The 115,343-nt window shown below is 37.5% G+C and carries 99 protein-coding genes, 7 pseudogenes and 4 riboswitches (2 of these 110 cut by a window edge); of the genes and pseudogenes, 18 read left to right on the forward strand and 88 right to left on the reverse strand.

Annotated features, from left to right (window positions below; genetic code table 11):
• The 3 genes from QUF94_RS13910 to QUF94_RS13920 form a co-directional block, all read right to left on the reverse strand.
• A protein-coding gene (locus QUF94_RS13910) for an ATP-binding protein (RefSeq protein ID WP_483313654.1) crosses the window boundary here: on the reverse strand, nt 1-1,036 show its 5' portion. The gene continues 26 nt to the left of window position 1, outside the view; the window shows 1,036 of its 1,062 coding nt (coding positions 1-1,036); its start codon is at nt 1,034-1,036; its stop codon lies beyond the left edge, outside the window.
• 455 nt (nt 1,037-1,491) lie between these two features.
• A complete protein-coding gene (locus tag QUF94_RS13915) occupies nt 1,492-1,863 on the reverse strand; it encodes a cyclic-phosphate processing receiver domain-containing protein (RefSeq protein ID WP_289316382.1) in 372 nt (123 codons plus the stop codon).
• A 517-nt stretch (nt 1,864-2,380) separates the two neighbouring features.
• A complete protein-coding gene (locus tag QUF94_RS13920; RefSeq protein WP_289316383.1) occupies nt 2,381-3,238 on the reverse strand; it encodes a LysR family transcriptional regulator in 858 nt (285 codons plus the stop codon).
• A 163-nt stretch (nt 3,239-3,401) separates the two neighbouring features.
• On the opposite strand from QUF94_RS13920, the gene QUF94_RS13925 reads away from it, so the two are divergent.
• The gene (locus QUF94_RS13925; protein ID WP_289316384.1) at nt 3,402-4,496 is read left to right on the forward strand and encodes an NADH:flavin oxidoreductase; all 1,095 of its coding nucleotides are present in this window, start codon (nt 3,402-3,404) and stop codon (nt 4,494-4,496) included.
• Between the two features lie 372 nt (nt 4,497-4,868).
• Here QUF94_RS13925 and QUF94_RS13930 read toward each other — a convergent pair whose 3' ends face one another.
• On the reverse strand, nt 4,869-5,900 hold the full coding sequence (locus QUF94_RS13930) for an acyltransferase family protein (protein ID WP_289316385.1): 1,032 nt from the start codon (nt 5,898-5,900) through the stop codon (nt 4,869-4,871).
• A gap of 548 nt (nt 5,901-6,448) precedes the next feature.
• Here QUF94_RS13930 and QUF94_RS13935 point away from each other — a divergent pair.
• Entirely contained in the window at nt 6,449-6,961 is a 513-nt protein-coding gene (locus QUF94_RS13935) for a hypothetical protein (protein ID WP_289316386.1), read from the forward strand.
• Between the two features lie 2,417 nt (nt 6,962-9,378).
• Here QUF94_RS13935 and QUF94_RS13940 read toward each other — a convergent pair.
• The 7 genes from QUF94_RS13940 to QUF94_RS13970 form a co-directional block, all read right to left on the reverse strand.
• Nucleotides 9,379-10,356, reverse strand: a complete 978-nt coding sequence (locus QUF94_RS13940) for an NAD(P)H-dependent flavin oxidoreductase (RefSeq protein ID WP_289316387.1) — start codon at nt 10,354-10,356, stop codon at nt 9,379-9,381.
• A 71-nt stretch (nt 10,357-10,427) separates the two neighbouring features.
• Nucleotides 10,428-12,308 (reverse strand): sigma-54-dependent Fis family transcriptional regulator, encoded by a 1,881-nt coding sequence (locus tag QUF94_RS13945; protein WP_289316388.1) that lies wholly within the window; start codon nt 12,306-12,308, stop codon nt 10,428-10,430.
• 220 nt (nt 12,309-12,528) lie between these two features.
• The gene (locus tag QUF94_RS13950; RefSeq protein WP_289316389.1) at nt 12,529-13,305 is read right to left on the reverse strand and encodes an acetoin reductase; all 777 of its coding nucleotides are present in this window, start codon (nt 13,303-13,305) and stop codon (nt 12,529-12,531) included.
• Between the two features lie 44 nt (nt 13,306-13,349).
• Complete coding sequence (gene lpdA / locus QUF94_RS13955; RefSeq protein ID WP_289316390.1) at nt 13,350-14,732, reverse strand: dihydrolipoyl dehydrogenase; 1,383 nt, start codon at nt 14,730-14,732, stop codon at nt 13,350-13,352.
• Between the two features lie 16 nt (nt 14,733-14,748).
• Nucleotides 14,749-15,969 (reverse strand): dihydrolipoamide acetyltransferase family protein, encoded by a 1,221-nt coding sequence (locus QUF94_RS13960; RefSeq protein WP_289316391.1) that lies wholly within the window; start codon nt 15,967-15,969, stop codon nt 14,749-14,751.
• A 110-nt stretch (nt 15,970-16,079) separates the two neighbouring features.
• Entirely contained in the window at nt 16,080-17,114 is a 1,035-nt protein-coding gene (locus tag QUF94_RS13965) for an alpha-ketoacid dehydrogenase subunit beta (protein WP_289316392.1), read from the reverse strand.
• A 21-nt stretch (nt 17,115-17,135) separates the two neighbouring features.
• A complete protein-coding gene (locus QUF94_RS13970) occupies nt 17,136-18,128 on the reverse strand; it encodes a thiamine pyrophosphate-dependent dehydrogenase E1 component subunit alpha (protein WP_289316393.1) in 993 nt (330 codons plus the stop codon).
• A gap of 215 nt (nt 18,129-18,343) precedes the next feature.
• Here QUF94_RS13970 and QUF94_RS29070 point away from each other — a divergent pair.
• Nucleotides 18,344-18,565, forward strand: a pseudogene (locus QUF94_RS29070) (IS6 family transposase); the annotation flags it as partial.
• A gap of 179 nt (nt 18,566-18,744) precedes the next feature.
• On the opposite strand, the gene QUF94_RS13975 reads toward QUF94_RS29070, so the two are convergent.
• The 25 genes and pseudogenes from QUF94_RS13975 to cdaS form a co-directional block, all read right to left on the reverse strand.
• A complete protein-coding gene (locus QUF94_RS13975; protein ID WP_289316394.1) occupies nt 18,745-19,176 on the reverse strand; it encodes an MFS transporter in 432 nt (143 codons plus the stop codon).
• Nucleotides 19,177-19,913: 737 nt separating this feature from the next.
• Nucleotides 19,914-20,108: pseudogene (locus tag QUF94_RS13980) on the reverse strand (IS1595 family transposase); the annotation flags it as partial.
• Between the two features lie 764 nt (nt 20,109-20,872).
• Nucleotides 20,873-21,748, reverse strand: coding sequence for an L-serine ammonia-lyase, iron-sulfur-dependent, subunit alpha (gene sdaAA / locus QUF94_RS13985; RefSeq protein WP_289316395.1), 876 nt, complete (start codon nt 21,746-21,748; stop codon nt 20,873-20,875).
• 40 nt (nt 21,749-21,788) lie between these two features.
• Complete coding sequence (gene sdaAB / locus QUF94_RS13990) at nt 21,789-22,451, reverse strand: L-serine ammonia-lyase, iron-sulfur-dependent subunit beta (protein WP_289316396.1); 663 nt, start codon at nt 22,449-22,451, stop codon at nt 21,789-21,791.
• A gap of 693 nt (nt 22,452-23,144) precedes the next feature.
• Nucleotides 23,145-24,014 carry a formyltetrahydrofolate deformylase gene (gene purU, locus QUF94_RS13995; RefSeq protein ID WP_289316397.1) on the reverse strand — a complete coding sequence of 290 codons (870 nt, stop codon included), beginning with the start codon at nt 24,012-24,014 and terminating at the stop codon, nt 23,145-23,147.
• A 312-nt stretch (nt 24,015-24,326) separates the two neighbouring features.
• The gene (gene lpdA / locus QUF94_RS14000) at nt 24,327-25,724 is read right to left on the reverse strand and encodes a dihydrolipoyl dehydrogenase (protein WP_289316398.1); all 1,398 of its coding nucleotides are present in this window, start codon (nt 25,722-25,724) and stop codon (nt 24,327-24,329) included.
• Nucleotides 25,725-25,838: 114 nt separating this feature from the next.
• Nucleotides 25,839-26,150: an iron-sulfur cluster biosynthesis family protein gene (locus tag QUF94_RS14005; protein ID WP_289316399.1), complete on the reverse strand. Its 312-nt coding sequence runs from the start codon at nt 26,148-26,150 to the stop codon at nt 25,839-25,841.
• A gap of 38 nt (nt 26,151-26,188) precedes the next feature.
• Nucleotides 26,189-27,067 carry a lipoyl synthase gene (gene lipA / locus QUF94_RS14010; RefSeq protein WP_289318375.1) on the reverse strand — a complete coding sequence of 293 codons (879 nt, stop codon included), beginning with the start codon at nt 27,065-27,067 and terminating at the stop codon, nt 26,189-26,191.
• A gap of 243 nt (nt 27,068-27,310) precedes the next feature.
• Entirely contained in the window at nt 27,311-28,792 is a 1,482-nt protein-coding gene (gcvPB, locus tag QUF94_RS14015) for an aminomethyl-transferring glycine dehydrogenase subunit GcvPB (RefSeq protein ID WP_289316400.1), read from the reverse strand.
• The gene (gene gcvPA, locus QUF94_RS14020) at nt 28,785-30,137 is read right to left on the reverse strand and encodes an aminomethyl-transferring glycine dehydrogenase subunit GcvPA (protein WP_289316401.1); all 1,353 of its coding nucleotides are present in this window, start codon (nt 30,135-30,137) and stop codon (nt 28,785-28,787) included. The genes gcvPB and gcvPA overlap by 8 nt, the downstream gene beginning before the upstream one ends.
• A 1-nt stretch (nt 30,138) precedes the next feature.
• Nucleotides 30,139-30,534: a glycine cleavage system protein GcvH gene (gcvH, locus tag QUF94_RS14025; RefSeq protein ID WP_289316402.1), complete on the reverse strand. Its 396-nt coding sequence runs from the start codon at nt 30,532-30,534 to the stop codon at nt 30,139-30,141.
• Between the two features lie 153 nt (nt 30,535-30,687).
• Nucleotides 30,688-31,797 (reverse strand): glycine cleavage system aminomethyltransferase GcvT, encoded by a 1,110-nt coding sequence (gene gcvT, locus QUF94_RS14030; RefSeq protein ID WP_289316403.1) that lies wholly within the window; start codon nt 31,795-31,797, stop codon nt 30,688-30,690.
• Between the two features lie 138 nt (nt 31,798-31,935).
• Nucleotides 31,936-33,186 carry a serine hydroxymethyltransferase gene (gene glyA, locus QUF94_RS14035; RefSeq protein ID WP_289316404.1) on the reverse strand — a complete coding sequence of 417 codons (1,251 nt, stop codon included), beginning with the start codon at nt 33,184-33,186 and terminating at the stop codon, nt 31,936-31,938.
• A gap of 185 nt (nt 33,187-33,371) precedes the next feature.
• A riboswitch (glycine riboswitch) is annotated at nt 33,372-33,476 on the reverse strand.
• 331 nt (nt 33,477-33,807) lie between these two features.
• Nucleotides 33,808-35,187: an amino acid permease gene (locus QUF94_RS14040; RefSeq protein ID WP_289316405.1), complete on the reverse strand. Its 1,380-nt coding sequence runs from the start codon at nt 35,185-35,187 to the stop codon at nt 33,808-33,810.
• A gap of 304 nt (nt 35,188-35,491) precedes the next feature.
• Nucleotides 35,492-35,548, reverse strand: a riboswitch (glycine riboswitch).
• A gap of 3 nt (nt 35,549-35,551) precedes the next feature.
• A riboswitch (glycine riboswitch) is annotated at nt 35,552-35,649 on the reverse strand.
• A gap of 269 nt (nt 35,650-35,918) precedes the next feature.
• Nucleotides 35,919-36,164 carry a hypothetical protein gene (locus tag QUF94_RS14045; RefSeq protein WP_289316406.1) on the reverse strand — a complete coding sequence of 82 codons (246 nt, stop codon included), beginning with the start codon at nt 36,162-36,164 and terminating at the stop codon, nt 35,919-35,921.
• 1,307 nt (nt 36,165-37,471) lie between these two features.
• On the reverse strand, nt 37,472-38,014 hold the full coding sequence (locus QUF94_RS14050) for an NADPH-dependent FMN reductase (protein WP_289316407.1): 543 nt from the start codon (nt 38,012-38,014) through the stop codon (nt 37,472-37,474).
• A gap of 58 nt (nt 38,015-38,072) precedes the next feature.
• Nucleotides 38,073-38,396: a putative quinol monooxygenase gene (locus tag QUF94_RS14055; RefSeq protein ID WP_289316408.1), complete on the reverse strand. Its 324-nt coding sequence runs from the start codon at nt 38,394-38,396 to the stop codon at nt 38,073-38,075.
• Nucleotides 38,397-38,506: 110 nt separating this feature from the next.
• On the reverse strand, nt 38,507-39,100 hold the full coding sequence (locus QUF94_RS14060; RefSeq protein WP_289316409.1) for a TetR/AcrR family transcriptional regulator: 594 nt from the start codon (nt 39,098-39,100) through the stop codon (nt 38,507-38,509).
• Nucleotides 39,101-39,440: 340 nt separating this feature from the next.
• A complete protein-coding gene (locus QUF94_RS14065) occupies nt 39,441-41,429 on the reverse strand; it encodes an acetoacetate--CoA ligase (RefSeq protein WP_289316410.1) in 1,989 nt (662 codons plus the stop codon).
• 108 nt (nt 41,430-41,537) lie between these two features.
• A complete protein-coding gene (locus tag QUF94_RS14070) occupies nt 41,538-42,740 on the reverse strand; it encodes a sensor histidine kinase (protein WP_289316411.1) in 1,203 nt (400 codons plus the stop codon).
• Between the two features lie 297 nt (nt 42,741-43,037).
• Complete coding sequence (locus tag QUF94_RS14075) at nt 43,038-44,180, reverse strand: acyl-CoA dehydrogenase family protein (RefSeq protein ID WP_289316412.1); 1,143 nt, start codon at nt 44,178-44,180, stop codon at nt 43,038-43,040.
• A gap of 116 nt (nt 44,181-44,296) precedes the next feature.
• The gene (locus tag QUF94_RS14080) at nt 44,297-45,544 is read right to left on the reverse strand and encodes a GTPase (RefSeq protein ID WP_289316413.1); all 1,248 of its coding nucleotides are present in this window, start codon (nt 45,542-45,544) and stop codon (nt 44,297-44,299) included.
• A 118-nt stretch (nt 45,545-45,662) separates the two neighbouring features.
• On the reverse strand, nt 45,663-46,415 hold the full coding sequence (locus QUF94_RS14085; RefSeq protein ID WP_289316414.1) for a PadR family transcriptional regulator: 753 nt from the start codon (nt 46,413-46,415) through the stop codon (nt 45,663-45,665).
• Nucleotides 46,416-46,660: 245 nt separating this feature from the next.
• Nucleotides 46,661-47,407 (reverse strand): type I methionyl aminopeptidase, encoded by a 747-nt coding sequence (gene map, locus QUF94_RS14090; protein ID WP_289316415.1) that lies wholly within the window; start codon nt 47,405-47,407, stop codon nt 46,661-46,663.
• A 254-nt stretch (nt 47,408-47,661) separates the two neighbouring features.
• Nucleotides 47,662-48,288, reverse strand: a complete 627-nt coding sequence (cdaS, locus tag QUF94_RS14095; protein WP_483313655.1) for a sporulation-specific diadenylate cyclase CdaS — start codon at nt 48,286-48,288, stop codon at nt 47,662-47,664.
• Nucleotides 48,289-48,549: 261 nt separating this feature from the next.
• On the opposite strand from cdaS, the gene QUF94_RS14100 reads away from it, so the two are divergent.
• Entirely contained in the window at nt 48,550-48,870 is a 321-nt protein-coding gene (locus QUF94_RS14100) for a 2Fe-2S iron-sulfur cluster-binding protein (protein ID WP_289316416.1), read from the forward strand.
• A 100-nt stretch (nt 48,871-48,970) separates the two neighbouring features.
• On the opposite strand, the gene QUF94_RS14105 is transcribed toward QUF94_RS14100, so the two are convergent.
• Both QUF94_RS14105 and QUF94_RS14110 read right to left on the reverse strand, forming a co-directional pair.
• Nucleotides 48,971-49,351: a VOC family protein gene (locus QUF94_RS14105; RefSeq protein WP_063233829.1), complete on the reverse strand. Its 381-nt coding sequence runs from the start codon at nt 49,349-49,351 to the stop codon at nt 48,971-48,973.
• Nucleotides 49,352-49,560: 209 nt separating this feature from the next.
• Nucleotides 49,561-50,052: a hypothetical protein gene (locus QUF94_RS14110; protein ID WP_289316417.1), complete on the reverse strand. Its 492-nt coding sequence runs from the start codon at nt 50,050-50,052 to the stop codon at nt 49,561-49,563.
• A 152-nt stretch (nt 50,053-50,204) separates the two neighbouring features.
• Here QUF94_RS14110 and QUF94_RS14115 point away from each other — a divergent pair, with 152 nt between their 5' ends.
• From QUF94_RS14115 to QUF94_RS14125, 3 genes are all read left to right on the forward strand, one after another.
• Nucleotides 50,205-50,672 (forward strand): DinB family protein, encoded by a 468-nt coding sequence (locus QUF94_RS14115; protein ID WP_289316418.1) that lies wholly within the window; start codon nt 50,205-50,207, stop codon nt 50,670-50,672.
• A 66-nt stretch (nt 50,673-50,738) separates the two neighbouring features.
• Nucleotides 50,739-51,152 carry a VOC family protein gene (locus tag QUF94_RS14120; protein ID WP_289316419.1) on the forward strand — a complete coding sequence of 138 codons (414 nt, stop codon included), beginning with the start codon at nt 50,739-50,741 and terminating at the stop codon, nt 51,150-51,152.
• A 366-nt stretch (nt 51,153-51,518) separates the two neighbouring features.
• A complete protein-coding gene (locus tag QUF94_RS14125) occupies nt 51,519-52,019 on the forward strand; it encodes a VOC family protein (RefSeq protein WP_289316420.1) in 501 nt (166 codons plus the stop codon).
• Between the two features lie 547 nt (nt 52,020-52,566).
• Here the strand turns inward: QUF94_RS14125 and QUF94_RS14130 are convergent.
• From QUF94_RS14130 to QUF94_RS14140, 3 genes are all read right to left on the reverse strand, one after another.
• A complete protein-coding gene (locus tag QUF94_RS14130; protein ID WP_289316421.1) occupies nt 52,567-52,899 on the reverse strand; it encodes a YolC/YozM family protein in 333 nt (110 codons plus the stop codon).
• Between the two features lie 291 nt (nt 52,900-53,190).
• Nucleotides 53,191-53,622: an N-acetyltransferase gene (locus tag QUF94_RS14135; protein WP_230162716.1), complete on the reverse strand. Its 432-nt coding sequence runs from the start codon at nt 53,620-53,622 to the stop codon at nt 53,191-53,193.
• Between the two features lie 315 nt (nt 53,623-53,937).
• The gene (locus tag QUF94_RS14140; protein WP_289316422.1) at nt 53,938-54,381 is read right to left on the reverse strand and encodes a carboxymuconolactone decarboxylase family protein; all 444 of its coding nucleotides are present in this window, start codon (nt 54,379-54,381) and stop codon (nt 53,938-53,940) included.
• Nucleotides 54,382-54,954: 573 nt separating this feature from the next.
• Between QUF94_RS14140 and QUF94_RS14145 the strand changes: the two genes are divergently transcribed.
• Complete coding sequence (locus QUF94_RS14145; RefSeq protein ID WP_289316423.1) at nt 54,955-55,725, forward strand: sporulation protein; 771 nt, start codon at nt 54,955-54,957, stop codon at nt 55,723-55,725.
• Between the two features lie 226 nt (nt 55,726-55,951).
• On the opposite strand, the gene QUF94_RS14150 is transcribed toward QUF94_RS14145, so the two are convergent.
• The 16 genes and pseudogenes from QUF94_RS14150 to QUF94_RS14220 form a co-directional block, all read right to left on the reverse strand.
• Entirely contained in the window at nt 55,952-56,509 is a 558-nt protein-coding gene (locus QUF94_RS14150) for an isochorismatase family protein (protein ID WP_289316424.1), read from the reverse strand.
• Nucleotides 56,510-56,727: 218 nt separating this feature from the next.
• Nucleotides 56,728-57,084 (reverse strand): hypothetical protein, encoded by a 357-nt coding sequence (locus QUF94_RS14155; protein WP_289316425.1) that lies wholly within the window; start codon nt 57,082-57,084, stop codon nt 56,728-56,730.
• Between the two features lie 278 nt (nt 57,085-57,362).
• Entirely contained in the window at nt 57,363-57,848 is a 486-nt protein-coding gene (locus QUF94_RS14160) for an HIT family protein (RefSeq protein WP_134783723.1), read from the reverse strand.
• Nucleotides 57,849-57,942: 94 nt separating this feature from the next.
• Nucleotides 57,943-58,512 (reverse strand): nucleotidyltransferase domain-containing protein, encoded by a 570-nt coding sequence (locus QUF94_RS14165; protein WP_289316426.1) that lies wholly within the window; start codon nt 58,510-58,512, stop codon nt 57,943-57,945.
• Nucleotides 58,513-59,114: 602 nt separating this feature from the next.
• A complete protein-coding gene (locus QUF94_RS14170) occupies nt 59,115-59,684 on the reverse strand; it encodes a hypothetical protein (protein WP_289316427.1) in 570 nt (189 codons plus the stop codon).
• Nucleotides 59,685-59,929: 245 nt separating this feature from the next.
• The gene (locus QUF94_RS14175) at nt 59,930-61,132 is read right to left on the reverse strand and encodes an IS110 family RNA-guided transposase (RefSeq protein ID WP_289314851.1); all 1,203 of its coding nucleotides are present in this window, start codon (nt 61,130-61,132) and stop codon (nt 59,930-59,932) included.
• 391 nt (nt 61,133-61,523) lie between these two features.
• Complete coding sequence (locus QUF94_RS14180) at nt 61,524-61,976, reverse strand: YfiT family bacillithiol transferase (RefSeq protein ID WP_230163424.1); 453 nt, start codon at nt 61,974-61,976, stop codon at nt 61,524-61,526.
• Complete coding sequence (locus tag QUF94_RS14185; RefSeq protein ID WP_230163423.1) at nt 61,936-62,616, reverse strand: DNA alkylation repair protein; 681 nt, start codon at nt 62,614-62,616, stop codon at nt 61,936-61,938. Before QUF94_RS14185 ends, QUF94_RS14180 begins: the two co-directional genes overlap by 41 nt.
• 362 nt (nt 62,617-62,978) lie before the next feature.
• Nucleotides 62,979-63,398, reverse strand: a complete 420-nt coding sequence (locus tag QUF94_RS14190) for a VOC family protein (protein ID WP_144554048.1) — start codon at nt 63,396-63,398, stop codon at nt 62,979-62,981.
• A 128-nt stretch (nt 63,399-63,526) separates the two neighbouring features.
• The gene (locus QUF94_RS14195) at nt 63,527-63,973 is read right to left on the reverse strand and encodes a GyrI-like domain-containing protein (RefSeq protein ID WP_283901944.1); all 447 of its coding nucleotides are present in this window, start codon (nt 63,971-63,973) and stop codon (nt 63,527-63,529) included.
• Nucleotides 63,974-64,478: 505 nt separating this feature from the next.
• Nucleotides 64,479-64,580 (reverse strand): LPXTG cell wall anchor domain-containing protein, encoded by a 102-nt coding sequence (locus QUF94_RS28800; RefSeq protein WP_142398510.1) that lies wholly within the window; start codon nt 64,578-64,580, stop codon nt 64,479-64,481.
• Between the two features lie 511 nt (nt 64,581-65,091).
• A complete protein-coding gene (locus QUF94_RS14200; RefSeq protein WP_289316429.1) occupies nt 65,092-66,387 on the reverse strand; it encodes an IS110 family RNA-guided transposase in 1,296 nt (431 codons plus the stop codon).
• Nucleotides 66,388-66,672: 285 nt separating this feature from the next.
• Nucleotides 66,673-67,095 (reverse strand): annotated as a pseudogene (locus tag QUF94_RS14205) (hypothetical protein); the annotation flags it as partial.
• 396 nt (nt 67,096-67,491) lie between these two features.
• On the reverse strand, nt 67,492-68,400 hold the full coding sequence (locus QUF94_RS14210) for a macrolide 2'-phosphotransferase (protein WP_289316430.1): 909 nt from the start codon (nt 68,398-68,400) through the stop codon (nt 67,492-67,494).
• A 455-nt stretch (nt 68,401-68,855) separates the two neighbouring features.
• On the reverse strand, nt 68,856-69,350 hold the full coding sequence (locus QUF94_RS14215; protein ID WP_289316431.1) for a GNAT family N-acetyltransferase: 495 nt from the start codon (nt 69,348-69,350) through the stop codon (nt 68,856-68,858).
• A 189-nt stretch (nt 69,351-69,539) separates the two neighbouring features.
• Nucleotides 69,540-70,895, reverse strand: coding sequence for a M1 family metallopeptidase (locus QUF94_RS14220; protein WP_289316432.1), 1,356 nt, complete (start codon nt 70,893-70,895; stop codon nt 69,540-69,542).
• A gap of 401 nt (nt 70,896-71,296) precedes the next feature.
• Here QUF94_RS14220 and QUF94_RS14225 point away from each other — a divergent pair.
• Both QUF94_RS14225 and QUF94_RS14230 read left to right on the forward strand, forming a co-directional pair.
• Nucleotides 71,297-72,532, forward strand: a pseudogene (locus QUF94_RS14225) (IS110 family RNA-guided transposase).
• 352 nt (nt 72,533-72,884) lie between these two features.
• Nucleotides 72,885-73,061 (forward strand): annotated as a pseudogene (locus QUF94_RS14230) (NAD(P)H-dependent oxidoreductase); the annotation flags it as partial.
• 266 nt (nt 73,062-73,327) lie between these two features.
• Here the strand turns inward: QUF94_RS14230 and QUF94_RS14235 are convergent.
• The 5 genes from QUF94_RS14235 to QUF94_RS14260 form a co-directional block, all read right to left on the reverse strand.
• A complete protein-coding gene (locus QUF94_RS14235) occupies nt 73,328-74,164 on the reverse strand; it encodes an alpha/beta fold hydrolase (RefSeq protein WP_168242889.1) in 837 nt (278 codons plus the stop codon).
• Nucleotides 74,165-74,548: 384 nt separating this feature from the next.
• On the reverse strand, nt 74,549-75,178 hold the full coding sequence (locus QUF94_RS14240) for an alpha/beta hydrolase (RefSeq protein ID WP_289318377.1): 630 nt from the start codon (nt 75,176-75,178) through the stop codon (nt 74,549-74,551).
• Nucleotides 75,172-76,119 carry a ring-cleaving dioxygenase gene (locus tag QUF94_RS14245; protein WP_289318378.1) on the reverse strand — a complete coding sequence of 316 codons (948 nt, stop codon included), beginning with the start codon at nt 76,117-76,119 and terminating at the stop codon, nt 75,172-75,174. Before QUF94_RS14245 ends, QUF94_RS14240 begins: the two co-directional genes overlap by 7 nt.
• Before the next feature lie 104 nt (nt 76,120-76,223).
• Nucleotides 76,224-77,165, reverse strand: coding sequence for a ring-cleaving dioxygenase (locus QUF94_RS14250; protein ID WP_289316433.1), 942 nt, complete (start codon nt 77,163-77,165; stop codon nt 76,224-76,226).
• Nucleotides 77,166-78,077: 912 nt separating this feature from the next.
• Entirely contained in the window at nt 78,078-79,364 is a 1,287-nt protein-coding gene (locus tag QUF94_RS14260) for a histidine--tRNA ligase (protein ID WP_289316434.1), read from the reverse strand.
• Between the two features lie 484 nt (nt 79,365-79,848).
• Here QUF94_RS14260 and QUF94_RS14265 point away from each other — a divergent pair, with 484 nt between their 5' ends.
• Complete coding sequence (locus QUF94_RS14265; protein ID WP_289316435.1) at nt 79,849-80,229, forward strand: hypothetical protein; 381 nt, start codon at nt 79,849-79,851, stop codon at nt 80,227-80,229.
• 229 nt (nt 80,230-80,458) lie between these two features.
• Here the strand turns inward: QUF94_RS14265 and QUF94_RS14270 are convergent, their stop codons facing one another.
• The 5 genes from QUF94_RS14270 to QUF94_RS14290 all read right to left on the reverse strand — a co-directional run bounded on the left by QUF94_RS14270 (nt 80,459) and on the right by QUF94_RS14290 (nt 84,853).
• The gene (locus QUF94_RS14270; protein WP_289316436.1) at nt 80,459-80,929 is read right to left on the reverse strand and encodes a GNAT family N-acetyltransferase; all 471 of its coding nucleotides are present in this window, start codon (nt 80,927-80,929) and stop codon (nt 80,459-80,461) included.
• Nucleotides 80,930-81,223: 294 nt separating this feature from the next.
• A complete protein-coding gene (locus QUF94_RS14275; RefSeq protein ID WP_289316437.1) occupies nt 81,224-81,880 on the reverse strand; it encodes a CatB-related O-acetyltransferase in 657 nt (218 codons plus the stop codon).
• Nucleotides 81,881-82,125: 245 nt separating this feature from the next.
• The gene (locus QUF94_RS14280; protein ID WP_289316438.1) at nt 82,126-82,326 is read right to left on the reverse strand and encodes an alpha/beta-type small acid-soluble spore protein; all 201 of its coding nucleotides are present in this window, start codon (nt 82,324-82,326) and stop codon (nt 82,126-82,128) included.
• A 501-nt stretch (nt 82,327-82,827) separates the two neighbouring features.
• The gene (locus QUF94_RS14285) at nt 82,828-83,337 is read right to left on the reverse strand and encodes a DoxX family protein (protein ID WP_289316439.1); all 510 of its coding nucleotides are present in this window, start codon (nt 83,335-83,337) and stop codon (nt 82,828-82,830) included.
• 349 nt (nt 83,338-83,686) lie between these two features.
• Nucleotides 83,687-84,853, reverse strand: a complete 1,167-nt coding sequence (locus QUF94_RS14290) for an MFS transporter (protein ID WP_289316440.1) — start codon at nt 84,851-84,853, stop codon at nt 83,687-83,689.
• Between the two features lie 135 nt (nt 84,854-84,988).
• On the opposite strand from QUF94_RS14290, the gene QUF94_RS14295 reads away from it, so the two are divergent.
• Entirely contained in the window at nt 84,989-85,537 is a 549-nt protein-coding gene (locus tag QUF94_RS14295; protein WP_289316441.1) for a Chromate resistance protein ChrB, read from the forward strand.
• 337 nt (nt 85,538-85,874) lie between these two features.
• Nucleotides 85,875-86,183 (forward strand): aminotransferase class III-fold pyridoxal phosphate-dependent enzyme, encoded by a 309-nt coding sequence (locus QUF94_RS14300; protein ID WP_483313656.1) that lies wholly within the window; start codon nt 85,875-85,877, stop codon nt 86,181-86,183.
• A 548-nt stretch (nt 86,184-86,731) separates the two neighbouring features.
• Here QUF94_RS14300 and QUF94_RS14305 read toward each other — a convergent pair.
• From QUF94_RS14305 to QUF94_RS14315, 3 genes are all read right to left on the reverse strand, one after another.
• Nucleotides 86,732-87,067: an insulinase family protein gene (locus tag QUF94_RS14305; RefSeq protein WP_353957783.1), complete on the reverse strand. Its 336-nt coding sequence runs from the start codon at nt 87,065-87,067 to the stop codon at nt 86,732-86,734.
• A 612-nt stretch (nt 87,068-87,679) separates the two neighbouring features.
• On the reverse strand, nt 87,680-88,300 hold the full coding sequence (locus tag QUF94_RS14310) for a class I SAM-dependent methyltransferase (RefSeq protein WP_353957810.1): 621 nt from the start codon (nt 88,298-88,300) through the stop codon (nt 87,680-87,682).
• Nucleotides 88,301-88,724: 424 nt separating this feature from the next.
• Nucleotides 88,725-89,585, reverse strand: coding sequence for a metallophosphoesterase (locus QUF94_RS14315; protein ID WP_483313657.1), 861 nt, complete (start codon nt 89,583-89,585; stop codon nt 88,725-88,727).
• Between the two features lie 445 nt (nt 89,586-90,030).
• On the opposite strand from QUF94_RS14315, the gene QUF94_RS14320 reads away from it, so the two are divergent.
• Complete coding sequence (locus QUF94_RS14320; protein WP_289316443.1) at nt 90,031-90,582, forward strand: ribonuclease FAU-1 family protein; 552 nt, start codon at nt 90,031-90,033, stop codon at nt 90,580-90,582.
• 89 nt (nt 90,583-90,671) lie between these two features.
• On the opposite strand, the gene QUF94_RS14325 is transcribed toward QUF94_RS14320, so the two are convergent.
• A complete protein-coding gene (locus QUF94_RS14325; RefSeq protein ID WP_289316444.1) occupies nt 90,672-91,319 on the reverse strand; it encodes a lysozyme family protein in 648 nt (215 codons plus the stop codon).
• Between the two features lie 219 nt (nt 91,320-91,538).
• On the opposite strand from QUF94_RS14325, the gene QUF94_RS14330 reads away from it, so the two are divergent.
• Nucleotides 91,539-91,694: a DUF4021 domain-containing protein gene (locus QUF94_RS14330; RefSeq protein WP_289316445.1), complete on the forward strand. Its 156-nt coding sequence runs from the start codon at nt 91,539-91,541 to the stop codon at nt 91,692-91,694.
• Nucleotides 91,695-91,941: 247 nt separating this feature from the next.
• On the opposite strand, the gene QUF94_RS14335 is transcribed toward QUF94_RS14330, so the two are convergent.
• The 5 genes and pseudogenes from QUF94_RS14335 to QUF94_RS14355 form a co-directional block, all read right to left on the reverse strand.
• Nucleotides 91,942-92,727, reverse strand: coding sequence for a glucose 1-dehydrogenase (locus QUF94_RS14335; RefSeq protein ID WP_289316446.1), 786 nt, complete (start codon nt 92,725-92,727; stop codon nt 91,942-91,944).
• Nucleotides 92,728-92,775: 48 nt separating this feature from the next.
• Nucleotides 92,776-93,528 (reverse strand): SDR family NAD(P)-dependent oxidoreductase, encoded by a 753-nt coding sequence (locus tag QUF94_RS14340; protein WP_289316447.1) that lies wholly within the window; start codon nt 93,526-93,528, stop codon nt 92,776-92,778.
• 33 nt (nt 93,529-93,561) lie between these two features.
• The gene (locus QUF94_RS14345) at nt 93,562-94,350 is read right to left on the reverse strand and encodes an SDR family NAD(P)-dependent oxidoreductase (protein WP_289316448.1); all 789 of its coding nucleotides are present in this window, start codon (nt 94,348-94,350) and stop codon (nt 93,562-93,564) included.
• Nucleotides 94,351-94,463: 113 nt separating this feature from the next.
• Nucleotides 94,464-95,114 carry a GntR family transcriptional regulator gene (locus QUF94_RS14350; RefSeq protein WP_289316449.1) on the reverse strand — a complete coding sequence of 217 codons (651 nt, stop codon included), beginning with the start codon at nt 95,112-95,114 and terminating at the stop codon, nt 94,464-94,466.
• A gap of 232 nt (nt 95,115-95,346) precedes the next feature.
• Nucleotides 95,347-96,146 (reverse strand): annotated as a pseudogene (locus QUF94_RS14355) (DUF2935 domain-containing protein).
• Nucleotides 96,147-96,519: 373 nt separating this feature from the next.
• Between QUF94_RS14355 and QUF94_RS14360 the strand changes: the two are divergent.
• Nucleotides 96,520-97,158, forward strand: coding sequence for a formylglycine-generating enzyme family protein (locus QUF94_RS14360; RefSeq protein WP_289318381.1), 639 nt, complete (start codon nt 96,520-96,522; stop codon nt 97,156-97,158).
• Between the two features lie 283 nt (nt 97,159-97,441).
• On the opposite strand, the gene QUF94_RS14365 is transcribed toward QUF94_RS14360, so the two are convergent.
• The gene (locus tag QUF94_RS14365) at nt 97,442-97,702 is read right to left on the reverse strand and encodes a hypothetical protein (protein WP_289316450.1); all 261 of its coding nucleotides are present in this window, start codon (nt 97,700-97,702) and stop codon (nt 97,442-97,444) included.
• A 175-nt stretch (nt 97,703-97,877) separates the two neighbouring features.
• Here QUF94_RS14365 and QUF94_RS14370 point away from each other — a divergent pair, with 175 nt between their 5' ends.
• Nucleotides 97,878-98,642: a class I SAM-dependent methyltransferase gene (locus QUF94_RS14370; protein WP_289316451.1), complete on the forward strand. Its 765-nt coding sequence runs from the start codon at nt 97,878-97,880 to the stop codon at nt 98,640-98,642.
• A gap of 57 nt (nt 98,643-98,699) precedes the next feature.
• On the opposite strand, the gene QUF94_RS14375 is transcribed toward QUF94_RS14370, so the two are convergent.
• From QUF94_RS14375 to kdpA, 5 genes are all read right to left on the reverse strand, one after another.
• Nucleotides 98,700-100,499 (reverse strand): S9 family peptidase, encoded by a 1,800-nt coding sequence (locus QUF94_RS14375; protein ID WP_289316452.1) that lies wholly within the window; start codon nt 100,497-100,499, stop codon nt 98,700-98,702.
• A 139-nt stretch (nt 100,500-100,638) separates the two neighbouring features.
• Nucleotides 100,639-102,972, reverse strand: a complete 2,334-nt coding sequence (locus tag QUF94_RS14380; RefSeq protein ID WP_289316453.1) for a histidine kinase — start codon at nt 102,970-102,972, stop codon at nt 100,639-100,641.
• Between the two features lie 48 nt (nt 102,973-103,020).
• Nucleotides 103,021-103,578 (reverse strand): potassium-transporting ATPase subunit KdpC, encoded by a 558-nt coding sequence (kdpC, locus tag QUF94_RS14385; protein ID WP_289316454.1) that lies wholly within the window; start codon nt 103,576-103,578, stop codon nt 103,021-103,023.
• Between the two features lie 25 nt (nt 103,579-103,603).
• Entirely contained in the window at nt 103,604-105,643 is a 2,040-nt protein-coding gene (gene kdpB, locus QUF94_RS14390) for a potassium-transporting ATPase subunit KdpB (RefSeq protein WP_289316455.1), read from the reverse strand.
• Nucleotides 105,644-105,665: 22 nt separating this feature from the next.
• A complete protein-coding gene (gene kdpA / locus QUF94_RS14395; RefSeq protein WP_289316456.1) occupies nt 105,666-107,339 on the reverse strand; it encodes a potassium-transporting ATPase subunit KdpA in 1,674 nt (557 codons plus the stop codon).
• 611 nt (nt 107,340-107,950) lie between these two features.
• A riboswitch (cyclic di-AMP (ydaO/yuaA leader) is annotated at nt 107,951-108,092 on the reverse strand.
• Between the two features lie 244 nt (nt 108,093-108,336).
• Here kdpA and QUF94_RS14400 point away from each other — a divergent pair.
• Nucleotides 108,337-108,711, forward strand: a complete 375-nt coding sequence (locus QUF94_RS14400; protein WP_289316457.1) for a Na-translocating system protein MpsC family protein — start codon at nt 108,337-108,339, stop codon at nt 108,709-108,711.
• A 771-nt stretch (nt 108,712-109,482) separates the two neighbouring features.
• Here QUF94_RS14400 and QUF94_RS14405 read toward each other — a convergent pair.
• From QUF94_RS14405 to QUF94_RS14430, 6 genes and pseudogenes are all read right to left on the reverse strand, one after another.
• A complete protein-coding gene (locus tag QUF94_RS14405; protein ID WP_483313658.1) occupies nt 109,483-110,493 on the reverse strand; it encodes a C40 family peptidase in 1,011 nt (336 codons plus the stop codon).
• A 24-nt stretch (nt 110,494-110,517) separates the two neighbouring features.
• Nucleotides 110,518-111,600: a dipeptide epimerase gene (locus QUF94_RS14410; protein WP_289316458.1), complete on the reverse strand. Its 1,083-nt coding sequence runs from the start codon at nt 111,598-111,600 to the stop codon at nt 110,518-110,520.
• 15 nt (nt 111,601-111,615) lie between these two features.
• Nucleotides 111,616-112,775, reverse strand: a pseudogene (locus tag QUF94_RS14415) (DUF819 family protein).
• A gap of 192 nt (nt 112,776-112,967) precedes the next feature.
• Complete coding sequence (locus QUF94_RS14420; protein ID WP_289316459.1) at nt 112,968-113,285, reverse strand: DUF3870 domain-containing protein; 318 nt, start codon at nt 113,283-113,285, stop codon at nt 112,968-112,970.
• A 723-nt stretch (nt 113,286-114,008) separates the two neighbouring features.
• Complete coding sequence (locus QUF94_RS14425) at nt 114,009-114,167, reverse strand: hypothetical protein (protein ID WP_289316460.1); 159 nt, start codon at nt 114,165-114,167, stop codon at nt 114,009-114,011.
• Between the two features lie 137 nt (nt 114,168-114,304).
• Nucleotides 114,305-115,343, reverse strand: partial view of a Zn-dependent hydrolase gene (locus QUF94_RS14430; RefSeq protein WP_289316461.1) — the 3' portion only. 194 nt of this gene lie beyond the right edge of the window; the window shows 1,039 of its 1,233 coding nt (coding positions 195-1,233); its start codon lies beyond the right edge, outside the window; its stop codon occupies nt 114,305-114,307.

A 115,343-nucleotide genomic window follows, 5' to 3' on the forward strand; every position in this document is an offset into this window, starting at 1 on the left:
AGGTAGTTCCTTTTCCAACAACACTTTGAACTGAGATATTTCCTCCATGTTTGTGTATCGTTGTAAATACTTGAGTTAGACCTAAACCTGTTCCTTCGCTTTTGGTGGAAAAGAAAGGTGTTCCTAGCATCTTTAATTTATCTTCAGATATCCCTACTCCTGTATCACTCACTTTTATATGAATTTGTCCATTTTTATAATAATGTTCAATTCTTATTTTCCGCTTGCCTTGAATCTCATCCATTGCCTCAATTGCATTCTTCAACAGGTTAAAAAAGGCTTTTAGAAATAAATTTCTCTTTCCAACAACTTTTCTCTCTGTATCCCTTAACGCCCATTCTATTTCCACCTTATAAAGTTGTTCTTGGAATAAAAACAAAATAGAAGCTAACTCCTTACATAAATCAATGGGAACAATAGGTTCCTCATGTAAATCTGGTTTAGAAACTTGTAATAGATTTTGCAGAGTTTCTAACGCTTTTTCTAATTCAGTTTCAATCGTATCAAAATAAGGATGAGGCTGGGATTCTTTTAATAGCTGTAAAAATCCCTTTACTGTTGTAAGAGGGTTTTTAACTTCATGAACAATCCCGGCAGCTATTTGACCGATTGATGCTAATTTCACTCTTTCTTTCAAAAGAATCTCTGCTCTTTCTGCTCTTTTACGATCTGTAATGTTTCGAATAATGACTTGAGCCAAGGGTATGTCTTTTAAATAAAAAGGGACAGCTGTAACTTCAATATTGATGATCTCTCCATCACCACAAATCATTTTTTGTTCTGCCAGTTCAACTATTTCTTGATTTTCGAGAACCCTATTTAATCGTTCTTTACAACCAGCATGGATTTCTGGTGGAAGAAAAGCGTACAAGTCTTTATATAAAATGTCCTCAGGAGAATCTAACTTTAGCAATTCCAAACAAGCTCTATTACAGTATAGGATTTTCCCTTCTTCTCCAACAATCCAAATTGAATTTAGGGAGTATTCTATCAATTGGTGGAAGTCTAGTTCATGTGATCCAATTTTCAATTCCAAGTAAATCACTCCGTTTTCTTATTCCCAATAGTATATCAGGAAACATCCCTAACTGAAATACAAATTTTTTGAGTTATTTTTTAATTATTTTGTTACATTTATTCAAGAATGTAAATCATTCCTCAATGTTGAAGAAGCCAAGAATTTATTAAAAGCACAAGTTGTTAGAAATGTCATAAGAAATCACAGGGAATTATGACATAAGGAAGAACTTTAAAAATTATTTAAAACACAAAAAGTCGAGACCTCAATATAATGAAGTCTCGACTTTTTGTGTGCCAGGCATGAACATTTGCTTGGTGATAAAATGCTATAGAGATGGGATGAGGAACCATTAGTCAAAGATTAGGGGGGGACGCGGTGATACGGAATCTGAAGGAAGCCTTAGATCAATGGTCATTAATCCTGGATATATCGAGAAAGTGATGAATTGATGAAAAGTAATTGAGAAGAGTTTACCGTATTTCTATATAATGCTGCAGAACCCTTGGAGGGAAGAATTTGAGGGGCAGTGGTCTTAAGGATACAATAATGGCAGGGGGCATTGTAAAATCTCGTTGGGCTTGTTTTAAACAGTTGTACATAGCTTTACCGCCAACTGAATTGGCAGAGTGAATGGTAATGCGATTAGCAAATATTTTTTCTTTAACCATCTTTTGAACAAGCATAAAACCATTCCTAGTTTTATTTAATAAATCATGGTCCAAAGAGAGATGTTCAATATCAAAGTTATGCAATAGCTCTATACATTCATCAATAGTCTCGACTAACACATAGCCATCGGGTGCTTTCCGATAGTCATCCAGAAAAACGCTAATTTTCTCCATTTCTTATACACTCCTTCCCTTATACAAGGGGGACAATAAAAAGTCAAATAACCCCAATATAAATATGGTTTTATATATCAAGTCTAACACAACAATGTAAGAAGGTGGCATATTCGACGTTAAAGGATAATATATGACAACATTTCGTAATGAATATTCTTTTTCAACTATCGGGTGCTTACTTCAAAAAGAATGTTGCTGAGAAAATCAGTGAGCAGGTTGACCAGTCGTTCAAAAATCACCTTAAATAAAAAGAGTTTCTTTATAGTTTGAAATAACGGTAAGACAATGTGATGAAGGGGGGAGGAGCTGTTCTTTTTTCCCTTTTCTCGAACTAAAACCATTTGATTTTATACATTTTTACTTACTCCCGTATTAACTCACTTTTCTCAACTTCTGAATTAAGTGGTCAATCTCCATTAAATGTCAGTTGTTTCATACTTCCTTTCCTATAGGCAGGTTAGTTAAAGAAAAATTAAAGAATCGCTTATTAAAGCCAAAACATCTCATTTTAAATTTAAAAGTACCATGTTTTAGCGTGGTTCTGTATGAGTTGAATCATGCTGATTATCGAAGGAGAAAGCCATTTATCCTTATGATAAGTCAAGTATGTTGCTATAGATGAATGTTGTTGTGGAACAAATTCTCCTTTTAGTTTATTGCTTTCTAATTCTTCTTTAACTGAAAAGTAAGGAACTAGTGATACACCTAAACCACTTTTAACGCATTGTTTTATCGCTTCTATACTTTGGAATTCTACACTTTCTTTTATATCTAAATTCTGATGGCCAATATATTCATCAAAAACTGATTTATAACTACATTTTAATTCGGAGTACAGTGCTGTATGAGATAGATCTTTTACATGTAGAGGGCTAATTAAAACCATTCTTTCTCTTATGAGTTTTTCAGAGTAAAGTTCTTCTTGTCTCCAATCATCTTTTTCTAATAATAGGGCCATGTCAATTTCCCCATTTTGTAGACTTTTTGTAACATTATAATTTTCAAGTGATTTCAATGATAGCTTTACTTTAGGATATTTCGTTTTATATTCGAGAAGAATATTCGGGATTCGGCAAATTGTTAAAGATTCCGAAATCCCTAAAGTTAACTCTCCTTGTGGTTCTTTGTCTATATTTAAAGACTGATTATATAGTTCAATGATTTTGATGGCATAAGACAAAAATTCATTTCCGTAGTGAGTTAACACAACTTTCTTTCCTAAGCGATCAAATAAGGGTCTACCTAATTCTTTCTCTAGTTCTTTGATGTGCGTAGTAATGGAGGATTGAGCATAACCAAGATGTTCTGCCGTCTTATTAAACCCACCTTTTTCCACTATCGTTTTAAAAGTAATTAGTTGACGAAGTTCCATATATAAATAAATCTCCTTAAGTTCAATTTTTTCGAACTAAATTATCGAATGTATCTATTTTACTAAATTGAATAGAGGATTTAAACTAATATCAAGCAGTTGTTAATTCAAATACTAATCAGGATTTTATTTTTATTTCTATAAAAAACAGGAGGTTAATATCTTGTCAGATACAAATTCATTATTTGAACCATTCAATATAGGAACAATTACTTTGAAGAACCGAGTAGGCGTAGCACCAATGACGCGTATTACTGCTACTGAAAATGGTTTTGTAACAGAGAAAATGCTTAATTATTATAGATCCTTTGCTGAAGGTGGGTTTGGGCTAATTATTACTGAAGGTACTTATATTGATGATAAGTATAGTCAAACGTACGATTATCAACCAGGTATTGCTTTTGATGAGCAAGCACAAGAGTGGAAAAAAATTGTTGATGCTGTTCATTCAGCAGGATCAACAATCTTTATGCAGTTACAACATTCTGGACCATTATCACAAGGAAATCGTTTCACTGATGGAACAGTTGCTCCTTCAGCTGTTCAACCAAAAGGAGAACAGTTAAAATTTTATTTAGGTGAAGGTCCATTTAGGTTACCTAGAGAAATAACAAAAGAAGAAATAGCGGATGTTAAAAATAGCTTCGTTGAAGCTGCAAAACGAGCTAAATCTATTGGTTTTGATGGAATAGAACTACATGGAGCAAATGGCTATTTATTAGATGCTTTCTTAACGGAATATACTAACCATCGTAAAGATGAATATGGTGGCACTCCTGAGAATAGAGTTAGGTTATTAATAGAAACAATTCAGGAAGTTAGAAAAGCGGTAGGAGAAAACTTTACTATTGGTATTAGAATTTCACAATCAAAAGTGGTCGATTACACTTATAAGTGGTCAGGAAAAGAGCAAGACGCCCAGATTATCTTTGGAACATTAGGAAATACAGGTCTTGATTATATTCATATAACAGAATTTGAAGCGTGGAAACCAGCATTTGAAACAGGAAAAGATTCACTTGTAGCACTTGCTAAAGAGTATAGTCAATTATCTATTATCGCAAACGGACACTTAGAGAAGCCAGAAAGAGCTTCTGAACTTATTAATAATGGTCATGCTGATATTGTAACTTTAGGTAAAGGAGCATTGGCTAATCACGACTGGGTAAAGAGAGTTCAAAAAGAGGAACCTTTAGAAGAGTTCGATCCGGAAAAAGTATTACGGCCAACTGCTGTTATTAAAAATTTTGAATTATAGGATAAAAAAATAAACAAGCTAATTCATTTTATGGAATTAGCTTGTTTATAAATAAATTTTTATTGAACAAACGGGAGCTTTAGTGCAATAAGCTATAATGTATGATGTAATTATTATAGGGTTCAGGTCCAACAGGAATGACGGCTGCTGTATATTCATCTAGTGCTTGCATAAGTAAACCTTGGTGGACAAATGGTTAATACCGAAGTAGTAGAGAACTATTCAGGTTTTGAAATCATTAAGTCCAAACCTTAACCTTAATAATAAAATGTTCAACTTAAGAAAGCTTGGACTATGGTTTTTCAAGCGTAAATATTAAGAAGAAGCATGGGGACTTCAGGTCTCATGCTCTTTTATCGTTGTAACTTTCCACTAACTGGTTTTTATCAGTCCGCTTAAACGCCTTTTAAAATATTGAAGTAGGTCATAAGATATGTACGACATAGAAATTATAAGGAGTGTCTCAAATAGTTTTAAGAATAAATTGTCAGATATATGCTCCATTTTCACTCCCGATAAAATCAAATCAAAAATATTGATGAAGACAACATGAACAATGTATATACCTAAGGCTCTTCCTCCTACTTTAGTAATGAACAAATCCTTCCCCAATGTAGTATTATTTATTGCAAATAAAAAAAGAAATGTAGTTAAAAAAATAGTAGATATAAAATATTCTCCGTGACTTGCAGATAATACCTTTTCCAATAAGTATCCTTCTAACACTTGGACAGTAAAGAAGATAAAAATTAATAATAGGTAGGTTTTGGCTGTTATTGATTTTGACTTTTCAAAGAATTTATCATTCGCAAAGAAGAATCCCAAAGTTGTATAAAAAAGACCAATGAATAAAGCATCCCGTGTACTTAGAGGAAAATCGTAGAACACCGAATACGATTGTCCGAAAAGACCTAATAAGTTTAATATTAAGCTGATGATTAAAAGAAGCTTCACTTTTTTTAACTTTAAAAAAACGAATAGAATGATAACACTCCAAATTAATGCGGTTAAAAACCACAACTGGTATCCGCTAGTCCCAGTTCCATAATATATAAGGTCAAGAAATGAAAATTGATTAATGTATTGCTCAAATTCCTTTGGTGCATCTGTAGCAACTTTATAAAGAATAAGAACATCATACATCATATAAAAGAAGAGCCAGCATACATACAGTTTTAAGATTTTTATAATATACCTTTTAAAATAATCTATGGAATCCCTTGTATGCATGATCTTTTTACCGAACAAATAACCAGATGCAGTAAAGAAGAATGGCACCGCAAACCTTGAGAAGTTGTCGAGAATAAATAGACCAATCTGGTTATCCCTTGGGAATACATGAATGACTACAACGGAAAATATTGCAAAAAATTTAATAAAGTCAATCGCGTTATTTCTTTCCATTTGTTCACCCTTTCATAACACTTTTACTATCATTGGTTATCCCCTATATTATGTACACCCAAGAGATTTTTATTTTTCTCTTTCTGAATTCAATTACGAGATCCTGTAAGTGACTTAAAGGAGGGTGGTCTGTTACTCAAGTAGTAGTGCATCACCTTGCGGATAGTCATATGTATGCCAAATAGGCAGTCAACTTCTTGTTCGAAGTAATAGTTACCAGGCGTATCTTAACAACTTAGGATATTGAACGTGAAGCTTTAACCATTCAGTAGAAAAGGGGGATGCTCTAACTAAGAATAATAAGTGGGAAAAGGGATGCCTAATAGGTTATTAACTACTAATGATTTCTTACAGCAAGGATGACTGAATAAAAATTCTTCAAGAGAAACTGGGGGAATAAAACAATGGAAAATGTAGTAAATAGGATAAATCATTAGATAAGTTTTATACCTGTTCAATCAGATTTTAGATTTCATCGTCAACATGTAAACGTCCAATGGGCGTTTTTTTATATTTTCATTTTTTCTTTTCATTAGACAAGGCAGGGAATGAATAAAAATGATGGAGGGGTGTTGTTGATGAAAAGGCTGTTTATAGGAAGCTTGTTAATTCTTCTCTTGGTGGGATGCGGGAACCCGATGCAGGAGGAATTGTTGAGTTATATAAACGAGGATTTGCCACCGCTTGCAGAAAAAGAAAGCGAAGTGATTGCACGGTATGAAAGTGTGACGGGCGATAATTATACGAACGATGAAGTAATGTATGCCGCACTCGTCGATGAAGTCCAGCCGAAATACCAATCTTTCATCACTGATTTAGAAGCGGTCGAAATTGAAGAAAAAGAAATAAAAACGGTTCATGAAGATTTTATAGAAGCGGCGAACCTTCAGCACAGTGCATTCCTGACGGTCATTTCTGCAATCGAAGAACAAGATCGTGAAAAGATAGACGAAGCGAATCAAAAATTATCAAAAGCGCGTAAAATGATGAGGCAGTATCAAGTGGATCTCAAAACCTTGGCGGAAGATAACGAAATCGAATGGGAAAAGGAAAATAAATAGAAACAGTTTAATTCTATTCTAGATGAACAAAAATCGTATATAATCGCAAGAAATGTATGGAGGTTGTTAGTGAATCGGATGCTTAGTGCTATGGAATCGGATTTTTCAATGGTAGTAACGAATTAAGTAGCCAAACGAAAACGAGTAAAATGAGCTGGCTAGGGAAACTTATCCATTTTGTGCTTTACTTAAATAAGGGAGGTTGCTGAGGCAACCTTTTTCTTAAAAGGTTCATAGGATTGGATTAAAGTAATCAACTATAAGTACACTGATGTATTTATTACTGGATTCAGGAAAGATGAATTTGGATTACTTCTAGGGATTGAGAAAGACAACACCAATAGTCCCGCTGGTGTGATGTTGTTCATGAACACAGCTGTAAAAAAACAATTTTACAATCTGCACTCACACTTAATCATAGATGAGAATAGAGAGTTATCTGAAGCGGCAATGAATATTATAGTCAACTCGAACCAAGTTTAGGGGACAATAATGAATCTTATGGGAACTTGAAGCTGTGACCATTTGGTACTATTATATTTTATTCTAGTTTACATAATATATATTATAGGAAGTAATAATTTTCATGTTAATTTTGTCTCATATCTTAAGAATACTTAACTTAGTGAGACGGAATGCGAATTTTCAAATGAAACCATTACTAATATTTATTTATAACCTTTTTATCTAATTGAAGTTAACTGTATTAATACTTTTAAAACTTTTAGTAAGTATCAATACAGTTTAGTGAAAAAATGATTGATCTTCATATTTTATAGTAAAGATAAACATTGGCATACAGATTTCTTGGATATAAGTTAATTACAATTAGTTATGTCTAATGTCATTTAATTCCCTGTTTTATATGAACCTTAATTTCTCTGTTAATTGCTAACATATTCTGTTTTACGCCATTTTTAGTTATGTGTGCCCATTATTTAATTAATACACTTTAGTTCATTTATTATTTACCATACTTAGTCATTTTACTCTCAGGATCTCTAATTGACTTGTTGTAGTAATTAAATCTATTGTATTATTACCCTTCTTGTAAAAAATCGAAGCTCCTTCACTTTCCCCCTTTTTCCATCCATCCGCTTTACCGTTTTCTTCTGATGCTCTTGACCAATTATACCTTTTCCCTCGTTCATTTATATGACCCATTCAGCATTTCTAGGTATAGGAAATCCGTATAAAGCTTCAGTATTATTGTATTGTGACATAGTTATGAATTAATAAATGATTCCCCCACCTATCAATAACACTGCTATGGCGAGTGCCCAATTAATCTTTTTCTTCATTTTGCAGATTCCTTTCCTTAAGACATATTTTTAGACGAAACTATTAGAATCGTTATCTACATATTCTATATGGATCTTAATTAACCTCCCCATCAGACCTAATCCGCCTATTTTATTATTCTGATATATAAATTAAATGGTAAAATGAGAAATATCACGGGTTAACACTTATAAAAAGTTATATTAATATAGTTCATCCTAATGACGACTCAATAGCTTTTTTACTTTAAATTCCGCTTTATTACTGAAAGTGATGATGGGATCCGCTATTTAGCCACAATATCTCCTAAAAGACTTCTTAATTTAACTTATAGCTATAGCACGAATTAATACCATTTATAAATGATTAAAAACCTTAATTCAATGATGATCAATCTGCTCTGTTGTGTAATCTATTTTTTAAATGGAAAGTATTGCGATATTAAGGACAAAAACAAGTTTTGACAGCTTTCATAAGTCCAACATGCAATGAATCAATATGAAACTGCCATGTGTTATAATGTAAACCTTCAAATCGTTGTTTTGAAAAACTATCCACTTTTAGCAAATGAGTTTTCTGGTATCTTGAGTAGAATTCATTTATATATAAATCGTAAAGATTAACTTCGCTTTTTACATTTTATAAAAAATGATTCAAAGTGAAGCAAAGTTCAGGAATCAAAGCAGCTTATAGGCACATGCCAGATGTCATAAGAATTGTATAAAGCACTAAGGTATAGTCAGATTAAAGGGAGTAATATAGTAAACTCTATTCGCGCAACTTTCACAGCCTATTTATTTGGTTCATTTACATCAGATTACTTCATAAATAATAATTGCCAATAAAAATAATCGGTCAATCTTTTTTAAGAAATTCCTGAAAGTTGGTTAGCAAGTATGATAAATGTTGATTTAAGTACCCGACCTTCTTCTGGTATTAGCTTTTTGCCTTAGTGTGGTGAATAAACCAGACGGTTCTTCCACTTTCTGTATTAAACAATGATTTTGCTCCCTTTAGTACGTACCCTTAATTTTGAATAAGCCTATGACTTGACACATTTGAAACCATATATCCCGAGATAAAAATAAAACATGAGATCCTTTTGATCTCATGTTTCATTTTGAAAGATAGTTTTTTCATGTTCGAATGGATTCGACTCGGTTTTGGATGAATTCGAACGAGATTTTTGCTTCCTGGACGATTTGTTTTAATAAATCATTGACAGTCAATACTTCTTTTATCAGTCCTACGGATTGACCACACGACCAGATGCCTCCGTCTAAATTTCCTTCAAAGTATACTTTTTTGCTTCTTTGTCCAGTAATTAGCGGAATTAATTCCTCTATAGTGGCCCCTTCACTTTCAAGTTTGTCCACTTCTTTACTGACGGCATTTAATGCTACACGCGATGGGCTCCCTATATTCCGTTGGATGACAACCGTATCCATTTCATTGGCTGATACCATCCAGTTCTTCACGTTATCATGAATGGGCGCTTCTTTGGTTGCCATGAAGCGAGTCCCCATGACGATACCTTCAGCACCGAGTGACAATGCACTAATGAGGCCTCTGCCATCTGAAAATCCCCCGCCTGCTATCACAGGTATAGTAACAGAGTCAACGGCTCTAGGGAGCATGACAAGCGTACCTACATCCCCCATGCCAGGATGCCCGCCTGTTTCATTCCCTACAATAATAATGGCATCGACACCTAATTTCTCTGCCGATATGGCGTTTTTGACGTTCGCTACCTTATGTATCACGGTAAAGCCGTGCTCTTTAAGTTTGGGCATTAAACTCTCTGGGCTTCGGCCACTCGTTTCAACAATTTTTACATCTTCGTCAATCAAAATATCGATGAACTGATCATTCGGGGTTGCCGTTTGACTTGGAAACAGGTTCAGGTTGACAGCAAAGGGTTTCTTGGTCAAAGTTTTCACTTTACGTATTTCATCACGAAGACCTTCTGGTGTCACCTGTGTTTTCGAAGTGATGATGCCTAGTCCCCCCGCTTCTGAAACAGCGGCTGCGAGCGGGGCTCGTCCAACTTGAAACATCCCGCCGCAAATAATCGGATATTCAATCCCCAATAATTCAGTAATTCTCGTTTTCAATTGCCCTACCCCTTTCGATTTTCCTGGATTTCTATTAATCATTCGTTTTTAGATAATGCACGTTGCCCGGACTATAAACCATACTTATGGAGCCGCTTGTAAAATGTACTTCTTGGTATATCCATCAACTTTGCTGCAGCAGTGACATTTCCTCTTGATTTTTGTAATGCCTCTAACATTAGATCCCGTTGAATTTTTTCACGGATCGTCAGTTCATTTTCCTTGAAACCTTTTTTATCGCCTTTCTCAAATGGAGGGAAATCCTCATGCCGGGTAACGGGCTGTGAATGCATGGAATTCAACACATTAACATAATCCAGAGGTCCTTCTGCAAGTAAGATGGTCAATCGCTGAAGTACATTTTGCAGTTCTCTAATATTGCCTGGCCAATAATAATCCTTTAAACGATTCAATAATTCTTCCGTTAATGGAATATTCCATTTATTCTCCGAACACAAGTAGTTCACTAGATAAGGAATGTCTTCAATCCTATCCCTTAAGGAAGGTACATGAATGGGGTAAACGTTCAACCGATAGTATAAATCTTTACGAAAGGACCCTTCATTGACAAGCTCTTCAAGATTACGGTGCGTTGCAGTGATGATGCGAATATCCAATGAAATGCTTTTTGTACCACCGATTGGAACGATGTTTCTTTCCTGAAGTACACGCAGTAAGGCAACTTGCATCGCTAGAGGGATTTCACCGATTTCATCGAGAAAAATGGTCCCTCCATTTGCCTGCTCGAACTTCCCTTTGTGCCCTTGCCGTTTAGCCCCGGTAAAAGCGCCATCAACATACCCGAATAATTCACTCTCCATTAAATCTTTAGGGATGGCTCCGCAATTTATCGTGATGAACGGACCATTTTTACGAGAGCCATTTTCATGGATAGCCATGGCAACTAGCTCTTTTCCGACCCCAGTTTCACCATGTATATATACATTGGCTTCTGTCGGTGCAACAAGCTTCACTTTATGTAATGTGTTTTGAAAGGATTTACTAATCCCTCTTTCCCCTTTGAAGTCAAACACTTCTGATGGCAATGAAGCAGGAAAAATGGTTTTATGACCATGATTCTCTGATAAGAATATACACTTACCGGAAATCCTATTATCTTCTTTAGATAGTAGCGGGTTTTCCTTAACGATTCGATATCCATGATTTAATAGTTCGGCCAATGCCATGCCAAGGGATTGAGGAATTTTTTTGCGAACCTGTTTGCTGGCTGATATGATCATTTCTTTTTGATTACAAACGATAAAAGGCAGATCTGGATAGGTTTCTGCAAGTTCTATCGAGTGCTGGGTCAGTGCGAGCTCCTTTTTATAGGAACGCACTCCCATTTCCTGTTCGATCGTATAAGCCAAATTGGCTACCATACCCAGCATGGATGGATGGAAATATTCCACTGGGCAAGATATATCCAAAACGCCCAATATCTTACCGTCTTCATTTAAAATGGGCTTAGCAGAGCAACTCCATTTATGTGAGGCAATGGAATAGTGTTCAGTACCTTGGATCATAACGGCTTCACCCGTTTTCAAAGCTGTTCCAATTGCGTTCGTTCCGACCTCACCCTCCGTCCATCGTACGCCTTCCACAAAATTTATTTTGCCTGCCTCATTTAGGATTTTCTCGTTTCCGGAAAGTGATAGGACATATCCATCGGGATCGACTAACAAAGCCATCATTCCCGATTCTTTTATCGATTTATCCATCCTTGATAATTGGGGTGATGCCACTTCCAACAGGAATGAGTTTTTTTCTCTTTGAATTTCCAATGATTCATTCGTCAAAATGTGCTTCCCTTTATTAAGGTACGGGTTGACTTGATCTTTTTTGCAGCGATGCCAAGATTCCATGATTCGCTTGTTCAGGCGATTTGAATCGAGAACCCCTTCACTGACAAAGCGTTCCCATGTACGAAGATAACAACTAGTGGATAGCATATAATCCTCCTCTAATCATTTGGTTTGAACCTTCAAAAGTGAAAATATATCTAGTCAATCTACAGGGAAAATACCAAGGAGTAATATAAAAGGATGTTAATCGAGGTCCATTTAATTATAGTAGATTATGTATCCGCTTACAATATATAGATTGAGTTTACTAAAAAAGCTTCATGTGTATAATCACATGAAGCTTCTCTATCAATATATATTGGCTGGTTTATGAAAAAATGACCCCTCCATCAATCATGATGGATTGCCCTGTCATATAATCAGAATCAGGTGAAGCGAGATAAGATACGAACTTCGCTACATCTTCTGGGGTTTCGGAGCGTCCCAAGGTTATGGAATCAGTAAACTTTTTGAAAGTTTCCCCTTTATCAAGATTCATATATTGACCCATTTTTTCATCGATTAACTCCCACATTTGCGTACCGACAATTCCTGGACAGTATGCATTCACAGTGATGCCAAACTGGGCCAACTCCTGTGCTGCCGCTTGTGTAATGCCTCTCACGGCAAATTTTGTGGCAGAGTATGTACCAAGCAAGCTGAAGCCTTTATAACTGGCGATGCTGGCCGCACTTATTATTTTCCCGCCTTCTTGCTTTTTCATTTGTTCAGCAGCGGCTTGCAGGCAATAAAGGACACCGTTGACATTTATATTGAAAATTTGTTCTAGGTCTTCTTGAGTTACTTCCAATAGAGGCTTTATTTGAGCAATTCCTGCATTGGAAACCATAACATCCAGTCGTCCAAAACGATTCACAACTTGATCAACCATTTCGAAGACTTCCTGTCTTTTACTTACATCCGCTTTAACGGCAAAACTTTCACGTCCCAGTTCCCTAATCTCATTTACGACCGTTTCAGCTGTATCCAAATTGACGTCGTTAATCATCACATTCAATCCATCTTGAGCCAATCTTAAAGCAATGGCACGTCCGATACCACGTCCTGCTCCAGTGACAACCGCCGTTCGTTGACCGCTAGCCATACAAAATCCCCCTTCAATTGAATAGTATATATCCAATAATAGTTTTAAGAATGGACAGCTTGACCAACAACGTTTAGTAGTGCCTCATGTATGGATTCCGACAAGGTTGGATGCGCCGCTACTAAATCTTCCATCATATCTACCGTTATTTCTGCATGCAACATGACCGTTCCTTGATCAATCAATTCTGTTGCATGTTGACCAACAATGGAAAAACCTAGAATTTCATTATATTGTGGGTTCACTAGAACTTTGACCTTTCCTACCGGTTTATTGGAAAGGTTAGCTTTCCCATTTGCCGAAAAAGCAAATTCACCAACTTTAATCTCGCCGTATATTTTTCGCGCTTCTTTTTCAGTCAAGCCTACACTAGCAATCTCCGGGGAGGTATAAATGCAGCGAGGAATTGCCCGGTAATTCACTTGTGCAAATTGACCACAGGCATTCAGAGCCGCCACTCGCCCTTCATGAAAAGCAACATGGGCAAGTTGTATGCCCCCTATCACATCACCACAGGCATAAATCGATGGATTGCTTGTTTGCATTCGATCATCCACCGTGATGCCAAATCGGGAAAAGTCAATATCGTTTCCCTCTAAGCCCATTTCATTCACTCTTGGTTTTCTCCCTATTGATACGAGTACGTAATCAGCATGTTGTTCTTCTAATTCGCCATCGCTTTTCTCCCAAAATACTGTCTTACTGGTTGCATTGATGTTTTTGACAGATGTGGAGGTATGGACCGTAACACCTTGGTTTTTCAATTCTCCATGCAAGATGCTCGTAATATCATCATCTTCCCCCGGAAGCAGCTTTTCCCCCATTTCGATAACGGTAACCTTGGTGCCCATCCTGCTATAAATACTGGCAAATTCACATCCGATGACGCCGCCTCCGACAATTAGCAGCGAATCGGGAATGGCAGGAAGTGACATGGCATGGCCACTGTGGATGATCCATTCGCCATCAAACGGCGCAAAAGGTAAGGGAATCGGTTCGGACCCAGTTGAAATGATGATCTTACTTGCTGCAATCTCTTCATTATTATTTCCGTTCTCAATCCGCAGTCGATTGCTCGTCAGGATAGACGCTCTTCCCTGAATGACTTTTATTTTGTTCTTACTCATTAAATATCGAATGCCCTTCACTAGTTTAGATATGACATCTCTCTTTCGTTCCTGTACGGTTTCCCAATCGACTTCAATCGAATTGATGGGCAGGCGAATTCCCATTTGCCCGGCATTTTTCACCAAGTCATACGTATCGGCACATTTCAATAATGACTTCGTTGGCATGCAGCCTTCGTTTAAACAGGTGCCCCCCAATGGCCCATCGACTACCAATATGACCTCCTTATCCTGCTGGGCAGCAGTGATTGCAGCTACATACCCAGCAGGACCTCCGCCTATAATAGCTATACGATTCAAGGCTTTCCCTCCTTTTCTATAAAATCACGGTGATCGGCTCTTCTAAATACCGTTTTAGTGTTTGTAAAAAGGCAGCAGCGGGTGCCCCGTCGAGTACACGGTGATCAAAAGTTAAACTGAGTGGCAAGATCATTCTCCTCTCCAGTTCTTTGCCAATATAACGTGGGGTATCGTAAGCAGAGCCAACTCCAAGTATCCCCGTTTCCGGTGTATTGAGAATCGGTGTAAAATGCTCAACGCCATATGCCCCCAGATTACTGATTGTAAAAGTGGACCCTTGCATGTCTTCAATTGGCAATTGACCGTCACGTGCCTGCCTAGCCAATTCCTTGCCCTTATTCGATAACTGCTTTAGGGTACAACTTTCGGCATTTCTTATGACGGGAACAACGAGTCCATTTTCCAAGGCCACCGCTAATCCAAGGTGGATATGTTCATACAAAATGATGTTATCTTCAATATAAGCACTATTCATTTTAGGATGCTCTTTAAGTGATAGCACGACAGCCTTGGCAACAAAGTCCGTTATAGTCAATTTAGTTGATTCATGTTTTTGTAGCGTTTCAGTAGCCTGTTTTTGCAAAATGACTAGATCAGTGACATCAACTTTCATCGTTAGAGTTAATTGGGCACTGCTTTGCAAGCTCTCTTTCATACGTGTAGCAATGATGTTCCTCATTCCGGTCACAGGAATCTGCTGCGAACTCTCTAAAGTAGGGTGGTGGTTCACTTTTCTTTCTTCTGTATTTACCGATATGAAATCCCTTTTCTCAATTACTTTCTGTACATCTTCTTTAGTGATTCTTCCACCTGGCCCGGTGCCTTGAATTTTCTCAATGTCAAGATTTGCTGCCTGTGCCATTTTTCGCGCAACAGGTGTGATCATCAATCGATCGCCCATTGGCAAAATGGGTGACTCTTTTGTTTTCGGCTTTTCTTGTTCATGAATTTTCGGCTCGGTTTCTTCAGTAACAGGTTCATTGCTGATAATTTTTTCATTCGGATTTCCAATATGACAGATAACGGTTCCTGGGGGTACACCTTGTCCTTCTTGAACAACTATGTTCAGGATGGTACCATCCGCTGGAGATTCAATATCCATTTCTATTTTCTCCGAATTGATGCTGGCTATTGCTTCACCTTTTTCAACTGGATCGCCAACCTCCTTACTCCATAACGAAACAGTGCCTTCTTTCATTGCCATGCCCAATTTTGGCATTACCACTTCGACCGCCATATCAATTTCCTCCCTTCAGAATTTGTTTTCTGTGTCCATTATTGGTTTTGTTGCTCCCACTTTTGCAGTTCTATGCGAAAAAGCTGGAGCATGCATCATTATTGATTTAATTACACCCTAAGAATGGAAGGCTCCCCTAATAATTCTGAAACGACTTGTATCACTTTTTCTGATGTTGGAAGGTAAAGATCTTCTAGCGGTGGAGAAAAAGGTACAGGTGTATGTGGAGCAGTAATCCTTTTTATTGGCGCATCGAGAGTGTCAAATCCCTTATCCGCAACCAATGCGGCAATATCCGTTGCCATGCTGCATCTTGGATTCGCTTCATCGATCACGATCAAACGATTTGTTTTTGCCACAGAGGAGAGAATCGATTCTTCATCCAGTGGTGACAAGCTCCTTGGATCTACAATCTCAATTTCAATGCCCTTCACTGCAAGTTTTTCAGCTGCCTCCATTGCCGTGTGAACTTGCTTGCCGATGGCAACGACCGTCAAATCCGAGCCTTTCCTTTTAATTTCGGCTTTGCCAATCGGAATTGTATAGTAGCCTTCCGGGACCTCTCCTACCATGTTATATAGCGTTTTATCTTCAAAAAAGATGACAGGGTCATTATCTTCAATGGCTGAAAGCAAGAGTCCTTTTGCGTCATAGGGGGATGAAGGAATGACGACCTTCAATCCAGGAATGCTTGTGAACAAGGCATAAAGGCTTTGTGAATGCTGAGCTGCCGCCCTGAATCCTGCACCATGCATCGTACGGATCGTCACGGGAACCTGTGCTTTTCCCCCAAACATATAGCGGAACTTCGCACCTTGATTCAATACTTCATCCAAACAGCTGCCAATGAAATCGTTGAACATTAACTCGGCAATCGGTCGTAAGCCTGTCGAAGCGGCTGCCATGGCCGCTCCCATATATCCTGCCTCCGCAATGGGTGTATCAAGAATTCTATCCCGGCCAAACTCTTGAACCAATCCTTTTGTGACACCTAATACACCACCCCATGCTTCGTCATCCTGTAAATGATCGACCTCTGCACCACCGGCGACATCTTCTCCCATAAGGATGACATTTTCATCTTTTCTCATTGCCATGGCCATTGCTTCATTTATTGCTTGTGACATACTGATTTTTCTACTCATCTCAATTCCTCCTTTTATGGTTTAATAGGATACATAAACATCGTTTAATAAATCGGATGCCTCTGGATACGGGCTATCTTCACTGAACTTAACGGCCTGTTTAATAGATTCCTCAACGGCACTCTCAAGAGAAATCAGTTCTTTTTCCGCCAGCAGATTCTGATTGAGTAAGTGATTCCTAAACAGGGCAATCGCATCTTTCTCTTGTTTATGCTCCTTTTTGTCTTGTTCATTTTTATATTTCTGTGCATCTCCCTCGAAGTGTCCATAATTACGATAAGTAACGCATTCTATTAATGAAGGGCCTTCTCCCCTGCGAGCTCTCTGAACGGCTTCTTCAGCAGCCTTATACACAGCCAATACATCTTTCCCATCCACTCGGACACCCGGGATATTGTAGCTTATCGCACGATCGGCTATCGTTTTACAGCTTGAAGCATAGTTGAATGGCGTGGCTTCCCCATACCCATTATTTTCAGCGATGAATATAACGGGTAGCTTCCAGATTGCCGCCAGATTTATCCCTTCATGGAATGTCCCATGATTATTGGCACCATCACCAAAAAAACAAACACTAACATTATCCGTCTTTTTATATTTGGCAGTTAATGCTGCACCGCATGCGAGCGGAAAACCTCCACCGACTATCCCGTTCGCACCTAACATCCCTTTATCCAAATCGGCTATATGCATGGAACCGCCTTTTCCTTTGCAAAGCCCAGTCACTTTCCCATAGATTTCTGCCATCATTCCGTTTAGGTCGCATTCTTTGGCAATACAGTGGCCATGACCCCTGTGAGTGCTTGTAATGCTGTCTTTATCGGATAAGTGGGCACATACTCCGACAGCCACCGCTTCTTCTCCAGCATACAAATGGACAAACCCTGGTAAAATCCCCTTTGCAAAAGATTCATGAACTTGGTCTTCGAATTTTCTGATCTCCAGCATTTTTTTGTACATCCAATAGGCCTTATCCTGTGATAACTTTATTTCATTCGATTGAACCGTTTCCATTTTTCAGCCCCCAATCATTAATTATGAGTCAATCTTATATATTGCAAATGCCGTGCCAAAATGGGAGGCAGTTAAAATTAGGAATTATCTATTTTCAGGCGAAACAAAACGAGACAAAATGAGATTGTTGTCTCGTTTTGTCTCGTTTTTTAATAAATATACAATCACTCTTTTGAGAATCTCTCTTCTTTGCAGTAAAGTATTTCCTCCAAGGAAGTAAATCAAGAGATAAACAAGCAGCCAAACGCTTTTTCAAAAAAGCCTTGGTCTTTCGTACGTTTCTAAGCCTAGCGTAATAACAGCAGTATATAAGAAACCTGCTACCCTGCTTGAAGGCATCCAGCTAAGGCAAGATCAAGTTAGATAAAATGGAACTAGGTCTTCGTTTTATTAAGAAGCGCGTGCGTTCTGCGTTGGAGTTCAAGTCATTTATAACAGTACCTCTATATTGAGTAGTGCACCAAAACCAGTTCACATTATATATGGATTCGAGTGCAAGTTGTCTTTGAAATCACGTTTATTTTCCGCTGCTTATTACCATTGCATCGTTGAGATGGAAAGACCTTTTTTCATATTTAGCCCCACTGCTGCAATGATGGTCAAAAAGCGCAAAGGATTAAATAACGAAAGCTGATGTATAGGATCCGTTGAATGTTTCAATTAAATAACCCATTACCATCGGTGCTAGGAATGCGCCGATCATCCCACCAAGGTTAATAACCCCGATTGCCAATCCAATATTATTCTTTGAAAATATTTTATGCGGCAAGGCAAAAATAGTGGCAAAAACGAGGCCGTGAAAAATTGTACACAAAGACTGAAACGTAATGACAAGAGTAACGGATGGTGCGTTGAATATTAAATACAGCAACAAAATGACCAAGATAGATCTTACAATAGCCAGATACTTTTCCTTTCCACTCAAGTAGGACTGGACGAGTTTACCGCCTATTATAATACCGATCGCGTCAGTAAGTGCTGGAATGGAGGTAAGCATACCCATGGAAAGTAGGTCAAGGCCTCTTTCTCCTACTAGATAAGGAGGCATCCATGAAGTAAGTCCCCCATATAAGCGTACTCATCCCGAACCACATTATAGATAACTGCCATATAATTGGAATCTTTATTAAATCTTTAGGCTCTTTTCGTAAGGATTGTTACTTATAAAAAGACGAGGGGGGAATTAATTTTTTTGGTATTGTATATACAGAAGCTTATTCAACAAAAGGGCAGTTTAACGGAGGAAGAAATTTAGAAGATTTTGGTGTGATTTTGAATTCAATAAAAAACAAAGTGGAAGGATGATCAAAGATTAATAAAAAAATAGTAGGTGGGTTAATTGCATTAACTGCTTTATTAATTGGCATTCCCTTAATAATTTTTTTCTTATGAGGAATCAGAAAAATCCGAGGGGTTTCCAGTACCCAAAACTGCTGAAATAACAGCTAATAAGAGTAAACTAGAAGCTTATAGCTGGGGCCCATCTTCAGAAGAAAATGGTCTGCCTTTAAGGTACCGAGCAATCATTAAACTATGGGGTTGGGAGAAAAAAGAGCAAGAAGGTAGTTTAACGGTTTACGAAAAAGATGGAAAAGAAGTAGATGTTATTTCACAGACAGACTATTTATCGAAATTGAACTCAAAGCTTTTAATTATCTTTTATCCTTGTTTATTTGATTTTTTTATTCAATTATCGGGGGTTTTAATGGAATAAAGGTCCCTTTTAATTATGAAGCTTAGAGTGAAAAGGCTCTGAGGGTTTTTGCTTTCTATGAACTAACCCCGTTAACATCTTAACATCTCAACTGTACGATAGTTGGATCTTTGGCAAGCCGAAATCATCATATGTTCTACACGTTTATTTAATGCCAGATTCTTTTCTAATTCAAGCCAGCGAAACCAATTAAGGTAATGATCCAGATAATATGTTCCGACACCTTGAAAACGCTCCATCCAACCCTTTAGTCGGTTGTGAAAGTTAATGTAGTCTTATTGTTGCAAATTCCCCTTCGTTCCATCGAGCAGCAATAGGATGTTTTTTTTGTTTAGCGAGACTCCAATAGAACATACTCTCTTTTTTAGGAATTATTACGACCTTTGTCCCTACAAGCTCTCCAACAGCTGGCCAAAAAAAAAGTAAATTCCGGTTATAGGACGAGTAAGTTTCAAGCCAAAGATTGACTAATACGGCAATGAAAGATATCCCACAAGACGCGTTCACAATCTTCGTTCTTTACATATACAAAAAAACTAAAATTCGGCAAAAATGCTACTTTGCTTTTTTACCTTAATTGGCAATTGGCAAAAATCCCAACACTTTGTGAAAAGACAGTCTTTGATATATTGATAAGAAATATTATGGAGCGCATTTTATTTTTTATTTACGCCCCATCAGCTGATCATTAAGCTCAAATCATCAATCTTCCATCATAAAAGAGTGATGTTTTAACAATAACCGTGTCTTTGCAGCCACGTTAATAAAATCAATGGTAAACTTAAATTCATAAAAAAATTAGCATCCGTCATCGAGGATTGATAATCAAAGGGTTTCAGTCCTACAATGGATGACTTAACCGATTCCTCTGAAACCAGAAGTTCCGTAACCGAAGCGTGGGTTCGCCTTATATCCCTGATCAGTCAATTTTGTAACTAGAAGTAACTTTGTTTATTTCTCCAATGCTATTGCAATACAGAGCAAACTTTTGAGGACAAAATGATTTCATAACCGAGCTTAAGGTGTAGGTTTATTTAAAGGAACCGAATATATCCTCTGCCAATTTACGTCCGGTCGGAGTCGCAGCCAGGCCGCCTTCTGCCGTTTCACGAAGTGCAACTGGCATGGTCAAGCCTATTTTATACATGGCATCGATAACTTCGTCACATGGAATGCGGCTCGTAATGCCTGCAAGTGCCATATCAGCTGCCGTTATTGCGTTGGATGCACCCATTGCGTTACGTTTCACGCAAGGAACTTCAACCAATCCTGCCACTGGATCACAAACCAATCCAAGCATATTTTTCAATGTGATCGCCATCGCTTCTGCAGCTTGGCTTGGTGTACCGCCGGCCAGTTCTACTATCGCAGCTGCGGCCATTCCACTTGCCGAGCCCACTTCTGCTTGGCAGCCACCAGCTGCTCCGGAAATGGAAGCATTGTTTGCTACCACGAATCCGAAGGCAGCGGAAGTGAAAAGAAATTCAATCATCTCTGCTCGGGTCGGTTTTAATTTTTCTTTCACCGCAAATAATGTACCGGGAACAACGCCTGCAGAACCTGCAGTCGGAGTGGCACAAATCATTCCCATTGCTGCATTCACTTCGTTCGTCGCAACAGCTTTACTGACGGCATCCAATAATAGATTACCTGCCAGTGCCTTGCCCGACTTGATATAATTTTGCAAAAGAACGGCATCTCCGCCCGTTAGGCCTGTAACGGATTGCACACCTTTCAGACCTCTTTCCACCGCTTGTTCCATCACTGTCAAATTTCTGTCCATCTTTTCAATGATCTGTTCTCTCGACAGGCTTGAGAACTCCATTTCTTGTAAAATCATGATTTCCGCGATTTTTACATGTTTACTTTCAGCAAGTTCAACCAACTCTGCTACATTTCGGAACATGTTTTTACCTCCATATCTATGTCAACACTTTTAATGCTTATCATTCAACCATCCTTATGACTTGCGACACGTTTTCCAATCCTTCAATTTCCTTCATGACATCGCCCTTGATTTTCTGATCGACTTCAATCACCATAAGGGCCATTTGACCTTTTTCTTTTCGTGAAACTTCCATATGCCCAATGTTAATTTCATGATTCGCCAATACTGTCGAAACGGAAGATATGATTCCAAACACATCGTTATGCACGACTAAAATGGCTGGGTTTTCCCCTGACAATTTAAGCTTGAACGTATTCAACTCCGTTATTTCTATCGTTCCGCCGCCAATCGAGATCCCAACAAGTTCTAATTCTTTATCTTCGTCGAACAGTCTGATTTTGACTGTATTAGGATGATCCGTCACAGTATCCTCGATTGTAAAGGAAACTTCCATACCGGCTTCCGCCGCTATCGTTAAAGAGGCAGGGATTCGTTCATCATCCGTATCGAAATCCAATATCCCGCCTACGACAGCAACATCTGTACCGTGTCCCCTGTATGTTTTTGCAAAAGAACCATATAAAGAAATAATGGCTTTCTTCGGTTGCTTTCCGAATAGTGTCCGTGCTACTCTGCCAATTCTGGCAGCTCCTGCTGTATGTGAGCTTGAAGGTCCAATCATGACGGGACCGATTATATCGAATGCAGATCTGTATTTCATTGTGCAATGCCCCTTTTCTGGGAAAAGATTTGTTTAACAGCCTTCATTATGCCGCCTTTTGTTCTTCATTCGCCGAAACGGTCCTAATCTATTAATTATGAACACGATTAAGCTAAGAATTGAAACCGTACCTAACTCCCAACACTGCGATTGGTGTGGCCCGTCCCGGTTACATGTACAGAAGCATGGAAAAAGCTTTACAAGACGAGAACGGCCGTTGAGCGCGTAAATGTTTAAAAAAGAGTTTTTTTAACTAAAAATAATTTCAGTTATCAAACAGGCGAAAAAGCTAAAGCACATTTCGATCTTACGATGCTTGTTTATATTTATAATGCTCAATGCTCCGAAATTAGCATTAGATCGCCTCAATCAACAAATGGACAAAAAATCAAGCTGTTATTCGTTTTTTGAAATGAATGACTTAAATTCTATCACTCTAACCAAGGCAAAACTCTTATGGAATGGAATTGATTCGATAATAATAGAGATTGAGATGTGGGTATTAATATAGGAATAGGTATAAATAGTAATGGTGTCCCGTTTGAGATATGACAAAATATCCCCCAAGGTCGAGTATTTAGTCTTTTTCAAGAGAATTAGTAGAGAAAAACCTTTAAAAATATTGGAAAAATAATAAGTTCCTCAATTATCTATAAAATTAATGTTTATCTCCATCTTTGAAGCATCTTGTATTCAATCAAACACGATTGTTTTATTGCCATGAATAATAACTCTATCTTCAATATGCCAAGAAACAGCTTGGGCAAGAACCTGTCTTTCCACATGACTTCCGGTAACCTTTAATTCTTCGATTGTATGTCTATGATTAACCCTCTTTACATCTTGCTGAATAATGGGTCCTTCATCAAGATCATTCGTAACATAATGAGCAGTTGCTCCAATTAACTTAACACCACGGTTATAGGCCCTCGCATAAGGATTTGCACCGACAAACGCCGGTAAGAAAGAATGATGAATGTTAATAATTTGATTTGGGAACTCCGATACAAATGCAGGAGAAAGAATTTGCATATATCTAGCCAAGGCAATGAAGTCTACTTTCCCTTTCAATAAATCTAGTGCTTTCTGTTCTGCTTGTTGCTTCGTTTCATGAGCTAAAGGAATATGATAATAAGGGATGTCATAACTTTCCACTATTTTTTTAAAATCAGGATGATTACTGATCACCATCGGGATTTCCACTGGAAGTTCATTCGATTTCCAACGCCATATAAGCTCCATAAGACAGTGATCCATTTTGGAAACAAAGATGGCCATTCGTTTTCTTTTATTATTACCGCTTAAGCTCCATTCCATCGCATAAGCCTGGGCCAGCACATGTAAGTCTTCTTCAAGTTTTGCATAGGAAGCATCAAAGTCGTTTAAATCAAATTCGATTCTCATAAAAAACATACCTGCTTGTGGGTCCGTCGTATGTTGGTCAAAATGAACAACATTTGCTCTGCTTTCTAATAAAAGGTTAGATACAGCCGAGATAATACCTGGTTTCTCTGGACAAGATATTAATAATTTAGCACGGTTAACATTCACTTCTTTATACAATGGACTCTCACCATCCTTTAGATTTGTAATTAAAATATGTAAAAACTTTCGAATTCAGAATGATGGCTACACACAACCGCTATAGGTGTCCAAACAATACCGTCACTACAATTTCATTTCTAGTAATCTTGAACTACGGTGAGGGAGGGCGGTAGACCTTCAAAATTGACGCTTTCCCTTCCACAATTTCACATCTTCAGTTTTCAGAGTGAAACTGCCTAATACTTAATGCCTTGCTTCTCCCACCTATCATATGGTTCACCTCCCCCATGAAGGAAGAAGTATTCCACTCTTCTTTTACGATCTTTATATCTATGCGTGTATTTCCTTATCATATACAGCTAGGGCAGCTTCCCCAATTGCTTCCGCTAATGTAGGGTGAGGGTGTATCGTATGCGCAATATCCATAGCTGTTGCATTTAATACTCGTGCAAGACCAGCTTCTGAAATCATATCGGTTACATGAGGCCCAACCATATGCGCTCCTAACAATTTACAAGACTCTTCTTCAACAACGAGTTTGACAAAACCGTCTGATTCACCAAAAACAAGAGCCTTTCCAATCGCACGGAAGGAGAACTTTCCTGTTTTTACTTGATACCCTTTCTCCCTCGCATCCTCTTCTGTTAACCCGACACTAGCTACCTCCGGGTTACTATATATGCATTTTGAAACAAGAGATTGATCAAGTGGCAGAGGGTTTTCTCCTGCCATATGTTCAATTGCGATGATCCCTTCATGTGAAGCAACATGGGCAAGCTGTAATCCTCCAATCACATCTCCAATTGCATAAATGTTTGGCTCATTCGTTTGATAATACTCATTTGTTTGAATAACACGTTCGACTTCAACTTTGGTATTTTCAAGGTGAATGCCTTCTATGTTTGCTAATCTTCCGACAGATACTAATAATTTTTCTGCTGAAAATGTCGTGTCTTTCCCTTTATATTCCGCCTTTATAGAGACACCTTCTCCTTTTTCTAACGATTCTGGAAGCACCTTTGCCCCTGTTACGATTTTTACACCTTTTTTCTTCATTAATCGCTGTACTTCCTTTGAAATATCTTTATCTTCCGTCGGTAAAATGCGCTCGGCATACTCTATCACAGTTACTTCTAATCCAAAGTCAATAAGCATCGAAGCCCATTCTATTCCAATAACACCGCCGCCGACAATAATGATGGAATTTGGGAGCTCTTTCATTTGTAGCGCTTCATCCGATGTCATCACATATTCACTATCTGCTTCTAGGCCGGGTAATGTCCTTGGACGAGATCCTGTAGCTATTAAAATATTTCGAGGGTTTAATATTGTTTCCCGTTCATCATTATTCAATCTCACTAAAACATCTTTAGACTGTAAAATACTCCCTTTTCCTTCAAGCACATCTATTTTCCCTTTTTTCATTAAATGTTGTACACCTTTATATAAGCGTTCAGTAATTTCTTCTTTCCTGGCCTGTACTTTTGAGAAGTCCAGTCCAACTTCCGGTGCAATAACACCAAATTTATCTGCATTCTTTGCATTCGAATATACCTCTGCACTTCTTAATAATGCTTTACTTGGAATACAACCTGCATGAAGGCAAGTTCCACCAAGTTTACCTTGTTCAACTACCGCCGTTTTTAATCCTAATTGAGACGCACGAATGGCCGCAACATATCCACCGGTGCCGCCACCGATGATAACAACGTCATATTGTTGATTCACCTAATTCTTCCCCCTTTGGTTTTCATAACCATAGATAGATATATGATAGTGTAAGAAAACAACTAACTTATTAAACACGATCTATTCTATTAATAGGTAAACGATCACGATACTTTAATTTATTTCAATGGCACATGCACTGGATGCAAAGCTTTCTCCAACAATAAAGCCACTATCTTCTATATAATCAATTTGTGTTTCTTCATCTAAATAGCGTTTTGTAAAATGATCTAATCTAAGCTTAACTCCCTCATATTCAATAATTAAATCGTTTCTGCGGGGCTCGTCCAATAAGAGGGAGAACTTCACCGACACCCCGCAGCCGCCGGCAATATCAGCTTCAATGCGAGGAATTTGCGTACCTTTACATGTCATTTCCTTCAGTTTATTCATGGCTGCCTCTGTTATTTTTATTTTGGCTATCATCTGATTCTCCCCTTTCTTATTGGTTTATTGACAAATGATTACGCATTAGCCTTAGTTGCACGAACTTGTTCATCTGCATGATAGGAGGAGCGAACAAGCGGACCGGCTTCGCAATGACTAAACCCTTTTGACATGGCAATGTTTTTCAGTTCTTCAAACTCTTCTGGACTCCAATATTTTTCAACCTTTAAATGTCGTTTAGTCGGCTGCAAATATTGACCAATAGTCATAATGTCCACATCGTTAGCACGAAGATCATCCATTGTTTCCATAATTTCTTCTTTTGTTTCTCCTAGACCAATCATAATGCTTGATTTCGTAGGAATAGTGGAATTCATTTGTTTTGCCCGCCGTAAAAACTCTAATGAACGTTCGTATGTTGCACGTGCACGAACCTTTTGGGATAAGCGTTTTACTGTTTCAATGTTGTGATTCAAAATGTCTGGTCTTGTATCCATTAATATTTTTAAGTTGTCATATTCCCCATTCAGATCCGAGGGGAGAACTTCAATGCTGCAAAATGGATTTTGCCGCCTCACTGCCTTTACAGTTTCTGCAAATACCTTTGCTCCGCCGTCATTTAAGTCATCACGAGCAACTGCGGTAATCACCACATGCTTTAGGTTCATTTGCTTTACTGATTCTGCGACACGTTCGGGTTCTTCCCAATCAAGCTCTGATGGTAGCCCTGTTTGAACTGCACAGAACCTGCAAGCTCGCGTACATACACTTCCTAAAATCATGAAGGTTGCCGTTTTTCGTACCGCCCAGCATTCATGAATGTTAGGGCATCTTGCTTCTTCACAAACAGTATGAAGTTTTTTTTCACGCATCATTTTCTTTAAGCCCGTATATTGTTCATTCGTATTCAATTTAATTTTAAGCCATTCTGGTTTACGAAGATCTTTGATGGACATTTTATTTCTCACTCCTATGAGCAGATGTATTTTAGCTTGAAAGAGGTTGTTCAATAGGCCTAAAAAAAGACCGAAAGAGTTTCTCCGTTGCTCTGTCTTTTCAGTTCTCAAGACTATTTTCTCCTTGCACCTCTTGGCACTTTTTTCATCCTTTTTAAACACGCTTATGAAACCACCTAGAATGAAATATCGAGATTCATTTCTTCATATTCCATCCTTGGCGGTTCATGTTCATTCATTCATTTATGACGTTACCGTTGCTACCTCTACTACTTCTTTGGAATAACGCAAGATTGGTTGTCTAGCAGCTTGGACCTCATCCAATCGCCCAATCACTGTAGTATGTGGTGCTTCTAAAACAACCCCTGGGTTTTCTTCCACTTCTTTGGCAATTGTAATCATTACATCCGCAAAAGCATCGAGTGTTTCTTTCGACTCTGTTTCTGTCGGTTCAATCATCAAACATTCCTCAACATTTAATGGGAAATAGATGGTCGGCGGGTGATAGCCGAAATCTAGCAGGCGTTTTGCTATGTCAAGCGTTCTTACACCCAGCTTTTTCTGATTGGATCCGGATAGGACAAATTCATGCTTGCAAATTTGTAAATATGGCGCTTCAAAATACGGCTCCAATCTTTTACGAAGGTAATTAGCATGAAGCACGGCACTTTCTGATACTTGGCGCAGACCTTCAGGCCCCATCGTGCGAATATAAGTATACGCCCGCAAGAGAATTCCGAAGTTTCCATAATACCCTTTTACCCTTCCGATAGAGTCCGAATAATTAGCGTTCAGCACATATTTATCACCTTCTTTTTCTATGCGCGGTACTGGCAAGTATGGAGTAAGTTTCTTTTTCACACCGACAGGACCTGCCCCTGGACCGCCACCTCCATGAGGAGTCGTAAATGTTTTGTGAAGATTTAGGTGTACGATGTCAAAGCCCATTTGACCTGGTGTTGTTTTACCTAAAATGGCATTTGCATTCGCTCCGTCATAATATAATAGGCCCCCTGCTTTATGAACAACCTGAGCGATTTCCACAATTTCTTTTTCAAAAAGTCCAAGGGTATTCGGATTCGTCAGCATTAGTGCAGCTGTATCAGATCCCACATGTTTCTTTAATTCTTCTAAGTCAACTAATCCATTTTTATCGGATGGAATCGTGATCGTTTGAAAACCAGCAACACTTGCACTTGCAGGATTTGTACCGTGCGCTGAGTCTGGAACAAGTACTTTCGTTCTGGTTTCACCTTTTTGAGCATGATACGCTTTAACCATCATTAAACCTGTCCATTCCCCTTGAGCCCCAGCGGAAGGCTGTAATGTAACAGCATCCATTCCTGTAATGACCGCTAGCTCTTCCTGTAATTCATATAAAACCTCTAATGCTCCCTGTACTGTTTCAACGGGCTGATAGGGATGAATACGGCTAAATCCTTCCAAACGTGCCACATCTTCATTTATTTTCGGATTGTACTTCATCGTGCAAGAACCCAGAGGATAGAATCCATTATCGATTCCATGGTTTTTATTAGATAGCGCTGTGTAATGGCGGACAAGCTGCAACTCTGATACTTCTGGCAACTCAGCCGGTTCGTCACGAATTAAATGCTTTTGAAATTTTTCATTTATATCAACATAGTCAACGTCACTATCCGGAATACTTGAACCTACCCGTCCTGGACGACTTATTTCAAAAATTAACTCATTATATTCAACCATTTACAATCGCCTCCAAAGCATCAACAAATTGGTCAATTTCTTCTTTTGTTCGCTGCTCAGTCACAGCTAGCAGCATTTTATTTTCAAAACCGTAATCACTTTCTAAATCAAATCCACCGATAATACCCGCCTTAAGAAGTTTTGCATTGACTTCCTTTACCGGACGAGGAAGCCCGACAACAAACTCATTGAAGAATGGTGCTTCATTGTATATAGTAAAGCCCTTCTGCTCTAAGGTTTTCGCCATATAATCAGCTTTCTCAATGTTTAGCTGTGCCATTTGACGAATCCCTTGCTTCCCAAGTGATGTCATACAAATAGAAGAGGCAAGAGCATTTAATGCTTGGTTGGAACAAATATTGGATGAGGCTTTATCACGGCGAATATGTTGTTCACGTGCTTGAAGTGTTAACACAAATCCACGCTGTCCTTTTTCATCTGCTGTTTGGCCTACAATACGTCCTGGGATTTTGCGCATGAGTTTCTTACTTACCGCAAAATAGCCGCAGTGTGGACCGCCAAAGGACATCGGGATTCCTAATGGCTGCATATCACCGATCACAATATCTGCCCCAAGTTTCCCAGGAGCCTGCAAGAGTGCTAGTGCAAGAGGATTGGCGCTTACAATTAACAGGGCACCTTTTTCTTCCGCAATTTTTTTAATTGCATCTATATCCTCAATGGAACCGAAGAAATTTGGATATTGAACAATTACGGCAGCAGTGTCTTTATCAATTTGTTCTTGAAGCTTCCCTAAATCTGTAATCTCACCGGCAAGGTTTACTTCCTCAGCTGTGTATCCCGGACCTGCTGCTACTGTATGTAAAATAGCACGGGATTCAGGATGTACCGCTTTGGATACAAGAACTTTCGAACGTCTTGTAGATGTAACAGCAAGTGATGCACCTTCTGCTAGCGCTGTAAAACCATCGTACATGGAAGAGTTAGCCACATCCATTCCTGTCAACTCACAAACCATCGTTTGAAATTCAAAAATTGCTTGTAATTCACCTTGACTGATTTCCGGTTGGTAAGGTGTATAGGCCGTGTAAAATTCGGAGCGTGAAATCATATGGTTTACCACACTTGGAATGTAGTGATCATATGTACCCGCACCTAGGAAAGTCGGGTAATGATTCGCATTTTTGTTTTTTGTAGCAAGCTGGTTCATTCTTTTCAAAAGAAGCGGTTCAGGAACCGCCTTTGGGATGTTTAGCTCACCCTGCAGCCTAATTTCAGCTGGAATATCTTCAAATAACTCATCTATAGAAGAAATATTTAAAAATGAGAGCATTTCGTCTTGATCTTGTTTCGTATCAGGAAGGTATCTATAAGTGGCTGTCATATTATTCCTCTCCTTCATTAGTAAATGCTTGATACTCATCTTCATTTAGAAGTGTGTCTAACTCTTCTGGATTGGACATTTCTACTTCGACTAACCACCCTGCTTCAAATGGATGCTCGTTAATCGTCTCTGGGGCACCTTCTAACTCTTCGTTTACAGTAACTACCGTACCTGAAACAGGTGAGTAAATTTCGGAAACTGCTTTAACTGACTCGATCGTTCCCATCGATTCATTGGCAGTTACTTCATCATCAATCGCTGGATTTTCAACAAAGACGATATCACCTAACGCCTTTTGTGCATAATCAGAGATTCCAATACGTACACGATTTCCTTCTAATTGTTGCACCCACTCATGTTCTTTGCTATATCGAAAACTTGATATTACTTTCGTCATTGTATTTCCCCCTTTTTTTCATTTTTTCACTATTGCCATAATTCAGAAAATATTTCTGATAATTTTACTTTTAGGTAGTCGATTTCAGGCTGCATACCAGGTAACTGAAATTGACTCTAGAAAACTACGATAACTCTATTAAAATATTTCCGCTTATCTTTTGTAGAATGGTACATTAACAATAACGGCTTCAATCTGTTTATTTCGGATTTCCACTTTTATCGGCGTACCCACTTCAGCTTGATCGGCTGATACCAAGGCAAGACCTAAGCTTTTCTTCAAAGATGGTGATTGTGTTCCTGATGTAACAGTACCTATTTCCTCTCCATCTTTAGAAATTACCTTGTAACCATGACGCGGAATCCCACGGCCTGTTACTTCAATCCCTACTATTTTTCGTTTTAATCCATCTTCTTTTTGTTCTGTAAGAGCAGATTTTCCGATAAAGTCACCTTCTTTATTCGTCTTTACGACAAAGCCGATTCCTGCTTCAAGCGGGCTGATATCTTTACTAAGTTCTTGGCCATAGAGTGCAAGACGTGCTTCAAGACGAAGCGTGTCCCGTGCACCTAGTCCGCATGGTTTTAATCCACTCGTGGCTCCTGCCTCTAGGATCTTTTCCCAAAGTACTACCGCTTTGTCAGCAGATAAATAAAGTTCATAACCATTTTCTCCTGTGTAACCTGTACGGGATACAAGTACGTCGGTAATCCCAGAGATGTTGACATGTTGGGCGAATTTAAAAGAACCAATTTCTGATAAATCTATTTCCGTTAACTTTTGCAAAATGCTTTCTGCCTTTGGTCCTTGGATGGCAAGCTGAGCGATGTCTTCCGAAATATTTTGGAGCGCCATCTCTCCTTTTACATGCTGCTTCATCCATTCGTAATCTTTCTCAATGTTTGCGGCATTAATGACGAGTAAATATTTTTCATTCCCTAATTTATAAACTAATAAATCATCCACCGTTCCACCGTCTGGATAACACATTGCGGTATACTGTGCTTGATTTATGCTAAGCTTTGTTACATCGTTTGTAACAAGGTAGTTAATATAACTCTCGGCATCTTTCCCTTCCACAAGTACTTCTCCCATATGAGAAACATCAAAAAGTCCTGCTTCAGTTCGAACAGCTTCATGCTCTTCTAAAATGCTGGTAAATTGAACCGGCAGAGCCCAGCCACCAAAATTTATAACTTTTGCTCCGTATTTTTTATATACTTCAAAAAGCGGTGTTTGCTTTAATGCTGTTTCAATACCCATCGTTTACCCCCAATTATGATTTTCTGCAAAATAGTTCAACTGTTACCGGTTTCTTTATTGCCAGGAGACATATCTCGCTGCCATGGCCGTTGCTCAAGTTTTCAGCAAAGGCATAATTCCATTAAGCTGTCCCTTTCTTTACACAGTAATTGGCTGTTGAAATAACGGATAACCATCACAAATCCCTTTGGTCGTTTCTTTTGCTTTCTGAAGAACGACTTTATTCCCTTTACTCTTTAGAACAGTTGCAATCACTTCACCAATTTTCACCATCTCTTCTTTCTTCATGCCTCGAGTTGTTAAAGCTGCTGTCCCCATTCGGATACCGCTCGTAACAAATGGCTTTTCTGGATCATAGGGAATCGTATTTTTATTAACGGTAATGCCTGCGTCTTCCAATAATTTCTCTGCTTCTTTTCCTGTTAAATTCCACGGACGCAAATCTAAAAGGACAAGATGATTATCTGTTCCACCAGAAACAAGTGCTGCACCTTCATTTTTTAATGTTTCGCCGAGTGTTCTAGCATTTTCAATGACTTGTTTCGCATAATCCTTAAAGCTTGGTTGTAAAGCTTCGTTGAATGCAACTGCTTTTGCTGCAATGATATGCATAAGTGGACCGCCTTGAATTCCTGGGAATACGGATTTATTAATTGCTTTGATAATTACTTCATCATTCGTTAAAATGATGCCCCCCCGTGGTCCTCTTAATGTTTTATGAGTTGTACTTGTCACAACATCCGCATAAGGGATTGGGGATGGGTGAAGACCAGTAGCTACCAGCCCGGCTATATGAGCCATATCCACCATAAGTTTTGCACCAACTTGATCGGCAATTTCTCTAAATCGTGCAAAATTAATCGATCTTGGATAGGCACTTGTTCCTGCAATAATCAATTTAGGTTTTTCTTTCTTTGCGATAGCTTCCAACTCATCATAATCAATTAACTGAGTATCTTCTCTAACTCCATAAGACACAACTTCAAACCATTTACCTGAAACGCTGACTGGACTTCCATGAGTTAAGTGGCCACCATGTGAAAGGTTCATTCCCATCACCTTATCACCAGGCTGAAGCAGTGCGAAAAAAACTGCGAAATTGGCTTGTGCACCTGAGTGAGGCTGAACATTTGCATATTTGGCACCAAAAAGCTTCGTTAGCCGTTCAATAGCCGTTTGTTCTGCCACATCGACAAATTCACATCCACCATAATAGCGCTTTCCTGGATAACCTTCTGCATATTTATTTGTCATCACGCTACCCATTGCCTCTAATACATCTGGGCTAACAAAATTTTCTGATGCAATCAATTCCAGTGTTTGATGTTGACGTTGTTCTTCTTTCTCAATCGCTTCAAAAATAGTTAAATCATTTTGTTGTAAACTCATTTTATTTTCCTCCCAGACATTTTTCTTAATTCTGAATTTTCACTTAATTATTAATTCCAATATGGTACTAGACACTATATTTCTTTCCCGCTACAGGCCTGCTTTTCTAAGAAAACTGTTAAAAACAGTATGTTTTACAACCTTTTTTGCACGCAAAAAAGGACAGAAAAGGGTCGTAGCGTTCTCTACCCTTCTCTGTCCTTTTACCTGAGAGTTTAGCCCCATTTTTTAATAGAGCCTTTCCCCTTTGGTGGCGTATATGTTAATACGCGCTCTCCAGAGGTGCGTCCATTTGTGGTTCCATCTACCTGAGAGATTTGTTCCAAGGGTCTTTTTGGAACTTGCTCCTTCGGTGGCTTGTCGCTTTGCACTCTCCCACAACTGTCATCCGCTTATTCAATTTGGTACATTTAGAATAGTTGTTGAGAATAATTATGTCAAGGCTTTTTTGAAAGCGCTAACACCACTATTCTAAAATAATTTTTTCGAATTATAATATGATTATCCAGATATCTTTGGCTTTTTATAATGGGCAGATTTTTTACTCACCGGGTTAGGAAAATATGGAGCGGCAACTATCTGGACAAACACCGCAAATTGAATCAAAGGGTTTCTTGCCCCTTAATTCCCCGCTACCTCTCTCTGATTCGCCTGTTCCACCTTCGTTTGGCGAATCTTATAAATCGTAATCAGCATAATGAACCAAACAGGAGTAACGAATAAGGCAACACGAGTGTCGCTCGCAAGTGCAAGAACAACAAGGACGAACGCTAGGAAAGCAAGGATCAAGTAATTGGAAATTGGATAAAATGGTAATTTAAATTTGTTCTTTTTCACTAGATCAGGTCTTGTTTTACGGTATTTCAAATGACTGATGACTGTAATTCCCCAAATAAAGATGAAACATACTGTAGAAATACTTGTAATCAAGGTAAATACTCCTTCAGGCATTAAATAGTTCAAAACAACGGAAATTAAAATGACGACAGTTGAAAAGAACAATGCATTGGAAGGTACTTTACGGTCATTAAGTTTTGCAAACGGTACAGGTGCATTTTTATCTTTGGCAAGTGAGTATACCATCCGGCTTGTACTGAAGATTGCGCTGTTACATGCCGAAGCAGCCGATGTTAGGACGACAAAATTAACGATACCAGCAGCTCCAGCAATACCTACAGCCACAAATACTTGGACGAATGGGCTTTCCGTTGGGATGATTGCGTTCCACGGATAAACACTCATAATGACAATAAGTGCGCCAATATAGAAAATTATAATCCGAATAGGAATATTATTTATGGCTTTGGGGATAACTTTTTCTGGATTTTCTGTTTCACCTGCTGTAAGTCCTACAAGTTCAATGCCCACAAACGCAAACACTACCATCTGGAATGAGAGGACAAAACCATTTATTCCATTTGGGAACATACCTTCGTGACTCCATAGATTCGTGAAACTTGCTGCGCCTGAATCAGTGGAAAAGCCTTTAATAATCATGAAAATACCGATAACAATTAATGCTAGAATAGCGATGACCTTTATTAATGCGAACCAGAATTCCATTTCGCCAAAAAGTTTAACGGTTGCAAGATTCATAAATAGCAGAATGACTAGGGCAATCAATCCTGGCATCCACTGAGGTACGGAGGGAAACCAATACTGAGTATAAAGACCAACTGCCGTTAAGTCGGCCATTGCGATTGAGATCCAGCAAAACCAGTAGGTCCAGCCGGTTACAAATGCTGCCATATTACCTAAATAGTCTCTTACAAAGTCAACAAAGGAATGATAGTTCAAATTAGATAAGAGTAGTTCTCCAAGTGCGCGCATGATTAAAAAGCAAATGATGCCTGTAATCATGTAAGCAAATAGAATTGATGGCCCAGCTAAATTAATAGATTTTCCTGCTCCAAGAAATAATCCCGTTCCGATTGCCCCACCAATAGCTATGAGTTGTACGTGCCTGTTTTTTAACCCTCTATCCAACTTTTGTTCCTGCATACGATCTCCCACTTTCTACTTTTATAGGCTACTTGGAATTTTTTCCTTATAAAGGGTCAGCCCTTCAATGAGTTTGAATTATTAGCGTACTGGGAGACTGACCTATCATTGTAAGCGCTTTCCTAGGTGGGTACTAGATATAGTTTTTTGAAATAAAGCTACCTACCTTTTTTGAAAATATAGCATTAATTGTACAAATCAAAGGATAGATCATTTATCTTCAGATCTCAATGCACACTTCCTCTCTTTTTATCTTTCCAAGTACAAAAAAGGACAGAGGAAAGATAGGTATTTTCCTACTTTCCTCTGTCCTTTTACCTGAGAGTTTAACTCCTTCGGTGGCCTATGGCTCTCTTCAGAGACGCGTCCAATTGTAGTCCTTTTACCTGAGAGATTAGTCCCTGCTTTTAGGATTTGCTCCTTCGGTGCTAAACATTGTTTAGACTCTCCCACAATCATCATCCGCTGATATAAAGTTGTTTTAATAGTTGTATATTATCGGGTTTTAATGGATATTTCAATGATTATCTGAAAAAACTCTATTTTCTGAAATTTAAGCATGGACTAATTTGAACTTTATGAACAGTATATTTTAGAAGTTATTAGCTATGAAAAATCAAGCTTATTAGCAGCTTTTCTATGTCGCAAAGAATCCCAAACAAGCTTATGTATAAGCAAAAATTTCGGCATTTTTCCGAAACAAAATTTAAAGCCAGGAGAGGACATAATAACTATAGTTTTAACATAATTGATGTATGGAAAAAGAGAAAATTCGAGACTCGCGAAAATCCTTGCAGCAGTAGAGATTGTCTAGGAGCTTCCTCCCTAAGTTCAGCAGTATTTTCAGAAGCCTTCTCTTCTTTAGCAACTTCCTCTTTGTCCCCACCACCTGCTATATTAGCAATGATGACAATTGCTAGAACCCATCCCCACCACTTCTTTGGCTTCTTTAGCTTGATTTTCTTTTCCTTAACCATTTTAACCTTATACCCCCTTTACAGTTTTTCAGACGGACTGTTGTAAACAGAAATAGAATAACATAATTTGGATCAATAAGGTTTATATTTATCATCACGTATTCATTTTCACAACGCTTGACGTGTTAACGAAACCATCTCCCATTACATTTTACCTGTGTCAAACCGGAACTCTAAGTTGGTTATCCTCTTCTTTTAAAACATATTCATATAGTATGATCAAATATATATACCTTATTATTTGCGTATATTCCTATTATAGATAGTAAGATATTTCACTAACAAATATTAACATCAAAAAAGGGAGGTGAATACTCAACTTAGCAAGTAAATAAACCATTCGAAAGAAGTATTGCTATAAAATAGAAAAAGCCATTGGAGCTCATCGCAACAATGACTGTTTCATATAATCGCTTTTCTAATATAAAAAAATGAATTGCATTAATCGTTAAATAGGAATAAAGAATGTCTTAAACAAGTTTTTTTAGTAAATCATACAATTTAAATAAATATACTCGTTCTAATTCCTTTGGTTCAACAGCGGTGTAATAAGGCTTATAAAAGAGAAAGTGCCATGTACTTAAATAAATGCTCCGTATACTTGTAAACAATGCTTCATAAAACCATAAAGCTTTTGAAAAATAATTTTCCTCATTCGCGGTAATTTCTTGATATTCAATTCTGATAAAAAGAGAATGTCCATTCAGAGCAACATCTGATTTAAAGTAAGGTGAACTTGTTGCAATCACTTCATCTGTTTCAACATCTGCTGTAATCGTTTCTACGAGTGATCATGTTTGGTTAGTACGGTTTCCAATATAGCTAAAATTTCTGGTGAATTTATCAATGTTTCGGCATCTTCGATATGATAGCTTTGAAACGAATCAATTTGTTCTTACGAATGGTTTTCACGGTAAACATGAGGTGTAACTCCGTACATTTCTTTAAAAAGACTCGTAAAGGACTTTATATTCGCAAAGTAAAAGAAAATGACACGAAAGAAAATTAAAGAAACAAGAAACATTACTTTTTGCTCCTTCTAAATAAAAGTAGAAATTATTCGGGCGCTTTATGTGCCCGTATAATCGCACAGTTCGCGTTAACTCTACAATAGGCCTTCGAGAACTAACCAATGGTTTGTAAACATTTTCCAATAAACATATTAAATATTTCATGCTATACTAAATCTTTTAAACTAGGCTAAATTTTGGAAGGCCGTTTTGCTTTTTAACTGTGCATAATCCATGTAAGAGTATAGTGGCATAGCAATGGAAGCTACTTTAAGAGCGGTTAGTAAACTATCAAGCTTATCTTAATTTTTTTAAGGCACCGCTCCATGCAATCGTTTGATCTAACATTGCATTGACATTACCAAGGTGTAAATCAGCTGGTTTAAATGTCTTGTAGTTTTCAAAGTCTGTAAATAGTGAAAATGTTGGATTTACTCGAACGTCCGCAACAAGTAATTCACCTAAGATGCCACGCAAATGTTCAGCTGCACGAGCTCCGCCTGTTGAACCATAGCTCACGATGCCCGCCGCCTTGTTGTTCCATTCATCGCGTGCGGAATCAAGCGCATTTTTTAATGCTCCTGTAATACTGTGATTGTATTCCTGTACGATAAAAACAAATCCATCTAAGCTGGAAAGTTTTTCTGCCCAAGCTGTTAACCCTGGTTCTTTACCAGTGCCTTCACCCAAAAAAGGCAATTTAAAGTCTGCAATATCTACGATTTCATAATTTGCATCTCCGCGTTTATCTGCTATTTCTTTTACCCAATTTCCTACTTGTGGACTTACGCGTCCTTGACGTGTGCTTCCTAAGATAATTCCAATGTTTAATTTCCCCAATGGTTTTTCCTCCTCGTTAATGTTTGTTTAAAATAAAGAAGTTATAATTTTAATTGATTTATATGTTTTCAATGACTTCCACTAATGTGTAGTACCCACCTTCTGCATCTTCAATGAGATGATTTATCTTGTTAAGGTGTTCAGTAAATTCACTTTTTTCTAACCAATTTTTATGATGATCAACACTTTCAAAGGTAGTTATCATAATAGCCTTATTTTTATCAACAGAACGATGCCAACGACTATTAATCCAACCAGGAACACCTTGAGATCCCCTCTTAAAATTGAGAAGTTCTTCAGACTGTATCGCAACTAATTCATCTAGTTTGCCAGGTTTAGCTGTAAATACATTAATCCATACTATTAATTTACTTGAATTCATATACATAATCTCCTGTAATTTAAATTTATTTTTCTCAATGCGTTATAAATCTGCTCTTTCTTTTTCATTATTGGGTGTCAGTACTAACTGTCATGATTATTTAGGAAAAACTAGGGAGTTAATGCCCTAGTGAATGTTTGCACACTTTCCATTATAAATGCCTCAAGGGACACGGTCGGATAGTTCTCATCGGCATCCAGGTTGTTCATAAAGGCACCAAAATTCATCATCATGAACGACCACGCTTGCAGCTCTGGGTCTGTGTGAATAAGTTTTCCTTTTTCATACATCGTGTTAAAATAGTTTGTCAAAATTTCCAGTAACTGCCGAGGATGCTTTTGTGTTCTTTCTCGAAATCCGGGTAAATTGCCTTCTTCCTTGATACTTATCATAATCATTTTCCGGTTACGATTCATGATTTCATGATATGTTCGACTTATCAGTAGTAAGTCTGAATGTAAATCCCAAACGATTTGCCTTTCATTAAAAAGTTTTGTCATTTCTTCGGCATAGTGATATCGGTCAAATGCCGTTTCTAAAAGATTTTGCTTACTTCCGAAGCGACGAAACAGTGTCTTTTCACTCAAACCTGCCGCACCAGCGATTTCCAGAGTAGTAACACCATTGTAGCCTTTCTCTGCTATTAGATCGATCGCAGCAAAAAGTAGCTTATCATCGTTACTTTGATTATGACTGTTACTCATACTCTCACCTCTACCCTTCAAACTGTCAGTGCTTACTGTCATTTTTATTTTATTCTATTCATCAGTTTTAAATTTGTCAACAAAACTTTCCATCATAAGGTAAGTTTGTCATTATACTGAGGAGATGCTTAAGAACCTGGATGAAGTAATTCATCTTGTTATGTACCCATTGGAGGTAAATGAGGAAGTGATCCCTCTTTATATTTTCCCGTTCCTTTCCTTATCGTAGAAAAATCAGGGTTATTAATTAAAAAATGTTTGAACGTGCAATATCTTGGTTTTGCCGGAAGAATTCTTTTAAGAAGAATAAAAGACGGAGCTTTTTTGCTCCGCCTGTTTGCTAGAATATTTTTTTCTCATTCAACTCAATGGCTAATTCTTTAAAGAACTGAAGCGATTCAGGATTTCCCATGGAGTCTGGATTCACGACTTTATCAAACTCGAAACCTAACAATACTTTACGTATCGGGACTTCCATTTTCTTTCCGTTCAAAGTTTTAGGTATTTGTTCAACGACATGGATTTGGTCAGGAATAAAGCGAGGGGACACATGTCCTCTGATTTGTTCCTTGATTTTTGCTGTCAATGCCGCATCCAGGCTATTACCGTGCTTAAGGACAACGAACAGGAGCAAGGAAGAACCGCGGCCAAGCACTTCCCTATCAATGACAAGGCTTTCCATAACCTCGTCGATCGCTTCGACGACCCGGTAGATATCGCTGGTTCCCATCCGTACACCAGAACGGTTGATGGTCGAGTCGGAACGACCATAAATGATACAACTGCCCTTGTCGTCGATTTTTATCCAATCACCATGTTTCCAAATCCCGGGATACGTATCGAAATAACTCTCGTAGTATCTTGTCCCGTCTTGATCATTCCAGAAATAAAGCGGCATGGACGGCATGGGTTTGGTAATGACCAATTCACCGACTTCATTAATCAATGTTCGGCCTTGTTCATCAAAGGCCTCTGCACGAACACCTAATGCCCTTCCTTGTATCTCCCCGATTCTTACAGGTAATGTAGGAACGCCACCTACAAATCCGGCACAAACATCGGTTCCGCCACTGGATGAACTAAGCCAGATATCCTTCTTGACATTCTCATACACCCATTTGTACCCGTCACCCGACAAAGGTGCTCCAGTGGAAAAAAGGGCCTTCAATTTCGATAAATCATATTTTTCCATTGGCTTGATTCCTAACTTCATGGAATTCGTAAGGAATGGTGCACTTGTTCCAAAGAAAGTCATGCCTGTATCTTCAGCCAATTGCCAAAGGGCATCCATATCCGGGAAAGAAGGACTGCCGTCATAAAGAACGATCGTCCCTTCATTAAGCAAACCACCCATTAGGAGATTCCACATCATCCACCCTGTCGTCGTAAACCAGAATACCGTATCCTCGGAAGTCATGCCTTGATGCATTCTTGTTGATTTAAAATGCTCCAATAATATTCCGCCATGTCCTTGTACAATCGGTTTTGGCATTCCTGTTGTACCTGATGAATAGAGAATCCAAAGCGGATGATCAAACGGAACACTTTCAAAAGATAATTCGGCTTTTTCTTTTACTAGATCATCCCATGGAATCGTATCTGCCAGATTCTCTTCCAAAACCTTCTTTTCTATGTAAGGAACCATTACAGTATGCTTGACAGTAACCAATTCCTGTTTAAGCTGTGAAACAACGGATGTTTTATCATATACTTTTCCATTGTACTGGTACCCATCAACCGCAAGTAATACAACCGGTTCAATCTGTTTGAAACGATCAATGACGCTTCTTGCCCCAAAGTCAGGTGAACAGCTGGACCAGATGGCACCTATACTTACTGTCGCCAAGAAAGCTATGACCGCTTCAGGGATATTTGGCATATAAGCTACAACACGATCACCGGATTTCACACCAAGTCCCCTTAACGAATGGGCAACAGAAGCTACTTTTTCTTTCAGCTCTTTCCAGCTTACCTCTTGCTGCCTGATATTTTCGGAACGAAAAAAGATCGCCGTTTTCTCTTTTTGATCATTCAATAATGCATTTTCAGCATAATTAAGCCTTGCCCCTTCGAACCATTTCGCCCCTGGCATTGAATGCTCCGCTAAAACCCGGTCATATTTCCTGTCAGCTTTTACATCACAATAATCCCAAACCGAAGCCCAAAAATCCTCCAGTTCATCAACCGACCATTTCCATAATTCATGATAATCTTGAAATGATAAACCTTTCTTTTCGTTTAACCATTTCATATATTGAGTCAATACCGTTTGCTCGATTTGTTCGTTTGTAGGTTCCCAAATGACTTGTCCATCTGTAAGCGATTTCATTTAATCATCTCCCTTAGGTATCGAATTCATCATTAAATCATTTCATAATAATTGGTAGTTTACTTAAATTGTAATGTATGAGAATAAAACCGTCAATTTACACTAAATTCAAATTGGCTCGTATCTATGAAGGGGCAGGTTAATAGAGAAGCATGTACCTTTCCCTTGTACACTTGACACATGTATCGATCCATCCATGCTTTTTATTACGCTATATGAAACCATCATGCCTAATCCCGTACCTTTATTTTTTGTTGTAAAGTAAGGTTCACCTAAACGGTATATTTGTTCCTGTGTCATTCCAATTCCTTGATCTTGAATCTTAATTTGGATGGTGGGGGCAGCATGAATTAAATGTATGTATATTTCGCCATCATCTTGCATCGATTCTATGCCATTCTTTAAGATATTGAACAAGCACTGTTGGAATTTCTTCCTTTCCCCCATGATATAATAAGCTTCATCTTCGAATAGGGATAATTTCAATTCGATTCCATTATCGTTTGCCAAAGGATTAATACTGTTCACGACATGCTGAATTTCCTCGGATACCCTTAATCGTTCTTTATTTTCAGGGCTTATGGCAGCAAACGTCAAATAATCATTTATGACATCCGTAGCCCGATCTAATTCCTTCAACGCAATATTTGCATACTTAACCTTTGTATTGGGAGAAACGTCTTCGCTTAACATTTGAATATATCCCCTAGTAACTGTAAGGGGATTTCTGACTTCATGAGAGATGCTTGCAGCCAAATGACTAACGATTTGCAATTTTTCCGCTTTCACTAATTTTTCGAGAACCTGAAAATTAGTGAGAATGACCTCCCATAGTAATATTACAACAACTATTCCTATGACTTGGATAGTGAAGTATTGTTTCCATATACTTATGCCTATAGTAAGTTCAAATACTTCTGTTGAAATAAACTGTGTGAGACTGTGAACAATAAAGATTAATGAAATACCGATGAAGATTTTTTTACTGACTGACATTTTTAGATAGTATTTCGATATAAAAAACAGGGAAACACCAATTAACGGAAAAGTGATGCATGATATATAAAACCCATTTTCGCCCCCTGTTAAATAGCGAATAAGTAGAGTGATGACAATTAATATGATTCCTAACCGGTACCCTCCATATAAACCGCCTAATAGAAATGGAATCCATCGAAGATCCCAAACAAAATCCTTTTCTGTGACAACGGGGAATAGCATGCATAGAACAAGTGAGAGAATAGGGAAAATGGATAAGAACGATCCTTTTAATGCATCTAAACGGTATACGTACTTTACTAGATAGCTCATTTGCAATAAAAAAATCGGAAAAAGGATAATTAAAAAGTTAATCAGTAAATCTTTTGTCATAAGATTCATTTTCACACCGAACTTTCGATATTTTTCGAAGATTTAGACAGGTATATAAATCATAACAAGATAGAGAATGATTAGCTAGTAAAATTATATTGTTGGAATTAAAATGAGGCAGCTGAAGCATAGAGCTACCAACAATGAAAACGGAAGAATAGGGGGTAGAGAGTGAACAGGAAAAAGCACTGAAACGACGATGTCATTCAGTGCCATCAATAATTTCCGAATACTCACTTAATAAAGAGCTGATTTTGCTAGCATGGTGATTGTCGCATCATCCATCGGAGGATTATGAAGTCCTGCGCGTACATCCCTATAATAGCGTTGCAGGGGATTTGTCCGTTGTAAACTTTTGGCTCCGACGACTCTCATCGCTTTATCGACAATCGAAATCGATTTATTGACGACCGATAACTTAACAGCACCCAATTGTTTCGATAGTTCATCATGATCTTCAGGGTGCTGCTCCCATTTTTCTGCGACAGAGTAGAGAAAATGGTGTGCCTCGCTCAATTCCAATTCCATCTCCCCAATTGTCCGTTGAACATTCGGAAGGTCCCTGATTGGTCCTGGTAAGCTATTGGGAGAATAGGTTTTCGCAAATTCAACTGCATAATTTCTGGCAGCCACTGCAATTCCCAAATAGCAAGCCGGTATATGTAAGAGCCATGCTTCAGGTTTCCTGTTTCCACCAGGTTTACTTTTCATGAGTAAATGCTTTTTAGGCAGGCTGACGTCATTTAACACCAAATCATGACTTCCTGTTCCCTGCATGGAAATCATATCCCAAGTTTCTTCTATACTTACACCGATTACATCACGATGGACTAAAAATGTGCCTAAACACTCATCCTCGGGTACCCATGCCGTTACAAGAAAAATATCAAGGACGGGTGAGAGTGTAGTAAAAGTCTTTCTTCCATTCAAATTCCATTGTTCACCCTTTTTGATAGCGATCGTTTCCGGACGGCCGCCACGCGTCGGGCTTCCTGTTCCAGCCTCAGATGCTGCCGTGTTGATGAGGGCGCCTTTCGACACTTCAGAAAACAATTCATTCATGGCCCCTTTTTCCCAGGGTCTTTTCTCGGTTAAGGATAGGACCGTTCCGACATGCCAGCCTATTCCTAAAGCTGTTGGACCACAATACTGAGCTATTTTTTCTTGGCATAGGAGAAAATCATATAAGGAACCGCCATTTCCCCCATCTTCTTTGGCTAAGGTCAATTTAGGATATCCGAATTCCTTTAACTCCTGAATGTTTTCAAAAGGAAAACCCTTTGTATCATCAAGAACTTCAGATCGAGCGGAAAAGGACTGAATCGCTTCCTCTAATTTTTGTATATATTCTTTTTGCTCCTGTGACTGAAAAAACGACATGAAGATCATTCCTCCTATAGTAAACAAATTCATGAACCATCCAGCAGCAGAAACAGCAACTGCGAACACCACTTTATCTTATCATCTTAGTGTAGTTTATGGTTTGAATCTGCCATTTAAGAGTCAATGTCTTCATTTTTATATTCTTTGTTAGCATTCTTATAAGCTTTCTTCGCCTGATCAATATCTTTGTTTTCGATAAAGTAAGCTATCGCGGCTTGCCCGATTCCATACGTGACAGCACCCGCTACCGCACCGGAAACGGCTAGACCAGCCCCTGGTATGAAACGAACTGCAGCCCTGACACCCTCCCTGACAAGGAGACCGATTCCAACATTGATGCCTAATGCTGTTATGAATTCACCTGCCGTTTTTGTATTGATGTCCTTATCCGCGATAAAACCAATCACTACAATCATCAACCCTTGAATGCCGGTCAAAATGGGAAAATCGGCAAAAGGTATTGGCTCTGCACCGATTAAACCGGCAATTGCCGTAAATGTTCCCACGATCGTCCTCGCGAATTTCTTCTTAACGATTTGGCTTTGCATGGCTTTGGCCGTCTTCAGCTTCGCTTCACTGGGTAAGGCCTCGATCAAGTAATCAGAAAGCAAATCGATGTTCCAACGCATATCATATTCAATATTTCCGCTTTCATCGAAATCAATATACGAACAAATCGGAATGATGTTCAATAGTGGGATTTCACTTTCGTTAAATCGCTTAGCCATCAAAGCGATCGCTTCATCAATATTTTGCTTTTTCTTTGGATTGGCATCAAAAGGTGCTTGTTTATAATGTGGAGGATCTAACTCATCCACCTGGGTGACCACACAGATGACGGGTACATCATAATGGTGATTCTCTTTAACGATCTTGCGCAGCTTGTTCAACTCTTGCAAATCCTCTTCAACCCGTGAATCCGTTTCTTTAGCTTTAATCAAGAAAAGAAACACATCAGGCTGTTCTTCGGTTACCGCTTTTATCAATTCATCCATTGGTGTTTCTTCTTCAAATTCTTCCGTAGGAGTTTCACTCTCACCCAACCCGCGGGAATCCAGTAAACGAATTTTGGGCTCAGCATCACTTGGGTACCAAAGCCATTTTCCCTTACCCGTTCCAGATTTAACGGAACTGACATATTGCTTTTCCTGACCAAACATCGCGTTGATCAGTGATGATTTTCCAGACCCACGCCTTCCGACAAGAGCAATTCGTGGTTCCCTTGCATCAACCGTCATCGTTTTGAGCTTCAATAGCTGGTCGAGCATTTTGTTCTTTTTCGATTGTGAAATGGGCAGCTTATCTACCTGGCCTTTAATGAAACTGAATATGCTTCCCATTTCATCGTGTCTTTCCACCATCACGCATTCCCCCTTGTTAAGAAGTGTTTTAAGTAACATTTACCCTTTAACGATTCAATTTAAGCATGTAACTCGAATCTCCTTACAAACTTAAGGGGCTCCATTTCTAATAATTTATTTAAGTTTTTTCTTTTAAGAACATAACGACACTCGCCATGTATTTTTGAATTTCCTGTACTTGAAAAGCGGCCGAATCCGCAATCTGTTTATAATGATGCTGGCCTTCATCGGTGATTCGTAAATATCGTTTTGTTCGCTTTTCACTTTCCCACCTGCCGACAAGAAGCCCGTTCTCTTCCATTTCATGAGATAAATCGTATAAATAGCCGTTAGACGCGATCCAACCGAACTGATTTTTTAGCAGGTCGCCAATTTCACCCATGTAAATAGGCTTCTTAGTGAAAGCGGTTTTTAAAGTAACATAACGGACAAGGTCCTTCACAGATATTATTTTCGAGAAATACGACCTGTATTCTTCAGGAAGTTCATTAAGAACCGGGGGGTTTTCACCAGATCCCCTTAAATCGAACATGAACCGATCAATGACCTTCTTCACTTCGGAAAACCGTTCCAGGAAATTCTCTTGGTACCATATGTAAAGCTCTTTTCCTTTTTCAGTTATCTGATAATAATTTCTTCCTTTATTCGTATATAATGATAAATGGTTGGATTCGACAAGCATATTGGATATTTTACATAAATAGTCATAGCTATGCACTTTTCCAGTAAACGTATTTTTTAGGTCCTGATGGATCGCCCTTGGATAATTCGCTTTTAATTTCAAAGAATGCAGTAAGAAAATCGTTAAAAATTCCCGCTGGCTCACCCCAACCGATTCAACCGTTGTAGACAGTTTTTCCCCTTTCTTCACTGTCAACCCCCCTTTATATCCTTTTTATAAAACTCATCAATTAAATATTTCTTCCTTATCCCTTATTATCCTGTTCTGCCACATAATAGTAAAGTTTTTATTACCTAAGTACTTAGTACTGATTTTTCGTATTTAATCTATTTTGGGATGAGGAGATTCAGAATATTCTGTCGAGGTTTATTGTAAAATAGTTTAAAATAAAAAAAGAAGAAACGGTCCGCGATTAGGCCGTTTCTTCTTTTTGTTTATTGTTCCGTTAAAATGATTGGATTTTCTTTTGTAATAACGAGAGTATGTTCATATTGGGCAGAAATCTTTCCATCTGCCGTTCTCGCCGTCCATCCGTCTTGGTCCATTTTCATATGCCATGTTCCTGCATTCAACATAGGCTCAATCGTGATGACCATACCTTCTTTAAGACGGGCACCTTTACCTGGTTTACCATAATGTAAAACGGTTGGGTCTTCGTGCATGGTTTTTCCGATACCGTGTCCTGTAAAATCGCGGACAACAGAAAACTTTTCACCTTCTGCATATGACTGGATTGCATGCCCAATGTCCCCGAGACGATTGCCTGCACGTGCAACTTCGATGCCTCTATATAGAGCATTCTTAGTTACATCCATTAAACGCTGAGCTTCATCTGAAACTTCACCAACTGCATATGTCCAAGCTGAATCCGCCAAACCGCCGTTTAGGTTCACCACCATATCAATCGTTACGATGTCTCCCTCTTTCAGGGCTTTCTTTTGCGGGAAGCCGTGGCAAATTACATCATTAACAGATGCGCACGTTGCATATTTGTAGCCGTTATAACCCTTTTGTTCAGGTGTAGCACCGTGCTCTGCCAAGTATTTATCGACAAACTCTTCGATTTCCCAAGTCGTGATGCCCGGTTTTATCATTTTAGCGATTTCTCTATGCGTCGCAGCAAGAAGTTTGCCAGCTTCATGCATCAAATGTATTTCTCGTTCACTTTTAATAGTTATCATTTAAAAATCCTCTTTCGTTTTATATCTTTTCTGATTTAATCTCCTTAGTTATCATATGCCTTTTTTTATATAAAAAGCAACCAAAAACCCGGTAAAAATTCACCGGGTTACCTGTAATACTGAGAAAAATATGCATTTGAATTACAAAAGTGCTAAAAATGGAGGCTAGCGTTTGCGTTTTTACACAAATGAATATTACAGGTGTGAATTACCTAGAACATTATAATCACCCTAGGACTTAACTCTTAAAAATTCTATATCGGCCCATGTGCATTAATCGGGTACAGATTCCCATTTAACGCAAATGAAACTCTTCCTGTTTCCTCGGATACTACCAATACAAGGGCATCACTTCGTTCAGATAAACCTAATGCAGAGCGGTGGCGTGTTCCAAGTTTTTTTCCCCCTGTTGATCTGTCTGAAAGCGGGAGGACATTTGCTGCGGAAACAATCTGATTTTGACTAACCAAAACGGCACCATCATGGAGCGGATTTCCAGGAAAAAAAATTGATTCCAATAAAGAATGGGTTAACTCCGCTCCTATTGAAATACCGGGTTGAATCAATGAATCAAGAGGATCTCCCCGTTGAATCACAATCAACCCGCCATGTCTCAAATTCGACAGATTTTGTACGCAAATTGATAATTCGGGATATTTGTCTGTAAACGGTGACAAATAACAGTTCAAATAAAACGTTGCTGCTTTCATATCGATGTATATAAATTTATCCTTTATTTTCTCGAAATTTCCAAGAAGACAATAACTTTCGTCACCCATTGCGTCTAAGTTATCCTGTAATGCCAATATTACTTGACGTAAATCCTCTTTTAACATTTGTTTCATTGGTGAAAAATCACAATTGCCATTATTCACAGGCATGCACCTCCCTCCTTTTATTATTTCACTTTCTTTTTTTCAATAAATCTCAATGGGCCTCTAAAAGACCATTCTTATTTTCCCTAGCTCTATTTATGCCTTGTTAAATTTATAATTATGAATGTACTTAAAGTTTGTCTTCACGATAATTAATTATTCATCTTTACTATGACTTCACATTTTTTTTTGTCATATGGACAAGGTAATAGAATAGATATGTTAATGACCTGTTGAAAGATATCCTATAATAAGAGGTGGTATTAGATGCCTAATGTAACAGTATTTGATCAAGGAACGTTTGAAGTTGAAATGGGAAAAAAGTTAGTATTAGCATTGGAAGACAACGGTATAAATATTCTCCACCGATGCGGAGGGAAGGCTAAATGCACAACTTGCAGAGTTGAAATATTGGCAGGTGATTTTTTGGAGGACACACATAAAGAAAAAATGAGCTTTGAGGAAAAAGGAATGGAAGATCATTTGCGTTTATCTTGTCAAATTTACGTGAATGGAGACATAACCATTCGGCCGATCAAGACGGAAGAAAACTCTGGAATTCCTGCTGGGCCAAGGCCTCCTGACTAAATAGTTTCATAAGTGCCGTAGTTTAATCAAAAAACATCAAAACGACTAAAAATAGTTTTTCTAGTCGTTTTGATGTTTTTTTAATCTTTAGCCAAAAGAGTTACTTCTTTTCCATGACCGCAAAGTAATTATCTTCATTATCAGCAAAATTGAAGACTCTTCCAGATGGCATATTTACAAGTTCTCCTACTTTGATATTCTTCTCCGAAAAGTCTTTATATAATTCATCAAGATTATCCGAGTAAAACATTAACGAAGGTGTATTAAGATTTAATTCAGGCTGCATTTTAGCAATGAATTCCTTATTATGCAGGATGATGCTCGTTTGCGCTTCCTTTGTTGGGGCTATTTCAATCCATCTTAGTCCTTGGCCGTTATCTTCTTCAGAAATTACGCTAAAACCGAATTTTTCCGTCCAAAATTTCAATGACTCGTCTTGGTTATTTACATATAACATAATTTGACCGACTTTATTAATCATTTGCTTCTCTCCCTTTCTGCTGGTTCCGTTATTAAAGATATCAATTACGTATAAGCATATGTTGGTTGGAAATATATAACTGATTAAATCGTATTATAAATGCAAGATTTAATCAATATTTACCATAATTCAATTTCCCGTCTTTTGGGAAGTCAAATAAATAAACATTTTTTTAATCTGGACAATTGCTTAAAAAAAGCAGATATCTCTTACGAATTTCGCTTTATTATTTCTTCTACATATTCCAAGAAATCTGTATGTGTCGAATTCCCTTCCAGAAATTGCGCTACCACAGTTAATGGTACTATAACTCTATCTCTCTTTTTGGAATAAAGAACCGTCTCTGATTTAATGCCCCTATGCACCCCATCAAGTGTAGAAGAAAAATGATGTACAGAATCATATTCATACCATTTATAATCTTGATTTATATGCCTTCTTATAACTTCACCGATATAGGCACCTATCCTTTTCACAAAATTATCAAAATGAAACTTTAAAAATTCACTACCCATTTGAGTAGTACTTAATCTTTCCGTATAAGCATCTATATAGCGAATACTTTCAATAGTGAAATCTAAATTTCTCTTTGTTAGGTTCTCTTGATCCCAAGTATCTTCTGACACATCCTGATACATTAATTTCGCAATGCCTTTTAAATCATTTTTTATTAATTTTGTTCTATTTAAGGAACCGAACATATGTCATTTCCCCTTTATTAATTATCTAAGAGTTAATTATAAGTCTCCCCCGGTAGTTAAGAAAGGCTATGCAATCTTTATATACAGAAATTTGCAGGACTTTTCGATTTTCCCCAGAACTTCTATACAGAGTATTTCTAAAGGAGAGTGGAATGGTGGTTCTATCGAAAGAGGGTTTGTTAAATATATTGGAAGGCAACAGGAGATTGACGATGCGGGTGGTGGAAGCCTTTCCTGAAAAGGAATTATTTCACTATACACCGGCCGGGAAGCTTCGCCCTTTCGCAGAGATGGTTAAAGAAATCATGAACATTGAGACTGGATATATTCGTGGAATTGCACTTGGTGTATGGGAGTATCCAGATTCGTTTGCTGAAATTACTACAAAAGAGGCACTATTATCAGCATGCGAAGCAGTAAGGGATGATACTAGGAAACTGTGGGAGGAAATGACCGAGGAAACACTTGGAGTGGTGGAAAAGGATCCCTTTTTCGGTCCCTCACAAAGCCACTTTGATAGACTTCAATATGCCTTGGAAAATGAGATCCATCATAGGGGACAGGGTTATATCTATCTAAGAACGCTCGGTATTGAACCACCGGAATTTTTCGTCAGGTAATAATGAAACATTATGTCATTAAACTTGTAGCAACGAAAAAGAAATAAAAAAATAGGAGTGAGATAAATGTCAGTTGATGCATATCTTAATTTTAATGGAAATTGTCGAGAAGCTGTAGAGTTCTACGCAGAGGTTTTTGGAACGGAACAACCAAATATCATGACCTTTGGGGAAACACCGCCTAATCCGGAATTTACTCTTCCAGAAGAAGCGAAAGATTTAGTCATGCATACAAGGCTAAATATTAATGGAAGCAATATCATGTTTTCAGATACTTTTCCTGGTATGCCTTTTGTTGAAGGAAACAATATCAGCCTGGCATATGTCGGTAATGATTTGGATGAAATTAAATCGATCTTTAACAAACTAAGTGATGGCGGCACGGTTGGTCTAGAGCTCCAAGAAACATTCTGGAGTAAAATTTACGGTCAATTAACCGATAAATTCGGAATCAAATGGCAATTTAACTTCGAGGGCTGAGAAATGAAATTTGGATATAGGACTTTTCACTGGTGAAAAGTTTCTATATCCTTTTGTATTTCCATCACCAGGAGGCAAAGATATTGTAACTAGCATAGGGAAATAATTTTTCGTCAATCCTTAGAGATGGAGCTCTATATATAGGTCATTAAAATTAAAGCAAATAGTTAAATGATAGTGAAAAATGAATACACAAAACGGCTTTTGACTTCACCCTAACCCTTACATGATTTTTTTGGGTCATGATAAATGGTGTATAGTAATGGGGTACCTTCAAGATATTTAATCTTAACGAATAAATTCGCATTTCCCTTATAATATGTATCGAAAATGGCTAAACATGAAAACAATAAAGGAGAAAAAATCATGAAAAATAAAATTCAAAAAATCACAACAAACTTGTGGTTTGATAGACAAGCTGAAGAGGCGGCGAAGTTATACACTTCCATCTTCGAAAATTCTAACATCGGAAGAATCACCCGCTATGGAAATGAAGGAAATCAAATCCACGGGATGCCAGAAGGATCAGTGATGACCGTGGAATTTGAACTGGAAGGCCAAACATTCGTAGCATTAAATGGCGGTCCGCAATACAAATTCACCGAGGCAATATCATTTATCATCAATTGCGATGATCAAGAAGAGGTGGATTATTATTGGGAAAAACTTTCCGAAGGCGGAGACAAAAAGGCACAAGTGTGCGGTTGGCTGAAAGATCGATTTGGTGTGTCATGGCAAATTGTCCCTGCGAATCTATCCGAGATGGTCAACGACTCCAATCCTGAAATATCGGAAAGAATTATGAAAGCGCTGCTCCAAATGAAGAAAATTGACATTAAAACTTTAAAGCAGGCGTATATAGGATAGGATCTAAGAAACAACTATCTAGTAAGTTGTGTTTATTCGAAGTGACTTAAGCCTAATTTCTAGGTATTGCAGGTGTGAAAGTAGGTTTTGATAATTGAATTTCCTAAAAGTTATAATCCGCATTTTTCTGGCGATACCCCATGCCCATCAAGCTAACACCAATGAGTACTTAAAGTAGATCTATTTCTGTCCAGTTATTGAACCAATTCCTAATAAAAGATATATATATTTTATGAAATTAAAATCATTAATTATACATAATATTAAAATTAAGCCCATTGCTATTATCATTAAATATCTAATCAGTATAAATGGTTTAGTACTTTCTCTTTTTTCAAAAAACAACTCCATTACATATTTCAACTTATTTGACACTAAATTTCCCCCATAAACTACAAACTGAATTTAATAAACTATACCATAAAGAAAACGGGTCTTCTTCAACTAACCTGCCCCGTTAGTTGCATAAGAAAAATTCTACCTTAAAGACAGCTCCGATCTTCAGCTAACGCACCCGTTAGTTTTAGTACAATCCTTCACAAGACTTTCAATTTGCAACTGGGTACCCATCTCTTATAGCTCTAACTATGACTTCATAATCCTCCATGCCATGCTTTTGGGCGATTTGAGCCAAAGAATAGGCCAGTTCATTCCGTTGTTCTTCCTCTATCGGCACATGGACTTTAATCGTTTTGTTATCTGGATTGACTTCGATCGCTATAATATCATATTCATTAATTACCTTATTGCTTTCTTCCATGAATGCTCGGCTCTGGTCTTCCTTTTTCTGATTGTCTAAGTAATCATAGACTATAAAAAGTATAAACGCGGCCATCAGCACACCTAACCCTAGAAAAACTCGTTTTTTTAATTTCTTCACTTTATATCTCCTTGTCCAAAATTCTGTCTCTTTTACATCCTTTTTAACTTTATTGTTGGTTTAAAATAAAGTTTGATCAATAACACCTCGCAAACCCACATTTTAGGTTAAATTAAAATAATCCGTTTTGAAAAAAGATTGATCAAAACGGATTCTTCTCTTGTGAGTTAGTATACATTTTTTATAAAAAAGTTTGATCATTTTATGGCTGTGATCTTCCGCAATCGCGCCCGATTGATGAAGATCGTTCGTTTGTATTTTCATGTAATAATCTAACTCGTCTAACGACACTTAACCCTTTTCCCATTCCATTAAAAATTCTTCCTCGGAAGTCTGTTCATCTAATGTTTCTTCTTTTATTACAAAGCCATTTTTCAAATAGAAATCAACGGCTTTTTTATTTCTCTTGTACACTTTTAATTGTATATTTTCCCTTTGTCTTTTTATAAAATCTAACAATCCCTTTCCATATCCCCCACCTTGATGCTTAACATCAATAAATAATGCAGCCAAATAATTATCCATCATCGATACGAAGCCGACAACATCTTTTTCATTACTTACAACATAGGTTTCAGACATTGGGATATACTTTTCTTCCATCTCCGTTTGCTGTGATTTCCAATAATTCTTATCAATAAAGTCGTGTGCTATTAAAGAACCTTCATACCATATTTCTACTAATTTATTGACTTCTGTATTCTTGTTTGATCTAATATTCACCTTATCACCCCTATAGATCTCAATGCTTTATTCAATTAAATGGCCCGTTTGTTGAATTGTCGCAATCCAGCTTGTCAACGTTATTGTATCAATCTTTATTATTGTTGCCTTGAAATAAAGTTTGATCAAAAACACCTCACAAACCCGTATTTTATGGTAAATAAGAAGAATCCATTTAAAAAAAAGGATTGATCAAAATGGATTCTTCTCTAGCATATTTAAGTTTTGATTTTATAAAAAAGTTTGATCATTTTCTACCTTTGATCTTAAACAATAGCGCCCTATTGCTGAATATTAAAAATGCGATTTAGGGAATTATTTTTCAGTGGCTCTATTGCCCATTGCAATAGAAATTCTATTCCAAATGTTAATTTGATTAATTATTAGAACAAGGTCAACATACTGTTTCTCATCATAGTGTTCACGTACTCGTTGATAAAGCTCATCTGGAACACGTTTTGTCGGGATTAATGTCACATGCTCTGCCAACTCTAAAGCTATTTTTTCTGCTTCTGTATAGAATTCACACTCTTGCCAAGCACTAACACAGTATATTCTTTGTTCTGTTTCACCCATTTTTCGAGCATCTGCTGTATGCATATTCAAACAATATGCACAGCCGTTAATTTGAGAAACACGAATTTTAATAAGCTCACGAAGTTTTCGTTCGATTGCTGTCGTTTTCGTGTATTTTTCCATATCCATCATAATTTTCATACCATCAGGTGCAATTTCATAATAAGAAACTCTTTGGCTCATAAAGCAAGACCCCTTTGATTTAGTATAAGACTATTATACCCTTACAAGAACATCTGTACCATTTTTATAAAGGAATTGCTCTACAATCTGGCCCTTTTCTGGAATATCATTATGTTATTTTTCCCATAAAAAGTCCTTTAGACAAATTACATCCAAAGGGGCAAAGCTTCGTAACTTTTTTATAAACGTCGTGACTTTATTTTAAACATCGCATCTTTTTTACAAACATCGCGACTTTGTTTTAAATCCACAATTATAAATTATCGAACTTTATTTCAAATGATCAATCTTTATTATAAATTATCAAACTTTGTTTCAAAGCCACATTTATCATATTTATCTATCTGTAGAACTATCTGGTATTAAGATGATCAAAAGCGACATGAAATAGGCTTTTCTCTTATTAAACTAAACTGCCCCGTTAGTTCCATAAGAAAAAGGCTGCTGTAGCAACCCCCTTATTGAAGTAAAGCACCCGTTAGTTGACGTAAACATAAGCGATACGAAAAAAGCGCATATGATGAATCCATTATGCTATGCTAACCATAGACTGACAAAGGGGGAATTATGTACATGTCATTTTTTGATAAAATGAAAGCAAGCATCGGAATCGGTGCAGCGAAAGTGGATACAAAATTAGAGAAAGTTTCATACAAACAAGGAGAAACGGTAAAAGGGAACGTGTTTGTCCTTGGAGGAAACACCCAACAAGAAATCAATGGGCTGTACATCCATGTGATGACACAGGTTTTGAGGGAACAGGATGACCGTACGTATTTAGATGATGTTACCATTTACAAAATAAAGGTTTCGGATGCATTCGTCATTGAAAAAGGCGAAGAAAAGGTGATTCCGTTTTCCTTGCAACTTCCGTACGAAACGCCAATTACTATAGGGGACGTGTCTGTGTGGATGAAGACGGAAATGGATGTGACGTTCGCATTGGACCCTAAAGATAACGATTATATAAACGTATTTGGAAATGAAACAGTCAGTAGCTTCCTAAAAGCAATCGAATCATTAGGGTTTTACTTGAACAAAGTGAAAAATGTACCCTTCAAACGTAGCAAAACGGGTGTCTTTCAGGAATTCGAATACAAGCCAAAGGGCGGTCCATTCCAAAGAAGCCTTGATGAGGTTGAAATCGGATTCGTCGCGGACGCTCAATCCGTAGATTTATTCATCGAAGTGGATAGAAAAGCAAGAGGACTTTCTGGTTTTTTGGAAAGTGCAGCAGGAATGGATGAATCCAAGATCCGAGTGCAATACAAACATTTCCAAAAAGAAAGTGTAGAAACAGCCAAGCAAGAACTAATGGATATACTATCCCGTTATTCTCGATAAATTGGATTTGTTTATCTGCCTTATATAAATCCCATACATCAGTTAAGATCATACCTGTTTCTCTCCAATCTATACCATATTAATAGACAGTATAGACAAAAGAAGAACTATTATACTAGATTAGTAGATTTTTCATTAAACAATAACATCTGTTAGTTAAAGAAGAAAAACTGCCTTAAGACAGCTCCAATCTTCAGCTAACGTACCTGTTAGTTGAAGATGATTATTATCGGTAATTATTGTGAACAGGTTTAAACAAATCTTCATTAGTATTTCTAACAAGTGAAAAATTGTCTACATTATAGTGACCGTGAAGGATTTCATTGTGATGAAGGATTATTTGTTTTGCAGATAAGTTTTTGGAATCAGAAGTAGAATGTCCATCACCAACTAATGTTACATCAAAATGATTGATTGTTGCTGTTCTAACGGCTGTATCAATACAATGTTCCGTCTTACATCCCATTATTACAATATGGTCTACATTGTTTTTACTTAAATGTTCGTGTGATGGAGTGCCATAAAACGAATTTGTGGCAGCTTTATCAAATATGATAGCAGTTGATGGTACTTTAATATCCCTGTGTATCTGGAATCCAGGTCCTTCACCATTTGAAACATCTAAATCTCTTATAAAAACAACGGAGACACTTTCATTTATCGCTTTTTCAATTACAGTATTAATGTTATTAACGATTTTTTCTTTCTCAAAGACTCCTTGTTCTTCTTTATTACCTTCTATTAATTCCTGTTGAGCATCGATTATCAGTAATGTTTGTTTCAATATTTCCCCCCCCTAAAGTTATTAGCAGTTAGTTTTTTCCTGTTATTTATTAAATATCAGATAGTATGTAAGCACTTCTTACTAAGCTCTTTATATTTTCGTCAAATGCTTTACTAATACCTGCTTGAACTATCCCGCCCCTTAGTTCCATAAGAAAAAGCTGCCTTAAAGACAGCTCCGATCTTAAGCTAACGCACCTGTTAGTTGAAGATGAAACACTATTTATTATTTATTAGTTTTCCGCCCTTTGATTGATAAAGTTTCAAGGACTTTCCCAGTTCAGTTCGTGAATAATACTCCACTTCGCAGTAGTAGCTGCCTTCTTCTGCACCCTGATAATTCTCAGGAAACGAAATGCTATGGTTTCCAAAGTTGGCTTCCTGGTGTCCTCCTCTTACGTTACTGAATATAACGATCTCACAGTTCCCATTATATTGTTTCGTCTTATCAGCTAAAACGTTAGGCAGGTCTAACAAAGAATAAACAAATAGGGTCCCTGATAGGAGAAATAAAGAGGCGACTCCAAGAATGTCCTTGATCGGTATCTTATACGAATCTCGGTTTTTCTTTTTCAATTTATAAAAATGCCAAAAGTAAGCCGACATTCCCACAAGCATTACAAATGATAAGATTAGTAAAGAGAAATACTGTGCCAAAATTCTTCAATTCCTTTTTTAGAGTTTCCTCTTATACGTTTTCCGAATCAATGATGCTTCAATTCATTTCTTTCCAAAATAACCCATAGAAAGGAATGAAACCTTATTGAACTATACTGCCCCGTTAGTGCCATAAGAAAAAGAGCTGCCAAAGCAACTCTCTTATCGAAAGCAACTGTTAGTGGGACAAGGAAGGATTAAGTGTATAGTTCTTTTTTTAAAGCCTTAATTCCATCAATTACACTTTTTACATTTTCATCATTATTCAATTTGTTTCTTGCATGGAGCAAAACTGGTCTAACTGATTCTACCGAACGTCCAAAATCGTACATCCATTCATATCGAGGAACCATCCAAGTATGGAAATGGTGGGTAGTATCTTCATTATAAAAGTAATAAACATGTTCAATCCCTAATACTTCCCTTTGAGCTTTTCTAATCTTAGATAGCAAGTTTATGTAATCAACCTTTTCTAAGTCATTTAACTCGTCAAAGCACTTAATATGGCGTTTAGATGCTAAAATTACTAAACCTTTAATGGGATATGCAACGTCTTGGTGAGCATGAAAATATTCAGTTTCGACTATTACACCACCATCCGGCTCTATTTCCCCACTTGTTAAAGCACAACTTAAACATTCGACTTCAACTGTTTTTCCATTAGACAAAGTAATTTCCCTCATAATTCCCTCCAAAAACATAAAATTATCTCTCTTAAAAAGATAAAAATAAACAAACCCTTGTTGAGCTATCCTGCCCCTTTAGTTCTTTATAACATTATGTTAAGAATTGAAGCCATTTGTGTTCTGGTTCGTGCAATTGTATAGCATAATGAAGCCATTTTTTCCTCTGATTATTTAGATTGTCTATTGTCGCCATAAAGTCTTGATGGTCTTTTTCTCTTGTGTTTTTTACTTTATATAAAAGTACAATTTCTGGATTTAGATAAGGAATGCCTGTATCAGAATAACTCCAAACTGACTTAAGTGGGTGAGAAATCGTTAAATCCCTTCTGAATTTCCAATCATTTTTCTTTGTTTCATTTAGAAGAACTTCTAATTTATCTCCATTTGAATTATTCACAGCGTGTATTTCGTGAATAGGTAACTCTAAAAACTCATTTTCCCAAGTGTAAAATTTACCTTTAATAACCTTTTTAAAATCCCATTCTTTAAGATATTCCTTCAGATATAATTGGTCTTCTCGAAATAGTGCAATCTCTATATCGTGATGTTGTCTTGTTTCTCTGCCGATAAAAAGATCAATTGCCCAACCACCTGCAAAGAACCACGTTTTATTAAATCCTGACATTAAAGAAGTAATGTTATGACATTGCTCAAATGACATATGAATCCCCCAGACTAAAAAACTTATATCCTTATCTATTCTTTTTCTATTTTGAAAAACCTCTATACTGAATCCTTATGCAACTAACCTGCCCCTTTAGTTCCATAAGAAAAAGCTGCATTAAAGGCAGCTCCGATCTTCAGCTAACGCACCTGTTAGTTTAAGTACAAACCTTCACAATCTTGCTAACCTGCCACGTGAGCTAAACAATGAAAACAAACTACAATACAAATATCATAGAAGCCATAACTAAAAATGGAAATAAAACAATTAGCAATATTGATACTCCTGTCTTCCAATTATTTTTTATTTGAAGTAATTCCTTCTTAGCCTTTTCCTTATTTTTAATCGACCATATAATAATTCCGACCCAATAAATTGCTAAAAATATATAACTTGAAGTATCCATAAAATCACCTCTTATAACAATTTTCCGTAATCAATGTTTAACAATCATTCTTTCACAAATCTGCCCCTATAGTTGCATAAAGAAAAAGCTGCCTTAAGACAGCTCCGATCTTAAGCTAACGCAATAGTTAGTAGGAATAAGAACTGCAATAACTTTATCAGTATCCAGCTTGTCAAATTTGTACATTTTATGATTACTCTCGAATAAATAACTCATTTCTTTCGATAATCTCACGGCATTTCTCAAATCCTTCTTTTGTCTTGCTATACACAGGGAAACATAGGTCATAATTTCCTATAAAAACTGTATCAAGAGAAGGAAAGAAAAAATTCGAAAAATACAATTCTTCAACTGAAAGGTTAACCAGAAACTTAAGTGCCTCTTCATCACCAATTTTGTATATGCCCTTGTTGATAGCAAACATCTTTCTAAAAATACTAGCCTCCATCCGATTTAAGGAGCCTAGAATGAATTTGAATTGTTCTTTGCTTAATCCTTTTTTATTGAAAAGAACAAATACTTCATTATCTGTACGATAAATCTGAGTTAAGGCACTTATAAATCTGGAACCATACTTTAAATGATGCTGCTCATAACCTAGTAAATCTTGTGCCTCTTGCTCTGTAAGAACTCGATTATATACATCCATAATACCAATATAGGGAAACACCTTTCTTGGCTCCTCGAGAAGATGTGTGTTGAATTTTTTATACTTTGTATATAGTTTTTCAATCTCTTCATTTGTTGCAAATTCTATTCTCAAATTGGTCGCCTCACTTTTCCTTGCTTACATCATTTTATCATTTTCTTATTAAAATAATCTGCCCCGTAGCTCCATAAGAAAAGAGCTGTTCATCACAGCTCTTTAAAGAACTAAACCAGCTAATAGGATGTCAATATCTTTCTCTAAAATTTTCATTTCCCTTATGATATACTATTTTTGTTCATGACAAATAACCCTCCAAAACCCTTTTGGAAGGATTTTTCTCTGTTTCACAAAACCGTTAATCAGGCTAAATCTAGGAATGCTTCTTTTCTCTTTAATAAAGCGTAAATCCAATGAAGAAGTTTATTCATACAGGCAACGATCGCCACTTTGGCTGGCTTTCCTTCTGATTTTTTCTTATCAATGAAAGCTTTAAGCTTTTTGTTTCTTGAACTCCTTATGCCGCATAGCACGGCAAGATACAGGGAATGACGTAGTCTGCTCGAACCTCTTTTAGTAATACGATTAATGGTTGCCGTATACTTACCCGATGAGTGAACACTTGGATCTATTCCAGCGAAGGCAACCAGTCTTTTCGGATGATTAAACCGATCGATTTCACCAATTTCAGAAATAATTGTGGCTGCGATTTTTTCTCCGATACCTGGAATCGATTGGATGATCTTATATTCCTCAATTTCATTTGCCAGGGCCACTATACGATCTTCCAAATCAGAGAGGTGTCCCTGGTAATGAAAAAGCAACTCAATATACATACGAAGATTGATTACGTGACTTTGATACACATTTTTTTGGTATGGATTTCGAGATGCGGAGTCCATTATTTTTTTGGCTTTTTTCCATGCCCATTGACCCGATCGGCTAGGACAGAACTCTATAACACTCTCTGCTAGTTTACTTTCCCCGGCTGTTAACACCACCTCTGAAGTGGGATATTCCTTTAATATCAATAAAGAAACCCTTGAATATAGATCCCCAAAAACCTTCCGGTATTCAGGAAACACTTGATCTAAAATGGTGTGAAACTGAAGTTTAGCTTCCACATACATATTCGTTACGATTTCCTGTTGTCTGGACAAATTCCGAAGGTCTAATAGCTGAATTCCTCTAATTTTATGAGGTTCAAAATCCTCTTTGTAATACAGCACACACAACTGGTACGCATCGATAGCGTCTGTTTTTACCTTCCGTAAACTGGTCTTCTTTGCCTGATAAGAAATAATCGGATTTAGTAAGATATATAGAATCCCTTGTTCCTCCAAGTATTGAATAACAGGAGTATGGTAATGCCCTGTAGATTCTAAAATGACCATAGGCATCTGCCCTGTCACCTCTTCAATCTCTTTTAAAAAGTCTAAAAAATGATCTAATTCCTCTTTGATGTGCTTCATTGAAAAGCTCTTCCCATACGGTTTAGATTGATCTAAAAATGCCTGAACTTGACTCTCTCCTTTTGCCACATCCAGACCAACAACTGGATTCATTGTTTTTCCCTCCTCTACATACTTACCAGTACCCCTAGTCCTCCATGTAGTGTCATAGCTTCGCTTGTTATACGAGATCTACGTCCCAACCAGCCTCAAACATGTTTCTACAAATAGGGGGCGGACTGTTTAGTTCACGGGATCAAGTCCCACGCACCCGTACGTCCTACCCTGGCTACTGATATAATAGATTCTATTAAAAAAAGGTCAACCAGTAAAAACTGGCTAACCTTATAATACGAACGCACCCGTTAGTTGAAGAAGAAGAAGAGGAGCTTTTTCCACAATCGCGCCCGATAATTGAATATCAATCAGCTTCTATTAACTGGTATAATTGGATATCCCTCTTGAATTACCATGCACTTTGATATTCCAAAAATGTACTCTAATATTAATTATTTAAAGCTAGTTGCATATGTGCAAAATGGTGGTTACCATGCCATGCGTAAAGTGCGATACTTTGTTCAATTCGCATTTTACTACCATCAGGATATTGATATGTAAGCTGTAATTGGGGAGCTGTTAAATTTTCAAGTAAATATGTCCAGCGTTCATGAAGACTTTCCAATAGCTGCAAAGAAACTTTAACAGGCAGATCATAATCTGTTAGCTTTGCCCATTCACTTTCTTCATACGTTTTAACCACTGGATTTTCTTTCGTCAAAGCTAATTTCATTCGCATATAACCATTTAGATGGCTATCGACAATATGATGAATAAGCTGACGTACATTCCAGCTATTTTCCCTATATGTTTTTGACAATTTTAATTCATCAAGGGATACAGTTAGCGTACTCAAACGACTAGGAAGTGTGGAAATTATTATGTCGTTTGTTAACTTCAATTGTAATGAACTCCGGCAAATAGCTGGGAGTACATCCTTTTGCTACTATTTCATCTTTGTAAAGACCCGTTTTCTCACCAAGTTTAATACAACGTGCACGATTCTTTTCATCATAAACGCCTATCCAGCCTGCGGTGAAATTCATAGCCCATTGAACTTCCGGTTCTTCCTGCGTAATATTAGCTTCTAATGCAGATAGCAAGTATGCGGTGTTATCAGGCGGTGTTTGTCCAGTCCATCTCAATCGCCCTTGATAATACCAGAAAGCTCGCCTTTGCAGAGCAGAAGGACTATTTTCCCATGACTCCATCAATGCAATTTTCTTCTTGTCTTTGGTGAGCTGATTAGCCATTAACCAATCCATTAAGTTATTTCGCTCATCAAAAGTGTGAGTCTGCATATCCTTATCAAGCTTATTTAGCACATCTTGTGAAAGAAGTTTTTTGTCCATAATTAAGATTGCTAATAGTCTGGGCAAAAACTCTTCGGTTGACCAAAGTTCCATAGCTAGTTCGTGATCTTTTTTAATGTCCTTCGCGATTTTTCGTAAGTCGCCTAGCTTAGTTTTACTATTGATCTGAGGTAGAATGTTTTCTGCTTTTGAAAAGCGTTTTATTTCTGTACCTTTATTTTCATTCATTTTATACAACTCCTTTATTAAAGCACTGTTTCATAATTGTCCTTGACGGGATATATCAAGAACTTAATTTCGTTATAAGTCTTATTGCAGTGGTGTGCCTCCAAAGTTAATATTGTAGTATATATCGTATTAAAGCTTTCTCCACCTATAATAGAAGAGCAACCATCTTTAATATAATAATAACATTTACTTCCTTTTAATTGGATACGAAAAGAGCATTCCTTTTTAAAGAAACGCACCCGTTAGTTTAAGTGAAATGTTTCACATAATTATCTTTTAAATTCATCTTCAACTAATATAGGAATACACCATAAAAAGAAAAAAATGCAATAATCTTTTTTGATTATTGCACCAAGATATTTTTATTGGTTAATTAAGAATTTGTCTTTGAAACTTGGACTTAATTCACTCCAAACATCGAATTTGTTTCCATCTAGATCGAAGAAAACAAAGTTCCTTCCTGAGTGTCCCCTATCTTCAATTTCTCCAACTCTCATTTCTTTATTAACAAATTCATTATGTAACGATTCTAATGCACTTAATCCATTAACTTCAAATGTCATCGAGAAACGTTCCTGACCATAAACATCATAGAAATTTGAGGTTTGGTCCATATTTGATTTAACTAAGAAGATGCTTTGATTTGCAAGGTTAAGAATTGCTTTATCATCATCCTTATAACTTAACTCAGCACCTAAATTAATTACATACCATTCTGTAGAAAGTTCAACATTGGTGACTGGGATATAAGTAGTTCCTACTCTTAATAGTTTTTCACTCATCTTACTTTTCTCCCTTCAATAACTTTCAATATTACTTTCTATACCTTATACATATTTCCCCTTTTTATTAATGTTATTTTATTCAACTAAACTCTCTGTATGTTGAAGAAGTTTTTGATTTATCACTTTTAAGCTTGAATTGGTAAGTAAATCTGTACCTCTTCTTCTCCTTCCACCATAGGGTGATAGGTCTCTATTATATAAGAATCAAGATCTCTTTGATAATCTTGTTCTTCTGCCCAATTCAATAAATTCAAATGAAGTACTCCCAAATTCGAAATATTTCCTCTTGTTGTTACGTAACTTTTAACCGTTTCAATATAATCCATTCCTGATGGTACTTCATTTAATTTCTCACTTACGACTAGCCCTACATAATAATGACCTATCCTATGTTCCTCATTCTTTTTAGGTTCAAATAATGCAATTTCAGTTTCTGTTGAATTTAGGATTTCGTTTGAGCGACTTAAAAGTTGCTTTGCAAGCAATGGGACTTCATTATCAAAGTTAACAAACTCCCCACTACCTTTTAATCCAACAAGCTTAAATTCTTTTTTAACCTTCTTAAAGGACATTTTAATCTCTCCTACTCAATTATATAGAAGTTCCATAATATTCTAATTTAATCATTCAACAAAAAACCCTTACTTCCTGCATAGAAGTAAGGATTTCATACTGGTTTATTCAACTGTTATTAAACTAAACTGCTCCGTTAGTTGCATAAAGAAAAAGCTGCCTTAAAGACAGCTCCGATCTTCAGCTAACGCACCCGTTAGTTTAAGTGTATTAAATCACAAACTTAGCTTGTTTTGTTTAATAAGAGAGATGTGCTCATTGAATAAGAAAAAGGCTTTACTCTTTATTGAAGTAAAGCCACACGTTGAACAAGTATATTAGATTAGTACATAAATCAAAACTATAATTCCTATTAACATAACAAAAAGGGCACTCAAGAACCATTATTTATTAAAGATTTCCATAAATTCTTTTTCTCATTCTCATTAATTCTCATACAAAACCTCTTCCATTTTACTATTTCTTAATGAAGTAAAGCACCCGTTACTTGAATTAGAAATTTAATTAGCTTTTCTTGGTCTTCTTAAAAAATAAATAACCAAAAACACCTAAAATTAATGCTATACCTCCGAAAACAATAACTTGATATATAATATCCCCTAACATAACCTGTTCCTCCTATTCTAAAAAAACATTTCCCTAAATCTATATACGAGATTTTTCCTAAAAAGGTTTCAACTGGTAGTTTGATTCTAAAAGTCTTATTAAACTAAACTCCCTCAAGAAACTAAACACAATCTCACGATTGCTCTAGAATTCTTAGGATTTCATAGTCATATCAATAACCGTTATCTATGTAAGCTCGGCAATACTCCTCAAGAATAGGGATTTACCGAAAAAAGTGCATGCTAAACTAGCCAATCATAGGAAAAAATTGGTTAAAGTGATGTCATGATCGCACTTTAGGATATCCACATGTCTCATGGAGGTCAACCCTCCCATGTCTCACAGAGTCGATGCTCCTACATTCCTTCGTTCAACCTTTCCATGAGGTGGATGTCGGTCATGCTGCCCCACAGGATCTAAGTCCTCACGTTAGTTGCTTTGCCGACTAATCCGTGCTTCACTTTTAAATAAGTGTTAATTAAATGACCGTGTAACCTTAAAATTCAATGAACTATGCGACTGTTTGATGGTCTACAAATGTTGCCATATGAGGGATATCCTTTAACATCTTGTCTTCTTGAAACGTAAATTGTTTTTTACCGATTGAAAACAGAATTCGAATAAGCTTGTTACACAAAGCTATCAGAGATTGCATTTTCTTTAAGGGATTGTGAGAACGTGTTGTGTAATATATATGAAGAGCTTTAAAAGCCTTGTTCTTTGCCACCAGTATCATGGCTGCCCGGAATAAGAGAGCCCTTAATTTCTTTCGTCCCCGTTTGGTAATCTTGGTCTGACCTTTGTGCTTTCCGGATGTGTTTTCTTTTAAACTTAAACCTGCTAATTTTACGATTTGGCGAGGATGTTGATAGTCTCTGAGGTCGCCGACCTCTGCGAAAAACCCTGCTACTGTATCTCGACCGATTCCTGACACCTCTAACATCTGTGTGACACCTGGGATATGGTCTAATAACTGATCTAATTGATGATCTATTTCTTCGAATTTCATTTGAATAAAATCATACTTCTCTAGTAAAGCTCTCAACTCTAATTTCGCCATAGCTGCCCCTTGACGAATACCAATCGAACGATTGGCTGCTTCTTTAAGTGCTCGTATCTTCTTTAAGCCTATACTGCGTTTTACCACTTGTCTTAGGGAAAGTAAGAGCTCTTCATCCGTATACTTTACAAGTTCATGTGGCAAGGCTTCTAGCTTTAGAAAATGAATAGCTGCCTTGCCTTCCCAACTTTTGAACACCGTCAAAAATTCGGGAAAGTAACGATCAAGCCAGTTATGAACTTGTCCCTGAACGACCTGTAAATCAACGTTGAGAAGATCGCGAAGTTTTTTGGCCACTCGGAGTTCTGCATAAATTCCTCGTGGAATTGTTGGGTCGGCGTATCTTCCGTCTTTGACTAACTGTGCGATGACTTTTGCATCTTTCACGTCATTCTTTGTAGGTGAATTATCGTCTAATTCTTTACTTCGTATAACATGTAGTGGATTGACTGATACGAACTTAATATTATTCTCTTTTAGAAGATGAGCTAGATTTAACCAGTAGTGACCGGTTGGCTCCATCCCTACAATCACTTGATTTAACTTACACCCTTTAACAAGTTGGGTAATCCAATCTAGAAACGAATGAAATCCTGCTTTCGTATTTTCAAAGAAACACGTTTTACCTAGTTCCAATCCTCTAAAATCTTGTGCTCTCGCGACATGATTGTGCTTGGCTATATCCACTCCGACAATTAAGGTTTCAGAAGTAATTTGAGAGATTTTATGATTTTGGTTATAATTCATTGTGAGACCTCCAAATAGATGTATTGTCCTTTTTAGCTGGCCAGCTCAGGACACATTCATCTTATCAAGAGGTCTTTTTTCGTTCAAACCTCATTTTCAGTTATTACAGGAATGCTGCCCCGTTTGTTGCATAAGAAAAGGAGCTGCTAATCAGCTCCTGGTAATGAAGTAACGCAACCGTTAGTTCATTAAGAAAAGCGATTCTTATTAAAGAATCGCGCCCTTTAATGGAATAGCCTTATTTCTGAAGCAATGCTCATTAACTCGTTAATTGCCGGGCAGTTGGATGCCGCGCCAGCCGCTTACATCGCATTGGCCATATTCATTATCACCCACAGCAACCACCGTGCCGTCCGATTTAAGGCCGACGGTATGGGCACAACCCGCCGCAATCGCCACAATATCGCGCCAATCACTTACATTACATTGGCCATACTCATTCCAACCCACAGCCGCCACAGTACTGTCAGATTTAAGACCGATTGTATGAGCATTACCCGTGTTCGTCGCCATATGAACATTACCAGCCGCGACCGCCACAATATCGCGCCAGCCGCTTACATTACATTGGCCATATTTATTATCACCCACCGCCGTCACCGTTCCATCAGATTTAAGCCCTACGGTATGACGACGACCCGCCGCTATGGTATCTTTAGGCCACCGTTTCACCTTTAACACCGCTTCTTTCGGTGAAATGTAATCCATGTTTTACCTCCTTGAATATAAGCAACCCTGCAGTTACGGTTGCTCGTCAAATGTAAGCAACTGTATGGTTGTGTGATAAAGGAACCATATCTAACTGTCCTTTTAGTTTATTCCATTATCTGGCCCTATTATTGAATAAGAGAATTGGCATTCTTAAATAACTTTATTTGTATTTAACTATCCTGCCCCGATAGTTGCATAAGAAAAAGCTGCCTTAAAGACAGCTCCGATCTTCAGCTAACGCACCTGTTAGTTGAACAAGAACTCATTAATTTCACTTAAATTCTACTTTCTTCATGAATCAAAGAAAAAGCTCCAGACAAATAATCTAGAGCAAAAGCATAGTGACTTTATTTTAAATCCATATCTATAAATTGTTTATTCTTATAGACATGACTATGCATCGATTATTTGCAATGCCTGCTTTGCCATTTGGAAATACTCATCACTACCAGATACAATGGCAAATTCTGCAATCGCAACTGGATATGCTGCCTCTAATTCAATAATATGCTCTTTCATTTTAGGCCACACATATCCACCTGCTTCTTTATAGGCATTGATTAACAATTCGAGACCATCTTCTCCAAATGTCCTGTAAAGTACAGCAAAATCATTCGATACATCTGATACCTTCGCTTCAGTCCAATCAATTAAACCAGTTACATTTCCTTCCTTATCAATCAAAATGTGTCCTGCATGTACATCGCCATGAATGAGTCCTGTTTTCATCGACCACATTTCATTATTCTGTAACCATTGCTGCCACCGAGTCCACAGTGTATCACCCACGCCAAATTCTTCTCTCACAGCATTCATTCGTTCTTTCATTGACTCTCTTGCTTCTTCAGGTGTATGAACAGTCAATCCAACATTCATCGCCTTTTCTATTGGAACATTATGTAAAGCTACTAGTGCTTTACCAAGTGTATTGTAAAAACAATCTGGCACATTATTGATATCAAGTTCCCAGACATAACTTTGAATCTCGTGGTCTATCGTACCTGCCGGTATTCCATTTAATTTTTTATATGCAATCAATTCGTTGGTATAAATCTTCCAATTCGGGGCTTCAAAAACAGTGATATGCTCTTTCACCAAATCTAATGCTTTTTTCTCTTCCGCTGTTCGTGGCATAACATCTTCACGTCTAGGTAATCGCAGCACCCATTCGTTTTCTTGTTGGTCAACTGCAAATACTACTTGAAAGTCCACCCCTGATTCATTAAACTCTAAAGAATCCTGGTTTAGAAGCAAGCCATCTCTAGCAGCTATTTCTAAAACTTCTTTTTCCGATTTACTCATTTCTTCACTTCCTAATCGTTAATTTAGAAAATGCGGATTTAACACGATAAGAAAATTCCCAGAGATTGGGGATCGCCAATTTTAAGAACTGTCTTATCATGAGCCTTGACCTCATCTACTAATAATTTTAGATGGTATTCAATATCATAGTTTTTTCTTTTAACACCCACCTCCATTTCTCTTTATTTGGGTACTTATGTGGCAAGTCATTTTTATTATTATCCCTTAATGAATTACTTACAACATACCCAATACTAGTAACCCAATAAATATTAATAAACATACTCCAACTCAATTTCATAGATCCAGTTTTTCATCCCCCTCCTATCTTACAATATATGACACATCTATTAAAAATTCCTTCTTAAACAAAACTGCCCCGATAGTTGCATAAGAAAAAGCTGCCTTAAAGACAGCTCGGATCTTCAGCTAACGCACCCGTTAGTTGAAAATTTCTAACTGGAAGAGACGTTATATATCATTGTCCAAGATGTTCCTGATGAATCACATTGTTCAAATCCAAGTTTCTTATAAAGTTGTACAGCCTTAGTGTTTTTAGGGTCAACGCTCAAAGATAGTGATGTATAACCATCTCTAGAAGCTGTTTCAAATAACTTTTCCATAAGCAGGTTACCTATTCCCTTACCTCTTACTTTATTAATTACAGCTATACCTAGTTCAGGAGTATTATCATCAACATATCCATAACCTTTTTGATTTTCTGCAAATAGTCGATACCATGCAGCACCAACAGGTAAATTATCCTCAAAAGCAATTATTGCTCTATCACCTTTTCGTCCCCATCCCTCACTATATTTTTTGATATGTGGTAAATTTAACAGTTCTTCTTTAGGTGGCTTATTTTCAGGAATATAAATAGCTTCATACATCATATCCGTTAAAAAATCTAAATCATTCTCACTTTGTTCCAAACTTTTTACATGTATCAAAATTAATCACCCCATTTGTTACTAATTCGACATAGAAATTTTATTACCTGTTCTTCAACTAACCTGCCCGATAGTTGCATAAAAAAAGAGCTGCCTTAAAGACAGCTCTGATCTTCAGCTAACCACCCGTTAGTTGATCCAAGGAAATAAATGAGTTATATTAAATGACTTTAATGTAAATTCTCGTTGTCATTCATCTAATAAAATCCAATCTTTAAAATAGACGTCATCTTTTAAGTTCAAATAGTATTTTGAAAATCTTACAAACTCTTGAGTATCTACTTCTTTATATTGATAATGGTCATAATAATTTTCGAGAAAATCTTCAGCTTTTAATTCCCCGCCATTTTCCTGAAAAACTTTCCAGAGCATTGTGGAAGATTTCCCATAAATATAATTACTCTGGTCGTTAGAAGAGTATTTATCTAGTGGTAAGTTTACAGGTAAAGTTAATTCCTTAAAGAGCTCTTCATCAAAGGAAATATCATTACCTTGATTTGCATAAAACAACAAAGTAGCGAGGTCTGTTATACCTTCATCCAGCCAGGCATCGTGATAAGGATCATTACTTATAACCCCATAAAACCATTGATGAGCAATTTCGTGAACGACTATACGCTTTAGATGTTCAGGACTTTCAAGACGATTATAAATAGAACCAGCTGTTACTACACCTGGATATTCCATTCCTAATTCATCTAAAATAATATCCAGTTGCTTATGAGGATAAGGTCCAATAGTATCTTGAAAGTAATTCATTGCTTCAATAGCCATCTCGCTTATTTCTTTATGTAATTCTTTCCTTTCATCAACCCCAAATACTCTTATTTTAATGTCATCTGTCTTCTTTTGGATCACATTCGGTTCCTTCAATAATGAAATATAAAAATCTTTTAAGTTTTCCTCTTCTAAAACGCCTGTACGTTTACTTGGATACCTATCATTATCGCTGGATGAAATTATGGTTAAATCTTTTGGCAATTTGTATTGTATTTTGAAATCACTAAATGCAGTATGATAGGTCTCACCTTTAAGCCGATACGCTTCCTTATTCCATTTATGGTTTCTATATGTGGCAATCATAGGATACCATTGTGCTAAAAAATAATTATTTTCATTTTTAGTAAATCTTAGACCCTTCTCTGGAAGAGTGAATTCATACTTAATGTCCACAACTACATTTTGATTTGGTTCTAATTTTTCATTTAAAGGAACTGTTAACGTATCCTTTTCAAGATTGAACTTTACTGTTTTTCCATCAAGATTTATGCTTTCGACTTTAACAGTAGATGGTTTTTCTAAGTATGAATTAGTTTCAGTAAACATATTTGGAATATAAAACACTAACTGTTCCCATTTATCAGTAGAGATATTCTTTATTGAAGTAGTTGAATGGATTTTAAAGTTTCCTTCTACATCCATTTCCATATTAATATCGTACTCAGACTCGCTACCTGGAGATAATCCTTTTGGTGAAAACTCTTCCTTACCCTGTTTAACCGTTGAAGTGCTTGGAAATTTCATCTTTTCAGTTCCATATATCATCCATATAGAACCAGTTACAACTAATAGTACGCATATAATAATTAATCTTTTAATCTCTTCACCTCATTATATTTAATTTTAACTAGGTAAAGACAATACTTCTTCAAAAAAATGTAAATCCCTTCTATTTTCTTATGGAACTATCCTGCCCCTTTCGTATTATAAGGTCAACCAGAAAATATTCTGGTTGACCATTTTTTATATGGTTTTATTATAACGGTAGCCGGGGCAAAACGTACCTGCTCATGGGGATAGACCCCGTTAACTAAACAGTTTGCCCCCTACTTGTAGAAACATGATTAGGCTGGTTGGGACGTAGATCTCGTATTACAAGCGAAGCTGTGACACTGCAAGGAGAAATAGGGGTACCGGTAATCCACTAGATTAGGAGGAGATTTAGAATGAATCCAGTCGTTGGTCTGGATATTTCAAAAGGGGAAAGTCAGGTTCAAGCATTTTTGGATAAGGGTAAACCTTATCAAAAGAGTTTTAAAATAACTCATACTGTTGAGGGGCTTAATTTACTTGTAGCGTTTCTTGAGGATGTAAAGAAAGAGGCTGGTCAGAAGCCTTCAGTCGTTTTAGAAGCCACTGGACATTATCAAACTCCAGTCGTTCATTACTTGGAAGAACGAGGATATTTATTGATAATCATTAATCCATTGATTTCATATAAGGCAAGAGGATCAAGCTTAAGAAAGGTAAAAACAGATGCGATTGATGCCTATCTTCTCTGTGAGTTGTTTTATAAAGAAGAGTTAGAGCCATATAAAAAGCGTGGAGTCCAGTTATTGAACCTTCGTAATCTCACAAGACAACATGAAAACATAACTGGCGTTATGATTTAAACAAAGCTTCAATTTCAGGCAGTGCTTGAACAAGTGTTTCCTGAATATAAAGGAGTTTTTGGAGATTTATATTCTGTGGTGTCACTCTTAACTCTTTTAGAGTTCCCCTCTTCAGAGGACATTTTGAAGGCAAGTGAAAAAGCAATTACAGCAAGGATATTTGAGTTATGCAAGAGTAGATCAATTAAATGGGCAAATGAAAAAGCGATTCAGCTTAAAGCTGCGGCAGCTCGTAATCCTTTTGAAAAGACAGTCTATCAGAGTCATATTTTAAGCCTTGGTATGTATATAAATATTCTTCTTCAGTACAAAGAGCATCTATCAAAGTTAGAGGCAGAGATAGACGCCCTTGCTAAAGAAATTGAAGAATATACTATCATCAAATCTATCCCAGGTATCGGAGAAAAGATCGCAGCAACGATTATTTCTGAAATTGGTGAGATAGATCGATTTAATCATCCTAAAAAACTTGTAGCTTTCTCTGGAGTTGATCCTAGTGTATTCGAATCTGGTAAGTTTACAGCTACCAAAAACAGAATCACTAAAAGAGGTTCTAGCAGACTTCGACACGCCTTATATATGGCAGTTCGTTGTGCTATTCGTGACTGCCGGAAGTCTAAGACAACTGATGAAATTATCCCTCGAAATAAGAAGCTACGCGTGTTTTATGACAAGAAGCGCGAGGAAGGAAAGCCTTATAAGGTAGCCGTCATAGCCTGTGTAAATAAGCTCTTACACTGGATTTTCGCTCTATTAAAGAACAAAATGACTTTCCAAGATATTGTTTAAAATTTATATTTAACTAAATAGAACAAAACCTTCCAAATAAGAGTCTGAAGGAAGGTTATTTGGTATGCCTATTTTTAGTATATCACGTATGTTTTTATCTTTTTATTGAAAAATGTTGACAAACTATTAGCTGGTTTAATTCAATAAGAAAAACCGAAATTAAAATCATTTCGATTCATCTTTTTATAAACGGTTTAACTTTTTTATAATAGGTTTAAAACTACAGTTGCGACCCGAAAAGCTTGGGGTAACACTCTCCTTTATGAAAGTACCTGTACTAAAAGTGCATACTTACATAATTGCAGTATAAACTTTATACTCAAAATAAATAATACTTAAGGAGGACAAATCTTTGAAAACTCTTGTTATCGTAACACACCCAGACATAGAAACATCCGTCATTAATAAGCGATTGGTAGAAGAATTCAAAAAATATCCAGAAAAGTATACTGTTCAAGAATTGTCTAAGGTTTACCCTGATGGAAACATAGATGTAGAAAAAGAACAAAAGTTGGTTGAATCGCATGGTAAAGAATCTCATAACCGGACACAGCTTATAGTAAACAAAAAAGAAGATAAACACTACATTCAGTAGATGTTCATCTTTTTTTTTTAAAGGGGTATTTGTCAACAGCCCCAAACGAAGATCCTTTTGTGCTGTTTTTTCAACTAAAGTGAATATGGATAAGGAGTTATTCCACACCTGATTCATACGATATTATTAAGATTTTTTCTACAACCTTATAAAAAACAAAGAATGCTCTTTCTCATTTAAGTAAAACTGTCATTACTTTATTAATCTTTTAAAAATGTTAGTAACGCTTCATTAAATTCTTTTGGATGAGTTGCGTTTAATCCATGTGGACCACCCTTTATTAGAGCGAGCTTACTACCAGGAATGGAATCATATGTACGTTTTCCACTTAACTCAAAAGGTACAGTTGCATCAGAGTCACCGTGAATAATAAGAGTAGGTATATTGAACTTTTCCAAGTCCTTTCTAAAATCTGTCTTACTAAAGGCCGTTATACAATCGAGCGTTCCCTTAGGTGAGGCACTAGCTGCAATATCCCGATTATATAAACGGAATGGCTCACTAACTAAATCTGTTTGATTACCCGCCGCGAAAAATCCCTTCGTAAATTTGTCAAGAAATGCAAGGCGGTCATTTATCACGCCACTTTTGAATTCTTCAATTGTTGCATCATCTAATGCTCCTTCAGGATTATCCTCTGATTTGTATAAATAAGGAGGAACTGCTCCAGCAAAAACAGCCTTTTCAATACGATCTGTTCCATACGTACTAATGTATCGAGCTACCTCACCTCCACCCATAGAAAAACCAACAAGTGTAACATTTTGAAGATCTAAATGTTCTAACAGTTTATGTAAATCAGAAGCAAATGTCTCATATTCATATCCTTCCCACGGCTGAGATGATTTTCCAAATCCTCGACGATCATATGTTATGACTCTGTAACCTGCTTCAATAAGAGCTGGCACCTGATATTCCCAAGAGCGTCCACTCAAAGGCCAACCATGTATTAAGACAACGGGTTTCCCTGAACCATGGTCCTCATAATAAAGTTCAATTGGAGCATGATTTTCATTACCTACAGTAAATTTTGCCATATAAATTTCCTCCCATGACTTTTCATTATTAAACCTATTCTTGCTTCTCTAATCAAAAAAACTCTTTACTCCAAAACATTTAAAATATTTTTTTGCAAAATGTTTATAGGATTATTATATTCCCTACTATCGAAATTGTAAAATTATTCAAAAAATATTAAATCAATTAATATTATTAGATTACAATTTATTTGTTTAATCCATGGTGTGTAAATTATTGAAAATATTGAAGAACTTAAACTGAAAAATCGAATTAGAGATTTCTAAGCAACTCCAATTGGGGTATCTTCAATTAAGTTAGAATTAGGAATCACAGCCCTTCCTAAAACATCAAGGCTTATTTATCGATTTCACTCTGCAAGTTTTAAGTTATTTACAAAAAATTTAATTTGTATTACTAAAGTTTAAAAGACCCCTACGATACCAGTGAGCCGCAGCTTCAACTTCATCAACAGTCAATTGATGCCCCCTATTATCCCAATGAATTTCAACTTTTGCATTAGCCTTTTCAAATAAGGATTGAAGTTCAGTAGATTCCATCGGCGAACATATAGGATCATTTTTACCAGCAGCAATAAATACTGATTTTCCTGACAAATCAGGAAGAACAATTCCTTTTCTCGGTACCATCGGGTGATGGAGAATGGCTCCCTTTAATGCATTTTGATAGTGAAATAATAAACTAGCAGCTATATTAGCTCCATTTGAGTATCCAATAGCAATCATGTTTTCTCGATCAAAATTATACTTTGCAGCAGAATCATCAAGAAACTCATTTAATTCTTTTGTACGGAAAATCAGATCTTCCTCATCGAATACTCCTTCAGCTAATCTCCGAAAGAATCGAGGCATTCCATTTTCCAATACATTTCCGCGGACACTTAGCACTGAAGCCTCGTCATCAATTCTTCCCGCTATAGGTAATAAATCTAATTCATTTCCGCCAGTACCATGTAGTAATAATAACGTTGGTTTCGTTGAATCTTTACCCTTATTAAATATATGTTTCATGATTGATCTCCCTCCAGAACGCGAACTTCCACAGTAGGTAAGGCTTCTTCTAATTCTTCTCGTTTTGGCTCCAGCCAAGATGGTAACATCAGTTTATTTCCAAGGTCAGCGACAGCTTCATCAACGGAAAAGCCTGGCGGATCTGTCGCTATTTCAAAAAGGATACCACCTTGTTCATGGAAATACACAGCCTTGAAGTAGTTTCGATCACGAATCTCAGTCGGATAATACTCCTTATCTTGAAGAAGTGTTCTCCATCTCAAAAGATCTTGGTCATCCTTTGCCCTCCATGCGATATGGTGAACAGTTCCAGCCCCTTTTAACCCGCGAACCGAAGGTGTTAGCTTAATATCAATTGTATTTCCAAACTGACCATCCGATTTAAACCTAAGGAAGCTCGCTTCTTGCCCAAGACATTCGAGCCCTAATACGTTTTCAAGCACATTCGCAGTTTTATTAGGCTGAGTTGAAATTAAAATAGCACCACCAAACCCTTTAATTGCAACCTCTGAATCGACTTCTCCAAAACTCCAATTATTTTTTGGCCCTTCATTTCGTTCCACTAATTCAATTTCGAGACCATCTGGATCTTGAAATTGTAAATATTTTTCTCCAAAACGTACTGATTGAATAAACCTAATTCTAAATTTTTTCAAACGATTTTCCCAAAATTTAATCGATTGATTCGGGATGATAAAACTGGTTACTCCAACCTGTCCTGTTCCAATTCGACCTTTTAACTGCTTTGGCCACGGAAAAAAAGTTATAACAGATCCAGGTTGACCAGTATCATTTCCAAAATAAAGATGATAGACTTCTGGACGATCAAAGTTTATCGTCTTTTTTACAAGTCTTAACCCCAGTATGCCAGCATAAAAATCAATACTTCTTTGGGCATCGTTCACCATTGCTGTTATATGATGGATCCCTGTTGTTTTTTGCAATCTCACCATTCCCATTCTTTTCATTACTTTGATCAAGAAATTAATTAGGACTCTCTATGGAAAAATCTCACCTAATTTTGCATAATTTGTACCAGCTAAACAGCTCACAACTCTAATTCTCTTACCTCAAATGGTAATAAACTTTGTTTAATCTGCCCTCTAGACTGTTCATACTGCTCTGGCAACATTAATTTTTCTCCCATCGTCGCTTCAGATTCATCGTGAGCAAATCCTGGAGGATCTGTTGCAATCTCAAAGAGAATTTCCCCGTGTTCTCTAAAGTAAATCGCATTAAAATAGTTTCGATCTCGTACAGGAGTTACCCCATATCCGTTTTCCTCAACATATTTTTGCCATTCCAATTGGTCTTGATCATCCTTTGCCCGCCATGCAATGTGGTGTACGGTTCCAGCACCCATTGTCCCGCGTCCTATTGGCGTTAATTTTAAGTCAATGACATTGCCAATTTCTGCTGAAGTACGGTAACGTACAAAGTCGCCTTCCTTGCCGATTAATTCTAGTCCCAATATGTTTTCTAACAATACAGCCGTTTTGTCAGGATGGGTCGATAATAAAGTAGCACCGCCAAAGCCTTTAATAGCTACCTCAGGTGTTACCCCGCCAAAGGTCCATATATTTACTTCCCCTTCTTCCCTTTCAACAATTTCCAAGTGTAGCCCATGAGGGTCATCAAATTCCAAGTATTCCTCGCTAAAGCGCTCCCTTACAGTAAAAGGAATATTGAAGGATTCCAGTCTTTTTTTCCAGAAATTCATAGCTCCTTTTGGAACAACATAAGATGTAACGCCTACTTGACCATCACCAATTTTTCCTTGACTAGCTCCTGCCCATGGAAAAAATGTCATGATTGTTCCTGGTTTTCCACCCTCATTACCAAAATAAAGATGGTAGGTACCTGGGTCATCAAAATTGACAGTTTTTTTCACTAAACGTAAACCTAATACACCTGCATAGAAATCAACATTCTCTTGAGGATGACCAACAATTGCAGTAATGTGGTGAATACCCATCGTTTTTTTACTCATTTTATTTTCACTCCTATTTTTATTTCTGGTTAGACACTAACCTTAAAAGCATCGCCAATTTGTCGATAATTATATATACGACTTTATGGGTGTTTTTTCCTTTGTCCGAAGTTTTTTATTGTCTATAAATATTAGATCTTTAATTTTATTAAAAATAGAAGCATGGAAATTATTCACAATACCCATTATTAAGTAAGTTGGTTAAATAAAGGGGTATCGCCCAACATTTTCGATATTAAAGTGATATTGATGATATATAATTTCAAATGATTCATATGAAATAGGTCAGAAGGAGAAAAAAGTTATAGTTGAGGTTGACATTATTGAAGTTTTTACCAGGAAGCTATATTGAATTAGCGATTACTATTTGAAATAGCAAGAAGATTCACCTTTATTCAATCAGAGAAGTAGATAACTTTGCAACAACGACTAATTTTTACCACTTACTTGAAATTGAATAGTGCTTTTAAGTTTACAGGCACTCTCCCACTACTGCTGATATGTCATTACCTCCTATGGTTTTTGAATTTTCCTAAGTAAATCTAGAAGCTGTTTTTTTTCCTTGTAATTCAAGTTGGAAAATTGTGATGCCTGAAATTGTTCTTGTTTTGAAACAACTTCACAACTGGATTCATTGTTTTTTCCTCCTCTACATACTTACCAGTACCCCTAGTCCTCCATGTAGTGTCATAGCTTCGCTTGTTATACGAGATCTACGTCCCAACCAGCCTCAAACATGTTTCTACAAATAGGGGGCGGACAGTTCACGGGATCAAGCCCCACGCACCCGTACGTCTTACCCTGGCTACTGATAAAATAGATTCTATTAAAAAAAGGTCAACCAGTAAAAACTGGCTAACCTTATAATACGAACGCACCCGTTTGTTCATAAAGAGGAAATTATCATATTCATCATTTATTAAAAACAAAAGATTCAATTCTTTCTTCGCCAGAGAACATATCTTTGATTTTAAATTGATTATTTTTTACTTCATCTTCCCCAATTATGATAACGTTACGAAAATTCTCCCTGTTTGCCTTATCTAAGGCTTTCCCAATCTTTTTGTTTCCCATTTCATACTCAACCTTGTAGCCTTTATTTCTTAGTTGTCTTGCCACTAAGAATGATTCTTTTTGCGTATTTATTGGGATTACATAAAAGTCCACAGTAGGATTTTCTAAGATTTTTTCCTTTGATGCATTTAAAGCAGTATAAATAACATCTAAACCAAATGATATTCCAACTGTAGAAAAATTCTCATTTGTTCCAATAAGTCCACCGATAGCATTGTCATATCTTCCCCCACTACCAATGCTTGACTTAATTTTTTTATCAGATAAAAAAATTTCATAAATAGTACCCGTATAGATCTCCAAGCCTCTTGCTAAAAATGGATTAAATATACATTGGTTACTGACGCCAAGGAATTCCAAATATGTTTCCAGTTCTTTTAATTCTTCTATACCTTGTTTAACCTGTTCGCTTTGTGCAGAAAAGGGTTCAAAGTAGCTATAACTTGTATTATTTTTATCAGTCAAAAACTGTTTAATTAATTTGACTGTTGAAGGCGGCAACCCCTGTTCAGTAAGTTCCGAAGTAACAGTTTCTAATCCAACTTTTTCAAGTTTATCAAGTATTAATACTACTTTATTAATTTTTTCATCTGATGTTTCAAACACTTGAAGCATTCCAGTTAATAATTTTCGATTGTTATATTGAATTATTACCTTTAAATCGAGTTTGTGGAATGCATCCAATGCCATAATCATTAATTCTGCTTCAGCTATTTGAGATTTAACTCCCACAATATCAACGTCGCATTGAGTAAACTCACGGAACCTTCCAGCTTTTATAGGACCGTCTCTGAACACTTTACCTATTTCATACCTTTTAAAAGGCATCCCCATTGTTGGATTCATTGCAACTACCTTTGCAAATGGGATCGTTAGGTCGTATCTCAATGCCAAATCTCTTTCTCCTCTGTCTGTTAATGTATACATTTCCTCTAAAATTTCAGCACCCCCTCCATACTTAGAAGCAAGCAATTCGGTGTAATTTAAAATTGGAGTTTCTAGAGGTTTGCACCCATATTGGATAAAAACATCTTCTAATGTTCTTCTAATATTGTTTCGTACTACTTCTGCTTGTGGTAAATAATCTTGTGTACCCTTTACATTTTGATAATTCATCTTTTTCATCTTTTTTTACCTCCAATTGTTTGTTTAAAAATAAAAAACCGCAAAAGATTAAAGTTCTTAAACTTAATCAATGCGGTTCAATTATAAATAGCCTTCCTATATACGATTTTTAAAATCGAATAGCAAGACTACTAGTTATGATGATGTAATTGTAACAGAGAAAAATTATTCAATAATGACAGCATTTTGTCCACCTCGTATTTCCATTTAATGTATCACAATAAAAAGTTTATTTCCAATATTTATTTATTTTTTTTGATTATTGCTTGTTCAACTAACCTGCCCCGTTAGTTGCATAAAGAAAAAGCTGCCTTAAAGACAGCTCTGATCTTCAGCTAAAGCACCCGTTAGTTCAACAAGAAATAAAATATATTTTCAATTTTCCACCTATTCCTCTATTTGTTGCTAATCAATTACGTCAATGCAATGTTCTAAAAGGGGAAATACCTGAAATATAAATATAATTGAAAGGAGTGAGATGATAATGGAAGCAAGTACCTTTTTAGGACTGTTTTGGGGATGGATGACGATTATCATATCGGGAATACTTTTCGTACGTCCATCAGTACTACGTGAACTGAAAAGATTAGTGGTCGAGGACAGAGGATTTGGGATTATGTATGGCTTTCTATCGATTTTCCTAGGGTTAGGCACTGTTATCCTGCATAATGTATGGGCACTCAACTGGCGGGGATTCATCACAGTCATTGCATGGCTCTCACTATTAAAGGGGATTTATGTAATTGCATATCCTGAACCATCCAAGAAAACCGACTTTGAAGTACGGATACTATCTACACGTATAGCACTTGCTATCGTTGGTGCATTGGCTATATGGATGCTTGTAGTAATCTATAAGAAATAATCCTAATTCCTAATAGCGACAAACAAGCCTCCGGCAGCGAATAGAAGGGTTTATTTATTCCTCTCCTTTAATTTAGAAGAAGTTGTTTCAGTAGTTTCGTCAAGACCATTAAGACTTTCTTAATGGTGTTAAAATCAGGGTAATCGCCAGGAAAATATGCTTAACGGTGTACATACACATTTTCCTGACGCTCCCCCCTTAAACTGAGGGAGTTCAATAAGAAACATAGTTAATTTATAGGAAGAAACCACACATCTTCTTCTCCATATACATCTCCTGTGGGAAGAAAGCCAAAACGTTTATATAATTCACAAGCATTTTCATTATCTTTAAATACGGTTAGACGAATTTCTTTACAAATGGTAAACCTATTTGCTATCCAATGAACCATCTCAGACAGTGCCGCCCTACCATATCCTTTACCCTGATCACTCTCATCAATAATGAATCCGTTAAACCAATACATATTCGTCGTATTTTCATCGTAAGCATGCATGATAAAACCGACCATTAACTCTTTGTCATAGATGGCAAAGGGCAAATAAACAATGTTATCTCCGTCTGGTTTAATATAAACTTTGGCAAGTGATGCGGCTACTGACGGTACAAAGTTACTTTGCTGTTTCTTAACTTTCAATGCTAATGCCTCTTCCCAATTTTCTCTCGTAACACATTTCAAATGTACTTTCTTAAATTTCACCTCTAATCATAATCAGAAATTACCACTTTATTAAATTCACTACTGACACTGAAATACCTTATTCAACTAACCTGTCCCTTTAGTTGCATAAAGAAAAAGCTGCCTTAAAGACAGCTCCGATCTTCAGCTAACGCACCCGTTAGTTCATTAAGACTTATTGTAGAGTTGACACAAACTGTGCGGTGATGAGTTTTCATAAAAAAAATAGTCTCTTCTTAATTAGCTATTAAGAAGAGACTATGGCTTATTAAACTTATTCGTTTTTATTCAATGAGGTGATCTAAAATTAAACCGTTATGGTTTTATTTCCCTTTGATAAAAGTCATATAATTGATTAATAGAGGAACTGGACAAGATATGACTGGCTCGATCAATTTTCTCACGTTCCCAATCGAACCAACGCATTTCCTTTAACTTTTCGATTTCTTTGTCTGTAAAGCGTTTCTTTATCTCTTTAGCAGGGTTGCCGCCTACTATCGTATATGGTGGGACATCTTTGGCAACAACCGATCCAGCCGCAACAATGGCACCTTCACCTATTGTCACACCGGGCATAATCATTGCATTCATGCCAATCCAGGCATCACTCTCGATGATTGTATCCCCTTTTGGTTCGTAAGAAGTTTCAATCTGCTCCACAAACGGATACACGGTAATCCATTCAGGATGATGATTGTGATTTCCACCCATTAAAATAATTACACCACTTGCAATGCATACGTAATTTCCTATAATCAACTTATCTAAATGCCATCCATGGTCTTCGATGGGGTTAAATAACTTTCTTGATTTTTCATCTCCCCATAGGTATCTAACGCACCCATCTTCAAAATCATGATTATCGTAATAACCAGAATAGTAGGAGTATTTCCCTACTTCAATCATTGGGTTGGTGACAATATCTTTTAGATACTTAATTTCAGACCAGTGGTTAAATCGATGTTGTTTCATTCTTTTCCCTCGCTTCTAAGTAGTATAAATCATTTTTTTACTTAGAAGCTTAATGCCGTAGCAACATTCTTAAACCGTTTCAAACGACGAACCATCGTCCTCATCCTTTTCCTATTTGATGGGGAGATTGTAACAAACGAATCATCTGTTCGTCAAATCTTACCTCACAGTCCGAATATACAGAAGGTTTAAAATCAAAAAAGGAAGTAGTGTAGCCGACTACTCCCTCATTTCTAAGTAAATTATTAGAACTGTCTTCCACCTAATTGTTGTTCAGCCATTTGGACTAGTCGTTTAGTGATTTCTCCACCTACAGAACCATTAGCTCTTGAAGTTGTGTCAGCAACTAGGTTTACACCAAATTCACTAGCGATTTCAATCTTCATTTGTTGTAAAGCTTGCTCTGCACCATTAACTATTAATTGATTACTGTTGATACGTGCCATCGTTTTCACCTCCTAATATTTATTGATATATAGCGATGACACTACATCAATGTATGTTAGTAAAGATGAAAGAGTAAGAAATATTCCTATCGCACGTTTCATCATTTTCACCTCCTAAAACCGTTAAACTGTATACAGTTTAACGTAAAAACAAAATCCTTCTTCAACTAACCTGCCCCGTGAGCTTAAGTACAATTCTTCACAATCTCAGATCCTCATAATATCCAATTGTTTTCGAGAATTTTGCTCAACAATCTGACCCTATAGCTAAAGAAGGCACAATTCTTTTTCAAGAATTGCGCCCGTTTGTGGAACAAGAAAATTATTCTTTTTCTGCCGTATTAACATAACCCCTATTTTAGGATCTAAAAAAGTGCCTTAATCCTAGTACTAGATCAAGACACTTTCTATATCATCCTCTTCTAGCTGATCATGTATTTGGGAAGCAGAAAGTTTATTGAAATTATAGTTATTTGAAGCAAGTCTCAGTAGTATTAAAAGCTAAGCAGCTTCTTTTCCCTTTATTGTTTTGGTAGCAAATAGCTTTTCTTTAAGAGTTAGCATAATCATACCATCTACCCCATATCTTCCTGCATTCATAGCAGAAACAAGGATAAACATAGATAATAGAACTAGTTGTGGATTGGTACTTGTCGTGCCACTAAACAGATAAGAGAAGTTCATAACCAGGCCAAAAAAGACAGCTGTTTTAGTGAAACAACCCATCAATAAACCTATCCCGACGAGGAATTCTCCCCAAGGTACTAATGTATTGAATATCTCTACATTAGGAATGGCTACATATTCAAGAAATACAACCCACCATCCCTGAACAGCCGGATGCTCTCCAGTTGCATTTGCCAACGCACCCTGTAAGAAACCAGAAGCATCAAATTGTCCGCCTGCTATTTTCCCCCAGCCAGCCATAACCCACGTATATCCGAGATACACACGCAACACAGCCAAAAGAATAGAGACATTTTTGTTATGCCTTAAAAGATCAATAAACATACTTTTCCTCCTATAATTAAAAAATAATTACTAGGAGATATACTAACATATTTGAGAATGATTTTCATTATTATTTATGTAAAGAGTATATAAATAAAACATCTCCTTTTACTACAATCGGAGGTAATATAGTCCACGTTAAAGATACAGATTATACATTGTAACGAACCCCTTTGGCTCCAAGAGGGTTCACAATTTATTATTTATGCAGCATTTATACACCGTTGATAAATCACCGTCTGCTCACGCTCAAGTGCGCATGATGGTTATAAAAGGTGGAGTTTTATGTACCCTTTTATTCAATTAAATGGCCCGATTGTTGAATATAGACTACAACCTTTAAAATTAATTAATTGATAAATTCCTCCTTTTTGGAAGGAAGTATTTTAAATAATAGAACGGAAGCAAAAATCGCAATAACACCATTTAAATAAAAAGATGTTTCAGCACCAAATGTCTCCCATAGCCAACCTGTAAGCAAGGAAGCCGGAAATAGCCCGATCCCTGTAACCATCGAATAGAAACCGAGTGCTGTTCCTTTAGCTCCAGAAGTTGCAAGGTCAGCTACTAATGCTTTTTCAACACCTTTCGTTAATGCCGAATAAAGACCGTAAAAGATAAATAGAAACACAAGGCTGGTAGTTGAATTTACTGCCCCAAATCCCAGATAGACTAATCCATAAATGGCGTAACCTACTGTTAAAATTCCTCTTCGCCCAAACCGGTCAGAAAAAGAACCTGATGCATAAGATAAAAGTGAAGCAGTAAGATGAAAAAGCAAATATAATAATAGAACATTTGCCGTGGAAACCCCTAATTCTGATGCCCTCAATAAAAGAAATGAATTAGATGAATTTATAATAGTAAAAAGAAAAACAACGATTAATAATTTTTTTACGGTCGGATTTAATAGTTTCCAACTGAGTTTTGACTGAGAGGAATCCAGTTTTTTCTTTTTCGGTTGAGTTTCTTTTTTCTCCTTTACAGCAAAGAGAATTAACCAGCCAATAATGACAGGAATTAATGAATAAAGAAATACTTCACGTATACTATCTGTTCCATTGAATTGAATTATTAAATAAGCAGCACCAATTCCAAGTGCAGCTCCCATCATATCCATCATTGAATGCAATCCGAATGTTCTACCTTGTCTATTTTTCCCACCTGATTTTGAAATGATTGCATCTCTAGGGGCTGTGCGGATGCCTTTACCTGTTCTATCAATTAACTTCCATATAAAAACTCCTACCCAACTGGTGGCAAAAATCAGAAATATTCTTCCTAATCCTGATAATCCATAACCAGTTATCGCTATTCTTTTTCTCTTTTTGATCCGATCTGAATACCTGCCTGAAGAGAATTTCAATAAGCTAGCTAAACTTTCAGATAATCCATCAATAATTCCGATGATCATAGGTCCCGATGATGCTAGAATAATAGGAATTAAAGGAGTAACCATATATGTACCCATATCCGTAAAAAAGCTGACCAAACTCATTAACCATACATTACTCATTCAACTATCACCCTTAATATTTAATCTCTTTCACAAATAATATTATAACTTCCGTTTACATAAATGCAACAGGTGTTACATTTATAAATTGTGATATAATAAATCCATAAAATAAAATAAAGGAGAGCTGACCCAATGCAAGTAATAGGCTGGATGATTTTTTCGTTTAAAATTCCATCGGAACCTTCTTCTATAAGAGTCCGAGTTTGGAGAAACCTTAAAACAATGGGTGTTCACTATTTACAACAGTCTGTTTGTATTTTTCCAACGAATGAGGAACTGATTAAGAAGGTTAAAAAATTACAATTGCATATTCAAGAAAATGGTGGAGAAACCTCTTTACTTGAAATAGATAAATTATCATCTTCTTCGGAAAATGAAGTTATTCAATCACTTAATCAAGAACGCATAGTAGAATATAAGGAGTTTCTTAAAGAATCGGAAAAATTTTTAATGGAAATTGAAGAGGAAACTAAAGAGGAGAATTTTTCATTTGGAGAAATTGAGGAAAATGAAGCTGCATTAGAACGATTACAAAAATGGTTATTGAAAATACAAAAACGAGATTTTTTCCAATGTGAATTACAACAACAAGCAGTAACCCGAATAGAAGAATGTAATAGTGCATTAGATAAATTTATGGAAAAAGTATATATGCTTGAAGGATTAACAAACAAAGAATAGGTACTCTCAATAAAAACCTGATTTTATTACTCTTTAAAATTCTTATTCCATATAATGGCCCAATTGTTGAACAAAGTTCAAACGCACTCTTGAACTCCCTCAGTTTAATACGATTTTCTCACAAATACTCGCTTATTCGGAGGATTTCATCACCATTGAATTTAAGTTCACGGTTAAATGGAGTGATTTCAGGACATGAAAATTTCGTGAAGGCATAGTGAAATATAGGAGTTGTACAACACTCCATATTTTACCATATAATGCACATTCTCCACGCCGCCCCTGGAGGCTTTCCCTCCCATGTCTCAACGGGTCAATTGCCCTATCATTCCTTGTCATGCCTATCCAAGCACTATACGAACTTCCGATAGTCGGCGATATCCGCCAGCGCGGCTTCATGATTGGAGTGGAAATCGTTAAAGACCGCCAAACAAAAGAAACGTTCACCCTCCAAGAGATCGTCGTTTCTGGAATCATCCATACAGCACGGGAAAATGGACTGATCATTCGGGAACTTGGTCCAGTCATCACGATGATGCCGAGTCTGTCCATGTCAGAAAAGGAACTCGATATCATGGTCGAAACGGTCTACCGTGCCATTCAGGAAGTCTCCATTCATAAGGGTTTGATCCCAGCAGCAAACTGATTCAAAAAGAACCGGAGAGCAGAGCTCATTCCGGTTCTTTCTCGATTTGATTTTAAGTTCATTGCAGGCTACTCCGTTAAATACGCGGCCATTAAAAGGGCCAATGTACATATTCTGATTTCCCTCCATGGGAAATCAATTGCCAAGCCAATCGACTGAACTTAATAAAATCAGCTAGCTCCCTCATTTTAGATTAAAATGTGTGAATATAATCCATCAATAACCTCCTTTTTGGTAATCTTGTTAATTACATTAATAACATCACAAAAATTAATTCCTCTTATAGAATAATGAAGAATTGAGTTAGCTAATTTTGTTGGATTATCATATACGTCGATTATCATTCCGATAATCCTTCGTTTAGAAATTAAAAATTCATAATCATCGATACTTCTCGTTTGAATATTATTTTTTGTCAATCTAATTTCTTCCATAAGTTCATATGGTTTGGTTGTGATCACACTTAATAAGGAGAAAGAATAACTATTGGATATTTCGTATTTTAAATCGATGTCTCTATCTACAAGAGAGTGATTAGAGATTTTTTGCTAAAAGTCGGAGGTTCTGCCAAATAGTATTTCTAACCCTATTCTTATAATAAATTCCTTTCGGATACCGGTATCAGAGGCCACACTTTCATAAGCAATCGTATTTCCAAATAACAGGACCGATTGATTGGTATTAATGGGTTCGATATTGATACTCTCTCTTTTGACAGGTAATAAAGGCAAGTATCTATTTTTATCTTTCGAAGTGGAACTTGCAAGTTCATTCCCTATAATTGTATATATTTCTTCAGGAATGATATCTCCAATTATAATGATTTTCATATTTTCAATAGAATAGAATTTCTGAAAACACTTCTCCAATATGTCTGAATCCATTGAATCTATACTAGCTAAATTCCCAACGATCGGTTGTGCTACCCCACTTTCATCCCCGTATAAGTCAGATAATAAATTAGTGAAACTAATTAACGCTCTCCTCTTTTTTTTAAACGAATGAGCAGGGTCTTCTTAAGTATTGTCATTTTTCCATTTTAAAAGAAACTTATTTTCATGGTAGTTTAAGTACAATATTGCACAATGTTCACATACAATAAAGTTGTTTAATCTTAATACTCTAAACACACATAACACCGTTCTGAAATGGAACAGTGTTCAAAAAATAGTTGTTTTAACTTTCTTCGTCCTATATTCCTTTTTCTTCTCAACCCAGTAAAAGCACTCTTTTCGATTCTTTATCACTATTTGGGGTTCAGCCGACATTTATTTCTTTAGCCAATTCTTAGGAGAAGATGAAGGAGTTTTGAAGTTCCTGAGAAAAGAGATTCATTTCGTCTGAAATAGAAAAACCCATAGAAAATACCATCCTTCCAGTATATTTCTACAGCAAGAATAGCGTTTTTTTTGGTTATGGGGATACAAATTCACCTTAGCTTATGGCGATGGGACAGCTTCAACATAAACTAAAATTATCGATGTTGGAATTTTTTTCTAATATTTTTTTAAGCAGGCCGAGAAAAATAGTTCGTTGTATACGAAACATTTTGTAAAACGCTTTAAAACATCGCATTTATAACCGTTCTTATGAAAAATATCTATATACCCTTTCTCATCTCTTATAAAACGTCCTTGATCTAACCAGTTCATAATGATGTTACAAAGAGGCTTATGCTGGTATATGCAAGGCTCAATTGCAATTACTCTCCCATTTGGTTTTAATACTCGCTTAAATTCTTCCGTATACGTTTTTATGTCAGCACAAGAGATGTGATGTAACACGGAAATAATAAGAATATAATCAATACTTTCATTTTCAACTGGCAGAGAATATTCTTCTAAAACTTTGAATTCATAATTTGAATATAGCTTTTTCGAATACATAACTCTTTTTTGGTCAGGTTCTACTCCCATATAACGTTCAGGAGAAAATAAAGTGCAGTTTACCCCTGTACCGGAACCGAAATCTAAGACAGTTTTATCATTAAATTCAAATTCCTCTTGTAAGTAAAGATGTATATACTTCTCTGTAAACCACTTAGGACGTACTAAGTTATGATATAATTGCGGAAAAAATTCAGTTAAAATACGCCCTTCACCAACTTTCGCTAAGATTTCTTAATTAAAATTCCTTTCTTCATTCAAAATTATGCAAAAAGCCAAATATAAAAATGGCTTTCCTATTTCTATAATGGTGGAATATCTACATAACTTTCTGATAATAAATGAGTACTAACGATGATTTTCGAAAACTTGACCAACCCGTTCTTTTGATAGACGCTTGTAGAGCATTTCTAATATGTATACTTGTAGATGCTTCATACCGGAAAAAAATTTCCAATAGACTTAACCTTGGCTTTAGTTGACCAATATAACTTAAAATAATAACCTTTTTCAAATTTGGGACAACATGTTCATATCATATCTCGAGCAATAGTGGAAAATATAATAAGACCTTCACCTCAAAGAGGTGAAGGTGACGGAACTTTCGAAAAAATACTAAGGAAAAATTTCTTGTTTTTGCACTTTTAGATTCAAACTAAATAGAAAACCCATGTTCCTCTGTACATGTTAAAGATTTATTAATTGTTAGTTCATGAATAGTAATTTCCGGTCTGCTCCCTATACGAATATTAAACAAGGTTTGTCCAAGTCCCTCATTGATATAGAAAACTTTCCCTTGGTAATGAATAAGCCCCTTAATTAAGTTTAGACGAACAAGTTTTCCGAACTTTCTTAAGTGGTACGGTTTCGGCCAACAAATTTGACCGCCATGAAAATGTCCAGCAAGTAGATAATCAAAGTGGAACTTTTCCATTTGTAGAACAAGGTTGGGATCATGAGTTAAAACAAGTCGATAACCGTTTTCTATCAATCCATTATATGCTAAGCTTAAGTTGCTTCTTTTTGTATGGTAATCATCAATTCCGATAATATAAATTAAGTTTCCTTCTACAATAATCGTATCATTCTGATTTTGCATCGTTTTGATATCATATTGTTCAAACAATTCCTTTAAACGTCCAAAACTGTCCTCTCGTAATATATAATCATGATTTCCGAAGACTGCATATATGCCATATTTTGGATTAAATTGTTGTATTACTTCTAGATAAGGAATTATTTTAGGAATACTTTTCGTTCGATCTAAATAGTCGCCCGTTAAAGCAATTAAATCAAAATTCTCTTGCTTTAATTGATTATATAGTTTTTCCGGAGAAATCGATAAGTTTTCTAAATGCATATCTGATAATTGAAGAACGCGTAGATTAGAACAGTTGGGGGTAGTCACATTTGCAGATACGGGAGCTACGGTGTTAACGATTGCCTCATGTGTATTTTTATTCGCCCTATATATAAAATAAACGAGAAATATCAACATAAAGAATAAAAAAATCAAACTATTTCCTCCTTCCTTTAAATCAGTATAGGGATTGAGAAAAAGAAAGTAAAATGAAAATAAAGGAAGTTAAAACGTTCGTAAGAACCAGACAGCCGAGAGATTAAATTGTTGATTGAGTCCTTCAGGACTTATCAAGACTCCCGTTGAAGATTGACAACTACATAACTGTGTCAGGAAAGTACTCCTACTTTTTGGCTAGCTCTTGGAGAGCTTGTGGAGACAAAGATCGTTGTCAGTTCCTGTGAAAAGAGTAAGTTCGTCTGAAATCTCACGACACATAAAAAAACACCAATCTTTCCATGATATTACAGAAAGAATAGCGTTTTTTTGTTTTTGGGGTAATGATTTGCCTTAGCTTGATGGGTATGTGGCGATACCCCTATTAGAAAAGTAAAACCTTCTTAAGTATAATGGCATAGTTTTTAAGGGAGAAATAGAAACAATGGACAATATATTTACACTAGCACTTCAACGTGGCGATGAAATACTAGAAAGAAAAACCCGCTACGACTCCATAGTAGTAGAACATAACTGTATGCTGTTAAAAGCACAAAATCAACATGTCGTGCTTTTTCATGAAATCATGAATTCGTTCACGATGAAAGCAGGTTCTATAAAATTAACCATTCCTATAGGCAGTTATACGATTGCTTATTATTGGAAGGATCGCCCTTATAATCTCTACATTTGGAGGGATAATGAAGGGAATTATCTAGGTTCCTATTTCAATATTGTAAAAAAAACATATATGACGGATAGATTGGTATCCTTTGAAGATTTGATCATTGATATTTTGGTTCTTCCTAATGGGAATTACTTTATTTTGGACGAAGATGAGTTACCTGTGCCATTAGACCAATTTGAGAACGGTTCTGTTAAACAAGCCCTAAACTCTTTACTTAATTCCATCGATAGTCTTCTAACACAAACCATTTCAGAATCCGTGAAACTCTATAAACATTATGACCTTCTTCCATGGTTGAACAAGAGATGACATTGGTTTTAATTCTTTGAATTTCACTACTCGAAAACCATTACCATAAACAAAAAGCCTACTTACTGAAGTAGGTTTTTTGTTCTCACTCACTCACCATCAGCTTGAGCTGATAGACTGTCGGAAAGAACCTCAATGTTCTTGGATACCTTCGCACTGTATGAGTAATCACCGTAGCAATATGGATATCGGAAATTCTCTTTGTCTCCGCCGCAATCATAGAGCGTGGGGTTTTTTTCTACCTGAAGCATGGAGAACTTCTTCGCAAGCTCTTCATTATGCTTGCCCCCTTCATTCGCAACGAAATCAATATAACTAATTCCCATGTTATATGCTTGAATGATCGTGGCAAAATCCACGCCCTTTTCATTGCCATATTCATTGATCCTCTTAAAATGTTTTACCCCATACTTAATGCTTTCCGTTGGATCTGTGATTGTATTTGGATCAAGCCCCGCTGACTCGGATGCCTGCATTGGGTCACCGCCCCGTCCTCGGCTTTCCTGCTGCATCAAAGCAATCAACGTCGAAGTATGCTCCTCTAGTCCGTACTTAGCCAACTCGTCACGTAGAAGTGAACTATACTTTTTCACGTTCGCAAAAGAATCAAGCGTATTTACTGATGTGGAAACATTTTCGGAATAGGGGGTTTGCATGATTTCCTTTATGAGCAAAAATACAAAAATCAGGATAAAAATGACAAAAAAATCCTTTGATTTCTTACGTTTCTTCTTCACATTCTCTCTCCGTTATCTCTAAGTTATATATTTATATCTTAACAAATAGTAAGAGTAATAACTATTTAGAATACCAATTAATAGTTCAATAAAATGAGCTTAATGAAATTAGTAATCAATCTTCCATTTCTGACCTTAGTGTCAAACCTAATGCACCTAAGCTCACTCACGTATATTTATTCGGACAATGAGACACCATATTGGTTGGAGGTGGTATGTATGGACAAGGAGATTGAAAAAGAAGAAATCCATGATGATAAAAAGAAAAAATATAGAAATGAGTTTGGGGCAGATCCTGATGAACAAGAAATGAATGGTCTGTATGGTATGTTGGAAACAGATTATGAAGATAAGCTTCACGATAAAGAAAAGTAAAGATTGGTATCTTTAATGTATGTTAAGCGCCTTATATGGCGTTTTTTTATGAGTTCATCCGTTATGAGCTTATTGAATCTATTCTAAAGGGTCGTATTTTGTTTCATATGAACTGATTTTTGAATATGCAAAAAAACGAAAACCCAGCAAGTCTTCGTTTTTTCCAAATTTGAATACGTTTGGTCACTAAATATTAAGGATACCATTAAAAAGGGAGTGACCTAATACAGTCACTCCCTTTGCTTAATTAGTATTGTGAAGATTGTCCGCCATCAATCGGAATGACTACCCCGTTGATGAACTCTGATTCCCCTGATAAGAGGAACGCGACTAAACGGCCGACTTCTTCAGGTTTACCGAAGCGTTTCTTAGGATTCACACTGACGAAATCCGCCATTGCTTCTTCCCAATTCTCTCCGCCTATTTGCCTGAATGAACCTTCTACCATCGCTGTTAAGATTACTCCTGGTGCAATGGCATTTATGCTGATTCCATATTGACCATATTCTATGGCAGCTGTTTTTGTTAAGCCTGCTACAGCATGTTTACTTGCAACGTACGCACTTTGGTTAAGCACAGCACGAATTCCACCTACGGAAGCCACGTTCACCACTGCCCCTGATCCTTGTTCTTTCATGATTGGCAGAATGTATTTCATACCATAGAATACACCATTGATATTGATGTCCGTTACTTTGTTGAAAACTTTGCTATCGTATTCAGCCATTGGGGCCTGTTTGCCTTCGATACCCGCATTATTATAGAATCCATCGACTCTACCATATTTGCTGACTGTTTGGTCTACATAGTTCTTTACTGCTTCTTCATCCGATACATCTGCCGTAATCAGAAGCACGTCGGATTTTGGTGCAATTTCTAAGATTAATTTTTTTGTCACTTCCAAAGATGCATCGTTTAAATCAATTAATGAAAGTTTAGCCCCTTCTTTAGCCATTTCCAATGCGGCCGCTTGTCCTAAGCCTGATCCTGCCCCAGTAATGATTACAACTTTGCCATCGAATCGATTGCTCATGTCAAAACTCCCTTTTTAAGTTATCGAAAATCTATTTGATTATACTGATTACCCCTTAAAGCTTAAGAATCCATCATCAACAGGAATGACTTGTCCATTAATGGCATCCGCTTTTTCAGAGAACAAGAAGGTTACTACTTCTGCAACTTTTTCTGGCTGAATCAATTTTTTCCTCATATGGAGTTGTGCCAAACTGTCCAGGAACTCTTGATCGTCACCAATGATCGGTGTTTCGATAAAACCTGGTGCCACACCGACAACACGAATCCCATATTGCGCAAGTTCAATTGCTCCAGATTTGGTCATGGCGATGACTGCAGCTTTTGCAGCATGGTAATTAAAGCTGCCAATAGAAACCATCGTCCCATATATTGAGGCTGTATTAACGATCGTGGCGCCTGTTACACCAAGCTCCACCATTTTCCTTGCTGCATAATACATGCCATAATAAACGCCGTGTTGGTCAACATCCACGACTCTGTGGTATGACTCTGGATCCATCTCCAAAAATGGTTTTACTAGTCCAATTCCAGCGTTGTTGAAAATGCCATTGATGGTGCCATGATTGGCGATTGCAGCTTCGACCATCGCTTCCACTTCTTCCGCTTTAGCTACATCCACTTTCACAAAAGATGCCGTGCCTCCCTTTTGTTGAATGATCTCCGCAGTTTCCTTAGCTGCAACATCATTGTAATCAGCCGCTACGACAATAGCTCCCTGTTCAGCTAATTTATATGCCGTTTCCTTTCCAATTCCGCTGCCTGCTCCTGTAATTATTATGACCTTTCCTTTTAAACTCATCTATTCGTCCCCCTATAATAAAGTTTTTGCTGATCAGATTAAAATGGCCCCGCCGTCGATTACAAGTTCTTGACCCGTAATGTGGCTGGCAAGATCGGATACTAAGTACATCATTAGATTTGCAATTTCCTGCGGTTCGGCATAACGGCCATCAGGAGTTGTTGCTTCCAGCTGTTTTCTAGCCTTTTCAGCTGCCGCGGAATCACCTTGACCAAATCCGCTTTCAATCGAACGCATCATTGCGGTATTGACCACACCTGGGCAAACGGCATTCACCCGGACACCATGGGGAGCAACTTCGACACCAGCTGTTTTCGTCATTCCAAGAACCGCATGTTTACTTGCGCCATATGCCACCATGTTTGGCGTTGCCAGTAAACCAGCTCCTGAAGCAGTATTCACGACCGCCCCGCTTTTTTGTTCAATCATATGGGGCAATACATGTTTCAAGCCCAAGAAAACGCCGCGTACATTTATTGACATTAATTGATCGAAAACCTCAGCAGGATAGTCGATAAGCGGCATTATTTTGCCTTCCCACCCTGCATTATTCAGGAAAATATCGATTTTCCCATAGAAATCTATCGTTTTTTGAACATAATTTTTTATATCGTCTTCCTTTGTAACATCGGCTTTAACGAATTTCGCTTCGCCGCCTTTTTCTTTGATCTTATTTACCGTTAGCATGCCAGCCTCTTCGGAAAGGTCTACAACAACCACCTTGGCTCCATTTTCTGAAAGTGTAATAGACGCTGCCCGGCCGATACCCCCGCCGCCACCGGTAACAATTGCTACTTTTTCTGTAAAATCAAATGTTTGCATAGTATTCTCCCTTTCTCCCTTTGATCTTCGTGATGATATTCTTTATTGAATACGGTTACATCATAACATTATCTTTGTCGATTGTCGACAATTTAGTTTTAGAGTCAAAGACTCTACATCACTCCACGATTCAAGGCTTCATGAATTTCACTTTTTGCTTTAATGAAATCGCCTTCGAGAATGGCCTCAATGGACATTTTTAAACTAAAATGGAAATTTTCCATTGTTTCTATACTCCATTGACTTTGGGCAAAAACCATGAGGATATGACTGGCCTCTTCAAAAAATCTTGATAATGCTTTGTTTTCAGCGATTGAAAAAATATATCGAAATATCTGTGTTGCCCTTTTTTGATACTCGATTACATTACTTTTTTCACACTCATTCGTTGCACTTTCCAAATGCTTTCGTAATGATTGCTTATTTTCTGCGTGCCACTTCCCTTGGGAAAAATCAATGCCCATCTGGATCAGCCCGATCGTAACATCATTATATTCAATGATTTCCTTTTGTGAAAATGGCTTGACGATCGTTCCCCGCCTCGGTATTCTCTCAACAATCCCGTCAACCTGCAATAGATAAAGGGCTTCGCGTACTGGTGCACGGCTCGTATTCAATTCTTTGGAAATGTCTTCTTCGACGATTTTCTCTCCAGCTTCTATTTCCCCTTCAATGATTTTTTTTAAAATGTGTTTAGCGATTTGTTGTGGCAGCGATTCTCCAAAATAAATGCCATCCGTCAAATTGGAAGTATTTCCAAACATCTTTCAGCACTCCTATACTTCTATAATTAATTTTAGTCATTTTAGTATATCATATTGATAGGAATTAACTTCCTTATAAATTTATAGCACCCGAAATGGAAACAACCAAAACGTCTTAAACCATGTCCTATGGGTAAAACCCAGACTGTTGACAAAGTTTTTTTCAGAAATCCGCTCCATTTTGTCGACAAACTGAGAGCCCGACTAATAGAAGGGCTCCATAGGCACTATATTAATCCACGAGCCTCGGTTTTGCCGGATCGCAGTTTGGCTTTTCTGTTTTTGTCGATTCAGCGAGTTTGGTTAAATAATAACATTCTTCACGCCACATATGATCTGCCATTAATGGGGAAAGCGTTCCAAGAGCCTGTGCACTAAGCTCAAGTTCCTCCAATTCAAGCAGAAAGTGCTGAAAGAGTTTAATCTCCAATGTGACGTCCGCATTCATTTTTTCCAATGCTGGGAATGTTGACAAATTGGTTCGTAAATATCCAGCCATCTCAACCGCTTTTATATAAAAAAATCATTAAAATGTTTTTTATATTGGTCACTTTTCTCCTTTAATCTTTTTTCAACTTCATCCAAATTGGATGATATTGCACCTGCATGCCCTGCCGCATCTAACAGCCAAATCAAATGATGATGGAGTTCATGAAAAACCGGCGGCATTTGATTTGAATTGAAGTATTTCAATAATCTTAAATATTCTTCTAATTCGTTCACCATATGATTTAGGAATGTAGGTGAAAGATGTATTTTAATTTTACCTACCAGATGCTCTTTTAAAAGGCATAGCTTAAACTCACGAAGTCTTAACGCCTCAGATTCTGCCATGGCAGTAAGTTGCGAAATCTCCTCCGAATTGGCTTTACCAAGGAGAGTATCAAAAACTCGAATGAATTCTGAGGCAATATCAATGTTTTCCACTTCAACCGGAGCTAAAGACTCATGGATGAACCTGGCATGTTCCCCTAAGATTTGCAGCCAAAAACGATGCTCGAATCTTGCTGTTTTCTCCAAAAACTCGTTCATTCGCTCCCCCCCATAAATTAAGTTATCGAAAGCTCACTTATAATTTGTATTCTTAAATCTACAAACTTATTAATATAAATTGGATGGGGACGTAACGAAGCTTAAACTTGATCCTTTACCCGCATCAATGTTCATAGACATTGAAATCCTGATTGCAGTACAAAATCCTGTCTACCCTCAGTGAATCAAACGTGTGCATACCTTCTTCAAAAACGGTTTTAGTACTTATTTAACTCCCTGGAAGTTATCTGCCAATACAAACATAATATTTGTATTGATTTAACGGTTCTAATTGTGGTAAAATTTGTAAAATTATGATCATTTGGAGGAAGGTAGATTGTCAAAGGAAATAATGAGTTACATTGACTATCGAATGGTGAAAATTCCTGGGGGAGAAATAGAATTAAGGGACGATAGAATTAAAAGCAAATGGAAAGCAGAAATAAGACCGTTCCTTCTTGCCCGTTATCCTGTTACTACGGATTTCTACTATGCTATTACAAATAAATCACCTAATTCTTTTGAAGGAGATCTAAAACCTGTTGTCAATATTTCCTGGAATGATGCAATTTTTTTTTGTAATCTACTTTCACAGAAAGCTGGACTGGGAGAGTGTTATTCTAAAAATGGCGAAAACATTGTTTGTGATTGGGAATCCAACGGTTTTCGACTTCCTTCAGAAGCAGAGTGGCAACACGCGTGTAAAGCCGGGACTGCTGGTTATAGATACGGAGAGCTGAATAAGATTGCCTGGTATAACGAAAATTCAGGGGGCATAATCCACGAAGTAGGAACAAAGGAACCGAATCATTGGGGGTTGCATGATATGTTAGGGAATGTTTGGGAATGGTGTTGGGATTTATATGATGAACAAGTGTACGGCACCTACCGTATTTTTCGAGGAGGTAGCTGGGCTGAGGATGCCAGGGGTTGTGGAGCTTCATGTCGTCGGCGCAGCCATCCGACATTTTGCATAGACGACCTAGGATTCCGTCTTGCCCGGTCTTTTTAACTTCAGTAAACCAACTTCATTCAAGGCTTCACAGTTTTTCTTGCGGATAACAGGAGGGAAAACAGAGAGATCCGCTGTATGTATTTGTGATGTAACAAAAATAGAACTGGGTTCATTCCAAAATGAGACGCATCAAAGATTAAAATCCAAAAAGATGACCCGTTTTACATGTATCTTTGTCGTACATCTATTCATATTCATTTCCAGTTTATTAGTAGGGAACCGATGGGTTCAAAATAAAAAACCTGATAATTTTTCAGGTTTTTTTATTTTTATCATTCGATTACCAGAGAAATGCGAGAAAGACTAAAGATGCAATTGCACCAAAGGCAAATCCATTTGCAGCACCCCAACCATATCCTGTATTAAAACCTCCATAACCAAAACCCCCAAGGTTTCCGCTACCGTCAAATGGACGAATATATACACGGTTCGACGTAACCCGATGTATGATTCCCCGATGTACGGTTCCTCTACTTGTCCGAATTTCAACCGGTCTTCCAACACCTTGCCTGCATTTATGATAATAATTATGATATCCCATTTTGCACTCCCCTTGTTAGTCGATTCTACATCGTATGCATTCGGGGACTAGCCTGCATGGATTAAATACCCACCAATCCTTTAAAAGTCTTTCCCATATTCCTTGTCAATGGTAAAACACTCTTTGAAACCAAAGCATAAAATACTTTTATACATGTACCAAAGGAGATTAAGCCATGAACCAATCATACCAAGACGCACTAGCCATATTTGGAATTGAAGGGGCACACCCTGGTGGATTTGAACTGACTAAGCAACTCTTGAAAAATGAAAAAATCGATCATACGTCTATAATCCTTGATGCCGGATGCGGGACAGGGCAAACCTCAGCTTATTTGGCAAAAACGTTTCTTTGCCAAATATCCGCGCTTGATAATCACCCTGAGATGGTCAAACATGCAAAAAAAAGATTCCAACAAGCTAACTTAAGCATTGACCTATATAAGTCTTCAATAGAAGAACTGCCTTTTGACAATAATTCTTTTGATTTTATCATAGCCGAATCTACGACTGCATTCACTGATATACAAAAATCACTCCGTGAATTTTATAGGGTCCTTAAACTAGAAGGAACTTTGTTATCTATTGATATGACAGCAGAAACCAGCCTTGATTCTGCCTCAAAAAAAGAAATCATGAACTTTTATAATTTAAGAGAAGTATTGACGCAATCCGAATGGTTAAAGGCCTTCCAACAAAACGGATTTACAGATCTAAAAATCTTGAGATCGAGTACCGTCTTAGAGGGATTATTGAATTCTTCAGCATCAAGTAGCCCCATTCAGCCTTTGAATGAATCCTTGAAACGAGTCATGGACGAACATTACCGCCTAATTTTGTCTTACGGAAACAGCCTCGGTTATAGAGTATACAGAGCAAGTAAATCATCCAAAAAAGAACATCCAGCTCTCCAACATGAAAAACCCTGCTCATCACTTTGAAAGTGAGTGGCAGGGATTCCAATTCAATTGTAAATAAATGAAATATTTTGATGCGGGTTATACCTTCTCCGTTACTGCTGTGAATCGATTGAAGAATGTGAGTATTTTTCGATAGACGGCAATTTCATTTTCTTTTTTGGAAAAACCATGTCCTTCATCTGTTAGAAGCATATACTCGACATCTCTTCCTTTGTCCTTCAATGCTTGAACGATTTGATCTGATTCCTCTTTGACGACGCGGGGATCGTTTGCTCCTTGAATGACAAGCATTGGTTTTATCATGGATTCCAAATAGGTGATAGGCGAATACTCGATTAGTTTTTCCTTATCTTTTTCCGGATTTCCTACCCACTGATCCATAACGGGCTTCCAGTCTTCTGGAACGGAATTGATAAATGAGAATAGATTGGATGGCCCGAAAATATCGACAACGGCCTTAAAATAATCCGCATGGCGTCCGTGTAGCAGAAGTGCCATATACCCGCCGAAGCTTCCACCCATCAATAGAATGTTCCCTTTTTGTGCATGTCCTTGTTCAATCAGCCAATCAAGGCCGGCTACATTATCAAGTCGTGGTCCATTTCCCCAATCTCCCTCTACCATTTTCATGAATTCCAACCCATAGCCAGTAGAACCCCGGAAGTTTGGCGCAAAAATACTGTAACCGTGATTCAGGAAAAATTGAAATGAAGCTCTGAAGAATTTCCTTTCTGCTGCCTGAGGTCCTCCATGAGGCCAAAAAATGACTTCACCATTATCATTTTCCTTGTTTGGCCTAAAAAATAACGATTCGATCTCCAAGCCATCAAAGGATGGGTATGTAATGATGTCCGGTTCGACCAATTCATTAGAATCGACGCCAGGAACCGTATATTTAGTTAATGATACCCACTCATCAACTGATTTTTTATAAATATTATGAGGCTTGGTTGCGCTCATGCCAAATAAGTAAAGCGTGCCTGATGCAGCGACCTCAAGTTTATTAATGACGCTGCATGGTACAGGGATATTTCTCCAATCTTCATTTTGCAGATTGAACTCATATAACTGATCCTCTACACCCTTTTGACTGGTTACGTATAATAGTTGATTCTCTTTACTATATTTCATCGCAGTAAAACTCTCATTCTCCAATTCTTTAATTTTAATGAATCGGTTTGTTTCAAGGTTGTATGAAGCCAAATAGGTAAAATCCGAATCATAATCAGTTAATAAATATATCATCGAATTTGAAACAAAAACACCATCATTCACTGTGTGTTGTTTCTCGGTGGGCGGCGTGAGCAGGACATGCTCGTTCCCGCTTTTTGCATAGAGAAGGGAATATGTATTTGCATAGTGTTTGTGATAAAGAAAGGTTTTTTCATCGGGACTAAAACCAAGGATATAGGTCGCTGCATCTTTCCCCTCCAGGACGTGTGTTTCCTGTCCTGATTCTAAATCTAAACAATAGGAATTTAGAAAGGAAGGATTTCCCCTTGATGTCGTATAATAGAGTTTTTTGCCATCATTCGATAGAATTGGCATGAAATTACGTGTATTTTCATGGTGGACGATTTCCTTCATTTGCCCGCCCTTCAAGGGAACTCCGTAAAACTGGGTATTTTCGTTACCATCTTGATCGAAACCAGCAATTATAAACCGGCTCTGTTTATCAAATAACAGCTCATGGCAGCTTTGATCAATGGATGTAAGTGGATAAGGAAAGCAGTTCGGCAAATCCATTCCCCATAAATTATACTTGCCACTCAAATTCGTACTGAAGACCAGATGTTTTTCATTTGGACTTACTACAAAATCAGTAATGGAAAAAGTTCGTAAAAATTGCTCAACATCAGGTTTGGGAAAAGTGATCATCATGGCAACCCCTTATTTTTATTATATAATGAAAATTCTGTAATTAATTGTACCATATTTTTCCTTATAGCTATAGATAAAATGAATTTGATGAAATTCATGATCATTTTTTCAAAAAAAATAACTACCTCCTGGAGATTTAATCAGCTACGATCAAAACATCCAGGTGTCTAGCTTCTCTTAGTAGACGAACTGCAATAGATCCACCCATCATTTCTTGCCATCTCGTTCTTGCTGATTGTCCTAAAATGACTTGTGATGCTTTTTTGTCATGTAATTGTTTCTTGATTTCATTGACCACTGATCGTCTATCCCTCGTTGTATATAATTCAAAAACGCCTCCTAAGCGTTGTGTAAGGCTTACCAGTTTATCTAGTATCACCTTTTCATCAGTTTGCAGTTCATTTTGATGTTTGACGAAAATAACATACCAATCCGCTTTAAGACGATAGGCTATGCGAAACCCCCTTCTAATTAAACGCTCAGCATTTGCTCTAAGATTGACACTGACAAAAATCACTTCATCTTTTCTCCATGGTCCCCTAACTCCTTCCTTACGTTTCATTGACTCTAACCTGTCATCCACATCATCTGCTAATTCACGGAGCGCAAGTTCTCTCAACGCTATAAGGTTTTGTGTCTTGAAGAAATGGCTAAGGGACTGTTCCACTTTATCCATGGCATATATATTACCTTCCTCCATCCTTTTCCTGAGCGCATGTGGTGAGATGTCGATCAACTCAAGTTCATCCGATAATTGAAGAATGCTGTCGGGTACTGTTTCTCTTACGGACACACCTGTAATTTGCTTCACATTATCTTTCAAACTTTCTATATGTTGAATATTCATGGTGGAAATAACCGAAATTCCGGCTTCCAAAATGGTCATTACATCTTGATATCTTTTTTGATTCTTGCTTCCCGGTACATTCGTATGTGCTAATTCATCTATCAGGACTACTTCAGGATTCCGAATGATAATTGAATCTAGATCCATTTCCTCCAATAATACGTTTTTATATGGAACAATTTTTTTTGGCATGATTTCTAAATTTCCCACTTGGGCAGCTGTCTCTTTACGCCCGTGTGTCTCCAATAATCCAATCACTATATCAATTTCATTTTCTTTCAGGTGATTTGCTTCCCTTAGCATTGTATATGTTTTCCCAACACCAGGAGCAGCTCCGATATAAATCTTAAATGTCCCTTTTTTCACCCTTTCGACTTTATCATGCATTTCATCGGGCGAGAGCCTGCGATAAGGATTTTCCCTCCTTTTTTCCGTCTTGATTGCGGGAATGATTCTCTCACCAAGTGCTTTTACTCGGTCTGCCACAATATAAACATCAATGCCCTTGGATTTTCTCAATATTTTATTGACTATGGAACCTTTGACCATTTCTTCCCACACTGGCTTTTTGGATTGGCCCAGGATAATTCGAGTTATATGATGGTGCATGGAGAATCCAACTATTTCTTCTGCTATTTCGTCTCCCTTCATTGTAATCTCAATAAAACTTCCATTTAATTTATTGATCAGTTTTTGCATGGAGCTTTTAAAGATTTCTTCCTCTTTTGATAGTTTTTTTGATAGTGTGATAAAGCTGGCGATTATAAGCTCACCGCCCAACCGCTTGGCAATCTGATCTCCTCTTCTTATTAATATGGAGCCATTCCAATGATATTGTACACAGACCAATATTCGTTCCGTGGCACCTGAAGGCCCCATTAACCCTTCTAGTTCCCTGTGTTCAGTCAGGTCCTCTTCAACTTCTTCCGCTAAAAACCGAAGTGACAATTCCCTAAGAGTGGCTAGATTTCCGTTGTTATAAAACTGTAACGGCCCTTCGTCGTCTTTTTTACCGATTTCCCCTTTTTGCAGACGTTTTAATATGGCTTCAGGGGTGACATCCAATAAACGTACTTCATCAGCCTTTGTCAAAGTATCTTCTGGAAGTGTAACGTTTACGTGAAGTGAAAGATTCAGTAATTGTTCTGCGACTTTCTTCACTCCTTTCAACTCATAAATATTTATCGTCGTAATGACACTGATTTCATTCCTGATTAATTCCATAACGTCGTCCAATCGGGTGGCGTTTTTTGAATTTAGATGATTTTCATGAGCCAATCGATCAACTAAAACAACCTCCGGATTGCGTTTGTAAATCTTATCTAAATCAAGATCCTGTTCTACGTGTTCATTTCGCTCCCATTCTATAGTTGATATAAGTTCAAGACTGCCTAATTGTTTAATTGTCCCAGGACTGCAGGAATTGTTGACTACCCCGACAACTACATCAATCCCACGTTTCTTCATTTCATTTCCTTCAAGAAGCAACTGGTAGGTCTTGCCTGAACCGCTTACAGCTCCAAGTATGATTTTCAGCCTTCCCCTTTTGATATTGGAAATCGACTCTAGAATTTCATCTGGTGTTTTCCTTCGAAATTGTTCCGACAGAATTAACACCTCCATTATTGTTCTATTTCAAAAGGAGAGTCGTCTAAACCCTCCAAAATATAATTATTTTAATTCATCCAATGCCATATTCAACTCCAAAACATTAATTCGGGGTTCACCAAAAATTCCAAGTGACCGGCCGCTTGTATATTTTTCTACGAGTAGATATACTGTTTTTTCAGATAATTCCCTTTCTTGAGCTATACGAGGAACCTGTACCTTCGCTCCATTAGGGGAAATATTGGGATCAAGTCCTGATCCCGAATTCGTCATCAAGTCAGATGGAATGTCTGCTTTATCGACAGTAGGGTTTTCTTTTAAAAAGTTCGAAATGTCTTTTCTTGTCCGATCTATCATCTTCTCATTTGAAGGAGAAAAGTTTGGCGAACCTGAACCCGCCGCATCATATTCAATAGAAGAAACACGACCTTGAAAGTAACCGGGTTCTTTAAAGGATTGGCCGATCATTGCGGAACCTATCAATTCACCCGATTCATTTTTAATTAAACTGCCCTCTGCTTTTGCAGGCATCATCAACTGTGCTAGCCCTGTCATAAGTAACGGATAGGCCACTCCAGATATGACTAGAAGCACCAAAACCAAACGTAAGTTTTTTAACATGGATTACCATCCTTAATTTATATTTTTAAGACATGCTTAACACGACTAGTAGCAAATCGATCAATTTAATACCAATGAAGGGAACTAACACTCCGCCTAATCCATACAGGGTCAAATTCTTCGTCAGCAATCTTGTAGCGCTCATAGGAACATATTTAACCCCTTTCATCGCCAAAGGTATTAGCAACGGAATGATGATGGCATTAAATATTAAAGCTGATAATACGGCGCTTTGGGGTGTCGCCAATCCCATAATGTTCAGGGCTTTCATTTGAGGTATCGCCAACATGAACATGGCCGGTATTATCGCAAAATATTTAGCTACATCATTAGCGATGCTAAAGGTTGTCAATGCTCCCCTAGTCATGAGCAACTGTTTCCCAATCGCTACCACTTCGATGATTTTTGTGGGATCTGAATCTAAATCCACCATATTTGCTGCTTCTTTCGCCGCGTTTGTCCCTGTATTCATCGCCAAACCTACATCTGCCTGTGCCAATGCAGGAGCATCGTTTGTTCCGTCTCCAGTCATTGCAACAAGCTTGCCCTCCTCTTGTTCCCGCTTGATGACAGAGATTTTATCTTCTGGCTTGGCCTCGGCAATAAAATCATCGACACCTGCTTCTTTCGCGATGGTTTCAGCTGTTAACGGGTTATCCCCGGTGCACATTATGGTTTTAATACCCATTTTCCTTAATTCACCAAATCGTTCCTTCATGCCTGGTTTCACAGTATCTTTCAAGTATATTGTGCCAAGTATACGGTTTCCTTCTGTGACAACCAGTGGAGTACCTCCTTTTTTAGCCACTTCATCACAAGTGTCTTTTAATCCGATAGGCACTTTTCCTCCCTGATGCACTATATATTTCATTATCGTATCAACTGCACCCTTTCTGACCCTTTTCCCATCAGAAAAGTCCGTTCCGCTCATTCTGGTTTCCGCCGTAAATTCAATTCCTTCGGTACCGTTTTTATCCAGCATTTTTTCAGGTAACCCATTTTTTTTGGCGAATTCCAATACAGAGCGGCCCTCAGGGGTTTCATCATGTAAAGATGCGTATACGGCATATTGATTAAGCTCTTCCTGACATATACCGCTAGCCGGTATTAAGGCTGAAGCCATGCGGTTACCATGTGTTATGGTTCCTGTTTTATCAAGGATGATCGTATTGATATCACCAGCCGCTTCGACCGATTTTCCAGACTTCGCAATTACATTGAATTGTGTTACCCTATCCATACCCGCTATTCCTATGGCTGAGAGTAAGCCCCCGATTGTTGTGGGGATCAGGCAAACCAGTAATGCTACCAAGGTCGCGATTGGAAGGGTAACTTGAATATAGGACGCAATCGGTACCAGTGTGGTGCAAACAAGTAAAAAGATAATGGTCAAGCTAACCAGCAGAGTGCCGAGTGCGATTTCATTCGGTGTTTTTTGCCTTTTAGCTCCTTCGACCAAATTGATCATCCGATCCAGGAAAGATTCACCAGGGTCTGCACTGACTTTAACCTTGATAAAATCACTGATGACTTTTGTACCTCCTGTTACAGAACTGAAATCCCCACCAGGTTCTTTTATTACAGAAGCTGATTCTCCCGTGATCGCTGATTCATCTATGGCTGCCACTCCTTCGATGATTTCCCCATCCGTCGGTATTAAATCGTTTGCGTTCACTAAAACCATATCGCCTTTACGTAATTGCAAGGCATCGACTATTATTACTGATCCATCTTTCTGGATTAACCTTGCTTTAGTATCCTGCTTTGTCTTTTTGAGACTATTGGCTTGCGCTTTTCCGCGTCCCTCTGCAAGAGCTTCGGCAAAATTAGAAAAAATGATCGTTACGAATAAAATGATGGATACTGCAATGTTATACCCCCTATCAGCCACTCCACCAAAAAGCGCAGGAAATATAGACAGAAGAAGCGTAAGGGCAAACCCCACTTCAACTACAAACATGACTGGATTGCGAGCCATAACTTTTGGATTCAATTTCTTGAGTGCATCTTTACTTGCCTCATAAACAAGGTTCTTATTTAAACTTGCTATTCGCTCTATTCTCATTTGAAATGCCCCTTTTCAACATTTATCTAATCGTAAGCCATTCTGCAACCGGTCCAAGTGAAATTATTGGAAAGAAAGTCAAAGCTCCAATAATTAAAACCGAGGCTAAAAGAATGACAAGGAACGTACCATTATCCGTTTTGAAAGTTCCTATTGTTTCAGGAACAGGCTTCTTTACAAGTAATGATCCTGCGACGGCAATCATGGCGATCATGGAAAAATAACGTCCGAACAACATGACTAAACCAGTGGAAACATTCCAAAAAGGGGTATTGTCGCCTAAACCTTCAAAACCGGAACCATTATTGGCTGCTGAAGAGGTAAACTCATAAACGACTTGAGTAATGCCATGAAAGCCCGGGTTTGAAATTGCTGCTGAACCCATTTGTGTCGCTAATGCAATGGCCGATGGAACTAATATGATCAACGGGTGGAGAAGAATCGCTATAGCTATTAACTTCATCTCCTGGCCTTCAATTTTCTTACCCAAAAACTCAGGTGTACGTCCCACCATCAGTCCGGCAAGAAATACAGCCAATATGGAATACATGAGAATATTGACCGTACCCACACCATCTCCGCCAAATACACAATTCACCATCATCATTGCAAGTGGTGCTACACTTCCTATCGGTGTTAGGGTATCATGCATATTATTTACCGACCCTGTGGTGGCAGCTGTAGTTATACTAGTGAATAATGCACTCTGGGCCACCCCGAAACGAACCTCTTTCCCCTCCATACTCCCATCCTCTTGCGAAAGGCCTATTTCCTCTAATGCTGGATTGCCATTTTTCTCATTAAAATAAGTAATGCTAAAGAAGAGAAGTAACATGAATCCCATTGCTGAAAATAGGATCCAGCCTTGCTTCTTATTCCTCGCCATATACCCAAACGTCAGCGGAAGGGCAGCTGGTATTAGGAACATGGATAATATTTCTAAGACATTCGTGAAACCATTAGGATTTTCAAACGGATGGGCTGAGTTGACCCCAAAGAACCCTCCTCCGTTTGTTCCTAAGTGCTTAATGGATTCTAGTGCCGCTACAGGTCCCCTTGCTATATTTTGGGTGGCTCCTTCTAATGTTGTAGCGACTGCCGTAGGGCTAAATGTTTGCGGAACCCCCTGGGACACTAAGACTAAACCAATAAAAATCGATAATGGTAGCAGCACTCGAGTAATCGTACGGATTAAATCCACATAGAAGTTTCCTAGGCTCCGCTGACCTGTCAATCCTCTAAAAAAAGCCATACATAAAGCAATGCCGGTAGCTGGGGTCGTGAACATCAAGAATATGATTACTACCATTTGAGATAAATAAGAAAGTCCCGATTCTCCACTATAATGCTGTAAATTGGTATTCGTAAGAAAGCTTGCAGCGGTATTTAATGCCAACAATGGTTCCATGTTGTCTATCTTGCTGGGGTTGCCTGGTAACCCCCCTTGGAAGCGAATGATAATATAAGAGACTAAGAACATCACTAAATTACTCATTAGCAGTGCCTTGGCGTACTGCTGCCATTTCATATCCACCGTGTTAATGCCGGATAGTTTAAAGATATACCGTTCCATCCTTCCAAACACCCGATCTTGTTTCGTTAATTCAAGGGAATAAACATCCGTTAAATATTTAGCCAATGGTATGGCTAAGATAATCGCAACTGCCAGTACCGCAACGATTTGCACTAGATCCATTTCCTTCTCCTCCGTTAGTCTCCCTTAGTATTTTTCCGGGTATATTAAGGCATGTATTAAATACAACGTAACCGCTCCGACGATGATCATTAAAAACATTTCTCTACTCTCCCTTTGCAATGACTTTATTACAGAAATGAATGAATCCTAAAAAGAGGATAAACGGTGTAGCCATTAATGAAAGTGCTATAATATCCATTTTTCTTCTCCCTTCCCGCCCAGCCATTAAATGTCTTTATTAGCGTTCACCTTTCGATTATGATATTGGACCTTTATCACTGTTCCTTTTCTCAGGCAGACGTCGGTTAAGGCATAAAAAAATAGACCAATGGTTACTTTTCCCCTAGTTTGCAGCCCTGCACAAATCCAATCTCCGTCCTACAGCGTCATGAACGCATCAGAAAAAGAAAGATATACAGAAACAAACATTTTGTTGGAGAAAAAGTAATCATTGGTCTATTTAACGCCCAGCAAGCCATAGAGCTTACTCCACGATCCGTCTTCCAAGAAACCTTTTCAATTATAGGCATAATAAAAAGACCTACGGAAATGTCAGGTTGCCATTTTGCTATGACATAACAAAAAAGCCTCCTGAATCAAGGTGGTCTTATGACCTCCTTCGCTTTAGCCGACGAAGTTAGCTGACGGGTAGGATGGCGAAAGAGTATCTCATCCCTTCTGCAAATGCAGAATTAACCCCATGAATAGTGGGTCCTCCGTTCTCAATCACTTGAGATTTGGCCGGTATCAAATTGTTTTTCATGAGGATTATTGTACGCCCCTCATTCAAGGTTTGTAAACTCTTATTAATCTTTAAAAACCTCCATTTCTGATCATTTAAGACGATATTTACCCATTTCATCAGCAAAAATGCTATATTTCTTAAATATACTAACTTTTTCACTTTTTTCTAAAGTTTTACAAACTGTTATTGACAGGAACTTAGACGTGGCATTATGATAAATCCCATAAATTCGTCAGATAAACTGGAGGCATTATGATAAATACAAAAAAAAGGATTGAGGCTGAAATAAGCGAAGCGTTCATTAAGTTCCAGCGTGAATTGATAGGAAGAGGACCTCAGGAAACTAAAACTTATATAATCAATGATATGTTGATAACCCGTTTCAAGGGTGTCCTTACTGTTGAGGAAAAGCACCTTGTGAGTCACAATTCCGGCAAAAAACTGGTAAAAAAAATGCGTTCACTACTTCGTGAAATGTACACTAAGGATTATGAAAAAATAGTTGAAGATCATACTGGTTGTAAGGTTCTTTCTTCTCACAGTGATATAAGCACTAAAACTGGCGAAAGAATTGAAGTTTTCATTATGGATAAGGATTTGGAACGGCTTTTTGATACCATCAAGTAGGTAGGTTAAAAAGTTACGATTATACCACTTTAATATTATAGTAAAATAATTATAAAAAGCTTTATATTAGAAAAACATCAGTGGAGTGGCAATTATTGCCACCCCACTGATGTTTTTTAAGGTTCACTTTTCTTTTAACCACTTTTTTATTCTCCAATTAAACCACCTGCTAGAAAACATATAACAGCGGTTCCTAAAGTAGGTGTTGCAGCATATTTTATCTATTATTACAAAAAGCCCCTTACAGTGGAGCTTATGCAGCTGCAGGTGTTGTTGGTGGCTCTGTTCCATATATATATTACTCTATGAATGATGCCGAATGTATTATTGGTAACTATTCACACAACAAAAGTACTGATAAATTTCACAAAGACAAAGCTCGTAAAAAACAAATAGGGTAAACAAGTGTAAGTTATCAAAAAAGATTTCAGTATATTAATCCTGCCCCCTTCCGAAGTGTAAAACGCTAAAAAAAGCACGAATGATGTTTTAACAACATTCATGCTTTTTGGGGATAATCTTAACTTTATCCTGTCAAGTAGACAATAAAAAAGAGTTTTTTTATTGAGAGGTTTTTTACTGCATCTCAATTAAACTGCTCAACAGGCCTTTATTCAACACCACGGCACTTGGAACACTAGTGATGCATCTTTTTTAAACCAACCATTCTCTTGTTCATAGACTTCAATAGTGATTTTTCGATCATTCTTACCATCAAAATAATAATCTATCTTCAAAACATTTTTACCAGAGTTTGTGTATCATTAAGAATCATTCGATATATCTTCTTGCTCCGGCATATTCCTCTCCGTATCCCGATGTTTTTATTTCATCTATCCTTACATGTGTTGAGCTGTTTGGCGAATGGATCATTTTTCCGTCACCAATATACATTCCCACATGATGGACTCTTCCTTTCCCTTTATCATGTGCAAAAAATAGTAAATCACCTGGTTGAAGATCTTCTGGTTCCACCTTTTTACCATGTTGCGCCTGAATGGAGGAGTCCCTTGGAATCGTTATTCCATTAGCATGGTACATCGTATAGGTAAAACCAGAGCAATCAAATCCAAAACCGGACATTCCAGCCCATAGGTAAGGAAGCCCTAAAAATCCCTTTCCTGTTTCTACGATGTCCTTACCGGTTGGAACTGGAATTTGACTTTCGTCTCGGTAGACGGACACGTCTTTCTTTTCTATCCATTTTGCTCCATTGCTTGGTGTCATCACCTTCACTTTATCCTTTTTCACCTGTAATAACGGAAGGCGTGTATTGAAGCTGATCTCCATGAATTTCGACCGATGTTTCGAATCCGAATAAAGCCAAGTCTTTAGAGCATTTACAAGGGCAAATCCTCTATTGAACTGCTTCTCGAAGGATTTTCCTAATTTCAATTGCCCCTTCGGCATCCAGCCTGGATAACCTGCTTCATTACGGGGCGTAGGCTGATTGGCAGCAGCTACTTTCACCCATTCACCCCGTTCTTCTAGAATGGTCACTTTAGAACCATATAACGCTTGTGTCTCCAGGTTACCCACAAGCCACAGTTTGTCTTCATAATTCATGGATTTGATCCATGCATTCAAATCAACGGGGTTCGATGCTGAAGGGGCATCCAATTCCCTTAATAAACCCGGCTCCGTCCAAAGAGTTGCAGCAGTTACATCCACATAGGCAATTCTCTTCTGTTCTCTTGCGCCGGCTTCGTTGGGATTTAATACTAAAATACTGAGCGCAAAGAAAGATAGCACTAAAACGGTTAACCTTTTTCGTCTAATCAAAATAATCACCCTTTCAAAATAGTTTTATTGAGTAAAAGAGGATTTCCTCTTGACTCCGAGTCCAGGTTTTTCGGCTATGAGGAGTTGATCTTTCCTAAATTCAATGCCTTCAAATGGTTCATTCTTAATCCATAATGGTGCATCTAAATCGATTTTCGTTATATTTGGATGAGCGGTTGCCAGATGTGCAGCGGCGGCTACGCTCACGGATGATTCCATCATACTGCCGATCATGCATTCCACCCCTGCTGCTTCTGCCATATCCGCGATTTGAAGTGCCCGTCGAATTCCTCCTGTTTTCATTAATTTAATATTAAGGAAATCAACAGCATGTTCATTCAGGAGTCTCATGGCATCACGAGGGGAAAACAAACTTTCATCTGCCATTATCGGCACTTGGACAGACCTCTTTATTTCTTTCAATCCTTCGATATCATGGGCTTGCACTGGCTGTTCCACCAAATCAACGTTCAGCTTTCTTTCCTCGAGTTCATGAATGATGGAAATCGCTTGTTTTGTTGTCCACCCTTGATTTGCGTCAATCCTGATAATGACCTGGTCGCCAACAGCAGCACGAATGCAGGCAACCCGCTCCACGTCACTCTTCCAGTCTTTCCCCAGCTTTATCTTCATTGTTGAGAATCCGCCATCGATGAGGGACAATGCCGCCTTTGCCATTTCTTCAGGTTCATCAACGCTGATTGTCATATCATTTTTCAGGACATTCGATTTACCACCCAGATATTGATATAAAGGAAGCCGCCATCGTTTGCTGACTGCGTCATATAAAGCTATTTCAACAGCGGCTTTTGCACTTGTGTTGCCTACACAGGATCGTTGGATTAGTTGAGACAATGCATTGATATTCTCGATGTCGCGGCCGATTAGATGTGGCGTGATCACTTCTTCAATGACAGTCATGATTCCTTTTGTAGAATCACCTGTGATGGCAACCGTGGGGGCTGCAGCTCCCAAACCTTCCGTTCCATCCTCCAACCTCACGGAAACCATGATATTTTCAATTTCCATAGCTGTACGTAATGCAGTCTTGAACGGCTTGACAAGTGGCAAAATTTCCACTGATACTTGTAAACTTTCAATCTTCATATTAACAACCCTTCCTTAAAAGCTTGAGAGTATATATGATGTAAGAATTCCAAAATAGGTACCCAGAAGACTGCCAAGTACAGCCATCAAAATTCCGACCGGTATTAGGGCACGGTTGAATGCACCAGCCAATATTGGGGCTGATGCCACCCCTCCTATATTCGCCAATGAGGCAACTCCCATAGTGAATAGATCCAACTTAAAGATTTTAGCTAAAATGACCATGATCAACCCATGAAAGAATAGAATCATAAATCCGGATAAAATATACACAGGCGCCTGAAACTGCTGTGAAAAATCGGCATGGGAAGCAATTAAACCAATGACTATATAAAGCATGACTTTGGAAATTTCCATGGAACCGGCAATACGGCCAACCTTTGTGACAGCCAGAATTAAACCTATTGTCGATGCAATGATGATCGTCCAAGTGGTCGCATTCACTGCGGCACCCAGTACTGGCAGCCTTTCCCCCATTTTGGTTGCCCCTGCTGATACAATTAAAGCCAGCGCCAGGAAACCGATCAATTTCACAAATCCAAATTCCGTTTTTGTGGTTTCCCCCGCTTCAAGCTCGGAAGTCATTTGATCAATGAACGATGTATCCGCTTTAGTCCAAATATTGAATTTTCCAGCAAGAGGCACCAGCCAAAACAAGAACATGACCCAAATGGAATAATTGACTGTATCCATGATCAACGCATAACCAAAAATATTTTCAGGAACTTCGAGTATGCCTTGTAAGATCACCATATTGGCAGATCCCCCCGTCCAGCTGGCGCTTAAAGCCGAGAATGCCTTCCATGTTCCTTCCGCATAGAAGCCATTCATTAAAACGTAAGTAAGGGTGAACCCTCCAATGATGCTGAATGAAGCGGCAAAAAAAGTTAAAAGCATCTTTGGTCCAAGTCTGATTATTTTACGCATATCGCATTGCAAAAGCATGAGCATCAGCATGGCAGGAAGCAGGAGTCCCCGTATGGTGCCATATGCACTTTCGACTGACTCACTGTAAAAAAAACTCCAAAAGTTTTCATCAGAGCCGCTCCAATATAAATTAGGACAATACCAGGTACATACTTGAAGAACTTTCCCCCTATCTTTTTTTCCGCTACTGCAATCACGGCAGTAAATGCCATTAAAAAACAGACAAACATCACGCCATCTTGAATCATTTCCCATACCTCCTAATATTCAGGTGGTTCCATTAAACTAAAATGTGATTTTCATCTTCAGTAAAAAGCCAATAAGAAGAATTAAAATCCGACAGAGTCTAACATAGCCCCACATAAAAAAATCCAGCTGCCAAAGAGTACGCATACACTCTTTAACAGCTGGATTTCAATCGCGAATAACAAAAGAAGCAGCTATAAATTATAAAGTTGTTGATATTTAATGCTCGCATTTCTTAGAGCGACGGTCAGTGCTTTCTGAGATGAACCAAAGTAACGTTTCTCAATTACTTTCTCCAATTCATCGGGTTGAAGTATGGATTTACCTACTAACATGTAATGAATGAACCGCGATGTAAGCGATATCGTAGTCGAGCATTCCACATCTACTATTTCATGTGTATCATTATCAATGACGAACCCGATAAAAAAGCAGTTGAATTGCTGCGTAATTGGGTTATTAGAAGCCGCCTTCGATTCGCCAACGATATATACTGTATTCTGATGAAACATAATATTTGTGCCTCCTGCCATTACAGACATCATAACAGGTATAAATAGGGTGACTATCTATATTATTACAATATGAAATGGTTATTTATATTCTAATATATATAACATGCATTTGACAATATATTTAGTATATTAAGTTAATTCCCAACTCCTTCGGCAAGAGACTTGAAAAGTTCTGGCCAATACGCAGCCCAAGTCCTTTTAAACACATGTCATTAACTGATAAATACCCATCTTCACACTATTATACGGAAGGTTATGCTGCCAATCTTAAACTAGATTAGCATGATTCCTTCCGTTCTATATTTAATTGGGAGATAAAAGATGAAAGATACTATTGAATTAATAGTATCTCAGTTTTTCGACAAAAGGTTGGCAGAATAGTCTCCTCTTGGACCAGTATTGAGCGAATCACGTGCTTAACACTTGAGTGCCCACTTCAATGACAGCTTCCATTTTCCGAAAGCATAGTGGTCACATCGAGGATTATTACCATAATTGAAGAAATTTGCGACACTTCTGCCGAATAACTGGCTAGCCGAGACACCGCAGACGCTTGCGGCGAGGAGCCTTGGCAGACAGTCGGCGGAAAGGGAGCGGGTTTCTGAAATCAACTATAACGTTATTATTTTTAAAAAAACTGTAGGCAAACCCGCTTTTCTTCGAGTTTGCCTACAGTCTGGGACACTATTATATTAATAATATTTTTTCCAATCAATTAATTCAGCCCTCATAAGATATCTTTTCGTCGATGGCGATCCTTGAAAGTGGTTGCTGTACCACTCTTTCGATTTTCATAAAGTTCGTCGATATCGACAGTTCCGGCAATAAACCTAAGAATCCTATAAATGGAACCAAAAGCAATAGCTTAATGGCATTCAATTTATACCCTCCCCAATTTAGCTTCTTTAACACGGATGCATCACCATCAGATTAGCTGACTTTCATACTAAGCCGATGGTTTGATAGCATCCTTCGGTCCCAGTCATTTCCTGCTTTCAACCAACCATATATTCATCTTAAGTGGACTGTATGGCAATAACCGTTTCCAATATTACATTGACGCCTTTTTCACAATCTTCCCAAGTAGTAAGTTCCTCTTCACAATGACTTTTACCGTTGATGCTTGGGACGAAAACCATGGCAGTCGGTATATAACTAGCTATAAACTGAGCATCATGTCCTGCCCCGCTTACCATTCTTTTATATGGTAAACCCAAGGAATGGGTCGATTGCTCAAGCAAATTGCAAATCGATTTGTCGAACCATACGGTATCCCTGTCCCATAATTTTTTCACTTGGATGTCGCAGCCACTTTCTGAACCTGTGGTCGTAAGGCCTTTAATGACTTCCTCCACCATTTCGATGACCTTGGAATCCTTATGTCTCGCTTCTAGCGAAAAAATCACTTTATTAGGGATGACCGTATGGATATTAGGAAACACATTTACCCTTCCCATTGTAAAAACTAAATCTTCATCAAGCATGCCCAGCTTCTGACGGGCCTCCATAATCAAGCTATTCGCCGTGAAAAAAGCATCCTTTCTCATATTCATCGGGGTAGTTCCCGCATGATCGGATTCTCCAGTAACTTCTATCTCATAGCAAACCATTCCAAGGACACATTCAACGACACCGATCGTCAATGATTCACGTTCAAGAATGGGCCCTTGTTCGATATGCAACTCTAGAAATGCAGTCGCTTCTTTTAAACGGGACTCTTTATCCCCTGCATAACCAATGGCATTCAAGGCGCTTTCGAAAGTGGTTCCTTCACTATCCGTCTTTTGCAGCATGATTGATTTTTCGAATTTCCCTGAAAGAACTCCCGATGACATCATGGAAGGTTCGAACCTGGCTCCTTCTTCGTTCGTAAAATTGACGATCATCACCGGAATTTTTGGTTGGATATTATTTTCCACCAGAGTCCGCACGACTTCCAAGCCTGCAGCTACACCCAAGATCCCATCAAACCTCCCGCCCTTTTTAACGGTATCCATATGTGACCCCATTACAATGGGCGGTTTGTTTTCAATTCCCGCTAAAGTAGCGTAAATA

The sequence above is a fragment of the Peribacillus sp. NJ4 genome, from assembly GCF_030348345.1.
In the GTDB taxonomy this organism is placed as follows: domain Bacteria; phylum Bacillota; class Bacilli; order Bacillales; family DSM-1321; genus Peribacillus.

Coding starts and splice junctions, on each gene's coding strand:
- gcvPA (WP_289316401.1), bottom strand. CDS start 30,137: ATGACAGCCACTTATAGATACCTTCCTGATACGAAACAAGATCAAGAC.
- QUF94_RS14115 (WP_289316418.1), top strand. CDS start 50,205: ATGGTGGTTCTATCGAAAGAGGGTTTGTTAAATATATTGGAAGGCAAC.
- QUF94_RS13950 (WP_289316389.1), bottom strand. CDS start 13,305: ATGGCTAGCGGTCAACGAACGGCGGTTGTCACTGGAGCAGGACGTGGT.
- QUF94_RS13975 (WP_289316394.1), bottom strand. CDS start 19,176: ATGCCTCCTTATCTAGTAGGAGAAAGAGGCCTTGACCTACTTTCCATG.
- gcvH (WP_289316402.1), bottom strand. CDS start 30,534: ATGACGAAAGTAATATCAAGTTTTCGATATAGCAAAGAACATGAGTGG.
- QUF94_RS14250 (WP_289316433.1), bottom strand. CDS start 77,165: ATGAGTAAAAAAACGATGGGTATTCACCACATTACTGCAATTGTTGGT.
- QUF94_RS14330 (WP_289316445.1), top strand. CDS start 91,539: ATGGACAAGGAGATTGAAAAAGAAGAAATCCATGATGATAAAAAGAAA.
- QUF94_RS14110 (WP_289316417.1), bottom strand. CDS start 50,052: ATGTTCGGTTCCTTAAATAGAACAAAATTAATAAAAAATGATTTAAAA.
- QUF94_RS14295 (WP_289316441.1), top strand. CDS start 84,989: ATGCAAGTAATAGGCTGGATGATTTTTTCGTTTAAAATTCCATCGGAA.
- QUF94_RS14045 (WP_289316406.1), bottom strand. CDS start 36,164: ATGGTTAAGGAAAAGAAAATCAAGCTAAAGAAGCCAAAGAAGTGGTGG.
- kdpA (WP_289316456.1), bottom strand. CDS start 107,339: ATGGATCTAGTGCAAATCGTTGCGGTACTGGCAGTTGCGATTATCTTA.
- QUF94_RS14220 (WP_289316432.1), bottom strand. CDS start 70,895: ATGATATATGGAACTGAAAAGATGAAATTTCCAAGCACTTCAACGGTT.
- QUF94_RS14340 (WP_289316447.1), bottom strand. CDS start 93,528: ATGAGTTTAAAAGGAAAGGTCATAATAATTACAGGAGCAGGCAGCGGA.
- QUF94_RS14420 (WP_289316459.1), bottom strand. CDS start 113,285: ATGTTTCATCAGAATACAGTATATATCGTTGGCGAATCGAAGGCGGCT.
- QUF94_RS14120 (WP_289316419.1), top strand. CDS start 50,739: ATGTCAGTTGATGCATATCTTAATTTTAATGGAAATTGTCGAGAAGCT.
- QUF94_RS14040 (WP_289316405.1), bottom strand. CDS start 35,187: ATGCAGGAACAAAAGTTGGATAGAGGGTTAAAAAACAGGCACGTACAA.
- QUF94_RS14200 (WP_289316429.1), bottom strand. CDS start 66,387: ATGAATTATAACCAAAATCATAAAATCTCTCAAATTACTTCTGAAACC.
- QUF94_RS13965 (WP_289316392.1), bottom strand. CDS start 17,114: ATGAGTAGAAAAATCAGTATGTCACAAGCAATAAATGAAGCAATGGCC.
- QUF94_RS14080 (WP_289316413.1), bottom strand. CDS start 45,544: ATGGTGGAAAGACACGATGAAATGGGAAGCATATTCAGTTTCATTAAA.
- sdaAB (WP_289316396.1), bottom strand. CDS start 22,451: ATGAAATACAGATCTGCATTCGATATAATCGGTCCCGTCATGATTGGA.
- QUF94_RS14065 (WP_289316410.1), bottom strand. CDS start 41,429: ATGAAATCGCTTACAGATGGACAAGTCATTTGGGAACCTACAAACGAA.
- cdaS (WP_483313655.1), bottom strand. CDS start 48,288: ATGCCTGTGAATAATGGCAATTGTGATTTTTCACCAATGAAACAAATG.
- QUF94_RS14320 (WP_289316443.1), top strand. CDS start 90,031: ATGGACAATATATTTACACTAGCACTTCAACGTGGCGATGAAATACTA.
- QUF94_RS14370 (WP_289316451.1), top strand. CDS start 97,878: ATGAACCAATCATACCAAGACGCACTAGCCATATTTGGAATTGAAGGG.
- gcvT (WP_289316403.1), bottom strand. CDS start 31,797: ATGGGTATTGAAACAGCATTAAAGCAAACACCGCTTTTTGAAGTATAT.
- QUF94_RS14380 (WP_289316453.1), bottom strand. CDS start 102,972: ATGGAGGTGTTAATTCTGTCGGAACAATTTCGAAGGAAAACACCAGAT.
- QUF94_RS13920 (WP_289316383.1), bottom strand. CDS start 3,238: ATGGAACTTCGTCAACTAATTACTTTTAAAACGATAGTGGAAAAAGGT.
- QUF94_RS14410 (WP_289316458.1), bottom strand. CDS start 111,600: ATGAAGATTGAAAGTTTACAAGTATCAGTGGAAATTTTGCCACTTGTC.
- QUF94_RS14305 (WP_353957783.1), bottom strand. CDS start 87,067: ATGGATTCAGACATATTGGAGAAGTGTTTTCAGAAATTCTATTCTATT.
- QUF94_RS14195 (WP_283901944.1), bottom strand. CDS start 63,973: ATGTCCTTTAAGAAGGTTAAAAAAGAATTTAAGCTTGTTGGATTAAAA.
- QUF94_RS28800 (WP_142398510.1), bottom strand. CDS start 64,580: ATGTTAGGGGATATTATATATCAAGTTATTGTTTTCGGAGGTATAGCA.
- QUF94_RS14365 (WP_289316450.1), bottom strand. CDS start 97,702: ATGGGATATCATAATTATTATCATAAATGCAGGCAAGGTGTTGGAAGA.
- QUF94_RS14290 (WP_289316440.1), bottom strand. CDS start 84,853: ATGAGTAATGTATGGTTAATGAGTTTGGTCAGCTTTTTTACGGATATG.
- QUF94_RS13930 (WP_289316385.1), bottom strand. CDS start 5,900: ATGGAAAGAAATAACGCGATTGACTTTATTAAATTTTTTGCAATATTT.
- QUF94_RS14055 (WP_289316408.1), bottom strand. CDS start 38,396: ATGAATTCAAGTAAATTAATAGTATGGATTAATGTATTTACAGCTAAA.
- kdpB (WP_289316455.1), bottom strand. CDS start 105,643: ATGAGAATAGAGCGAATAGCAAGTTTAAATAAGAACCTTGTTTATGAG.
- QUF94_RS14070 (WP_289316411.1), bottom strand. CDS start 42,740: ATGAGCTATCTAGTAAAGTACGTATACCGTTTAGATGCATTAAAAGGA.
- QUF94_RS14375 (WP_289316452.1), bottom strand. CDS start 100,499: ATGATCACTTTTCCCAAACCTGATGTTGAGCAATTTTTACGAACTTTT.
- QUF94_RS14285 (WP_289316439.1), bottom strand. CDS start 83,337: ATGTTTATTGATCTTTTAAGGCATAACAAAAATGTCTCTATTCTTTTG.
- gcvPB (WP_289316400.1), bottom strand. CDS start 28,792: ATGGTTGAATATAATGAGTTAATTTTTGAAATAAGTCGTCCAGGACGG.
- QUF94_RS14160 (WP_134783723.1), bottom strand. CDS start 57,848: ATGAGGGAAATTACTTTGTCTAATGGAAAAACAGTTGAAGTCGAATGT.
- QUF94_RS14210 (WP_289316430.1), bottom strand. CDS start 68,400: ATGAGTAAATCGGAAAAAGAAGTTTTAGAAATAGCTGCTAGAGATGGC.
- sdaAA (WP_289316395.1), bottom strand. CDS start 21,748: ATGTTCCGAAATGTAGCAGAGTTGGTTGAACTTGCTGAAAGTAAACAT.
- QUF94_RS14105 (WP_063233829.1), bottom strand. CDS start 49,351: ATGATTAATAAAGTCGGTCAAATTATGTTATATGTAAATAACCAAGAC.
- QUF94_RS14280 (WP_289316438.1), bottom strand. CDS start 82,326: ATGGCACGTATCAACAGTAATCAATTAATAGTTAATGGTGCAGAGCAA.
- QUF94_RS14140 (WP_289316422.1), bottom strand. CDS start 54,381: ATGAGCCAAAGAGTTTCTTATTATGAAATTGCACCTGATGGTATGAAA.
- QUF94_RS14100 (WP_289316416.1), top strand. CDS start 48,550: ATGCCTAATGTAACAGTATTTGATCAAGGAACGTTTGAAGTTGAAATG.
- kdpC (WP_289316454.1), bottom strand. CDS start 103,578: ATGTTAAAAAACTTACGTTTGGTTTTGGTGCTTCTAGTCATATCTGGA.
- QUF94_RS14005 (WP_289316399.1), bottom strand. CDS start 26,150: ATGATAGCCAAAATAAAAATAACAGAGGCAGCCATGAATAAACTGAAG.
- QUF94_RS14165 (WP_289316426.1), bottom strand. CDS start 58,512: ATGTCATTTGAGCAATGTCATAACATTACTTCTTTAATGTCAGGATTT.
- QUF94_RS14235 (WP_168242889.1), bottom strand. CDS start 74,164: ATGGCAAAATTTACTGTAGGTAATGAAAATCATGCTCCAATTGAACTT.
- QUF94_RS13935 (WP_289316386.1), top strand. CDS start 6,449: ATGAATAAAAATGATGGAGGGGTGTTGTTGATGAAAAGGCTGTTTATA.
- lipA (WP_289318375.1), bottom strand. CDS start 27,067: ATGTCCATCAAAGATCTTCGTAAACCAGAATGGCTTAAAATTAAATTG.
- glyA (WP_289316404.1), bottom strand. CDS start 33,186: ATGAGTTTACAACAAAATGATTTAACTATTTTTGAAGCGATTGAGAAA.
- QUF94_RS14175 (WP_289314851.1), bottom strand. CDS start 61,132: ATGAATCCAGTTGTTGGTCTGGATGTGGCAAAAGGAGAGAGTCAAGTT.
- QUF94_RS14185 (WP_230163423.1), bottom strand. CDS start 62,616: ATGAATGAAAATAAAGGTACAGAAATAAAACGCTTTTCAAAAGCAGAA.
- QUF94_RS14075 (WP_289316412.1), bottom strand. CDS start 44,180: ATGTCGTTTTTTCAGTCACAGGAGCAAAAAGAATATATACAAAAATTA.
- QUF94_RS13970 (WP_289316393.1), bottom strand. CDS start 18,128: ATGGAAACGGTTCAATCGAATGAAATAAAGTTATCACAGGATAAGGCC.
- QUF94_RS14060 (WP_289316409.1), bottom strand. CDS start 39,100: ATGAGTAACAGTCATAATCAAAGTAACGATGATAAGCTACTTTTTGCT.
- QUF94_RS14400 (WP_289316457.1), top strand. CDS start 108,337: ATGATAAATACAAAAAAAAGGATTGAGGCTGAAATAAGCGAAGCGTTC.
- QUF94_RS13915 (WP_289316382.1), bottom strand. CDS start 1,863: ATGGAGAAAATTAGCGTTTTTCTGGATGACTATCGGAAAGCACCCGAT.
- map (WP_289316415.1), bottom strand. CDS start 47,407: ATGATAACTATTAAAAGTGAACGAGAAATACATTTGATGCATGAAGCT.
- QUF94_RS14190 (WP_144554048.1), bottom strand. CDS start 63,398: ATGAGTGAAAAACTATTAAGAGTAGGAACTACTTATATCCCAGTCACC.
- QUF94_RS14360 (WP_289318381.1), top strand. CDS start 96,520: ATGGTGAAAATTCCTGGGGGAGAAATAGAATTAAGGGACGATAGAATT.
- QUF94_RS14335 (WP_289316446.1), bottom strand. CDS start 92,727: ATGAGCAATCGATTCGATGGCAAAGTTGTAATCATTACTGGGGCAGGA.
- QUF94_RS14260 (WP_289316434.1), bottom strand. CDS start 79,364: ATGAAAAAGATGAATTATCAAAATGTAAAGGGTACACAAGATTATTTA.
- QUF94_RS13945 (WP_289316388.1), bottom strand. CDS start 12,308: ATGCTATCCACTAGTTGTTATCTTCGTACATGGGAACGCTTTGTCAGT.
- QUF94_RS14345 (WP_289316448.1), bottom strand. CDS start 94,350: ATGCAAACATTTGATTTTACAGAAAAAGTAGCAATTGTTACCGGTGGC.
- QUF94_RS14145 (WP_289316423.1), top strand. CDS start 54,955: ATGTCATTTTTTGATAAAATGAAAGCAAGCATCGGAATCGGTGCAGCG.
- QUF94_RS14350 (WP_289316449.1), bottom strand. CDS start 95,114: ATGTTTGGAAATACTTCCAATTTGACGGATGGCATTTATTTTGGAGAA.
- QUF94_RS13960 (WP_289316391.1), bottom strand. CDS start 15,969: ATGGCGGTCGAAGTGGTAATGCCAAAATTGGGCATGGCAATGAAAGAA.
- QUF94_RS14265 (WP_289316435.1), top strand. CDS start 79,849: ATGGAAGCAAGTACCTTTTTAGGACTGTTTTGGGGATGGATGACGATT.
- QUF94_RS14275 (WP_289316437.1), bottom strand. CDS start 81,880: ATGAAACAACATCGATTTAACCACTGGTCTGAAATTAAGTATCTAAAA.
- QUF94_RS14300 (WP_483313656.1), top strand. CDS start 85,875: ATGCCTATCCAAGCACTATACGAACTTCCGATAGTCGGCGATATCCGC.
- QUF94_RS14125 (WP_289316420.1), top strand. CDS start 51,519: ATGAAAAATAAAATTCAAAAAATCACAACAAACTTGTGGTTTGATAGA.